Annotated in this window: 92 protein-coding genes, 2 pseudogenes and 1 riboswitch; of the genes and pseudogenes, 43 read left to right on the plus strand and 51 right to left on the minus strand. The window is 44.1% G+C overall.

Annotated features, from left to right (window positions below; translation table 11 throughout):
* The first annotated feature begins 25 nt into the window (after nt 1-25).
* A riboswitch (yybP-ykoY riboswitch) is annotated at nt 26-149 on the plus strand.
* 105 nt (nt 150-254) lie between these two features.
* Nucleotides 255-821, plus strand: a complete 567-nt coding sequence (locus tag SWOO_RS19930; RefSeq protein WP_012326468.1) for a TMEM165/GDT1 family protein — start codon at nt 255-257, stop codon at nt 819-821.
* Between the two features lie 166 nt (nt 822-987).
* On the opposite strand, the gene SWOO_RS19935 is transcribed toward SWOO_RS19930, so the two are convergent.
* The 8 genes from SWOO_RS19935 to SWOO_RS19970 all read right to left on the minus strand — a co-directional run bounded on the left by SWOO_RS19935 (nt 988) and on the right by SWOO_RS19970 (nt 11,657).
* Nucleotides 988-2,430 (minus strand): catalase, encoded by a 1,443-nt coding sequence (locus tag SWOO_RS19935; protein WP_012326469.1) that lies wholly within the window; start codon nt 2,428-2,430, stop codon nt 988-990.
* A 524-nt stretch (nt 2,431-2,954) separates the two neighbouring features.
* Entirely contained in the window at nt 2,955-3,233 is a 279-nt protein-coding gene (locus tag SWOO_RS19940; protein WP_012326470.1) for a YgjV family protein, read from the minus strand.
* 395 nt (nt 3,234-3,628) lie between these two features.
* Entirely contained in the window at nt 3,629-4,066 is a 438-nt protein-coding gene (locus tag SWOO_RS19945; protein ID WP_012326471.1) for a PaaI family thioesterase, read from the minus strand.
* Nucleotides 4,067-4,329: 263 nt separating this feature from the next.
* Nucleotides 4,330-5,040, minus strand: coding sequence for a purine-nucleoside phosphorylase (deoD, locus tag SWOO_RS19950; protein WP_012326472.1), 711 nt, complete (start codon nt 5,038-5,040; stop codon nt 4,330-4,332).
* 61 nt (nt 5,041-5,101) lie between these two features.
* Nucleotides 5,102-6,328, minus strand: a complete 1,227-nt coding sequence (locus SWOO_RS19955) for a NupC/NupG family nucleoside CNT transporter (protein WP_012326473.1) — start codon at nt 6,326-6,328, stop codon at nt 5,102-5,104.
* Between the two features lie 461 nt (nt 6,329-6,789).
* A complete protein-coding gene (gene exeM, locus SWOO_RS19960) occupies nt 6,790-9,459 on the minus strand; it encodes an extracellular exonuclease ExeM (protein ID WP_041417806.1) in 2,670 nt (889 codons plus the stop codon).
* A 654-nt stretch (nt 9,460-10,113) separates the two neighbouring features.
* A complete protein-coding gene (locus SWOO_RS19965; protein ID WP_012326475.1) occupies nt 10,114-10,779 on the minus strand; it encodes a helix-turn-helix transcriptional regulator in 666 nt (221 codons plus the stop codon).
* Between the two features lie 275 nt (nt 10,780-11,054).
* Nucleotides 11,055-11,657 carry a DUF2238 domain-containing protein gene (locus tag SWOO_RS19970; protein WP_012326476.1) on the minus strand — a complete coding sequence of 201 codons (603 nt, stop codon included), beginning with the start codon at nt 11,655-11,657 and terminating at the stop codon, nt 11,055-11,057.
* 166 nt (nt 11,658-11,823) lie between these two features.
* Here SWOO_RS19970 and serA point away from each other — a divergent pair, with 166 nt between their 5' ends.
* The 3 genes from serA (at nt 11,824) to SWOO_RS19985 (ending at nt 17,616) form a co-directional block, all read left to right on the plus strand.
* The gene (serA, locus tag SWOO_RS19975) at nt 11,824-13,053 is read left to right on the plus strand and encodes a phosphoglycerate dehydrogenase (RefSeq protein WP_012326477.1); all 1,230 of its coding nucleotides are present in this window, start codon (nt 11,824-11,826) and stop codon (nt 13,051-13,053) included.
* A 134-nt stretch (nt 13,054-13,187) separates the two neighbouring features.
* Complete coding sequence (gene ygfZ / locus SWOO_RS19980; protein ID WP_012326478.1) at nt 13,188-14,150, plus strand: tRNA-modifying protein YgfZ; 963 nt, start codon at nt 13,188-13,190, stop codon at nt 14,148-14,150.
* A 226-nt stretch (nt 14,151-14,376) separates the two neighbouring features.
* Nucleotides 14,377-17,616 (plus strand): S41 family peptidase, encoded by a 3,240-nt coding sequence (locus SWOO_RS19985; RefSeq protein WP_012326479.1) that lies wholly within the window; start codon nt 14,377-14,379, stop codon nt 17,614-17,616.
* A 69-nt stretch (nt 17,617-17,685) separates the two neighbouring features.
* On the opposite strand, the gene phnN is transcribed toward SWOO_RS19985, so the two are convergent.
* Nucleotides 17,686-18,252 carry a ribose 1,5-bisphosphokinase gene (gene phnN, locus SWOO_RS19990; protein WP_012326480.1) on the minus strand — a complete coding sequence of 189 codons (567 nt, stop codon included), beginning with the start codon at nt 18,250-18,252 and terminating at the stop codon, nt 17,686-17,688.
* Nucleotides 18,253-18,935: 683 nt separating this feature from the next.
* Here phnN and SWOO_RS19995 point away from each other — a divergent pair.
* Together SWOO_RS19995 and SWOO_RS20000 are read left to right on the plus strand one after the other, a co-directional pair.
* Nucleotides 18,936-19,295, plus strand: a complete 360-nt coding sequence (locus SWOO_RS19995; protein ID WP_041417807.1) for a TraR/DksA family transcriptional regulator — start codon at nt 18,936-18,938, stop codon at nt 19,293-19,295.
* A gap of 616 nt (nt 19,296-19,911) precedes the next feature.
* Nucleotides 19,912-20,655, plus strand: a complete 744-nt coding sequence (locus tag SWOO_RS20000) for a hypothetical protein (RefSeq protein ID WP_012326482.1) — start codon at nt 19,912-19,914, stop codon at nt 20,653-20,655.
* Between the two features lie 428 nt (nt 20,656-21,083).
* On the opposite strand, the gene SWOO_RS20005 is transcribed toward SWOO_RS20000, so the two are convergent.
* The 5 genes from SWOO_RS20005 to SWOO_RS20025 form a co-directional block, all read right to left on the minus strand.
* On the minus strand, nt 21,084-21,602 hold the full coding sequence (locus tag SWOO_RS20005) for a hypothetical protein (protein WP_012326483.1): 519 nt from the start codon (nt 21,600-21,602) through the stop codon (nt 21,084-21,086).
* Between the two features lie 234 nt (nt 21,603-21,836).
* Entirely contained in the window at nt 21,837-22,244 is a 408-nt protein-coding gene (locus tag SWOO_RS20010) for a hypothetical protein (RefSeq protein WP_012326484.1), read from the minus strand.
* Nucleotides 22,245-22,334: 90 nt separating this feature from the next.
* On the minus strand, nt 22,335-22,766 hold the full coding sequence (locus tag SWOO_RS20015; protein ID WP_012326485.1) for a hypothetical protein: 432 nt from the start codon (nt 22,764-22,766) through the stop codon (nt 22,335-22,337).
* Between the two features lie 95 nt (nt 22,767-22,861).
* Nucleotides 22,862-23,149: a hypothetical protein gene (locus tag SWOO_RS20020; protein WP_012326486.1), complete on the minus strand. Its 288-nt coding sequence runs from the start codon at nt 23,147-23,149 to the stop codon at nt 22,862-22,864.
* Between the two features lie 68 nt (nt 23,150-23,217).
* Nucleotides 23,218-23,892 (minus strand): penicillin-insensitive murein endopeptidase, encoded by a 675-nt coding sequence (locus SWOO_RS20025; RefSeq protein ID WP_012326487.1) that lies wholly within the window; start codon nt 23,890-23,892, stop codon nt 23,218-23,220.
* Nucleotides 23,893-24,187: 295 nt separating this feature from the next.
* Here SWOO_RS20025 and SWOO_RS20030 point away from each other — a divergent pair, with 295 nt between their 5' ends.
* A complete protein-coding gene (locus SWOO_RS20030; RefSeq protein ID WP_012326488.1) occupies nt 24,188-25,105 on the plus strand; it encodes a histone deacetylase family protein in 918 nt (305 codons plus the stop codon).
* A gap of 86 nt (nt 25,106-25,191) precedes the next feature.
* Here the strand turns inward: SWOO_RS20030 and SWOO_RS20035 are convergent, their stop codons facing one another.
* The 3 genes from SWOO_RS20035 to SWOO_RS20045 are packed head-to-tail and all read right to left on the minus strand — an operon-like array spanning nt 25,192 to nt 27,383.
* A complete protein-coding gene (locus tag SWOO_RS20035; protein ID WP_012326489.1) occupies nt 25,192-25,521 on the minus strand; it encodes a low molecular weight protein tyrosine phosphatase family protein in 330 nt (109 codons plus the stop codon).
* 30 nt (nt 25,522-25,551) lie between these two features.
* The gene (gene prfH / locus SWOO_RS20040; RefSeq protein WP_012326490.1) at nt 25,552-26,208 is read right to left on the minus strand and encodes a peptide chain release factor H; all 657 of its coding nucleotides are present in this window, start codon (nt 26,206-26,208) and stop codon (nt 25,552-25,554) included.
* Nucleotides 26,205-27,383, minus strand: coding sequence for an RNA ligase RtcB family protein (locus SWOO_RS20045; RefSeq protein WP_012326491.1), 1,179 nt, complete (start codon nt 27,381-27,383; stop codon nt 26,205-26,207). The genes prfH and SWOO_RS20045 overlap by 4 nt, the downstream gene beginning before the upstream one ends.
* Nucleotides 27,384-28,103: 720 nt before the next feature.
* On the opposite strand from SWOO_RS20045, the gene SWOO_RS20050 reads away from it, so the two are divergent.
* From SWOO_RS20050 to SWOO_RS20060, 3 genes are all read left to right on the plus strand, one after another.
* The gene (locus SWOO_RS20050) at nt 28,104-29,096 is read left to right on the plus strand and encodes a cytochrome-c peroxidase (protein WP_012326492.1); all 993 of its coding nucleotides are present in this window, start codon (nt 28,104-28,106) and stop codon (nt 29,094-29,096) included.
* 86 nt (nt 29,097-29,182) lie between these two features.
* On the plus strand, nt 29,183-31,393 hold the full coding sequence (katG, locus tag SWOO_RS20055; protein WP_012326493.1) for a catalase/peroxidase HPI: 2,211 nt from the start codon (nt 29,183-29,185) through the stop codon (nt 31,391-31,393).
* Nucleotides 31,394-31,485: 92 nt separating this feature from the next.
* Nucleotides 31,486-31,908 (plus strand): group II truncated hemoglobin, encoded by a 423-nt coding sequence (locus SWOO_RS20060; RefSeq protein WP_012326494.1) that lies wholly within the window; start codon nt 31,486-31,488, stop codon nt 31,906-31,908.
* Nucleotides 31,909-31,926: 18 nt separating this feature from the next.
* On the opposite strand, the gene SWOO_RS20065 is transcribed toward SWOO_RS20060, so the two are convergent.
* Together SWOO_RS20065 and SWOO_RS20070 are read right to left on the minus strand one after the other, a co-directional pair.
* Nucleotides 31,927-33,402 (minus strand): FAD-dependent oxidoreductase, encoded by a 1,476-nt coding sequence (locus tag SWOO_RS20065; RefSeq protein ID WP_012326495.1) that lies wholly within the window; start codon nt 33,400-33,402, stop codon nt 31,927-31,929.
* 406 nt (nt 33,403-33,808) lie between these two features.
* On the minus strand, nt 33,809-34,567 hold the full coding sequence (locus tag SWOO_RS20070) for a sulfite exporter TauE/SafE family protein (protein WP_012326496.1): 759 nt from the start codon (nt 34,565-34,567) through the stop codon (nt 33,809-33,811).
* Nucleotides 34,568-34,814: 247 nt separating this feature from the next.
* On the opposite strand from SWOO_RS20070, the gene SWOO_RS20075 reads away from it, so the two are divergent.
* Together SWOO_RS20075 and SWOO_RS20080 are read left to right on the plus strand one after the other, a co-directional pair.
* A complete protein-coding gene (locus tag SWOO_RS20075; RefSeq protein WP_012326497.1) occupies nt 34,815-36,887 on the plus strand; it encodes a M13 family metallopeptidase in 2,073 nt (690 codons plus the stop codon).
* Nucleotides 36,888-37,212: 325 nt separating this feature from the next.
* Nucleotides 37,213-37,524, plus strand: coding sequence for a hypothetical protein (locus SWOO_RS20080; RefSeq protein ID WP_012326498.1), 312 nt, complete (start codon nt 37,213-37,215; stop codon nt 37,522-37,524).
* Nucleotides 37,525-37,614: 90 nt separating this feature from the next.
* Here SWOO_RS20080 and SWOO_RS20085 read toward each other — a convergent pair whose 3' ends face one another.
* The 3 genes from SWOO_RS20085 to SWOO_RS20095 all read right to left on the minus strand — a co-directional run bounded on the left by SWOO_RS20085 (nt 37,615) and on the right by SWOO_RS20095 (nt 42,508).
* Nucleotides 37,615-38,805 (minus strand): hypothetical protein, encoded by a 1,191-nt coding sequence (locus SWOO_RS20085; protein WP_012326499.1) that lies wholly within the window; start codon nt 38,803-38,805, stop codon nt 37,615-37,617.
* A gap of 153 nt (nt 38,806-38,958) precedes the next feature.
* On the minus strand, nt 38,959-40,719 hold the full coding sequence (locus SWOO_RS20090; RefSeq protein WP_012326500.1) for a flavocytochrome c: 1,761 nt from the start codon (nt 40,717-40,719) through the stop codon (nt 38,959-38,961).
* A gap of 130 nt (nt 40,720-40,849) precedes the next feature.
* Entirely contained in the window at nt 40,850-42,508 is a 1,659-nt protein-coding gene (locus tag SWOO_RS20095) for an aromatic amino acid ammonia-lyase (protein ID WP_012326501.1), read from the minus strand.
* A gap of 253 nt (nt 42,509-42,761) precedes the next feature.
* Between SWOO_RS20095 and yghU the strand changes: the two genes are divergently transcribed.
* The gene (gene yghU / locus SWOO_RS20100; protein WP_012326502.1) at nt 42,762-43,619 is read left to right on the plus strand and encodes a glutathione-dependent disulfide-bond oxidoreductase; all 858 of its coding nucleotides are present in this window, start codon (nt 42,762-42,764) and stop codon (nt 43,617-43,619) included.
* 405 nt (nt 43,620-44,024) lie between these two features.
* On the plus strand, nt 44,025-46,166 hold the full coding sequence (locus SWOO_RS20105; RefSeq protein WP_012326503.1) for a PKD domain-containing protein: 2,142 nt from the start codon (nt 44,025-44,027) through the stop codon (nt 46,164-46,166).
* A gap of 103 nt (nt 46,167-46,269) precedes the next feature.
* Here the strand turns inward: SWOO_RS20105 and SWOO_RS20110 are convergent, their stop codons facing one another.
* From SWOO_RS20110 to SWOO_RS20130, 5 genes are all read right to left on the minus strand, one after another.
* Nucleotides 46,270-46,740, minus strand: a complete 471-nt coding sequence (locus SWOO_RS20110) for a cupin domain-containing protein (protein ID WP_041418302.1) — start codon at nt 46,738-46,740, stop codon at nt 46,270-46,272.
* A gap of 57 nt (nt 46,741-46,797) precedes the next feature.
* Nucleotides 46,798-47,046, minus strand: coding sequence for a hypothetical protein (locus tag SWOO_RS20115; protein ID WP_012326505.1), 249 nt, complete (start codon nt 47,044-47,046; stop codon nt 46,798-46,800).
* A gap of 135 nt (nt 47,047-47,181) precedes the next feature.
* Nucleotides 47,182-49,227, minus strand: a complete 2,046-nt coding sequence (locus SWOO_RS20120; RefSeq protein WP_012326506.1) for a TonB-dependent receptor — start codon at nt 49,225-49,227, stop codon at nt 47,182-47,184.
* Between the two features lie 139 nt (nt 49,228-49,366).
* Nucleotides 49,367-50,713: a sensor histidine kinase gene (locus tag SWOO_RS20125; RefSeq protein ID WP_012326507.1), complete on the minus strand. Its 1,347-nt coding sequence runs from the start codon at nt 50,711-50,713 to the stop codon at nt 49,367-49,369.
* On the minus strand, nt 50,710-51,396 hold the full coding sequence (locus SWOO_RS20130; protein WP_041417809.1) for a response regulator transcription factor: 687 nt from the start codon (nt 51,394-51,396) through the stop codon (nt 50,710-50,712). The genes SWOO_RS20125 and SWOO_RS20130 overlap by 4 nt, the downstream gene beginning before the upstream one ends.
* 350 nt (nt 51,397-51,746) lie before the next feature.
* Here SWOO_RS20130 and SWOO_RS20135 point away from each other — a divergent pair, with 350 nt between their 5' ends.
* From SWOO_RS20135 to fdhF, 6 genes are all read left to right on the plus strand, one after another.
* Nucleotides 51,747-52,286, plus strand: coding sequence for a hypothetical protein (locus SWOO_RS20135; RefSeq protein ID WP_012326509.1), 540 nt, complete (start codon nt 51,747-51,749; stop codon nt 52,284-52,286).
* On the plus strand, nt 52,276-52,629 hold the full coding sequence (locus tag SWOO_RS20140) for a hypothetical protein (RefSeq protein ID WP_041417810.1): 354 nt from the start codon (nt 52,276-52,278) through the stop codon (nt 52,627-52,629). Before SWOO_RS20135 ends, SWOO_RS20140 begins: the two co-directional genes overlap by 11 nt.
* Nucleotides 52,629-53,453: a hypothetical protein gene (locus SWOO_RS20145; RefSeq protein WP_012326511.1), complete on the plus strand. Its 825-nt coding sequence runs from the start codon at nt 52,629-52,631 to the stop codon at nt 53,451-53,453. Before SWOO_RS20140 ends, SWOO_RS20145 begins: the two co-directional genes overlap by 1 nt.
* A 10-nt stretch (nt 53,454-53,463) precedes the next feature.
* On the plus strand, nt 53,464-53,718 hold the full coding sequence (locus SWOO_RS20150; RefSeq protein WP_012326512.1) for a hypothetical protein: 255 nt from the start codon (nt 53,464-53,466) through the stop codon (nt 53,716-53,718).
* A gap of 226 nt (nt 53,719-53,944) precedes the next feature.
* Complete coding sequence (locus SWOO_RS20155; protein ID WP_012326513.1) at nt 53,945-55,633, plus strand: NAD(P)H-dependent oxidoreductase subunit E; 1,689 nt, start codon at nt 53,945-53,947, stop codon at nt 55,631-55,633.
* A 4-nt stretch (nt 55,634-55,637) separates the two neighbouring features.
* Entirely contained in the window at nt 55,638-58,412 is a 2,775-nt protein-coding gene (gene fdhF, locus SWOO_RS20160) for a formate dehydrogenase subunit alpha (protein ID WP_012326514.1), read from the plus strand.
* On the opposite strand, the gene SWOO_RS20165 is transcribed toward fdhF, so the two are convergent.
* Together SWOO_RS20165 and SWOO_RS20170 are read right to left on the minus strand one after the other, a co-directional pair.
* Nucleotides 58,405-58,635 (minus strand): hypothetical protein, encoded by a 231-nt coding sequence (locus tag SWOO_RS20165; RefSeq protein WP_041418303.1) that lies wholly within the window; start codon nt 58,633-58,635, stop codon nt 58,405-58,407. The genes fdhF and SWOO_RS20165 overlap by 8 nt on opposite strands.
* Before the next feature lie 138 nt (nt 58,636-58,773).
* Nucleotides 58,774-60,960 (minus strand): OsmC domain/YcaO domain-containing protein, encoded by a 2,187-nt coding sequence (locus tag SWOO_RS20170; protein ID WP_012326516.1) that lies wholly within the window; start codon nt 60,958-60,960, stop codon nt 58,774-58,776.
* Nucleotides 60,961-61,406: 446 nt separating this feature from the next.
* Between SWOO_RS20170 and SWOO_RS20175 the strand changes: the two genes are divergently transcribed.
* Nucleotides 61,407-63,002, plus strand: a complete 1,596-nt coding sequence (locus SWOO_RS20175) for a cryptochrome/photolyase family protein (RefSeq protein WP_012326517.1) — start codon at nt 61,407-61,409, stop codon at nt 63,000-63,002.
* A 35-nt stretch (nt 63,003-63,037) separates the two neighbouring features.
* Entirely contained in the window at nt 63,038-63,697 is a 660-nt protein-coding gene (locus SWOO_RS20180) for a flavin reductase family protein (RefSeq protein WP_012326518.1), read from the plus strand.
* Between the two features lie 35 nt (nt 63,698-63,732).
* On the opposite strand, the gene SWOO_RS20185 is transcribed toward SWOO_RS20180, so the two are convergent.
* Nucleotides 63,733-64,077 (minus strand): DoxX family protein, encoded by a 345-nt coding sequence (locus SWOO_RS20185; RefSeq protein ID WP_012326519.1) that lies wholly within the window; start codon nt 64,075-64,077, stop codon nt 63,733-63,735.
* 97 nt (nt 64,078-64,174) lie between these two features.
* Here SWOO_RS20185 and SWOO_RS20190 point away from each other — a divergent pair, with 97 nt between their 5' ends.
* Entirely contained in the window at nt 64,175-65,071 is an 897-nt protein-coding gene (locus tag SWOO_RS20190; RefSeq protein WP_012326520.1) for a LysR family transcriptional regulator, read from the plus strand.
* A 223-nt stretch (nt 65,072-65,294) separates the two neighbouring features.
* Here the strand turns inward: SWOO_RS20190 and SWOO_RS20195 are convergent, their stop codons facing one another.
* Complete coding sequence (locus tag SWOO_RS20195; protein ID WP_012326521.1) at nt 65,295-65,684, minus strand: ribosome recycling factor family protein; 390 nt, start codon at nt 65,682-65,684, stop codon at nt 65,295-65,297.
* A 289-nt stretch (nt 65,685-65,973) separates the two neighbouring features.
* Between SWOO_RS20195 and SWOO_RS20200 the strand changes: the two genes are divergently transcribed.
* Nucleotides 65,974-66,585, plus strand: a complete 612-nt coding sequence (locus SWOO_RS20200) for a LysE family translocator (RefSeq protein ID WP_012326522.1) — start codon at nt 65,974-65,976, stop codon at nt 66,583-66,585.
* Nucleotides 66,586-66,878: 293 nt separating this feature from the next.
* Complete coding sequence (locus tag SWOO_RS20205; protein ID WP_012326523.1) at nt 66,879-68,414, plus strand: tryptophan halogenase family protein; 1,536 nt, start codon at nt 66,879-66,881, stop codon at nt 68,412-68,414.
* 6 nt (nt 68,415-68,420) lie between these two features.
* Here SWOO_RS20205 and SWOO_RS20210 read toward each other — a convergent pair whose 3' ends face one another.
* The 4 genes from SWOO_RS20210 to SWOO_RS20225 form a co-directional block, all read right to left on the minus strand.
* Complete coding sequence (locus SWOO_RS20210) at nt 68,421-69,929, minus strand: tryptophan halogenase family protein (protein ID WP_012326524.1); 1,509 nt, start codon at nt 69,927-69,929, stop codon at nt 68,421-68,423.
* Between the two features lie 35 nt (nt 69,930-69,964).
* On the minus strand, nt 69,965-71,482 hold the full coding sequence (locus SWOO_RS20215) for a tryptophan halogenase family protein (protein ID WP_012326525.1): 1,518 nt from the start codon (nt 71,480-71,482) through the stop codon (nt 69,965-69,967).
* Between the two features lie 132 nt (nt 71,483-71,614).
* Entirely contained in the window at nt 71,615-74,668 is a 3,054-nt protein-coding gene (locus SWOO_RS20220; RefSeq protein WP_012326526.1) for a TonB-dependent receptor, read from the minus strand.
* A 428-nt stretch (nt 74,669-75,096) separates the two neighbouring features.
* Nucleotides 75,097-75,984 carry an SMP-30/gluconolactonase/LRE family protein gene (locus SWOO_RS20225; protein WP_012326527.1) on the minus strand — a complete coding sequence of 296 codons (888 nt, stop codon included), beginning with the start codon at nt 75,982-75,984 and terminating at the stop codon, nt 75,097-75,099.
* 163 nt (nt 75,985-76,147) lie between these two features.
* Between SWOO_RS20225 and SWOO_RS20230 the strand changes: the two genes are divergently transcribed.
* A complete protein-coding gene (locus SWOO_RS20230; protein WP_012326528.1) occupies nt 76,148-78,583 on the plus strand; it encodes a family 20 glycosylhydrolase in 2,436 nt (811 codons plus the stop codon).
* A gap of 45 nt (nt 78,584-78,628) precedes the next feature.
* On the opposite strand, the gene glnD is transcribed toward SWOO_RS20230, so the two are convergent.
* Nucleotides 78,629-81,235 carry a [protein-PII] uridylyltransferase gene (glnD, locus tag SWOO_RS20235; protein WP_012326529.1) on the minus strand — a complete coding sequence of 869 codons (2,607 nt, stop codon included), beginning with the start codon at nt 81,233-81,235 and terminating at the stop codon, nt 78,629-78,631.
* A gap of 341 nt (nt 81,236-81,576) precedes the next feature.
* Between glnD and SWOO_RS20240 the strand changes: the two genes are divergently transcribed.
* On the plus strand, nt 81,577-82,800 hold the full coding sequence (locus tag SWOO_RS20240; protein ID WP_012326530.1) for a hypothetical protein: 1,224 nt from the start codon (nt 81,577-81,579) through the stop codon (nt 82,798-82,800).
* A gap of 124 nt (nt 82,801-82,924) precedes the next feature.
* Here SWOO_RS20240 and SWOO_RS20245 read toward each other — a convergent pair whose 3' ends face one another.
* A complete protein-coding gene (locus SWOO_RS20245; RefSeq protein WP_012326531.1) occupies nt 82,925-83,173 on the minus strand; it encodes a DUF3297 family protein in 249 nt (82 codons plus the stop codon).
* Between the two features lie 263 nt (nt 83,174-83,436).
* On the opposite strand from SWOO_RS20245, the gene SWOO_RS20250 reads away from it, so the two are divergent.
* Nucleotides 83,437-83,874, plus strand: a complete 438-nt coding sequence (locus SWOO_RS20250; RefSeq protein ID WP_012326532.1) for a dCMP deaminase family protein — start codon at nt 83,437-83,439, stop codon at nt 83,872-83,874.
* 218 nt (nt 83,875-84,092) lie between these two features.
* On the opposite strand, the gene SWOO_RS20255 is transcribed toward SWOO_RS20250, so the two are convergent.
* A complete protein-coding gene (locus tag SWOO_RS20255; protein ID WP_012326533.1) occupies nt 84,093-84,503 on the minus strand; it encodes a hypothetical protein in 411 nt (136 codons plus the stop codon).
* Between the two features lie 685 nt (nt 84,504-85,188).
* On the opposite strand from SWOO_RS20255, the gene SWOO_RS20260 reads away from it, so the two are divergent.
* From SWOO_RS20260 to SWOO_RS26535, 13 genes and pseudogenes are all read left to right on the plus strand, one after another.
* Nucleotides 85,189-85,620, plus strand: coding sequence for a hypothetical protein (locus SWOO_RS20260; RefSeq protein ID WP_012326534.1), 432 nt, complete (start codon nt 85,189-85,191; stop codon nt 85,618-85,620).
* Nucleotides 85,621-85,705: 85 nt separating this feature from the next.
* Entirely contained in the window at nt 85,706-86,227 is a 522-nt protein-coding gene (locus SWOO_RS20265; protein WP_041417811.1) for a Na+/H+ antiporter subunit E, read from the plus strand.
* Nucleotides 86,227-86,523, plus strand: a complete 297-nt coding sequence (locus SWOO_RS20270) for a monovalent cation/H+ antiporter complex subunit F (RefSeq protein ID WP_012326536.1) — start codon at nt 86,227-86,229, stop codon at nt 86,521-86,523. Before SWOO_RS20265 ends, SWOO_RS20270 begins: the two co-directional genes overlap by 1 nt.
* A complete protein-coding gene (mnhG, locus tag SWOO_RS20275) occupies nt 86,520-86,861 on the plus strand; it encodes a monovalent cation/H(+) antiporter subunit G (protein WP_012326537.1) in 342 nt (113 codons plus the stop codon). The genes SWOO_RS20270 and mnhG overlap by 4 nt, the downstream gene beginning before the upstream one ends.
* Nucleotides 86,862-86,887: 26 nt before the next feature.
* On the plus strand, nt 86,888-87,883 hold the full coding sequence (locus SWOO_RS20280; protein WP_012326538.1) for a Na(+)/H(+) antiporter subunit B: 996 nt from the start codon (nt 86,888-86,890) through the stop codon (nt 87,881-87,883).
* Nucleotides 87,864-88,226, plus strand: a complete 363-nt coding sequence (locus SWOO_RS20285) for a cation:proton antiporter subunit C (protein ID WP_012326539.1) — start codon at nt 87,864-87,866, stop codon at nt 88,224-88,226. Before SWOO_RS20280 ends, SWOO_RS20285 begins: the two co-directional genes overlap by 20 nt.
* A complete protein-coding gene (locus tag SWOO_RS20290; protein ID WP_012326540.1) occupies nt 88,226-89,704 on the plus strand; it encodes a monovalent cation/H+ antiporter subunit D family protein in 1,479 nt (492 codons plus the stop codon). Before SWOO_RS20285 ends, SWOO_RS20290 begins: the two co-directional genes overlap by 1 nt.
* Complete coding sequence (locus SWOO_RS20295; RefSeq protein WP_012326541.1) at nt 89,701-91,194, plus strand: monovalent cation/H+ antiporter subunit D family protein; 1,494 nt, start codon at nt 89,701-89,703, stop codon at nt 91,192-91,194. Before SWOO_RS20290 ends, SWOO_RS20295 begins: the two co-directional genes overlap by 4 nt.
* Nucleotides 91,184-91,540 carry a hypothetical protein gene (locus tag SWOO_RS20300; protein WP_012326542.1) on the plus strand — a complete coding sequence of 119 codons (357 nt, stop codon included), beginning with the start codon at nt 91,184-91,186 and terminating at the stop codon, nt 91,538-91,540. Before SWOO_RS20295 ends, SWOO_RS20300 begins: the two co-directional genes overlap by 11 nt.
* The gene (locus SWOO_RS20305) at nt 91,527-93,227 is read left to right on the plus strand and encodes a Na(+)/H(+) antiporter subunit D (RefSeq protein WP_012326543.1); all 1,701 of its coding nucleotides are present in this window, start codon (nt 91,527-91,529) and stop codon (nt 93,225-93,227) included. Before SWOO_RS20300 ends, SWOO_RS20305 begins: the two co-directional genes overlap by 14 nt.
* Nucleotides 93,228-93,428: 201 nt before the next feature.
* Nucleotides 93,429-94,409 (plus strand): lipase family alpha/beta hydrolase, encoded by a 981-nt coding sequence (locus SWOO_RS20310; protein WP_012326544.1) that lies wholly within the window; start codon nt 93,429-93,431, stop codon nt 94,407-94,409.
* A gap of 209 nt (nt 94,410-94,618) precedes the next feature.
* Nucleotides 94,619-95,338 (plus strand): annotated as a pseudogene (locus tag SWOO_RS26530) (PAS domain-containing protein); the annotation flags it as partial.
* A 138-nt stretch (nt 95,339-95,476) separates the two neighbouring features.
* Nucleotides 95,477-95,872 (plus strand): annotated as a pseudogene (locus tag SWOO_RS26535) (methyl-accepting chemotaxis protein); the annotation flags it as partial.
* Nucleotides 95,873-96,086: 214 nt separating this feature from the next.
* Here the strand turns inward: SWOO_RS26535 and SWOO_RS20320 are convergent.
* Nucleotides 96,087-96,479: a MerC domain-containing protein gene (locus tag SWOO_RS20320; RefSeq protein WP_012326546.1), complete on the minus strand. Its 393-nt coding sequence runs from the start codon at nt 96,477-96,479 to the stop codon at nt 96,087-96,089.
* An 803-nt stretch (nt 96,480-97,282) separates the two neighbouring features.
* Between SWOO_RS20320 and SWOO_RS20325 the strand changes: the two genes are divergently transcribed.
* Together SWOO_RS20325 and SWOO_RS20330 are read left to right on the plus strand one after the other, a co-directional pair.
* On the plus strand, nt 97,283-98,113 hold the full coding sequence (locus tag SWOO_RS20325) for a hypothetical protein (RefSeq protein WP_195742820.1): 831 nt from the start codon (nt 97,283-97,285) through the stop codon (nt 98,111-98,113).
* A gap of 10 nt (nt 98,114-98,123) precedes the next feature.
* Nucleotides 98,124-98,747, plus strand: coding sequence for a hypothetical protein (locus SWOO_RS20330; protein ID WP_012326548.1), 624 nt, complete (start codon nt 98,124-98,126; stop codon nt 98,745-98,747).
* 878 nt (nt 98,748-99,625) lie between these two features.
* Here SWOO_RS20330 and SWOO_RS20335 read toward each other — a convergent pair.
* From SWOO_RS20335 to SWOO_RS20390, 12 genes are all read right to left on the minus strand, one after another.
* A complete protein-coding gene (locus tag SWOO_RS20335; RefSeq protein WP_012326549.1) occupies nt 99,626-100,291 on the minus strand; it encodes a response regulator in 666 nt (221 codons plus the stop codon).
* Nucleotides 100,292-100,311: 20 nt separating this feature from the next.
* Complete coding sequence (locus SWOO_RS20340) at nt 100,312-101,676, minus strand: ATP-binding protein (protein WP_012326550.1); 1,365 nt, start codon at nt 101,674-101,676, stop codon at nt 100,312-100,314.
* A 53-nt stretch (nt 101,677-101,729) separates the two neighbouring features.
* Nucleotides 101,730-102,155, minus strand: a complete 426-nt coding sequence (locus SWOO_RS20345; RefSeq protein WP_012326551.1) for a Spy/CpxP family protein refolding chaperone — start codon at nt 102,153-102,155, stop codon at nt 101,730-101,732.
* 239 nt (nt 102,156-102,394) lie between these two features.
* Complete coding sequence (locus tag SWOO_RS20350) at nt 102,395-102,793, minus strand: Spy/CpxP family protein refolding chaperone (protein WP_012326552.1); 399 nt, start codon at nt 102,791-102,793, stop codon at nt 102,395-102,397.
* A gap of 421 nt (nt 102,794-103,214) precedes the next feature.
* A complete protein-coding gene (locus SWOO_RS25625) occupies nt 103,215-105,602 on the minus strand; it encodes an immunoglobulin-like domain-containing protein (protein WP_012326553.1) in 2,388 nt (795 codons plus the stop codon).
* Between the two features lie 562 nt (nt 105,603-106,164).
* Nucleotides 106,165-109,074 carry an aminomethyl-transferring glycine dehydrogenase gene (gene gcvP, locus SWOO_RS20360; RefSeq protein WP_012326554.1) on the minus strand — a complete coding sequence of 970 codons (2,910 nt, stop codon included), beginning with the start codon at nt 109,072-109,074 and terminating at the stop codon, nt 106,165-106,167.
* A 186-nt stretch (nt 109,075-109,260) separates the two neighbouring features.
* On the minus strand, nt 109,261-109,650 hold the full coding sequence (gene gcvH, locus SWOO_RS20365; protein ID WP_012326555.1) for a glycine cleavage system protein GcvH: 390 nt from the start codon (nt 109,648-109,650) through the stop codon (nt 109,261-109,263).
* Nucleotides 109,651-110,002: 352 nt separating this feature from the next.
* Nucleotides 110,003-111,097: a glycine cleavage system aminomethyltransferase GcvT gene (gene gcvT, locus SWOO_RS20370; protein ID WP_012326556.1), complete on the minus strand. Its 1,095-nt coding sequence runs from the start codon at nt 111,095-111,097 to the stop codon at nt 110,003-110,005.
* 329 nt (nt 111,098-111,426) lie between these two features.
* Nucleotides 111,427-112,641, minus strand: coding sequence for an FAD-dependent 2-octaprenylphenol hydroxylase (locus SWOO_RS20375; RefSeq protein WP_012326557.1), 1,215 nt, complete (start codon nt 112,639-112,641; stop codon nt 111,427-111,429).
* Nucleotides 112,642-112,772: 131 nt separating this feature from the next.
* Nucleotides 112,773-113,165, minus strand: a complete 393-nt coding sequence (locus SWOO_RS20380; protein WP_012326558.1) for a hypothetical protein — start codon at nt 113,163-113,165, stop codon at nt 112,773-112,775.
* A 94-nt stretch (nt 113,166-113,259) separates the two neighbouring features.
* Nucleotides 113,260-114,510, minus strand: coding sequence for a 2-octaprenyl-6-methoxyphenyl hydroxylase (gene ubiH, locus SWOO_RS20385; RefSeq protein WP_012326559.1), 1,251 nt, complete (start codon nt 114,508-114,510; stop codon nt 113,260-113,262).
* Nucleotides 114,511-114,607: 97 nt separating this feature from the next.
* Nucleotides 114,608-115,174: a UPF0149 family protein gene (locus tag SWOO_RS20390; RefSeq protein WP_012326560.1), complete on the minus strand. Its 567-nt coding sequence runs from the start codon at nt 115,172-115,174 to the stop codon at nt 114,608-114,610.
* Nucleotides 115,175-115,343: the final 169 nt, after the last annotated feature.

Raw genomic sequence — 115,343 nt, forward strand, 5'->3', positions numbered from 1 at the left:
TCTGGTTTCCAGTCAGTATAATGAGTCCACTACTTCAGGGGAGTAGCCACCAAAGATTTTCTACCATTAGAGAATAGTTGGGTGAACATCAACATACTTGGCCACATCGCCATGGTGTTCACGACAATCACACTTAAGCTGAGATTGTTAGGCAAGACCTGAGTGCAGTTACCGCCGATATTGTTATCAATATTTTTAAGGGGGCCGGTTAGCTGTACTCGGATTTTTTGCCCCCTAAATAGGAATTCATTAAAGTGGAAGCTCTACTCGCATCAACCCTCACCGTTGCTATTGCCGAAATCGGCGATAAAACTCAACTTCTAGCACTTATTCTAGCGGCCAGATTCAGTCATTTAAGCGGTGCTAAAACGGCTATTATTCTCGGCATTTTTCTCTCAACCTTAGCCAACCATTTTGCCGCAGCTTGGGTAGGACAATGGGCGATTAGCTTTATCAGCCCAGAGCTTGGACGTTATTTAGTAGCAGGGTCATTCTTTGCCATCGCACTCTGGGTATTAGTTCCAGACAAGGTGGATGAGGAGCAGAGCCGTTTTTATAAGATGGGGCCCTTCCTTGCCACCTTTATTCTATTTTTTATCGCCGAGATGGGCGACAAAACTCAAGTGGCGACCGTGGTACTTTCAGCCAAATATGACGCACTTGCAATGGTCGTGATGGGGACAACATTAGGCATGATGATCGCCAATGTGCCTGTGGTGATAGCTGGTCATTTTAGCGCAGAAAGATTGCCGATGACCTTGATACACAGAGGCTGCGCCGTGCTGTTCGCCCTACTGGGTGTGGTAACTCTGCTGTTTTAATCAAAAACAGTGACAAGTCGCTAGCTAAGGGCTAAGGCCAAACAAAAAAGGTTACGAGTTAACGCTGAGATATAACCTCAATGCTTACCCGTAACCTTAATATAAGTAACTCTTTAGCTGCTATTAGCTCGTAACTCGACACTCGCAGCAGCTGTTAACTAATGAGTTATAGCTCGTCAGCGCTAATTCCTAATACCTTAGCTAGACCTTCACCGTATGCCACATCAGCTTTCATACAATTCTGTATGTGTCTTATCTGAATATGTCTATCAGCGCCGCCTACTGAGGCCGCCGTATTAGCAAACAATCTCTGCTGCTCATCGCTACCCATTAATCTGAATAGGTCACCAGCTTGGCTGTAGTGATCATCATCTTTATGGCTATAAGCATCCGCATCACCATCTATCTGTAGTGGTGGCTCGCTAAAGTCTGGTTGCTCCTGCCATTGGCTCTGAGTGTTTGGCTCATAGCCTATGGTGCGGCCAGCATTGCCATCGGTACGCATCTGTCCATCTCTGTGGTAGGAGTGGAACGGACATTTAGGTGCGTTAACCGGAATATGACTGTGGTTCACCCCTAAACGATAGCGCTGGCTATCACCGTAAGAGAACAGACGTCCCTGCAACATCTTATCCGGTGAGAAACCGATACCAGGTACGATAGTTGTTGGGGCAAATGCCGCCTGCTCAACTTCGGCAAAATAGTTATCTGGATTACGGTTAAGCTCAAGCTCACCCACCTGAATTAGCGGATAATCTTTATGTGGCCAAACCTTGGTCAGATCAAACGGGTTGAACGGACAATCACCAGCCGCAGTCTCCTCCATCAACTGGACATAGAGAGTCCATTTAGGAAAATCACCCTTATCGATTGAGTTCAATAGGTCCGCTTGATGACTCTCACGGTCATTAGCGATGATCTCTGCCGCTTCTTTATCTGACAGATTCTGAATACCTTGCTGAGTTTTAAAATGGAACTTCACCCAGTAGCGCTTATCATCTTTGCTGATAAAGCTGTATGTATGAGAACCGAAACCATCCATATGACGGTAAGTCTTAGGGATCCCACGATCGCCCATCGTCATTGTGATCTGATGTAGCGCCTCAGGCGATAGAGTCCAGAAGTCCCAGTTGTTGTTAGCACTGCGCATATTGGTATATGGATCGCGCTTCACCGCATGGTTAAGATCTGGGAACTTAAGTGGATCTTTAAGGAAGAAAACAGGGGTGTTATTCCCCACGAGATCCCAGTTACCTTGCTCGGTATAGAACTTGATTGCAAAACCGCGGATATCACGCTCAGCATCAGCAGCACCACGTTCACCAGCTACCGTCGAGAAGCGAACAAAAACTTCAGTCTCTTTACCTACAGACTCAAATAACTTGGCCTTAGTAAATTCGCTAATATCATGGGTTACCGTAAAACGGCCGAATGCACCTGAACCTTTAGCATGCATACGACGCTCAGGGATCACTTCGCGGTCAAAATGGGCTAACTTTTCAATAAACCAAGCGTTCTCAAGTAGCATAGGTCCGCGTTTACCCGCGGTTTTCACATTTTGGTTGTCGGGTACCGGTGCGCCAAACGCAGTGGTCAACTTCTTATCCATAATAAACTCCTAGAACTCACATCAATCATTATAATTAAGTCAGTTATCAGCCTAAAAATCTTTTAAATTCAGTCAGATTAATACATCAGCATGAAAACAAACGGTTTCACTCGGCACATCAAGAAAGCGAATCTTCACGCTTATCATTAATCCAAGTTTCGATCAGGTCATAAATAGTTGTCATGGTCACTACTCCTAAAGTTTCAATTAGCAAGTTATATAAGTAACTATGTCGATGGAGTAATAATAGTAAAAACAACCAAAACAACAAAACGATTAAAACAGATTAAACTAAAAGGATTTTACGATTAACAAAGATAAACAAAAGGAGAGCAATGTCTCCCAAGGATTTATCCTTAAACGGTAGGGGTTTTCACCTTTAACTATATTGATCTAAGTCAAAAAAATTATTTTACATCAAGTGATTAGCATTAATTTTTGTACATAAAAGATGGGGGTAAATAGGATAAGAGTTGAATTCAGGCAGTGCCTGAATTCAATAACAACAAGTGTTCAACACTGAATTAGCCAGATACAGCCTGCTCCTCTTTATAGAGCTTAACTAGGTAATAAGCATCAATTAACACGATAAAAAAGTTAACTAGCGCCACTGGGATTGCCCCAATCGCCAAACCATAAGCCACAAACAGAGCTGCGCCGATGAGGTTCCACCAGCGTAACTTTTTAATATTAGACATCATCAACGATATTGCGACAACAACCGACGCCAGATATCCAACCCATTCCCAAATGGTTGCGCTATCCATAAGCTCTCCAATACTCCCCAAGGTAATAATGGCCATTATGAACAAAATCCCGGCAATGGAACAGTCTATTTAACCTGAAAATAACAATATATTGATAACGAAAATCTAATCATGCATATCATGATTAGATATAAAATCTAGCGCTTAACGACTGCAGCAGTCATTCTAGCAACTGCAAAAGAGCAGCAGATGCTGCTAACTTGACTCGTTACTCGACAGTGAGTACTACTTATTGTTAACGCTTAACGACTGCCGCTGTCATTCTAGCAACTGCAAAAGAGCAGCAGATGCTGCTAACTTGACTCATTACTCGACAGTGGGTACTACTTATTGTTAACGCTTAACGACTGCCGCTGTCATTCTAGCAACTGCAAAAGAGCAGCAGATGCTGCTAACTTGACTCGTTACTCGACAGTGAGTACTACTTATTGTTAACGCTTAACGACTGCCGCTGTCATTCTAGAGATGCAGCACAGCTCACCAGCACTGTTATGGATAAGCACCTCCCAAACCGAACTGCGTTTACCTAAATGGACCGCTTTTGCTGTCGCTGTTAATGTCCCATTACGTGACGCCTTCAGGTGATTGGCATTAATCTCCTGACCCACACAGTAATACTGCTCAAAGTCGACAGCAAAGTTAGCGGCGTAGCTGGCAACGGTTTCGGCCAACGCCACATTCGCGCCACCGTGCACAATCCCAAGCGGGTTATGTATTGCAGGGGTCGCAGGCATGGTGGCTTTCATGTAGTCATCACCAATCTCAGAGATCTTAATTCCCATGGTCTGCATCAAGGTTCCCTTGCCGTGCATTCCTGAGTCCATCTTGGCGCAATCTTCTAAGCTTACCGGTCTAAACCAAATACTCATTACTCAACCCTATTGATCAATAATGCCAACAGTCTACTGCTTCAGGGTTAAAGTTTAAACAAGTGTTTAAGTTAAGAGACACTTTCAATAGAGAAATGACACGAAAGTGTCACTAGGGTGGCTCCCGAGCACTCTTATTTTTGATGCTGATTCATCTAAAAGTGATCGGCGTTAGGTGAATACTTGGGAGCCGTAGGGTAACCGCAATAACTGGGATAAGCTGCCTTTGTGCGGCAGCTTATCCAGACTAGATTAAGCGAAAATTAAAGATCTTGGCTTACTGCTTCAAGTGTTAACTTGATCATCTCATTAAGGGTTTGTTGACGCTCTTCAGCCGTTAAATGCAGCCCCTGCCTGATATGATCGGTCACTGTCATCATCGCCAGTGCATTAGCTCCATACTCAGCAGCCACACCATACAGACCAGCAGCTTCCATCTCGACACCTAAGATGCCGTACTTCTCCATCAGATCGTAACGCGCTTCATCTGAGCTGTAGAAAAGATCAGAGGAGTAGAGATTGCCTACATGGTAGTTAACCTTAAGTTTGTCCGCCGCATCGGCCGCTTTTCTTAGTAGGTTAAAGTCAGCAATCATGGCGAAATCTGTGTGTTCAAAGCGAGTGCGATTAATCGCTGAGTCAGTGCTGGCCCCCATGGCCATCACTACATCCATCAACTTAATCTTATCACTCACCGCACCACAGGAGCCGATACGTATGATGTTCTTCACCCCATATTCAGTGATCAACTCTTTCGCGTAGATAGAGATAGAGGGAATGCCCATACCAGAACCCATCACAGAGATCTTCTTACCCTGATATTCGCCTGTGTAGCCCAACATGTTGCGCACATCGGTCACCAAGACAGCATTTTCAAGGAAATTCTCAGCAATATATTTAGCTCTTAGCGGGTCGCCTGGCATTAAAACCGTCGTTGCAAATGCGCCAGCTTCGGCATTGATATGTGGAGTCATCTTTTTTCCTAAAAGTTAGGCGCCGCATCAAGTACGGCGCTTTCAATAAATACGTTATGAATTAACCCGCTAGGCTAAAGAGTAAGCCTGCGATAGTACCGCTCATTAAGTTCGCTAACGCCGCAGCGATAAGCGCCTTCATACCGATGGCACTCAAATCATGACGGCGCTCAGGGCAAAGCGCCGCTAAGCCACCAATCACCATGGCCAAAGAGCCTATATTGGCAAAGCCACACAGGGTAAAACTGATAATAATCTGCGTCTTTTCTGAGAGTTGATCGGCAACCTTAAGGAAGTCGATATAGGCAACAAACTCATTAATCACCATTTTCTGGCCAATAAAGGAAGCCGCTTGAATCGCTTCACTCCAAGGCACCCCCATGATCCAAGCCAACGGTGCAAGCAGGTAACCTAAGATCATCTGCATAGTTAGTTCGCCATAACCAAACCAGCCACCGATCCCACCAATAATGCCGTTAACCATAGCGATCAAGGCAACGAAAGCTAACAGTAGCGCCGACACCGAGATAACCTGTTGCATCCCCATCGCCGCCCCACCCGCTGCAGCGTCAAGGACATTAGCAGGTCTGTCATCCTGCTCATCCATCACCTTCTTGATATCGTTTTGTGGCTCCTCAGTCTCAGGCCAGATAAGCTTGGCAAACAGTAAACCCGCAGGTGCAGTCATAAAGGCAGCAGTTAGTACATATTTAACGTCGACGCCCATCTGGATATAGCCAATCATGGTGCCGCCAGCAACAGACGCTAAACCACCTGTCATCACAGCAAATAGTTCAGAGCGGGTCATGTGCTTAACGAATGGACGCACCATCGAGGGCGCTTCAATAGGACCAACAAAGATGTTGGCAGTCGCAGACAGTGACTCGGCGCGGCTGGTACCAAGCAGCTTTGATAGGCCACCACCAATCAAGCCTATAATTAACTGCATGATCCCTAAGTAATACAGCACGGCAATCAGGGCGCTGACAAACACCACCACAAATAGCACGTTAATCACAAAGATGAAGCCAACACCAAATTTAGCCAGATCGCCAAACAGGAATGATAAACCTTCGTTAGCGTAACCTATTACATGCATCACACCGCCAGAGGCGCTGTCCAACATGGATTGCCCCATAGGCACATACATCACAAATGCACCGAAAGCGATCTGGAACGCTAAAGCCCCCAGTACCGTGCGCAGATTAATGGCGGTTCGCTTCTCTGAAATCAGCACAGCCAAACCGATCAGGCTGAACATTCCCAACAAACTGATGAAAACTTCCATACATTTTTTACCGAGGTAACGTTTAGATGTCGGCAGTTTATACAGGCAGAAATTAGCTGCAAGGGATCTGAGTCACTTTGTGAGAGATAAATATTGTTTTTAGGCGATTAAACCGACGAATAGCCTTAAGCACCTAAAACCAACCATAAGACTCAAAGTGGGGACAACATTTAGGTAAAGATAAAGACACACAACCCACAATATTAGGCATAAAAACAAACATTATCGTCAGTTTAACGCGCATTTAATCTGTCATTAATTTTGCTGAACGGACCTACAAATAGATCTAAAAAATACAAAAATGTAATTAAATAACACCAAATAAGTCGCCGTTAACCATGAAATGAGGAGTAAACCTCTATTTCTCAACTTTAATTACCCCCAGCGAGTGAATGCTAGCCCTATAAAAAACCGTCTTAGGCTTAGCCTAAGACGGTTAGTGTGTAACTACCTTGCCTGAATTAACGTGTTTTACGACGTAATCCCAGTAGTGATAACAGAGCCAATCCTAAATAACCTAATGAACCACCATCATCTTTAGGTGTTGGCTCAGGTTTAGGTGGAATTGGCGCAGGGTATTCCAGTGCGATGATCACAGGATCGTGATCAGAGGAGCTAAAGGCATTCTCAGACTTAGCTAAGTCGCCGGAATACTTACTCGGATACTCAAACAGGTCCGACTCAACCGAGTTGATGTTCCAATCCTCTATCCCTACCAACTTGTCAGCAACTTGTGTGTTTGCTAACGCGTGATCTAAGTTACCTAGCTCACCGCTATAGCTGTAACCAAAGGTCGCAGGTCCGTGGGCTTGAGTGTTCAGATTAACCAGTCCATACCCCTTGTCAATCTTACTCCCTTCGCGCTCATAGACTTCACCATTGAGTGTGGTCCATGAAGCGGTCACGATCTCACGCTTAGCTGTCGAAGCATCATAATCGGTTAGCACGGCAACCGGATCTTCCATGCCGTAGGCATTCATATCACCGATGACCAACAGGCCGCCTTCGACATCTTTGAGTGACTCACCCAGAACCTTGGCTGCAGAAACTCGGAACTCGTTACACTTACCTTGGAGATCGGCAGGATCTTTGCTCTCAGAGAACTCTAACCAATCCTCTAAACAGCCAGAGCCTTTCGATTTAAGGTGGTTCACTACAACGGTTAGCTTCTCATCATGGATCTGGAAAGTTTGCGCTAAGCTGTGACGTTGATACTTATCATAGCTTGGGCTCTCCTCCACCGTGCCATTGTTATCTCGAGTGGCAACGCCAGCAACAGAGTGCTGCTCAGGCGTTGCAATGACAAATGCGTCCCCAGTAGGTTTTACGGTACTCGGGCGGTACAGCAGGCCGACCGTTATCGCATCGCTGCCGATAAACTCACCCTTGTACTTATCGGCGTCATTCACCTCAATAAAGGCGTAGGCATCGGCTGCTGGTAACTCGGCATTAATCGCATTGAGCAAGTACTGGATCGAACTATGCTCACTAAAGCCATTGTTCTCTATCTCCATCAAACCTATCACATCAGCGTTCATCTCTTTAATCGCATTAACGATTTTAGTCCGCTGAAGCAGGTAATCTTCTAGAGAGTGAGCACCACGACCACAGCCTCTGCTGGCATCCGCGTCAGCTTGATCTTTACACATAGGATTTAGCGGGCCACCGATATCGCTGTCACTGGTAAACAGGTTCAACACGTTAAAGCTGGCAACGCGAATATCACCTTGGGTGGCAACTTCAGGTGACTGAGTACGGTCATTAATGCGGATAAAATCACCTGCTGTGATCTCATTGGTGACCACAAGACGTGGTGCACCATAGCTATAGCTAACCATCCCCGTCATATTGGTGAGCTGATCGCCAATACGTATATAGCCAGTCTCAGCGTTAAATGTCGGGAAGTAAGGCACTTCACCATTTTTCGCTTTATAGTCAGACTCAACATACAGCTCATTACCACGGTTGGCCTCTTGTAGCGCAATCGCTTCATCAGAGAGCGGGGCAAATACCTGAGTTGGCTTCATTAGTGGTGATTTATGGGACAACACCATGTTGTTTCTTCTACCGGCGTAGTCATAGCTAAAGCTACGAGTGACCTTCATGTCACTGCCAGCATCCAAAACAATGTTCATCCCTTCATAGCGATTAAGGGCATCCCCCAAGGATTCGCCATCGGCAACATAGAAAGCTTCTGGTGCTGGGACTTCACCCATCTCACCCACAGCCATCTTCTTGTCTGCCTTGATATCAACCTGAGTCAGGCCGTAGAAGTCCTTCACTTTACCTTGAACACACACCTCAACGCCGGGCTGGATCTCCTCAGGCGCTGCTTCGCCTAAGTAAACAAATACACCGTCTGATGTGTAAGGCGAGTTATCCCCTTTGATCTCCTGCAGATAGAAGCCTTTAAACAGACTCTCACCACGGGCGGTAACCACACCACTGATCGTGACCTCTTCAGCAGACTCGAACTTGCCCTCTTCAATCAGCGGGCTTACACGACCTACGCCCTGCACTTCATAGATAGGTGTGATGGTTTCACCAACACAACTAAAGGCTGGTACTTCCGGATCTGTCCCTGTTCCGCCACCAAAGTCACCACTGCGGGCACCTAAGCCACTAAAAGTGTTCTTTGCCTTTGTGGTCCACTCACTCTCAACATAGGTTGAGCTTGCAGCCGTGACATTAGCATTTCGCTCAGCAGTGATATCTTTGGCCCAATCACCTGTTGTGCCAACTTCACCAAACAGGTCAACTAAGGTATCGCCTTTTAAGATCCCAACCTTGTCATCGCCATTAAAGTAGATAGCAGCGCTCTGTGAGTCTACAGCAGCATCTAATACGATAGCGTTATCTTTATGGTTATTGGTGATCACCTTAATGGCATTAGCCCCAAGAGAACCACTGAGATCTAAGATTTTTTTAGGAGCTGTTTCGCCCTTTGAGTAGTAAACGAGGGAGTAACCTGTCAGATCAACGGCCGTCGATCCTGAATTGTATATTTCAACCGCTTTGCTATAACCGGAACCTTCAACATATTCGCTAATAAGTACATCAGCATTGGCCACAGCAGGCAAAGCAGCGGCTATTGACAGTGCAAGCACTGACAATTTTTTAACATTATCCATTTTTTTCAACCCCATTATTATTTTTGATACCAATCAGAATAAAGAGGTGATCGCTCAGCGAATGTTTAGCGCTTTTGAGGCAAGGCAACGAGTGAAGAACATAGTTGCTCTACGTTTAAGCTCGTTAACGCAGCATCGGATGCGCTAAGGCTCGCCTGTTAGGAGTATTTTTGGCTGCCTACTTCTGCGTTGAATGAACTCACAAGGGAATAACCATTCCATCGTCCATTCGCCTTGAATTAGTTTGCCCAAAAGTACTCTGAGTAGATCACTTTCTTATCCTGGTTGGTATAAGTCCGCTAATTTTTATTAACGTGCGCGACAATTGTCACAGAGTTTTGTGACAAAAAAAAGATGAACCAGTCACATTTTGAGCAGTAAGCATTTGTTATAAAAAGAAAAAACAAGCAGCATTAATCAGCTGTAAGAACAGGTCAAACCAGAAATATTTTAAGCCTTAAAGAATCATCAACTTAAGCCAGAACACCAACTTACAGAGGCTGGAGAATAAACCATCAAATAAGGGATAGCTTAATTTATAAAAACTGAATTTGATTGTTTTATATTTATATAAGAGGAAGTATTGGAGATAAGGTATTAGAGCGAAACTAGATAATAAAAAACGGCGTTATCGCCGTTTATTATTTTAAAACTTTAAGAACACAGTGCCAGATGATCGCCGTAGGTCTGTGCCCACCTAAGCAGTTCAACACGATTACGAGAGTGTGTCTTTCTGAAAATCGAGGAGATATGTGCTTTAACCGTATGTTCGCTGATACATAAATTATCAGCAATCTCCCTATTTCTAGCGCCACTTGAAACCAATTGAATGATGGTTCGCTCCCGCTTAGTCAATACCTGCAGTATCTCTTCGGCATCTTGGGAGTAGTCATCACTGGTCTCTAAACGATCAACCAGTTGACGGAACATCTTGCTAATCAAGGTACGATCGTACCAAAGCTCATCCGCCACCATCTTTCTTAAGCCAGTCAACATCAGATCCATACGCTGATCTGAATAGAGCAACCCACGGATCCCCAGCAGCAATGCAGAGGCTGGGTCGAGTTTTTTTCTATCGACTTGGTAGAGGGCAACAGGCACGTGGGAAACAAGACGAATCGCCAACAGAGGGATCCCTCTATTGTCTAGGGCTGCGCCCTCCTGACCCACGAGGTAGAAACTATTACGATCGCTGAGTGGTTCAAGCTCAGAAACCTGCTTAACAATCCGTGTCTTCAATCCGATAGACTCAGCTAAAATTGCTAAGTTACATGGTGTCGATACCTGATGAAGAAAGACCAACTCATCTACTTTACTCATCCACTTTCCTCCCTGAAAAGCTAATCCCTAGATAACGCATAAACCGTCTCATTCACTGAACCTACAACTAACAGACTCCTACCCATGATGGCTCGTTTTAAGCGATTTGAATAGTATTACTTGTAACCTCAAGTGAAAAACTTATTAAATCAAGGTTAAATAGAGCGTAAAAAACTGCCAACTCACGCCATAAACACTTACAAAGCATATAAATCATAAAGTTAGCTATAAGAAGTCTATTTTATATACTATATAAACCTAAGCAAGCTAGGCGACTAATCATTCAGTGCCGCAAGCTGTTTATTATGGGTCTTAACAAGTACCAACAGCGCCACTATAGCGCCCAATAACGCCATGCCCATATCCGATTGAGTATCCCAAATATAACCTTGGGTGCCTAAAAACGCCTCGGCATCTTCGCCAGTTAACAGGGCAACCCACCACTCAATCAGTTCATAAAATGCCGACAGAGCCAGCGCAAAACAGACACAGATAAAGCTGCACCAAACACCAGGCTTCACCACCTGATTGCGAATAAATACCTCTCTGGCGATCAAAGCTGGAATAAAGCCTTGGGCAAAATGCCCCACCTTATCGTAATTATTTCTGTCACTGCCTAAGGCATCGGCTATCCAATCAAATAGCGGCACTTCTGCATAGGTATAGTGGCCTCCCACCATTAAAATAACACAGTGAATAAGGATCAACACATAGAGCATAGGTGTCAGAGGGAAGCGTTTTCGGGTAAAGAACATCACAGGCAAAGCGATCAAAGCTGGGGCCACTTCTAAAAACCAGGTAAATTGATCTTTAGGGTTAATACCTGACCAAATCAGGACTAATAGGAAAATAGTCAGCCAAATATGCTGTTTATTCAAAATTGGAACCTCTTATATGTATTATCTCTATTGTTCTAGGGAAAGAATAATAACTTTAGCCATCTAGCCCTCCACACTGAACAAAAAAAGTGCTAATTTGGTGCCGGACAACAGACAGTCTATAAAAATAACCATAATACCAATAATTGAAGAGGGTACCTAAATCATGGCGAAACATTCGCTGGACAAGGATAAGATCAAGATCCTGCTTTTGGAAGGCGTCCACCAATCAGCGGTAGATGTATTCAAGCGTGCTGGTTACAGCAACATCGAATACCACAAGGCATCTCTTGGAGAAGAGGCACTCAAGGCATCGATAAAGGATGCGCATTTTGTTGGCCTAAGATCACGGACTCAATTGACTGAAGCGGTATTAAGTCAGGCGGAGAAACTGGTCGGAATTGGTTGTTTCTGTATCGGTACTAATCAGGTCGATCTCAACTATGCTGAGAAACTCGGTGTGCCTGTATTCAACGCGCCCTTCTCTAACACACGCAGTGTGGCAGAGCTGGTACTTGGCGAGATCATCATGCTATTTCGTGGTATTCCTCAGCGTAATGCCATGGCTCATCGTGGTGGTTGGCTTAAGAGTGCAACCGGTAGCTATGAAGCCCGTGGCAAAACACTCGGTGTGATAGGTTATGGCCATATTGGTACTCAGTTAGGGATCCTAGCCGAGACCTTAGGTATGCGTGTCGTTTTCTTCGATATCGAAGATAAGCTACCACTGGGCAATGCCCAGCAGATCCACTCGATGCAGGAGCTGATGTCTCTTGCCGATGTGGTCAGTCTGCATGTTCCTGAGACCCCACAAACCAAAGAGATGATCGGTGAAGCAGAGCTGGCTTGTATGAAAAAAGGCAGCATCTTAATTAACGCCTCTCGCGGTACTGTGGTCGACATTGACGCTCTAGCATCAACGCTTAAAGCTGAAAAGATAGCTGGTGCAGCCATCGACGTTTTCCCTGTAGAGCCTAAGTCTAACGATGATGAGTTTATTAGCCCGCTACGTGGTCTAGACAACGTAATCTTAACCCCACATGTGGGCGGCAGCACTCAGGAAGCACAGGAGAACATAGGTATCGAGGTTGCTGGCAAGTTGGCCAAGTACTCTGATAATGGATCAACCATGACCGCAGTGAACTTCCCTGAGGTATCGTTGGCCCAGCATAAAGATGCTTCACGTCTGCTGCATATTCACCACAACCGCCCTGGCGTGTTGATCAAGATTAACCAAGCGTTTGCCGAGAAAGGGATCAATATCGCGGCCCAGTATCTGCAAACAACGGCTGAAATTGGTTACGTTGTGATGGAAGTGGATTCAGACCAAGCCGATGAAGCACTCGAGCAGATGAAGGCCATTGAAGGCACTATTCGTACTCGTCTACTTCACTAAGCTTATACAAAGAACACAGCGGTAAACTAAAAATATCGGGCGTACAATGTAAAAATTGTGCGCCCGATTTATATCCGTCGCCCCTATTTGGCGTTACAATCCTACTCACATAAGCCCCTTTTTTGGATAACAATATGACCCAGTCTGTTTCTCAGCTCGCTTGGAATCCGAGTGAATCCGCTCAACTTATCTTTGCTAACCTGTCTCATATGGGATTGATGAGTGTGACTGGCGAGCAAGGCCGTAGCTTCATTCACGGGCAGGTCACCACAGATATCAGCTCACTTGAGAGCAACCAATGGAGATGGGGTGCTCACTGCGATCCTAAAGGAAAGATGCTGGCCAGTTTCAGAACCTTCTCGGTTGCAGATGCCCTCTTTATGATGATGCCAAAAGATACCTTGGCGGCAGATCTACCACAACTGGCTAAATACGCCGTGTTCAGCAAGGCTGACCTTGTTGATGTATCTGCAGACTGGACCATCTTAGGCGTAGCTGGAGAGCAGGCACAGGAGTGGGTAAATAACTACTTTGGTGAGATCACCCAAGAGTTAACTGAGATCCCAGGCGGTGTACTGCTTAAAGATGGCGAACGCTTTATTATCATTATAGAGAATGCCCCTTCTGAGCCACTATTAAGCTCAATCAATACGCCAATCCAAGAAAGTAGTGCATGGCAAGCATTGGAGATCCAAGCTGGCCTGCCTAACCTAGGCGTCTCACATCAAGGTCAATTTGTGCCGCAGATGTGTAATGTACAAGCAATTAACGGTATCAGCTTCAAAAAAGGTTGCTACATGGGCCAAGAGACCATCGCACGCATGAAATACCGTGGCGGCAATAAGCGCGCCCTCTATATTCTCTCAGGCACCAGCTCACAAACCTTAGCGCTAGACAGCCGATTGGAGCTTGCCATCGAAGATGGCTTTAAAAAGGTCGGTACCATTATCGAGCTAGTGCAATCAGGCGATCAGGTACTGCTTAGTGCTGTCCTACCTAATGACACGGAAAACAGCGCCAAGTTAAGAGTTGCCGACGATGAGACCTCAAGCCTAACTATTCAGCCACTGCCCTACTCACTAGAAGATGAAGCTTAGGTTATAAACTGCGAGTTGCGAGTTGCGAGTTGCGAGTTAAGTATCGTTTCAAAAATAAAGGCGCCTAGAGCGCCTTTTTTATCGGCTTAAAACAACTCAGCAGAAACATCTACTAACTAGTTAAACACTTTAGTTTCATTGACATTCATTGAGTTTGATGGCATCAAAAGACCACTTAAAAAAGTTAGCAAAAAAGATAGAGCGACATCACCCAGGAATAAAAATAATGAAAACAAAACTCACCTTAGCTGCATTGTGTATTCTGGCTAGCAGCGTTCAAGCAGAAACCTTACTCCTACAAGAACCCAGTATCGCCCAAAATAAGATAGCCTTTGTTTATGCAGGCGACATCTATGTGTCAAACAAGCAGGGACAGCAGGTCACACGCATCACCTCCCATGCCGCCAACGAATACGCCCCTCATCTGTCACCTGATGGCCAATGGATCGCCTTTACTGCCGATTATGAAGGCAATAATGACGTCTACATAGTGCCAGCGACTGGCGGTCAGCCTAAGCGGCTCACCTGGCACCCAGGCACAGATGAAGTCAGAGGCTGGTCACCTGATGGCAAGAGCGTGCTGTTTACCTCACGCCGAGATATTGCACACAATCGTACCGGACAGCTATTTAGTGTGGCAATACAGGGCGGCTTCCCTACAAAAGTGATGGAAGCAGTGGTCTCTGATGGCAAAATGAATGCCGATGGCTCTAAGCTAGCCTACAACCCAGAGCGTTTAGCCCATGGTGGTAAGAATGGTTGGCGTAATCACCGAGGTGGTACAACACCACCGGTGTGGATCTATGACCTTAATAAGAACAGCTATGTAGAGGTTCCCCATGGCAACTTCTCTGATAGTTCACCTATGTGGGTAGGCGAAGATATTTACTTCATCTCAGATCGCAGCAAACATAAAAATATCTACAGCTTTAAACAGGGTCAGGTCGAGCAAGTAACCCACTTCAACCAATGGGATGTTGCCAATGCCAACGCATTTGGCAGCGACATTGTTTTTGAAAAAGGTGGCGCGATATTTCTACTCGATACATTAACAGGTAACAGCAAGCAACTTAATATCGATATAAAAGTGGACTTGCCTCAGCGCCGTACCCAGTTCAAAGATGCGATGCCCTCGCTCTCCAGTAGCCAGATCTCAGCAACGGGCAAACAGGTGCTGTTAAGTGCACGAGGCGAAGTCTTTAGCGTTCCGGTGAAAGATGGCAGTACCTACAACCTCACCAACACATCGGGTCAAAATGAGCGCGATGCTCTGTGGTCACCACTGGGTGAACAGATAGCCTATATCACTGATAAAGGTGGCGATTACCGCTTGGTGTTGGCGGATCAATTTGGAGAGGTACAGAAAACTTTAGATTTAGGCAAACATACCGCCGATTTCTATCTATTTAGCTGGATGCCAGACGGTAAACATATCGTCTTTGGTGACTCCAATATGGCTCTATGGTTAATCGAACTCAAGTCAGGCAAGAAAACCAAGGTCATGAAGAATATCGCCATGACCTCCTATGATGTCGTGAGCTCCCCAGACAGCAAATGGTTAGCCTATACCCGCAATAACACTAACTATCTGCGCGATCTGTATCTCTACAATATTAAAGATAAGTCTCACCATAAAATCACTGATGGCATGAGTGACAACGCAGAGCCAGTATTTAGCCCAGATGGTCAATACCTCTACTTTGCCTCCTCAACCAACAAGGGATTAACGGCATTTGGATTAGACCTATCAAGCCAAGAGCGCCCACAGCGCTATGGGTTATATGCCGCAGTATTGCAGCAAGATGGTCAATCTCCCCTTATGCCTAAGCTGGCCGATGAGGCCTATCGCAGCGTTAATGGCAGCCAAGATAAAGATGAGGAGGAAGCGGATGACTCACTACCAAGCATAGATATCAAAGGCCTCTCAAAACGAATTGTCGCTCTGCCAGTCCCGCAGCGTAATTACTGGGGATTAACGGCTACTGACGACAATAACCTCTACTTCATTGAGGGAGTACAGATTGGCTCAAGTATCGAACTTGATGGTAAGCCACTACGCAGCTCACAGCTAAAGCGTTTCAATTTTGAGGAGCGCAAAGTCGACAAGGTTGCCGAGAAGATTGAGTCAGTCACAGTCTCAGCAGATGGTAAACAGCTATTGCTGGTCGGTGAAGGGAATGCACTCTCTACCGCCACAGTTGCAGAGAAGGTGGAAGTCACCCCACTCAATACCGCAGATGTTAAAGCGCGTATTAATCCAACCCAAGAGTGGGCACAGATCTTCGATGAAGCATGGCGCAATGAGCGTGATTACTTCTACGACCCTAAGATGCACGGGCTTGATTGGCAGGGAGTGTACGACAAATACCAACCACTGTTTAAGCATGTTGGTCGCCGTGAAGATCTCAATAACTTAATGCGTGAGATGATCTCTGAGATGCAGGTTGGCCATAACTACATTATCGGCGGTGATGTTCACCGTGAAGAGACCATGAAAGTCGGACTATTGGGCGCTGATTTTGAGGTCAAAAACGGCCTGTACCGCATCAAAAACATCTACACAGGAGAAGCGTGGAACCCACATCTTAAAGCGCCATTAGCAGTGCCTGGTAATAAGGTCAGCGTTGGCGACTACATTCTTGAGGTGGATGGACAGCCCCTTGATGCTTCAATCAACCTCTACTCACTGTTTGTAGGCAAGGTAGATAAACAGGTACGCCTAACTGTGAGCCCAAATGGCAAAGCCAAAAAAGCCCATACTCTTGTGGTAGAGCCGATTAAATCAGAGTTTGATCTGCGCCATTGGCACTGGATTGAAGACAACCGCAACTATGTCACCAAAGCAACAGGTGGTAAGGTGGGCTATGTCTACCTGCCCAATACCACCACCGCAGGTTACACCTCATTTAACCGCATGTTCTTCGCACAAGTTGATCGCAAAGGAGTCATTTTAGATGAGCGTAGTAACGGTGGCGGTCAAGCGGCTAACTATATTATCGATGTATTAAATCGTCAGTACTTGTCAGGTTGGAAGTACCGCTCAGGTGACATGGTTTATGACACACCAGCAGGCGCAATTTATGGCCCTAAAGTAATGCTGATTGACCAAGATGCGGGCTCTGGAGGAGACTTCTTACCTTATGCGTTTAAACGATTAGAGCTAGGCACCTTAGTGGGTAAAACCACTTGGGGCGGCCTGATTGGGATCTCGGCTAACCGCGACTTTATCGATGGCGGCCGCGTAACAGTGCCCAACTTCCGCTTCTTCACCCCAGATCATGAGTGGCGTGTTGAAAACGAAGGTGTCGCACCTGATATCGAAGTGGAACTAGATCCTGTCGCCGTCAATAAGGGGCAAGATCCACAACTAGATCGCGCCATTAAAGAGGTTCAGCAACAGCTGAAAAGCTTTAAACCTGTGCGCCACGATACGCCACCGGCGTTCCCAACAGAGTTAGGACGCTAATGGCTAACTATCGATGATTGATGGATTAAAAAAGGCGCCTAGGGCGCCTTTTTTATGCTTGTAAAAGTGTTACTCAGCTGGAATAGAGTCTCTTATTAATCTTTGATAATAATTGGAAAATTGAGTTAACGAGGCCTCAAGGCTGCCGCTGTTATCTATGGTGATAGACCGCTCAGGTAACGACAAAGGGTGAGCTTGTGCTCTGGCCAGCCGCTTGATGATCTGCGCTTCACTCTCCCTGCCCCGCATACGTAAACGCTCGGCTAAGGTGATATCATCAACCTGCATCAGCACAGGGAAAAGCCTATCGGCAAACTTATCCTGCATCTTGCCTAAGTACTCTCTTGAGCCATTAAGCACCACATCTAGACCTAAATTGAGCCAGGTATCGATCTCGGCTCCCAAGGCATAGTGATGTTGATGTGCCTGCCAATCAATCGAAAAAAGCCCCTTCTGCTTACGGTAAAGAAACTCCCGCTGAGACAACTCAATATGGTTCTCTCCGCCCGCTGTCGCGCAGCGAGTAATATAGCGATGAGCATACAAAATAGAGTCAGGCCATGTCTCTCTAACAGCCTGAATAAAGGTGTCCTTTCCAGAACCCGATGGCCCAATCACATAGAATAACCTGCCCATATCTCTCCTAATATCCCCATCATCTTCGGGCTATTAAATTTGAAAACCATAGTAACCGCTCAAAAAATAGCATATCAGCAAAACTAAAACTGCGAACTACTCAGAACTTTACAGTATCAGATTATCAGGCTAGCTTGAGCATCTTGCTTCGCAACTTGAATCTTTATAGTTAGACTTCGTCTAACAACTAAGTCGTGGAATTCCATTCCCTTCTCGTAATAAAGAGCAGGGCAAGGAGGACTGCAGTCTATCCAAATGCATCCATGCACAAAGGCCAGTTCGACATCCTTAGTCTCTCGCTCATAAACTCAGTTACCAAAGGTAACTACTCGCCTTGCATCACCCCTTGCCGCCCCGACGAAGTTACATGCATTAGGTACAGGTCTCATACTCCAACAAAAATACCTAACGGCTTAGATGCTACATCCATGTAGCTCCAAGCCTTATCCATCATCCATGATGGATATACGGCATTTTCATTTACGTATTTCGACAACTTCCAACGGGGAGTAGTTTTAATCTGCAACGGTGTTTGGAATAACTGAGAGTTTTAGCTATTCCATCTTTCATAAGAGAGCCTTAACCATAGAACGATTGCGCTCATAGCTCTAAGGCCTCGCTTTACAGCCTCTGCTAATCAGGCTAGCTTGAGAGTTACCCACCCCAACCTACGGCAGAACGCTTTGAAACAAGCCCCACTTAGCAGCGACGAAAGAGCGCAACTGCTAACCAAGTTAAAGCAGGAGCTCAATGAATTAGAGCAGCAACTTGAGCTCGCTCATTCACGTGGTGCACCTGTGATATTAGATCAACAAGCTGTTGGTCGGGTTTCTCGTATTGATGCCATTCAGCAGCAGGAGATGGCTCAAGCCAGTGAAGTGTTAATGCAACAACATATAGTGCGGATTAAGCAGATCTTCCTCGATACTGATGAGTATGGTTTTTGCCTTGAATGTGGCGAACCAATTGGTTTGGGTAGATTGACGATACACCCTACAGCTGAGATGTGTATTGGGTGTCAAAGTGAGGCTGAGAACTGTTAGATAGTTCTCTGGTATCTCGTTTTTGGATTAATTTGTAATTTGAACATTACCGTTGTTTTCAGCTTCTTCGCTCTAAATTAGTTTTTCCAAACTTCGTTTGGATTAACGTCGTGGAATTCCATTCCCTTCTCGTAATAAAGAGCAGGGCAAGAAGGACTGCAGTCTATCCAAATGCATCCATGCACAAAGGCCAGTTCGACATCCTTAGTCTCTCGCTCATAAACTCAGTTACCAAAGGTAACTACTCGCCTTGCATCTCCCCTTGCCGCCCCGACGAAGTTGCCTTCCTCGTATTCCATTTCAAATTTACTAACGCTTCCAATGGTGCATCCTGCACCCCGGAATCTAATCCGACATCCATGTCGACTTCACGTAATTAATTCCAACGCCCTTCGGTAACTTCCAACGGGGAGTTGTTGTAGCTTTAGGCGCTGTTTGGAGTAGTTAGGGGATCTATCTTTTCTATCTGTAAGGGATAACTCACAAGACAAAAATATGGCAGTCCTGCCTTTTAGTCTTTTGGTCTTTTGTTTTTAGGTCATTAATCAACTCAGTATTGAAAAATATGTGACCATCGTTGTAGTCTCATAACTACTAAATATGAAAAGGATATAAAATGTTCTTAAGCGAATTGGGAGTTGCTGTTGCTATAGGCACTGTCATTGCCATTATTTTTGCGGCCATTGATAGTTTGTTATTGAATCGACAAGTAAAATGGTTAAATGATAAAGCAGCAACATGGTATATTTTCTTTGATAACTTGAACATACCTGATTTGGCAACCCCATTTTTTAAACACTCATCTAGATATGCAAATATTTTCCTTTATATTAGTGTTTTTTTGTTTTCATATTTTGCAACCACATTGATTGTTAATGGAGTTGTTCTTGAATTATTACAAATGAGAACATTTGAATCAATTGACTTTTTTGATACTTTACTAATACTACTAGTTGGGATTAGTAGCCTGATTTATTATTTAGCCATCAAAGCATTACAGTTTATATTTTTAAAAGGATTTTTCTACATAGGTATTACAATGCTATCAATTACTAGCTATTTATTTATAGGTTTCGCCCCTGAAATAGCACTTTACTTTGTAGAAACTGAAGGAGATTATGTTTCAATGGCACTTTTAATTGGTATCTTGTCACTGTTTCTGATTCCATTATTCTGTTACTTAGCTTTTATTATAGCGCTTTTCTCTCTCTTATTTAGCTTTAGAGTCTTTAAGAAAACCACAAGTCACCTATTTGAATTAAGTTCGGAAAGAAAAACAATTTTTGCACACCTAGGAGTATTTATTGGGTTGTTGGTCGCACTTGGGAAGTTCATAATCGAACTATCAAATTCAACATAAAAGCCCCCCCTCTCAATTTCGCTCAAGAAAAGAGACAAAAAACAACTCCGTCCATATCAACTAAAAAGCCACTCACCACAGCGAATATAGCAAAGCCATGTGCCAATGAGCGAGAGGCAGGAGCCGAACTAGCCGTTAAACAGGGACGTTGTTGAACACGAAGACCACGGAGAAGATCAAAAGCAAAAATCTACTCAGTCCTGCCTTGCTCTTTTAACTCGCAGCGTAGCGTCCTAGCAGTGAGCCTGCGAACGTACTCGCAGGCACCTAGTGCCGTCCTAGCAGGGCGAAACCCGCCCTTCTCAGCTAAAAATCAATTCACCACAGAGGAAATAAAAACGGGACAGCCATATCTTTTGCCACTGTTAAATAAACATTTAAACTAAAACCAGTTCAATTTAGTGATCAGACTTAAATGCTTTACATAGCTATAGTCCAAAATACGCTAAAGTTTCTGGTGTAAGCAAGAAACGCCAACTATCTTTGTACTCTTTTAACCTATGTTGGACAATACGGGTAACAGGCTCATCTCCAGTGTTATAGGTCATTTTGTATGTTACGACGACGATATCGTCATGCCTCTCCTCCCCAAGATAGATACTGGAAGCGATAGCTATCTCGAGAGCTTCATTTGGATATCTAGCCATAAGATTATTGCAAATCCTAATATAAACATCTTTGGGGGTTAACTTGAACGCTTGTTGGCGAGAGTCAACGCCCAGCAATCGGAGCAACCCTTTATCAGCCGAGCTTTTATTTGAGCTTTGAAGTGAACCGTCTACCTTCTCTTTTAACAAATCGAGTTCATTGGGGTGCAATAGCTCCGCAACCAGTTCAAAATCATTACTATTTACGGCTGCAGTATAGTTTTTGACAATCTTGTCAAAGTCACTAGCATGAGCTCCAAAAGTTACAATTAATGCAATACAAATGACTATAAATCTCAAATTATTTCCTTATACCTAACGCTGCCAACAGCAGCAGTTTTCAAGTAGAGAAACCACGAAAAAGCTGTCCAGAAATAAAACGGGACAGCCATATCTTTGTCTATCCTGTGAAGCAAAACTTACCTTACCTCCATCTTCTTCCGTTGACCAGTAGCCGCAGGCTATTCCGTAAGCAAGGCGTTCTGTACTCGAATGAGACGTCCGAGTAGGACGAAGTCCGCCCTTCTCTATTGATTAAAGAGTGGATTTACTAACTTTAACAACCTTACTGAATAAACTTTGCTTTGGGTAATCGATTGTAAGTTCAAAGCAATCAGATCCATTAAATACTAATTGATAATGATTTTGAGATTGCTCGTTAATACTACTTAGTAAATAACTATTATAAAAAGGGGTAAAACTATGACTAGCAACAATTTTTAAGCTTTTGTTTAAGACGACAATCTCACAACCCTCTTCGAACGGACAATCCCAATTTATCAGTAAAAGAAAGTAATCAGGAAGCTCAAATTGTTTTTCTATCACCAAGCCTGACACTTTTAAATTAAGATCTTTTCCATCAAAGTAGAGTAAAGACTTCAAAGGTCTCTCTTCGTACTTTTCTTCATGCTGTTGAATAGTGAACTTATCTATGGCTATCACGGAGCTTCCCTTGTCCTATAACATTTTTGTAAAAATAGCGCCCTCTGGAGCCTCCTTTTGGCAAAACTTATTAAACGCTGACTAACCAAACTAAGAAAGTTGAGACTTAACAACATCGTACTCATTGTCATCTGGCTGAATAATAGTTTCAGTGAATGACTCTGCTAGTATTTCATGGAAAATATCATGATTGCTAACGACAAAATGGCGACCTCTTGGCTCAATTGATGCGTCTGCGTAAACATACAACTGATGAGCTTCTACAGGCCATTTTGATTCTGTTAGCTCTACAAAATAACTTACTCCAAACTCCTTCGGATAAATGCCTACAACTGGACTGCAATCTGTCCTTACGCTTCGAACACACTGTACGCCCTTAAACTCTAATTTGACTAATGAATCAGCATATTGCTTTTCATCTGCCACTAAGTAGACAGAGCACTTTTCACAACTAAATATAAGCACCGAATCTTCGATATGGTCGTACAGATACTTCAATGTAATAGCTTTACCTGATTGCATGTATTGGCTCCAATGACGATGTGGCCTAAAGCCGTAATAATGGTAAAATTTTTGAAAACGAAAATAGCTGGTTTTTATCTTTATTGGTTAGCTTTTTATCTGCTTTTGATGCGATTGTAATGCTGATGAAACTCTTCAACTTTAATCGCGACTTCTGGAATTTCTTTAACTAAATAAGATCCCCACTTGCTTAGAAGAGTCGAATCTTTGAGAGTTTCTAACAAACCACAGTCTTCAATTAAATCTTTAGACTTAGCCCATAGAATGGAAGCCTCCCATTTCAATATCTCATGCTGATCGGATTTAATGTGATAATCACAAGCTAACCTATCAATCTCTTCAGCTAACTTGTTTCCAGACTCTGAAAGTTCGATGTTATTCATTATTTATTAAAACCTAGAGTTATATGTAGAGTGCTTTTGGGATTTTACCAATTATACCTTTAGCACTGTTATTCGCACGGTATCGCAAAATCAACATGATAATGTTCATCGTGCCTTACCCAAGAGCGTTTTTTGGAAAATTGAATATTATTTCTGAGATAGTCAGCATACTTTGTTTTATACAAGTTAGGCTGTAGCTCTGGAGCAAAGATAACACGCCATAAATCATGGCCATGTTTCTTGGCTTGTTTATGCAGTGAGACAACATGAGCTGCAATTGCCTCATAATCTATGCTCATCCCATCATATGTATCTTTTTCATCGAACTCTATATTGTAGCCAAACTTATTCAAAGGGCTGGTAGGTAAGTGAACTGATTTCCCTGACGGATCAATCACTGGCGTCATGAAATCAACAGAAAGACCATTTCTATGAGTTTTATGAGGTTTGAACTGGCCGCCTTCCTCGAATCCAGTTTCTGCGTATTTATAGACCTTAGTTGGCTGCTCTTTCTCAAGATCTTTATAAGCAGAAACTATAATGCTTTTAACTTCAGAATGAACATACGTTCTACCCGCCAATCTAGCTATAGCGCTGTAGCCGACGTAATTGACTCCTTGGCTCGGAAGCTCGACACCGTTTACCAGACGACCTTTAGAGGTCGTGCCGAAGCAAGTGCTAGTCTCTGCCATAACCATCAGCGGAAACCATAATAGTATTAATAGAAAATACTTCATATTCATAGAATACTAACGCCCTTTAAAAGGCTAATAATCGTTTGATGGAAACGAGACAGCCATATCTTTGTCTATATTAGTCACCCACCAACTTACCTTAACACCATATTCTTTCGCAACCAGTAGCCGCAAGGCTATTCCGTAAACAACGCGCTCGTAAACCTTTCCCATTGTCTTGCTCTTTTAACTCGCAGCGTAGCGTCCTAGCAGGGCGAAGCCCGACCTATGTTTAAAGCCACTTATTTAAACTGACCTGATAAAACTGTTATTATCTTGCCACTGTTCACCGCTAATCCCCATTATGCTGCCACTGATTTATCATCCGATGTACTCTCATCTCTCGCTACCTGAAGGGCATAGATACCCAATAATGAAGTATCAGTATCTTTATGACTTCATAATTAAAAAGAGTGAAACGGACAGTAACTGGCAGCAAAGGCTGGCATTTTTCAGCCCTAAAGCACTAACAGCTGATGAAGTTAAGCAGGTTCATGGTGATGAATATGTTGAGCAGTTAATGACTGGGACACTTGCGGCTAATAAGATGCGTCGTATCGGGTTCCCCTGGAGTGAGGAGCTGATGCAGCGCACGCTCACCTCAGCAGCTGGCACAGTATTAGCGGCGATAAAAGCGATTGAGCATGGAGTTGCGATTCACTTAAGTGGCGGGTATCACCATGCACATAAAGATTTTGGCAGCGGTTTTTGCCTGCTCAACGACCTGGTGTTAGCGGCTCACTTTGGACTGCAAAGAGAGAATATCGACAAGGTCTTGATCATCGACAGTGACGTGCATCAGGGCGATGGAACCGCAACCTTATGCCAAGAACGAGATGATATCATCACCCTCTCCTTTCACTGTGATAAAAACTTCCCGGCCCGTAAGCCTGACTCCGATCTCGATCTGCCTTTAACCCGCGGCACTGACGATGACAGCTTTCTTGCCACGTTTAAGCAGGTGGTTGAGATGGCGGTTAACCTGCACCAGCCGGATCTTATTATCTATGATGCAGGTGTCGATATACATCAAGACGATGAGCTGGGATACCTCAATATTTCGACTCAAGCCATCTACCAGAGAGACCACTTTCTGTTCGACACCATGAAGCAGCGAGGCATTCCTGTGGCCGCTGTTGTCGGTGGCGGTTACCGCACAGAGCAAAGTGCACTCGTCCCGATACATTTTCAATTAATTCAAGCCGCTTTTGATTTAGGCTAAAAAGTTCACCATAAAGAGACACACTCAAAGAGGGCAAAAGAGAGTAAAGAGTGGACTTACAAACTTACTCTCCAGCCCTTTTTTATTTAGCTCAACTCAAGATAACTGCCAACGCTTTGTTTAAATATTTCCACCAACTCAGTATCCATGTATTGATATTCATCTGGAATATCAAGCACTTGAATATCTTTATGGGCTAGTAATCTAGTAAACTGCGCCTTCATCCGGCTTTTATGTTTTTCCTCCATAACAAAAATCAGATCAGCCCATTGAACATCGCTCGCATTAACAGTTCTTCTAGCTTTAGGACTCGTGCCAGCAGACCTAACCGATAATGCTGCTTGGTTCTTCCAAACCTGTTCACCGGTCGGGCTTCTCCACTGATTTCGGCTACATATAAATAGTACATTTTTCATCTCATCATCCTTAATTAGTCCCTAATAACATCAATTAACAAGGGTGAATTTTTCTCCTTTAAATGTTTTAACTGGGTTACCACGCTCAACTTCCCAATGCTGCTGCCAACGGGCTTTTTCTTGCAATGACATCTGTTCAACCTTGGTCGACTCAAGCTTTTGGAATAGCAAAGCACGGGCAAGACGTTTATTTGCATGCTGGCTCCTTTCACTCTCAACTCTTACTGAAATACCAGTTGCAACATGAATCGCACGCACGGCAGAATCCGTGGTGTTAACATGCTGCCCACCTGCGCCTGACGCTCTGCATGTTTGAAAGCTAACCTCTTTGTCTAATTCAGTTTCATTAAACTCATACATCTGCCCACTGAAAAACCAGTTCTTTCGCTTATTTTTAACTCTATTCTTTTCAAGCTGAAAGGGGCTTTGACAGATCCACAACATTGCTCCTTGCCATGACTTAGCTAGCTGTTTAGCTAAGTCATCTTCCCCCAACACTGACTGCTTTGACTCAAGCTGAAGCAGCACGGACTTAAAGCAAAATCGCTCCTTTGTTTCAATCGCTTCAATAAGGTCAAAAGCAACACCTTTTTCTCTGCACTGCTTCTCAATCTCCTTCAACGCTAAACCAATCGCTTTACAGCACGCAGCAGGGCCTTGACCAGCAGACAGTTGCAATAAAATCATGATGAACAATCTCCATTTGTTTTAAAGGTTAAAACAGGTCGTAGTTTTGCCACCAACTCAATCAACCCCGCATCGACCATATCCTTAATAACAGTTTCACACTTTTTGTACGCCTGTGGCGCTTCGTCATACAAGAGCTCTTTATTGCCACAAACTACTCGACTTCCAAGTGCTGTTCGATAGAGATCTTCACGCTTATATTTATGACCCAGCCGCCCATGGCACTCGCCACGTTTCCATTTTCTTCCAGCGCCATGAGCTAATGAGAACAGACTGACTTTGAGAGCATCACCGTTACTGCATAATGGTTTTACAAGATAGCTGTAATCACCACGTGATCCGGGAATAACGACATAGCCTTTGTCACTTGGTGTTGCGCCTTTTCTATGAAGCCAACCTTCACGGCCATCTATATTTTGAGCCGAAACTAGGTTGTGATTAATATCTAGAACACAATCTCCCTTTGCTCTGATCGAATCTAAAAAACGCAAAGCTATCAGTTCACGATTTAACTCAGCCCACCGCACAGCTTCATCATGTTTTCTTATGTAGTCTTGAAAACTGTCACCAACGTCGGCCCCTTCAACAAGTAAGCCGTTATGATTATGTTTTGAGATGTGCTCAACCAAGATTGATTGACCTAAGCCTCTTGAGCCTGAATGAACAAGAAGTTGTAACTGCCTCTTATTTAATCCTAAGTATTCAAGTGCAGCCTGATCATAAACCTCGTCAATGGCTTGAAACTCCGCAAAGTGGTTACCTCCCCCTATGGTGCCTAACGCACGATCATAACTATCAGTCGTTATACCTTTTGCACATTTACGACTCGCAATCGTTTCGGACCAGCTGTCATCCAATGACTCCTCAACATGCTCAAACTTCTTAGCAAATTTGTCTAAGCTAACCTTGGATACTTTGGCTGACGTTTGCCAAAAAGACATACCGCAACCAATATCATTACCCACAAGTGCAGGGTAAACCCTATTAGTTGTAAAAAAGGCTGCACCTATTGGATAGCCTCTGCCTGGATGCAAGTCAGGCATCCCCGCAACACGGTGCATACCACTTAATTCAGATGTTTTGATTAGTTGTTGTATCGCTAGCCCTTCAATCCACGTATCAGCAGATGCAATAAGGCTAACGTTTTCAGTAATTTTTTGGACGGATTTGCCCATAATACCAATTCCTTTCTCTTTAACAGAAAATGAGGATTTAAAACGTAATACGTATTGGCAGGTCAGGCTTTCTAACGAAATGAACCACAGAACAAGGTCAGTAAGCTAAGGCTTTCTTAAAAAAAAAGAAATAACTAAGCGAGTAAACCTATTATCGGATAAGACCTGCAAAGGATGTTGATGTGATTGTCATAATTTTCTCCTTTACAGTTAGTTGATAAACTCACCGAGTCGAAATGAACTGGTGAATAATTGGACGAGCGCATAGTAATCAAACCATAAACACAAAGCAATAGATAATTGAAGTTCGAGATCTTTTTCATGGCTTCATCTCTACGCACAAGCATCGACTATTTTCACTTCTCACACATCTAGATAATGAACAACATTGATTATATTAAAGATTAATTACCCGTCACAATTAAAAATCATCATCAACTTGTTCACACTAATTATATCGTTTATAACCATTAGAATTAAACGACGCAATTAATATAACCACACTTAGTACTTTCACCAAACCGATAAAATTAGAATAATTAGAAAATAAGTCGACTGCAATATAACACCACCAAGTATGACAAAATAGACAAAAGTACTAGCTTATATTCCCCATCACTATTACCAATCTGTTTTAGCTATTAAAACAATCGATACAATTGATTTGTACCCTTTCATTTTTAATGTAATTTAAATACATCTAATTTAAAAGAAACAAATATGAAACATACAATATTTTGTTTACTTACACTCTTATTTATCTGTGACTCAGTACAGGCTGATGCCACAGAAAACTCTATTCATGCTATCGCGATTAAATTTTTTAAACCCTTACCCAATAAGATGCCTGGGGGAGAAAATGACAATGATGATAAAATAGCATTAGGGAAAAGACTCTATTTTGATAATCAACTATCCATCAATAACACCCAGTCATGTAACTCGTGTCATAACTTATTAGGCACAGATGAAAACCCCGGTTCTGGTACAGATAATTTAGCAGTGTCTTTTGGGGCTTTAGGTTCGGCAGGTACGCGAAATAGCCCAACCACTTGGAACGCTGGGTTGCAGTTTACTCAGTTTTGGGATGGAAGAGCCAACACCCTGATAGAGCAAGCAAAATTTCCAATATTAAATCCCATAGAGATGGCACTCCCCTCGAAAGAGGAAGCCATAACTCGCTTAACAAATACAGGCTATTTAGCGCTATTTATTAAAGCCTATCCAGATGAAGCCTCCCCGCTGAATTTTCATAATATATTGGATGCGTTAGCCGCCTTTCAAAGAACTTTAATATCGGAAGATAGGTTTGATCTTTTTTTAAATGGTGAGACCAATGCGTTATCTGAAAAAGAGAAACAGGGAGTGATGACTTTTATCACTGCCGGCTGTGTTGCATGCCACAACGGCCCTCTTCTTGGAGGACAGATGTTTACCAAAATGGGGGTTGTTAATCCCTATCCAAATAAAATTGATAGAGGAAGAGCTCATTTAACGATGAGTTCTGCCGATGATTTTCAATTTAAAGTCCCCTCATTAAGAAATGTATCAAAAACGGCACCCTATTTTCATGATGGAGCAGAGACATCATTAGAACAAGCGGTAAAAGATACTGGGTTTCATCAACTTGGAATAACACTCTCCGACAAAGAGGTCGAGGATATAACAAGCTTTTTAAAAACATTAGACAATATAAAGGTGGTTACCAGATGAAGTGAGCCTTGAGTTTAATCTAAGCACGCCTAAAGAATAATTCTAATTAACATTTCAAGATATTTAAATGGAACGGAGTCATTATTATGTTTAAGAAAACAATCTTATCTTTTGTCATATCTGCGGTGATGGTTACCGCCGCTTCTGCGGTGGAAAATGAACAACCTAAATCCAACCAGTTCTGGTGGCCAAATCAATTAGATTTAACCCCTCTTAGAAATCACAGCGATGAGTCAAACCCACAAAATAGCAATTTTGACTATGCAGAAGCCTTTGAAAAACTCGATCTTGAAGCTGTAAAAAAGGATATCGATAAAGTACTCACCAACTCACAAGATTGGTGGCCTGCTGATTATGGTCACTATGGCCCATTCTTTATTCGAATGGCTTGGCATGCTGCTGGCACCTATAGAACCCACGATGGCCGAGGTGGAGCGGGAGGCGGACAGCAACGTTTTGACCCACTCAACAGCTGGCCAGATAACGTCAACTTAGACAAGGCAAGAAGGCTACTTTGGCCGATAAAACAGAAATATGGACAGAGTATCTCTTGGGCCGATCTTATCGCATTAACCGGAAACGTGGCACTCGAGTCTATGGGATTTAAGACCTATGGCTATGCCGGCGGTCGAGAGGATGATTGGGAACCTGACCTCGTCTATTGGGGTCCAGAGAGTAAGTTTCTCACCGACGAGAGACGTGATAAAAAAGGCAAGCTCAAAGGCCCACTAGCCGCAGTTGAGATGGGACTTATTTATGTTAACCCCGTCGGCCCACACGGCAACCCTGATCCACTGCTCGCCGCTAATGATATCCGCATGTCTTTTGGTCGTATGGCGATGAATGATGAAGAGATTGTTGCCCTTATTGCAGGTGGACACACTTTCGGTAAAGCCCATGGCGCAAAAAAACCAACTGAGTGCGTAGGTCCAGAGCCCGCTGCTGCCGCAGTAGAGGAGCAAGGATTTGGTTGGAAAAATCGCTGTGGAACAGGCTCAGGTGCCGATACCACATCCAGTGGATTAGAGGGAGCATGGACAATCACTCCAACTCAGTGGACCACTAACTATCTCGATAATCTATTTACCTTTAATTGGGTGAAAACTAAGAGCCCAGCTGGGGCGATTCAATGGATCCCAGATACAGACACCGCTGCTAACTTAGTACCTGATGCCCATGACCCCACTAAGCGTCATGCCCCCATCATGTTCACCACAGATATCGCCATCAAGGAAGATCCTAAGTTTAGGGCGATAGCCGAGAGTTTTAGAAAGTCACCAGACAAATATGAACTCGCATTTGCTAAAGCTTGGTTCAAATTAAATCACCGCGATCTGGGCCCGCGTTCTCGCTACTTAGGGAATGAGGTACCTAAAGAGGTGCTGGTTTGGCAAGACCCTATCCCTGAGCTAAACCACCCTGTCGTCAATGATGCCGATATCGCTAAACTGAAATCAGAGATACTCAAATCAGGTCTCTCAGTTCAAGATCTTGTGCTCACAGCTTGGGCGTCAGCATCGAGCTACCGCGGCACCGATATGCGTGGTGGCGCCAATGGTGCTCGCATCAATCTATCACCGCAAAATGAGTGGCAGGTTAATAATCCGAAACAGCTAGCTAAGGTGCTAAATAAGCTAGAGAAGATTAAAGACAAATTTAATAAAAAGTCTAAAAAAGCCAAGATATCTCTTGCCGATCTCATTGTATTGGGCGGTGCTGCGGCCATCGAAAAGTCGGTAAAAGAGGCAGGTTTTAACAATAAGGTCCCCTTCACTCCAGGCAGAATGGATGCCAGCCAAGCGATGACAGATGTGGCCTCTTTTGGGGTGTTAGAGAGCACGGCCGATGGGTTTAGAAACTACTACTCTGATGAGAGTAACCTCTCTCCAGCACAGATGCTGATTGATAAAGCAGATCTACTGACGTTAACCGTGCCAGAGATGACCGCATTAGTTGGTGGTATGAGGGCGTTATCAGCCAATGCCGACGGCTCCAATCACGGAGTATTTACCGATCAGCCCGGCGTATTGTCCAATGACTTTTTCGTCAATCTACTCGACATGTCTGTTAAGTGGTCTAAAAAGCCTAAAAGCGAGGCACTTTATGAGGGCTATGACAGAAAAACAGGTAAGCTGAAGTGGACTGCTACCCCAGTGGATCTGGTGTTTGGATCTAACACTGAGCTTCGTGCCATCAGTGAGTTTTATGCTTCTAAAAATGCTGAAGAGCAGTTTATCACTGACTTTATCGCCGCTTGGCATAAGGTGATGGTCAATGATAGATTCGATATAAAGTAAGCTACTTTCATTAGCTAAACTGCTCCCCAAGGTTAAGTCCCACCACTTAACTTAGCCTTGGGTGAGCTATCGCTAATGATTTGAGAGAATAGATGACCCCAAGAAGTTGCGAATATGGCGTTGGAGATAACTCCTACAAGATGGCTGGTGAATTAGCAGGGCTAACTCAGTTAGTGGATGAGTTTTACAACAATATGGATGAGGTAACTGGTGCTAAAAAGATCCGCGATATGCACCCGGAAGATCTCACCGAATCACGCCAAAAACTAGTGTATTTCCTCTCTGGCTGGCTCGGCGGCCCTAGACTCTACCGTGAACATTATGGCCCCATTAGCATCCCTAAATCCCATCAGCATTTACATATCGGCCTTGAGGAGAGTGAAGCTTGGTTGTCTTGTATGGAGAAAGCGGTCGCTAAACAGCCCTATGAAGCTCCATTTAAGCTCTATCTTATGGAGCAGTTACAAGTTCCAGCCCAGAGGATAAGACAAGTATCATCGGCCCGTAAAATCTAATCTAGACTGGCTATTCTCTTAATCATTGTTAGCTAGCGCTTGAGGATAAGCTCGCTGGCTAGCAAGTAGCCTAGCTCTAGCCGTCACCTCATCATCACTACACATCCCTGTTACGGGAAAATAGTGCTGCTTTGCATATTGCTCGATGAGCCTTGATTTAACGAGACCATGCTCGAGCAGGTCTTGCAAAATAGCATCGCTCGCCGCCAAAGCCGACGAGGCTTTAACTATCTCTGTGCGGGCGTAGTATTTGCCATGAAATGACACATCGGCGGCACGTAAATCGGCATCAACACCTGGGATCTGTTGAGCACCAAACAGAGGTTTAGCCGCAACATTAGCCTGAGTAAAATGGGGAATATATTGCGCGATATGCTCAATGGATCCTACCGTTCTCTGTTCAACCAAGTGTTCAGGCCATTGGCGCTCAATCTTATCGATAAAACGCTCAGCAAGTTTTGGTTGAGCGCTCTGCTCACAACTCGCCACTAGCCCATCACGGAACAGGGTAATATCTTGAGTCATTCCATGGAGCTGAAAGTAGCCATCGGGATAAGGAGTCAGCTGCGCCATTCCTTGTGGCGTTCCCCGCTCACCATAAAATATCACCTCAGGCCACAACCCCTTACACTCAGGCCAATGGGCCACATAAGCCGCTTTAAACTCCACCATACGCTCGCGCTTAGCGCTGAGCATGTCATCGATTTCACCACTTTTAAAGCCGCAGGCATTAATCACGTAATCAAAATAGAGGTGAGATACCTTCCCTTCTCCCAACGCTTGCATCGACACTCGCCAGCGTAAACTCTGTGTATCTTGCTTAAGCGACACCACTTGAGTCTTGTTATAGAGGTGACAACTGGGCAGACGCTCCGCCGCTAAACTGGCAATCGCCGCAAAACGAAAAGCAGACAGGCCATACTCCTGCACTAATACGATGGGAAACTTTAACTTGTCGAGCTCAGTATGTTGAGCAAAGGCCACCAACCAATCAGTTTGAGACTCGGCCTTCTCAGGTAAAGGGCTATCAATCAAAGCCTCAACTTCCTCCCGCTCAAACAGACGATAATAATGCTCTGGAGCACCTAATACTCTATTACTGGCATCTAAACCCACTAACTCGGCGTATCTGTTTTGCAGCATCTGCAGACGCGGCAGCAGCTCTTGAGGCTCACCGGAATCGCTTTTTGGTATCGCTATCACAGTGGGGCGGCGATACACGCTCTGGGGATATACTTTTACGGTATCGATAGACTGCTGTAGTAGTGTTAGGCACTGCTCATCTGAGATCTCACGATACAGATTACCACCAGCGTGTAGGTGACAAATAGGCGGGCCATTCACTAAGCTTTCACCCTTTTCAATGATGCTGGTATCTATCCCAAGTTCGGCAAAGCGTAACGCTATGGTAGAACCTGCGACACCGCCGCCAATGATGGCAACTTTTGCGTTAGTGGATAACAGAGTCTCAGCTCCATTTATAGGTTTGTTCATGGTACTTAAAAGGTGACAGACAAAAATTCTGGGGTATCTTATATGCTAGAAAGTGATCTGCTCAAGCTCTTTTAAGCACAGAGAGCCAGTTCTCTTACTTCTCCAACTTGATTCGAGCTCATCTTAGATTTTCATTTAATAGAAGCTGGACAGCATATCCTTACTCAAAGTAAAAGTGGATCTTGGTATTCGCCAAGATGACTGCAATGGCAAATGCTCAGTTTTACTTTTTCAGTAAACGAAGCGTTCATGTAGCCGTAGGCTATTGAGTGAGCAACGCGTTCTGTAAACCTTTGCCCTAATCTTTTAACTCGAAGCGCAGCGCTCTAGCAGTGAGCTGGCGAACGTACTCGCAGGCACGCAGTACCGTCTTAGCTGGGCGAAGCCTGCCCTTCTCAGCCTTTTGCTAACTAAACATGGCAGCGATACAACCTACCAAGGTCATAATAAACAGGAACCACTTTAAGGTATCTGGTTTGGCCTTAATCGCAAGTTTCACCGCAAGGTGAGCGCCAAACATGGTGCTGAGCGCGAGTATCAATCCAGGTAACCACTGAATTAGCCCCTCGATGATAAATAGCACCAGTGCAACTGAGGTGAAAACTAAGGTACAGAGCATCTTAAGTGCGTTAGCTCGTACAAGGTCATATCGTAAAGAGCCTGCTAGAGCAGCCAGTAAAACAAAGCCGACGCCCGCTTGTACAAATCCACCGTAAAAACCAGCTACGCCCAACCACCACCATGAAGCAGGGGTTTGCGATACCTGTTTAACAGGAGTGCCTAACTCAGGTGCCACCATGGAGGGTTTAACTAGAATAATAAATGCCATCAATAACATAGTGCCCAGCAGCAGAGGTTTTATCCATTCACTGGGGGCATAGGCGGCCCCAGCAGCCCCTAAGAGACCACCAACAATAGTGGGGATCAGGATAGGCACGGTATCATCCGTGTCTAGCTTGCCATGCTTTTTAAACCCCAATACCGCAACAATAGACTGCATTAAAACGCCAACTCGATTGGTGGCATTAGCCACCTCAGCAGGCATCCCCATCACCATGAGAGCAGGCAAGGTCAGGTTTGAGCCACCACCCGCCAAGGTATTAATGATCCCAGCAAAAAAGCCGGTAACAAGTAGCAAAACCGCATGGGTTAAGGTGATATCCATTAACGCTTAAATCCTCTTCATACTCTATTTATCGGGCTATACATATTCTCTCTAGCTAAAGCAGCCCGCCCTTCTCAGCTTAATTGCCAATTAATCTGTAAGCGTTAACATAGATAACATAGTTAGTTTTCCATTCAAACTTTACTTAAATTTGCTAACAAATCAGATGTTGACATTTTTTGACAACATTGGAGTATGTACAGGTTTATTTAACAGCGACCCACTTTAGCAAGGAAGAATATAAAAAATGAAAAAATCCTTAATCGCTATCGCCTTAGCCAGCACATTTTTAGCGGCTTGCGGCACATCAGAAGTTAAAAACAGTGACGTTGAGAAGGCAGTGACAGCAGCCAGTTCAACCAAGGCAGAGCTAGGTAGTTTTGGTGTTGATCTATCGGCGCGTAACGAAGCCGTTAAGCCTGGCGATGACTTTTTTATGTATGCCAGCGGCACTTGGTATGACAACTATGTGATGCCTGCAGACAAGACTCGCTTTGGCGCCTTTACCGGTTTAGCTGAGCGCAGCGAAAAGCAGGTTAAAGAGATCATCGATGATATCGCCAGCCGCAGCGACCTTAACGCTGAAGAGCAGCTAATTGCCGATTTCTATCAAGCTTATATGGATACAGATACTGCTAACAAGCTGGGTATCACTCCAATCCAACCTACTTTAGATTCAATCAAGCAGATCAAATCGACCGATGATTTAACTAAGATCTTCGGCGGCGCTTGGCTAACAGGTGCAAGCTCACCTATCGCAGGCGGTATGTGGTTTAACCGCTTAGATCCAAATCAGTATGAGATGTCAATGGGTGCCACTGGATTAGGCCTTCCCGACCGCTCCTATTACCTTGAAGATAGCGAACGCTTTGTCAAAATCCGCACCGCCTATGTTGAGCATATCGCCGAGATGCTTGCCTTTGCAGGGATAAAAGATGGTAAAGCTCGTGCAACTGAAATTTTAGCCCTAGAGACCAAGATGGCCGAAGGTCAATGGCCTCGTGAGAAGCGTCGTAATCGCGATCTGACCCTAAACCAGATAAAGCGTACTGAGCTTGCTAAAGAGTACCCAGGGTTTAATTGGGATCTCTACTTCAAGGAGACTGGTTATCAGGTTCCTCAGCTGAATATGTCACAGCCTGAGCCGATTAAAGCGATGATCGCCTTGGTCAACCAAGAGCCACTCAATGTATGGCAGGATTACCTGACCTTCCACACCATCAGCAATAATGCAGGTTTACTCTCTGAAGATATCTACGCCGCTAACTTTGCCTTTAATGGCAAGACATTAAGCGGACAGGAGGAGCCTCGCCCACGTTGGAAGCGTGCAATTTCTGAAATGTCAGGCACTCAATCGCTTGGCTTTGCCATTGGTAAGGTTTATGTGGCGCGCTACTTCCCTGAGTCGTCTAAGCAGCAGATGGCTGAGCTAGTTGAAAACCTACGCACAGCTATGGGTGAGCGTATCGACGGCCTGGATTGGATGGGCGCAGACACTAAGGTTAACGCTCATGCAAAACTTGCCGCATTTAACCCTAAGATTGGCTACCCAGATGTGTGGCAAGAGTTTGATGGTCTTAAGTTAACCAATAAAGATCTAGTAGGAAATATCCAAAACCTACGTCAATACTTTAAAGCCGACAGCATAGCCAAAGAGCTAAAGAAAACTGACCGTAACCGTTGGGGCATGACACCTCAGCGTGTGAATGCCTATTACAACAGCTCGTTTAACGAGATTGTGTTCCCTGCGGCAATTTTGCAACCACCGTTTTTCGATCCTAATGCCGATCCAGCGGTTAACTACGGTGGTATTGGTGCCGTTATCGGTCACGAGATGGGCCATGGTTTCGATGATCAAGGTTCAAAATCAGATGCAAACGGTATTCAGCGTAACTGGTGGACAGATGCTGACCGCGCTGCATTTGAAGCCAAAGCCGATCAGCTTGCCGCGCAATACAGCAAATATGAGCCAATTCCAGACAACTTCGTCAACGGCCGTAACAGCCTAGGTGAGAATATTGGCGATGTGGGTGGCCTCTCTATGGCATACCACGCCTACAAGCTAAGCTTGAACGGTAAAGAAGCCCCTGTGATCGACGGCGTAACTGGCGATCAACGCTTCTTCCTTGCTTGGGCACAGGTATGGAAAGAGAAGCGCACCGAGCAGAGCATGCTAAACCAGCTACGTGCGGGTACTCACGCGCCTGGTCGTTACCGCGCACAAGCTCCACGTAACCATGATGCTTGGTACAAGGCTTTTGATGTAAAACCGGGTGATGAGTTGTACCTTCCTGAAGATCAGCGCGTTCGCATCTGGTAACACGAATAGATAGCACTAAGCTTTTATAAAGCAAGTAAAAAGCCAGTCAGATCACTGACTGGCTTTTTTATCACAACTACATCCCTTCAAATCATCATTTTCACGCTTATTTTTCCCGCCAATATTTCAGCAATAACGGCAAAAGATGAGCCGTATAGTAGCCCACCTTAATTTAGCCAACCATTTATAAGTCATTAATATAAAACAGGTAATAGTTAAAAATAATAAGCAGACGTTAATGAAATAGGTGGACAATTTAAAATTAAACCAGCAGAATAAGTGTGACTTAGATCACACAATGATTAAGGTTAATATGGGAGAGAACATGAATAAAATAATTATAACTGCTGGACTACTTTTCGGCTCATTACTTTCCGGCGCCTCTTATGCCCACTTCAGCACAATTGAGTGTAATGATTGCTCCGCCTCACAACGACTACAGCAGGCAGATACAAATTTAGTTGATCAAGCTCATGAGAGTATTTTTGTGGTTGATTTTGTTAATCATAGTGTCAGCAAATTTCAAGCTGATGGGGAAGTGGTTAAAGCGGTTACTATGACACTTTCAGAAAATATTGATATTAATCATGAGTATAATCATAGAAAAACATTCTTACGCTCTGTTAACGCAGACTAAATCCTCTCTACTGATAAGAAAGAGATTCAAAAGAGATCTAGTGTGTATTCTAGATCTCTTTTACGAGTCTTAAGATGATACCAATCGGTATTAGAAATAGTAAGCTACGCTGATATTGAATAGAGAGTAGAAATTATCATCTTGGTTTTCGATACCAAGACCTTGTTGACCACCTAACCATACAGCGTTCTTGCCGTAGATATGATCAACAAAAATAAAGAAGTCAGATACCCCAATACTCACACCAGTTGTATTGATCACAGAATCATTTAGATTAGCGTTAATATCGGTATCTGGTGTCAAGTGGCTATAGTCATTATACAGGGTAACTGTACCCCAATCATAACCGATAGATTTGGCGATATTAGCAGCAAAGATTTGACCTTTAGCAGCCACTTCATAAGCGCCACCACCCATCTTCATTGCATATAGACCATTGCTGTTTTCACTATCATACTGGTCATAATCATAATCAACCATCTGTAGCTGTAACTGGTAACCGCTGTACTGAGCATCTAAATGAACAGCATAAGCTGTCGATGTTCCATGGTCGTCATGGGCGGCATTATATAGCTGGCCGTACTCTAACGATGCACCAACTTGAACTGTTAGCTTGTCATAGTCAAAAACATAAGACTGGCGGATGTTGAATGTATTGGTTTCTTCATTGTCATAGGTGTTATCGCCAATAGAACCTGTGAAGGCATCTGCAGCATAACCGCGGGTATCAGATGATGAGTATTCACTGTTCTTGAAAAATGCTACTTCAGAGGTCCAGTTGCCACTGCTATAGATAGCTTTAGCACCTAGATCATAGTCATCCTCAAAGCCCATGTAGTAGTTGATACTCTCCCACCAGTTGTGTGAGATGAAGCTCTTATTACCAAATGGCTTGCTGATAACACCACCCTGGAACTGCCAATCTTCAACACCATTGTACGCAGCAAAAGCGTACTTAATGAAATGGTTGCTTGAAGAGTTTTTGAAAACGTACTTAGCGCTTGCGGTCCAGTTTTCACTAATATGGCTATCGATATCGAGTTCTAATGCGTCAAATGCGAATGTACCACCATTTGATTTAGACGCTTCATTGCCATCATCAACGAAGTACTTAACCTTAACAGCACCACCCAAATCAACAGAAGGTTCGAACTCATCAGCCATTACAGCTGTTGAAGCACCAAGTAACGCACTAATTAAAATAGATAACTTTAGCTTTTTCACTTTTTTATTCTCATGTTCATAACCCGACATTGGATTAGGAGCACGGATCATATCCATAATTTCACTTTAGATTGTGACTGAATACGCAATCAGAACACCGACAAGGTTTGATTGATTAATAATGTGATGTAGAAAGGATTTTTGAGGGGAGTTGATTAGGCGAATGGGTGCCGTCAGAGCTCAAGCTGACGACACTCATTAAACTGTTAATTATTGCTTAGCCGCTTCTTGGCCTGCAATACGACCAAACACAATAATATCGGTATAAGCGTTGCCACCTAAACGGTTAGAACCATGAGTTAGGCCTGTCACTTCACCAGCAGCATACAAGCCTTTAATGATGTCACCATCATTATTTAATACTTCCGCTTTCGTGGTGGTCGCGATACCGCCCATGGTGTGATGCACAGATGGCGTTGCTTTTAAGATCCAATACTTACCTTCTGACATATCAACAAGTCCCGCACGGTTATTAAATGCTAAATCCTTACCCGTTGCCGCATATTGGTTTACATCCTTGATGGTGTTTTGCAGAGTATCTAAAGGAATATTGAATTTCGCAGCAGCCTCTTCAATGCTTTCAACTTCAAACATTAATCCACGAGAGTGTAGATCGTTGAACTCACCTGGGTGCATGTCGATAGTCTTAGCGAGATCATCAATCTTTTGATTCCAAATAACATAAGTATACTTACCTGTTTGGTTCAAAATGGCGTTAGAGATGACGTCACGGCGATCAAGCTCCTCAACAAAACGCTTACCCTCTTGGTTGACCAAGATAGCACCGAAAAAACGGGCATCGGCGATTAACGCAATAGCACCTGTTTCAGGGTTACAGATTGGGTATGCTTGGATCTCACCTAGATTTGCTGTCTTAGCGTTAATCGCAGCAGACATCACGATACCATCACCAGTCGCACCTGCGTGATTAGTCGTGCCATAACGCTCATCGTATTCAGGGTTAAACCTTTTACGCATTTCGATGTTAGCACCAAAGCCACCAGCGGCCATGACAACGGCTTTCTTAGCGTGATAAGTGATCACCTTACCATTCTTCATCGCCTTAACGCCGACAACACGACCTGTCTCGTCTTGGATAAGGTTCTTTGCCGTTGTGTTCATGTGAACTGGTAGGCCAATCTCTTCTGCTTTAGCGGCAAACTTACTTAGTACTTCTGCACCTGTGTGTCCTTTAGGGATAACAGCACGTTTAACTGAGTGACCGCCAAACTGAAAGATCTGGTCTTTGTAGAAGTCGACCTTGATGTCATCACGTAACCATTCAGCCGCGGCAACAGCATTGTCGGCCATTACGCGTACCATCTCAGGGTCGCCTTTGTAATCGCCACCCTTTAGTGTGTCTTCGATAAAAAGCGCTTTGCTGTCAGTGATCCCCATGCTTTGTTGAACCCAACTACCAGCTACGTTCATTTCGCCGCCAGAGATCAACGAGTTACCACCAATAATTGGCTGTTTCTCAATAATAACAGCAGACACGCCAGCTTCAACTGCCTCAACACCAGCGGAGAAACCTGCTCCACCGGCACCGATAACAACCACGTCATAAGTGTACTCTGATGGCTCAGCATTGACTTTTTTGCCATTAATAGCCGCCGTCGCCACAAGAGTGATACCAGCAAGCTCAGCAGATTTAGCGACCGCTTTTTTTAGACCATCTGATGTTGCTGTTGCACCAGTAATACCATCAACATTTATACTATTATTATCGATAATTGCCTGTTTAACGTCTTTGTAAACAGCAGCCGATAACACTCTATTCTCTTTCTGCTTCACAATATCAATGGCTGTGATTTTGCCATTCTCAAACGTGGTTTCTACTGTGATATCACCATGCCTACCTTTAGCAGTACCTTGTGATTTAACCATTTCGTTTGTGACTGCACAACCAACTAGAACAACTGGGACAGCAACAGCCATACCTAGAACTGACTTTTTAAATTTGAAATTCATACGGGTCTCTTATAAGAGTAAAACGTGTTCTATCGAACAGGTAGTTATGATTTGTAGCGACTAAATTATTTATGCTAAAAAGACATCAAACTATCGATTTGATGTCTTCTTAAGGCTTAATTGTTTGCTCTTAGTATTTCATTAAGAATTTTTGTGATGCTTCGATATCGATGGTGAAAGTACGAGTGTCATCGGCATAGAAATCAACGGTTTTACGTAAGTCTTTCAATAGCGTCTTGTTAGCATCTGAAAGATCGCGATTATGAACTTTCTTTTGAAGATCTAACGCTTGGCCATAGGTCATTAGCTCAAATGCATAGATATAAGACACACCATTGACCACTGTGGTTAGGTTTTTAGACGCTTGATGGAAGTTACTGAAGTTATCTTCAATCCCGCCTTGGTTAGCCTGACCATAAAAAGAGACAGGGTTAGATGCGTGGGCGATATCTACAAACAGTGCAGTGAAACCATTTTGCAGCGTATAGAAGCTCTGACCGTTAGTATCATCAGGATTCACTAGGGCACGGGGTAATCCAGTGAAATAGGGGTCAATCATCTTAATCTGACGGTTCGATGAGTATTTACCTAACTGAGCCATTGCGATACTGAACGCTTCCGTTGTCGTCGCTAGCTGTATGGTGTCGAAGTTAGCAGACGAGTTAATTGCGCCAGATACCTTACCATCAGTGAAGTACTGCTCAACTTGTGGGTACTTGTTGAAACGTGAGTGCTTAGCATTCAAGTAAACAGTTGGATTATCATCAGAGCTGTTGATCTGAATATGTACTAGCTCTTCAAGGCTGTTGTACTGACTAATAGCATTAGCGACAGGCCAGTGTGCACCGCGAAATGATAAGGCATCTTGTAACGGACGTTTTTCATCACGCTGGAACAGGTAACCACCTTCAAGATTGGTAAGAATATCGTTACCCACCTCCTGGACATGCGGCATAGGACGCGCATCTAAGGTGTGAGGTAAAATTGGACTGATATTACCATTGATTGACTCAAGACCCGCTGCAATCAGCTTAGGAGAGAACTCGATTAATTGCTCAGCCTGACCCATGGCATGGACTAACTGCGCTGTTGATAGTGCGTTGTTAGAGAGAATCGATAGGCCATCTTTACCAAATGGCACTAAAGGCTTAACACCAGCGGCTTTTAATGCTTTGCCCGCAGGCATACGCTCGCCTTTGTAGAACACCTCGTGCTCACCCATCATAGCGGCACCAATATGTGATGCTAATAGGATGTCAGACAGACCCACTGAGCCATCTGAAGGAACAACAGGGATAATGTTCTTGTTGACGAACTCTTCATATAAACGAGCCACGTCAGGCTGAACACCAACATGACCGGTAGCGATTTGGTTTAGTCGAATAGTCATGGCCATGCGCACAACCGACTGCTCAATTGGCTCACCAGATGCCGCAGAGTGAGTGAATAACATGTCACGGTTAAAGTCTTCAGAGAGCTTTACCGCTTCATCTGACATTTTGCCATCTTTACCGAAAACTTCTGTATCTTTATTCTTACCAACACCAACTGTTAAACCGTAAACTGGAGTACCTTGGCGAGCTGAATCCATTAATAGGTCAAAACTGTTCTGAATATTCTGTTTGCCTTGCTGGCTAACTGTAATGCTCGCTACGCCATTTTGTACTTTAAGCAACTGTTCGATTGTTAGATCTTTACCGGTTAGGCTGATAGTATCAGCTAAGACCCCAAAAGCAGGGGCAACACAACAAGCAACTAACACTGATTGACTCAACACCGATAACTTCATATTACAACTCTTTATAGGACATGTTTTCGAGGGCTGGAGAATACCTATTAAGTGATAGTTCGAATCTGACGATGATCACAAATAAATAAGCAGCAAACTTAAACAGCTCATATTTACAATGCAGTTCACGAATAATTTCTTTCTCTAATTGAAGTCACAAAAACAGCTAGATAAACAGTAACTAACAGCCCCATTAGGCTTGATATTGCGGTAACGATCACCTTCCCATACGGCTCTACAGATAGGACTTAACATGACAAACCAATACATACCGGCAAAAGTTTGGACCATGGATAATGAAAATGGTGGCGAGTGGGCCAGCATCAATCGTCCCGACTCAGGCCCAAGACATGAGAAGGTATTAGCTAAAGGCACTCAGCCACTTCAGCTACATTCACTGGCCACGCCTAACGGCCAAAAGGTAACCATTATGCTGGAGGAGTTATTAGCCAAAGGCGTAACAGAGGCAGAATACGATGCCTACTTGATCAGCATTGGTGATGGCGATCAATTCTCTTCCGGCTTTGTGGATATCAATCCAAACTCAAAAATACCAGCGCTACTTGATACCTCAGTTGATTCACCTATTCGCGTATTTGAATCAGGTAACATCCTCCTTTATTTGGCAGAAAAATTTGGCCACTTTTTACCTACGGATTTAGTCGCTAAAACTGAAGTGATGAACTGGTTATTTTGGCTGCAAGGCTCTGCGCCATATCTCGGCGGTGGTTTTGGCCATTTCTATGCCTATGCCCCAGAAAAGTTCGAATACCCAATAAACCGCTTTACCATGGAAGCTAAACGTCAACTTGATGTGCTGGATAAACAGCTAGCTAACAATGAGTTTATTGGTGGCAGTGAATATAGTATTGCCGACATCGCCATCTGGCCTTGGTATGGCAGTCTAGTACTCGGTAACTTATATAACGCCGCTGAGTTTTTAGATGTATCAAGCTACCCTCACTTAGTGCGCTGGGCTAAACAAGTGAGCGAACGCGATGCAGTTAAACGTGGCCGCATTGTGAACCGTTCATGGGGTGAAGAGTGGGAGCAACTAGCAGAGCGACATAGCGCAGCTGATATTGATGCTGTGCTCGCAAAGCAGCCTTAAAGTTTTTACTCATTAAAAATGCCACTCAACCGAGTGGCATTAATGTACAGACCTTCTCCTCAACGGCATATAACGCAGTTCCCTCAACGCTCTAAGATGTTACCCTCCCAAGAAATGAAAACACAAAACACCACCAATTCGCACACCAACAGCTTAATACACTGCAAATATCACTCCATTCAATTCAATTAGTTACAGCCAGAGATAAAAAATAGATATAAAAACGAGCTTGGAAAGGTTTTAGAAATCTCCCACCCACTATTTGATGAGTTTATTCACACAAGTGAGATTCGGCAGTCAGGGCGTTAACGCTGCCGCAAAGGTGAATTGACCAAGAACAGATAAAAAACAATCAACAAGCAATTAAACACCAACAGATAACAACAAAGTGATGGAGATATTAACGTGAAATATTCATATCGCAGCTTATATGGAGTGATAGCCTTATTGTTATTTTCCTCTCAATCTCTAGCAGAGGACAATGAGGTTAAGGTACTAGATGTTCGCTTTCTAGTTGCCGCAGCAGATAAACAGGGAACAGACGCGCAGGCCGATGGGGAGACACTAAGAGAGGGGATCGAAAAGTTAAACTTGTACTACCAACCAATGGGCGTGCAGTTTAATCATAAAGATACGGTTTATATTACCAACGAAGATGTGCCGGGTTTCCATGATCCAGAAGATGGGTGGGACACAGATGATGAGGAGCTAGTCAGACCCTTCTTTGACCTCAATAGCTACAACATACTCGTGACCGAGCTCAAACGTCTTAATGGTCACGCCTGGTGGCCCTATGAAGCAACGGATGCTGTAGAGGTCGATCCAGAAGATCTTATCTACTCCACTACGGCCCATGAGATAGGCCATAACCTCAGCATCAGACACACATACTCAAGTAACAGTGATGGCCCAATCTCACTGCTAGCAGGCCCCATGGGCTGGAAATATGGCGACCATATTATCGATACACCACCGGATCCCGATGAAGATGATTACATAGAGAACTGTGTATACAACGGTGACCTTGTTGATGATGAGGGAGTGCTTTATGCTCCAGATGCTAAAAACATCATGAGCGGAGGGAGAAACCGCTGCCGTACACACTTCTCCCCGCAGCAGCAGACTCGTATGCTTAGTCTTATCTCTACCGACAAGTACCACCTTTATGACAAATATGGCGAAGGTCGAACCGTGCCAACCTGTGATAACTCAACCCAAGTGATTGAGTACCCTCACCATGAAGGCTTTAACGTTAACGAGGTGGTAGCTGCAACCCCTTGGGTTCAGGATGTCGCCAATAATAGATATAACTGGCGCTTTGACAGTGACACCTCTTCATCTCGCACTGGCGCCGATGAGCCCGTAGAGGGACACAGCTTTATCCATGTCGACACAAGTAGGATGGATGATTTTATTAGCGAGGGCGATCATGTTGCCATGCTCAGCCCCTGCTTTGATTTCACCACTAAGAACTCACCAACAATGGCGTTTTACTTCTCTATGTACGGTGAGGATATGGGCACCCTCTCCATTGAAGCCACATTAGATAATGGCCAGAGCTGGCTTCCTGTTTGGCAGATGATAGGTCAAAAGCACACAGATGGAGAGTGGGAGCAGGTTAATGTGGATCTCGATGAGTACGCTGGAAAGAAGGTTCAGTTTAGACTCGATTACCAAGTTCAGGGAGAAAAAGGTGATGCCTCTTTCGATAGCATACAGCTAGATGCCATATCTCAGGACAAGGTACATGCAGTATTAAGCAGCGATAGCGTTGCCGAAGATGGCATGAGTTTCACCTTTACCCTACAAAGAGAGGGCAGCGTTGCTGGTGAAACCTCGATTCAAGTCGCTACCCAAGATCTGACAGCCATGGCTGGCATCCATTATGAGGCCATCGACACTCATGTTGTTTTTGCTGCTGACGAAACCACTAAAACACTAACCATTAATATCTTAGATAACGATAATCTGGAAGGTGATACTCAGTTCAACATTATTCTCTCGGGCGCTAATGCCCCTGTCGATAATCCACCTCTACTGATCACTATCATCGAAGATGAAGAGGAGAATATCGCCCCTGTCGCTAGCTTTGACTTTAATGTCAAAAACAGTAAGGTCAGCTTTACTAGCACCGCTAGTGATGAGGATGGCGAGATAGTCAGTTATCTGTGGGACCTTGGTGATGGAAGCAGTGCAGATACCGAAACCTTGACCCATCGCTATGCTCAAAGCGGCGATTATCTGGTGAGCCTCACCGTGACCGACGATGACGGCCTGTCTCACACCAGCTCTCAAACAGTCTCAGTATCTAAAAAGAGTAAACCTACCGCTGTGATTAAGCATATAAACCTATGGTTTATCGATGTTTTTGTATCGCTTAGCTATGATGACGATGGCTATATCACCCAGCACAGATGGAAATTTAATGATGGCAGCAAAGCCTCTGGCCCAGTTGCAGTTAAATTTGGTAATCGCGCCTCTAAGGTAAAACTTATCGTCAAAGACAATGACAACCTTAAAGGCAGAGCAAAACTCAAATTTAGATAAGCTATACAACAAGTCTTAAAAAATCTCAGGGTAAAGTGTAAAGAGCCAGTATCAACGAATGTTGATACTGGCTCTCTTTTATCAGCTTAAAGCTTTTATCAAGCTAACGACTAAGGCGGGTGATAACCTCTTTATGCTGAGGATATTGAGTCAGTAGCCACTCTTGGCTAAACAGCTCAAAATCATCGAACGTAAAGCCTGGTGACACCATGCAACCTACTAGTGAGAAACCAGGGTTATTCATGGCCGAACCAAAAATACACCCTTTGGGCACCAAAAATTGTGGCCGTTCACCAGCAGCAAAATTTAATCCAAGTTGAGCGGTTGTTAGCTCCCCAGCCTCATCAATCATGTAAATCGTAAGCGATTGACCTGCATGGAAATACCACATCTCATCGGCTGTTAAGCGGTGAAAGTTAGATACCTCCCCAGTGCGCAACAGAAAGTAGATACTTGTCCAAAGAGGCCGAGTATCATCAAACTGCTCATCAGAGCGATATGAAGAACGGAAATAACCCCCTTCGACATGCTGCTCTAATTTCAAATGCTCAATAAATGAGTCCGCAGTTTCCAAAGATAACTTGTCAGTCATAACATCACTCTATTGGTGCTAATACTTTGCTGTTTTACTTTAGTGCTTAGGCCTTACACCGTCACGCACCATCTCTTTACCATTTTCATACACTTCATCGGTCACCCAACGCGCATGTAAAAGCTTATGGTTAGCATCAAACACTGCAACAAAGTGACGGCCATCGGCATTATTTGTTGCCATACCCACGCCTTCAACACCTTGAAGACCTAAACCACCGGTTTCAACTGATACCAAAAAGCGTCTTAAATCATCTAGGTTGTCGATAATATTCTGTTCATCATTCATCTGATTAGTACTCTTAATTCCTATTCGTTCAATGGAGCAAAGTCTCTCATAATCAGCCGCTTTTTACACTGACAAAAGCCTGCAACTATTACAGGCTTTCAGTGACAGCTTAAAAAACAATGATCAAATTACTCTTTAGAACTGGTAAGTCATTGAGACACGGATATCTCGACCAGCCTCATAGAGGCCTGCAACCCCTTCCCAACCCTTGATTTTGTTATAATCACCAACACTTGAATGATCACGATACTGCTCATTAAACAGGTTTTGTACCGCGAGGTTTACCGTCAAGCTTTCACTACTTAGCGGAACCCATTGAACATAGATATCATGGACCTGATAACCTGGCTTATCGATAGTTTGAGTCTGCTCTATCCAACCTATCTCTACGCCACGTTGAAGAACCTCGATATCATTGAGATCACTGACGTAACTAAAGTTCCATCCCATCTCAAGATTATCAGAAAGCGCATAGTTAACATTTAAACCTAAGGTATCACCACGAGCATTAGCCAAACCAATATGCTCATAGCCCTCGACAGTATTTCCGTTTAGCTCAGCATCATTATTACTGTAGCTGGCTTGTACACGCCAATCCTCATACCAGTAAACAGCTTTTAGCTCGAAACCTTTGGTTTCTAACTGACCAATATTCTCAAAATAGACGTCACGGCCTAGTTGATCATAGATAACATCATCGATATCAGATTGATACACTGAAGCGGTCACCTGCCAATGCTCGTCATGGTAGTTCAAACCAATTTCGGTGTTATCCACCTTTTCAGCATCGAGATCAGGATCGATTGATATCCAATCTGGCGCTTGCGCTAAGGTAAAGGCATCACCGACCTCTTTGCCCCGCATCGCTTGAGCATACCCTAAGGTCAACCTCCAGTTCGGATGGAAGTCATAATTCAGGCCTATATTCGGGCTAACACCATCGCTGTCGGTCTGATTATCATAAGTTACCTGCTCAACATCATATTGATCGTAGCGCACACCAAAGCTGAGTAAGAGTTCATTATTGATCTGCCAGTGATCCTGCAGATACATACCTTTAACTTCCCCCTCCTCTTGGAACTTACCGATATTAGGATCCCAAGCCCACTTCTGCCATACGCTGGCATCGGCAAGATACTCACTGCTGACCTTGTCTTTACGATACTCAATACCATAGGTCAGGGTGTGATCACCCAATAGGCTGATATTACAAATATCAAAGCCATAGGTTTTCATCTCTGCACCATAGAGCCCCCAACGATCGAAGCGATTCTGCTCCACCGAGGATTGAGTATGGAACAAGCTTGTTTCAAGATTAATTAAGTCATTAGCAGAAAAAAGATGATTTAACACAAAGGTCTCACGCTCACCCTCCATAGGAAATAACGTGTCTCCCTCTAAGGTTGGCCAGTTAGGTCTTGCTCCAAACTCCCCCTCCTCATTACGCTTCTCATAACTGAGACTCAAAGTCTGCTTATCGGTCAATTCACCATTAACCTTAACGTAGCCTAAACTCTGCTCAGCCGAGGTGCCGTAGAGTTCGTTGCCATCACCATCTTCCATATTGTCACGGTCAATATAAATGTAAGATCCTAATACTCCCCAGCTATCCGAAAGCCTTCCATAAAAGGTACCACTGGTTTTATAACCGTCATTACTGAAGTAACCCGCTTTAATCGTTCCACCAAACTGCTCATCAGAACTAAGCAGGTCATCGACTCCTTTGGTTTTAAAGCGGATCGCTCCACCAATAGCACCTGCGCCACTGGTTGCCTCCCCAGCACCCGCCTGCACTTCGACCTCTTTTAACAGCTCAGGATCGATAGCCACGCGACCAATATGGTGAAATAGTGTGCCAGTTTGCGGCGCGCCGTCGACGGTAACATTGAATAAGGTGTCTTCTAGACCACGAATATAGACCTTCTGTGCGACCCCTAAAGAGCCTCCCACAGAGACTGAAGGTACAAATCTAAAAATATCCGCAAGATCATTGGCTTGATACTTCTCAAGCTCATCGGGGGTGATCTCAGTGTTGGTCGTCTGGCCGACAACAGCAATCGACTCAATCACCTTGCTCTCGTTAACTGCTGACTCTTCTGCGTACACATTACTCGCCGCCAGTGCCAGCGAGATAGCTAATGTGAGAGGCTTTACTCCTCTCCCCGAGTGAAACGATGTCATAACGCGCCTATGTAAATGATAAAATGTAAACAAGAATTATTATCATTTAAAGCGGTAATGACAGTGATTTTACAATTGTTACATTTACCAAGTCATCAATGACCCATTAAAGCGAGTTGTAAGAGTGATATTCATGGTATTAAACTTTGGGGATTTTAATGGTCATACATAGGCCAGAGCCTTCTCCTTCTCCCCTGTTTTGAGCAGTAACACTTGAGCGAATTGCGGCTAACTGCCTCTGAGCTAAGGCTAAACCTAAACCGAAACTGCTTCCCTCTGCTCCACGAGAACTGTCTAAACGAAAGAAAGGTTTGAAAATGGCACTTAAAAATTGATCTGGCACACCTGGTCCTTGGTCGAGAATATCGATTTGAAAAACATCACCCAGATCAGTCAAGATAACGTGTACTACTTTACCACTGGGTGTGTAACGTAAAGCATTACGTAAAATGTTTTCCAGAGCCTGCCCAGCAGCTCTGTGGCTTGAGTTTTCAACCAAGGCACTGTCGGGAAGCTGAGTGACCATCTCCCTATCGGGAAATTCAAACTTGGCATCATCAATCAGGACGTCCAAAAGGTCGATCAGCTCTAGAGACTCCTGTTGTAACTCCGGCTGCTCATTCTCAAGCCAGGCAAGGGTTAAGGTATCTTCCACTAGCTTGCGAATATGACTAGACTCTCTGTCGATCCGTTCAATATTTTCATCCTCTCCCCTCTCTTTTACCGCTCCTAACGCGATATCTAATCGCGTTAATGGGGTACGAAGCTCATGGGAGAGATCGGCAATTAGCTGACGTTGGCTAATTATCTGCTCACCAATTCGGACAGCCATCTGATCGAAAGCTCCGGCTAAGTCGGAGAACTCATCATTTCGCTCCCCCATTAAGGCTTTCGCCCGCACATCAAACTTTCCCTTGCTGAAGCGACGAGTGGCCAACTGTAGTTGCAGCAAGGGTTTCATAATGTGTCGGTAAAGAATAAAAGAGAGCAGAGCTAATAGAATAGTAGGTAAGATAATTTGAAAGGTAAGCTCTGTATGACGCCAGTAAACGCCCGGTCTCATTCTCTCTGGCAGCCGAATTAAGAAGCTCACCTGTTGATCGGTAAAAGGCACTTCCATAGTAGGGTTAGCAGCAAAGTAGAGATGTACTTTCCACTCCACATTACGGCCTAAATTGTAGCCCTGACTGAATTTATCTCCTAGATCGCCACCAGCTAAGTGTTTTACATCATAGCTTGCAACCGCAGCCCAAGTATTCTCCTCTCGTTGCAAATTAGCTAACCACAAGGCCAGCTTTTTCTCGTCACCAGCTAAGTAGAGGGCTTGTGCCTCTTTTCCCCATGCGGTCAAGGTTTGTCTGTCCTCAACAGCCAACAAGCTCATCCCCTCCTCAGTGCGGGAGGTCAACAAACCAATCACATAGAAGAGTGCAACGACTCCAGTAGCAATAATCAAGCAAAGCTTCCAAAACAGTTTACGGCTCATACCAAGCAATACCCTTTACCGTGGCATGTTTGCAGTCGCTCTCCCTGCCAGTCGGCATCATTAAGCTTACGTCTCACTCGACTCAAGTGCATATCTAAGCTTCTGTCATAAGCTCCAATATTTCGATTCAACACCTTCTGGTAAAGGTAGGCTTTACTGAGCACTTCACCTCTGTGTAGCAGCAGCTCCCACAGTAACTTAAATTGGATCGGGGTAAATTCTAGCACCTGCTCACAGACCATGACTGTCTGCTCACGGTAGTTGATCTGTAAACTATCCAGTATCAGCTCATGGGATATCAATTCGTTCTTTAAAGTATGGCTACGACGCAATAATGCTTCGATACGTAATAGCAACTCAGTACTACTGAAAGGTTTTGCCACGTAGTCATCAGCACCTTGACTAAACCCTTGAATTCTTTCCTCTTCGGCGCCTTTAGCTGTCACCATGATCACTGGAGTTTGGCAAGACTTACGCAACATTTTAAGCAGTGAGAAACCATCACGGCCCGGTAACATCACATCGAGTAGGATAAGCTGGTACAGCTTAGATGATGCTTGCAGTAACCCATCCTCACCGTCAAAACTTTGATTAACAAGATAGCCTTTGGCTCGCAGTAGTTCAGCTAATTGGGCATTGAGAAGCTTGTCATCCTCAATCACCAAAATTTTAATCGGGTCCATGGTACTCATCATTGCAAGGTCAGAGAAGAATATGGCCACACAGTGTAATCATTTGAAACATAGACGCAACATTAGCCAAAGGCATTTACAAATCAAATATCGCAGAAATTATTGGATGGTAAATAGGTGAACACACAGGCGTATTGATAGAGATAGATACTTCACTGAAAATGGTTTCACAGTATCTAAAATCGACTCGAAAAAACGTCCTCTTAAAAATACACAACAACTAGGTTAAATAACTGCTTTACACCCATTTTGGACACAGAGATATAGATAGGTTATCTTATCTAAAATGTGAATTTAAGGTTACAAACCTTACAAGAACAACTGTCATCGAAGGGAACACGATGCATGTAACAGACTACAAGCATTGGCTAGCACACCTTATCTTAACTGGCTTTATGCTGTTAGTAAGTGGCTGCTCCTTCAATAATTTTGGCATAGCTAGTGAGTCTCACATAGCACTTTATCAGCATGCTAAAATTGTCACCAATCAAGCCTCTGGATTACATATCTATACAGAGCCGATGTTAGGTATTCAGCTTGGACATATAGAGCAGCGACTCGTCTACCCTTTGCTCAGCACAGAGCACTCTGTATGCATCGACCAAATCCTCGATAACACCTCAAAGATTGATGAGCCAGAGAAAGTACAGAAGTATGCTAATACACCAGTGATTGTCAGTAGCCAAAAGGCAGGACTAGGTTTTTCAGCCTCTCCTTACCATATTCGTGTAGACCTAGGATCCTCCTCGCGCAAAACACTCAGGGTTGACCAAAAAGACTCAATATCTATTTACTACTTAAATGCAGCACAGAAACGAGATGAAGATATCTGCGCTGTGCTCAAAATAAAACCAACTGATAGGGATATTAATGATGAATAAACAGATGTTATGCCCACTACTCGTTATGTTTTTAGGTGGTTGCCAAGCCAACCACCTAGTCTATGTGCAGGAAACCTCCTTTGGGTTAACCATAGCTGCCAGCACTGAAGGAAGTAACAAGATGTCATTGGGTTACGATAGGGATATCTACGCCATCGTACCTAAGAAAACAGATGAAACAGATGCCATGTCACTATTTTCAGTGAACAAGGTAAAAGTAAAAGGACTGGATGATATGGAAGTTTCAGAGTTTGTTGCAAGTGGAGATGCCGCAGAGGAATTAGCTAAAAGTGCAAACTCTATCGATAAACTACGCGAAAAAGTATATGGAGATGTAAAATAATGAGAACTATCACCTTAGCACTCATCCCATTCTTGGCATTAACGCACTTATCAGGCTGCAGCAATGCGGTTACCTACCACCACTCAGAGCGAAACAGCATCGCCCTTGAAACTCGCGCGACAGACCCTCAACAGCCAGTTCAAGGCACCATCGGGATTAAAACCCGCACTATAGTGGTCACTCCTAAAGTTGATAAAACAAATGGTAATGCAACCAATGTAGTGAGTGACTTTGAGCTGAAACGAAAATCAAGTGGACACTGGTATGGAACCACAGAGATAAACAGTGCATTTATGACAGGCAAAGCAGCTAAAGATGCCAGCACTCGAAGTATACTTGCCGTTAAAGGAGGTTTAGGCAGTGGCCATTTAGGGCCGTTAAATACCCATAAAAAAATGATATTGCAAAATATGTACGACACCCTAGTTGATCTAACAGAAGACAAAGGTGCTGTTAAACTTCAAACACAATTAGATAACCTGCATAAATTACTCCCCGATGTAAGCAAAATGACCTTCTATCATCTCACGAATAGCAAAAAAAATTTAACAGATGTCAAAGGTAACCAAGTCAACAGTATATCGGCAGATTTCAATGGTGTGATGAACTATCTAGAATTAGTCGACACCAGCTTATTAGCCCTCAATTATATGCTGAATAACAGAGCAGTAACTTACAAAAGCAAAGATATTGATGGGACGCAATTAAACAGCTTAAAGCAAGCCAAAGAGCTAAAAAACAAGGAGAGAGAAGCCTTCAATACAACCATAGGTAATAGCCCATCAATTGATAACACTATTACCTTTATTACAGACATTCTATAGGGGTTAAGCAATGAATGTTAATGAGATAACCCGCCAAGAGTGGGAAGAGAGTTCAACGCTCTCCCCCACACAGGAAAATATAAAGTTCTTTCGATTAGAAGATTGGGAAACCCTTGAAATAGAGACAGAAATAGAAAACATTAAAGACTATGCAAAAGCCTTGCAGCGCGTTGCACAAAAAATAAAAAGCCATGGCTACGGTATTATTGAAGCTAAACGAAATGATAAAGATGATGCTTGGCTATGTAAATGCATAACGCCATAGTGCTGAATAAGTAGGAGAGCAACTAGCTCCAAATACTTTAGCCCTCCATAAACCCCTTAAAGCGGATAAGCCCAAGATCTTGGGCTTATCTCAGCCAGTATATAAATATAATCTATCGATAAATATATTTAATCTGATGATAAAAATAACTCAGCTCACGTACACTTGATATCACAGCCAAAGTGGTTATGTTAAATAAAATAACTACAAGTTTTGAGATGATGAGATGACAGAGATACGGGACGCTGGAATTTGGAAGTCAGCAAAGGGCAAAGGGCGTGCAACACCTAAGGGACGCCAACTTTCAGAGGGGGCGTTCAATGAAGTTCAACAACTTATAAAAGATATGCCGCTCAGGCGTGATCTACTGATTGAATACCTTCACAGAGTTCAGGACACATTTGGTCACCTTAGCGCTCCACACATTAAAGCCCTTGCAGATCACCTTAATATTGGCGAGGCTGAGGTCTATGAAGTTGCCAGTTTCTACGCCCACTTCGATCTAATAAAAGAGGGACAAACACCTCCCCCCGCAACGACGCTTCGCGTGTGTAACAGCCTCTCCTGTACAATGGCCGGAGCTGATGAGTTAGCCGATGAGTTAAATAAGACCCTAGACAACCAAGAGGTTCGCGTATTGCGCGCTCCCTGTATGGGCCGCTGCAATACCGCGCCCACCGTAGCCCTTGGCCGTAACCATATCGATCACGCCACACCCGCTAAACTTCAACAAGCGATATCGTCAAACGCCTTTACTGCCCCAATCCCTTGCTATCAATCCCTGACTGATTACCTCGCAGGGGGCGGATATCAGTTCTACGAGCAGATGAAAGCCAGTACTTTAGACCCCATTGAGGTCGAGGATAAGGTGTTCTCAGCTGGCCTCAGGGGCATGGGCGGTGCAGGATTCCCCTCGGGGAAAAAGTGGAGTTTTGTGCGCGCCGAATCAGGCCCAAGATACATGGCCGTTAACGGTGATGAGGGGGAACCCGGTACTTTTAAAGATAGGTATTATCTGGAAACTCAGCCTCACCTTTTTATGGAGGGGATGCTGATCGCCGCACAAGCCGTTGAAGCTGAGCATATCTACCTCTATCTTCGTGATGAGTACCCAGCAGCGCTTACCATACTCAAACGTGAAATAGCCGAACTGGAATCAGCCAATATCGTCCCTATTGGCTATATCGAACTTCGCCGAGGTGCAGGTGCCTATATCTGCGGTGAAGAGAGTGCCATGATTGAGTCCATCGAAGGCAAACGCGGACTGCCGCGACATCGTCCACCGTTTGTGGCTCAAAAGGGAATTTTTAACCAGCCCACCTTAGTTCATAATATAGAGACTCTCTACTGGGTCGCACGGATCTGCCGCGAAGGTGGCGAGATACTGACCTCTGTCAGCAAAAATGGCCGCACAGGACTGCGCAGTTATTCGGTGTCAGGCAGAGTCATTAATCCCGGCGTCTATCTTCTACCTGCAGGCTCGACCATTACCGATCTCATTGAGGCAGCTGGCGGCATGATCCAAGGTCATCGGCTGAAAGCTTATCAACCTGGTGGCCCCTCCTCCGGCATTTTGCCCGCCAGTTTAGCCGATGTGCCACTGGACTTTGATACCCTACAACCCCATGGTTCACTCATAGGCTCTGCCGCAGTTTTGGTATTATCGGATAAAGACAGCATCCGCGACGCCGCCCTTAATATGATGGAGTTTTTCGATCATGAAAATTGTGGTCAATGTACGCCTTGTCGCGTTGGCTGTGAAAAAGCGGTCAAGTTAATGCGTGAAGATAAATGGGATACCAGCTTATTGTCAGAGCTTAGCAGTGTCATGGAGGACGCCTCTATTTGCGGCTTAGGCCAAGCAGCACCAAACCCCATTCGTCTTACCATCAAACATTTTCCCGATGAGGTGTAACACCATGGATATTAAACTGCACACCATCGCCTTTACCTTAGATGATGTTGAGGTCACAGCAAGCCCCGATGAAACACTATGGCAAGTCGCCAAACGCCAGGGAAATAAGCTACCTCACCTCTGCTTTACTGACAGTTCAGGTTATCGACCCGACGGTAACTGCCGAGCCTGCATGGTTGAGATAGAGGGAGAGCGGGTTCTTGCCGCCTCCTGTCTGCGCAAACCTACTCAAGGCATGGTGGTGCATAGTCAAAGTTCTCGAGCAACACGCTCTCGAAAAATGGTGATGGAGTTATTGTTAACCGATCAACCAAAGCAGATCAGTGACAGTGGCTCCCATCTTTCCCAAATGGCACAGTTACAAGATATTGATGCCAGTCGATTTCCAAAAATAGAGCCAAAGCGAGTCCCCCTAACCGACGACAGTCATGTCGCCATGAGTGTTAATCTTGATGCGTGCATCCAGTGTAATTTGTGCGTACGAGCATGTCGGGAGGTGCAGGTTAACGATGTTATCGGCATGGCCAATCGAGGCCGAGATAGCGCCATCATCTTCGATCAAAGTGATGAGATGGCAGAGTCTAGCTGCGTCGCCTGTGGTGAGTGTGTGCAGGTATGTCCAACCGATGCCCTAATGCCAGCATCTATTGCTAACAATACCAACATGACCTGTGAGCAATCAATCGATAAAGCGGTCTCATCTGTATGTCCATTTTGTGGTGTTGGGTGTCAGATATCTTTGAAGGTAAAAGATAATAAGGTTCAGTATGTCGACGGATTAGATGGTCCAGCGAATGAATCTCGTCTCTGTGTTAAAGGACGCTTTGGTTACGATTATATCCACCATGCTCACCGACTAACTAAGCCGCTTATCAGACTCAAAGATGCCCCCAAGGGGTTAAATGTTGACCCTGCTAATCCTCTTACTCACTTTAGAGAAGCCAGTTGGCAAGAGGCGATAGAGGTCGCCGCCAAGGGGCTGTCAACACTTAAAAAAAATCATGGCGGTGAGAGTGTGGCGGGATTTGGCTCAGCCAAGTGCACCAATGAAGAAGCTTACCTATTCCAGAAATTAATTCGCCAAGGTTTTGGCCATAACAATGTCGATCACTGCACTCGTTTGTGTCATGCCTCTTCTGTAGCGGCCCTGATTGAAAATATTGGCTCAGGGGCCGTGACCGCCTCATTCAACGAGATAGAGCACGCTGATGTTGCTATCGTAATAGGGTGTAACCCCACAGAAAATCACCCAGTCGCAGCCACTTATTTTAAACAGTTTGTGCGCCGAGGCGGCAAGTTAATCGTGATGGATCCTCGCGGCACAGCCATGAAGCGTTTCGCCACGCATATGCTGCAGTTTAGACCCGGCACCGATGTAGCTCTACTTAACGCCATCATGCATATCATTGTGGATGAGGGGCTGCAAAACCAAGCCTATATCGATGAGCACACGGAAAACTGGCAAGCTCAGAAAGATCACCTTGTTGGCTTCTCGCCCGAAAAGATGGCACCTTTGTGCGGCATAGATGCACAGACACTTCGTCAGGTAGCACGCACCTTCGCTAAAGGCAAAGCGGGCATGATCTTCTGGGGCATGGGGGTCAGTCAACATATTCACGGTACCGATAACTCTCGCTGCCTCATCTCACTCGCCCTCATGTGTGGCCATGTGGGTCGTAGCGGCAGTGGCTTGCATCCTCTCAGGGGGCAAAACAATGTCCAAGGCGCATCAGATGCTGGCCTTATTCCCATGTTTCTCCCTGACTATCAAACTGTGAAAGATAACAATATCCGCGCACACTTTGATGAGATCTGGCAAGAGGAGAGTGACGCGATAGCGGTATCAGCAACCCCAGGTCTCACAGTGGTGGAGATTATCGATGCCATCCATAAGGATATGATCCGCGGCATGTACATTCTCGGTGAAAACCCTGCGATGTCAGACCCCGATGTTAGCCATGCGCGTAATGCATTAGCTAAACTGGAGCACTTAATCGTTCAGGATATCTTCTTAACCGAAACCGCCAGTTTCGCAGATGTTATCTTCCCTGCCGCTGCCTTTGCCGAAAAAGATGGCACTGTGACCAATACCAATCGTCAGGTGCAGATGGGGAGAAAAGCGCTGGATGCGCCGGGAGAAGCCAAGCAAGATTGGGCGATACTGATTGAGCTTGCCAACGCCCTAGGGCTTAACTGGCAATATCCTTCACCCCGCGAGATCTTCAATGAGATGAAGCTGGGCATGAGTTCATTAGACAATATTAGTTGGGAAAGGCTATCGAGTGAAAACGCAGTCACTTACCCCTGTAATGGTGAAAACCAACCCGGTGAAGCCATTGTATTTGGTGATGGTTTTCCCCGCCAGAGTGGCCGAGCAAAGTTTACCCCGGCCAGTGTTATTGCCCCCGACGAACTGCCGGATAAGGAGTACCCTTTGATTATGACCACAGGTCGTCAATTGGAGCATTGGCATACGGGCAGTATGACACGTCGCTCCAAAGTCTTAGATGCAGTAGAGCCTGAGGCCAACTGCTCACTTCATCCCAAGACATTAAGGCGCTTAGGAATCTCGCCAGGTGGAATGATCCGCTTACTCTCTCGCCGCGGTGAGATAGAGCTGCTCGCCCGCGCAGATAGAGCTGTTGCCGAAGATATGGTATTTGTCCCCTTCGCTTATGTGGAAGCGGCGGCAAATTTACTGACCAACCCAGCACTGGATCCCGTAGGAAAAATTCCAGAGTTTAAGTTTGCAGCCGTACGTGGAGAAGCGGTTAATTAGTTTTCTCGGACTCTCGTTTAACGAGAATAAAGGTTAGGTACATTTTTGTAGGAAGAGAGAGCGCCATACCAAAAGCCACACAAACGGCGCTAATGATGATCCCTTTAACCCCCATAGCTTCGATGGCCTCATTGAAGTTATGGAAATAGATCCCAAGTAGGATTAAGCAGATACCAACTGCGATACAACACTTTAGGATCAAAATTAGCTTGTTATCAGTCATCATAAGCGCCTCAATCATCAGTATCGTATTTGACTAATATAATGAGACCTAATCGGAAATGCTACCTTGATTGAGATCAAGGCTATAGCCACAAAAAAGCGAACCATAAGGTTCGCTTTTTTGCTCTAGTACAGTCGATTATTCTGCGGCGCTCTTTGCTCGTGCGCTATGCAGTTTCTTGTAGCTTTCAATCAGTCTCAGATGTGGCTCAATTCCCTCTAAGGCCATACTGGTCTTGGTCAAGCCATAAAAACGAACATCACCATTAACCGAGCCAACCACATTTTGCATCACATCGATACCAAACATACGGTTAAAGTTATTGATGAAGTGCTCAAGCTCAAGAGTTTCATCTAAGGTCACTTCCAATACAGCATTCACCGCTTGATAGAACAGACCACGCTCAACCGTATTATCGTTAAACTGCAGGAAGTCACCAACTAACTCTATCGCTTCCTCGTGAGCACCAAGTGCTAGATAGATAAGAATTTTAAGCTCGATAATGGTGAGCTGCCCCCAAACGGTATTCTCATCGAACACGATACCTATCATGGTACGAATATCGGTGTAGTTATCCTGCTGACTCTCCTCTAAACGATTGACCAGATCCACCAGCTCATCATCAGACAGGGAATGTAGATTTAAGATATCTTCACGGTATTCAAGCGACTTATTGGTGTTATCCCAAATCAGATCATCGACTGGGTAGACCTCTGAAAAATCAGGCACTAGCATACGGCACGCCGACGCACCTAAGTCGTTAAACTCAGCGGTGTATACCTCTTTACCTAAGTCAGCAAGAATACCAAACAGGCTATCAGCTTCCTCTTGGTTAGTGCCTGAGAAATCCCACTCGCAGAACTCAAACTCAGCATTACTGCTAAAGAAGCGCCATGAGATCACGCCGGTTGAATCGATAAAGTGCTCAACAAAGTTTTCAGGCTCAGTCACGGCCATGCTGTTAAAAGTAGGCTTAGGTACATCATTTAGCCCTTCGAAGCTTCGGCCTTGCAGCAACTCAGTTAAGCTGCGCTCTAGTGCGACCTCAAGACTTGGATGAGCACCAAATGAGGCAAATACACCGCCAGTCTTTGGATTCATTAAGGTCACACACATCACAGGAAACTGACCACCTAGTGAGGCATCTTTAACGACAATAGGGAAGCCTTGCTCCTCTAGTCCCTTAATTCCAGCCAAGATACTTGGGTACTTCTCTAACACTGTTTGTGGCACGTCCGGCAAGACTATCTCTTGCTCGATGATCTGGCGCTTAACGGCGCGCTCAAAGATCTCAGACAGACACTGAACTTGTGCTTCCTGCAGGTTATTACCCGCGCTCATGCCATTACTTAAAAACAGGTTCTCTATTAGGTTTGATGGGAAGTACACTGTCTCACCATCTGAGTGACGCGTATAGGGAATGGTACAGATCCCACGGTCGATATTGCCCGAGTTGGTATCAATCAGGTTAGAGCCTGCAAGCTCGCCATCTGGGTTATAAATCTCTAAACAATATTCATCTAACATACCCGCAGGAAGTGAATCATCGTCAGTTAACTCAAACCACTTCTCATTTGGGTAATGAACAAATTCGCTATTGGCAATCTCTTCACCAAAGAACTGATCATTATAGAAAAAGTTGCAGTTAAGACGCTCGATAAACTCACCTAACGCAGAGCAAAGTGCGCTCTCTTTGGTCGCCCCTTTACCATTGGTAAAACACATAGGCGATGCAGCATCACGAATATGCAGTGACCATACGTTGGGTACGATATTACGCCATGAGGAGATCTCTATCTTCATTCCAAGATCCGCCAAGATGCCGGTCATATTGGAGATGGTCTGCTCAAGTGGCAAATCTTTACCTAAGATATAGGTGTTCGCGTCGCTATCACCTTGTCCCATGAGCATCGCATTGGCATCGGCATCTAAATTTTCAACAGTCTCAATCTTAAATTCAGGGCCTGTTTGCACCACTTTCTTAACGGTACAACGCTCAATGGAACGCAAAATCCCCTGGCGATCTTTCTCTGAGATATCCTCAGGTAACTCAACCTGAATTTGGAAAATCTGGTTATAGCGATCTTCAGGATCGACAATATTATTCTGTGACAATCTAATGTTTTCAGTCGGAATATCACGCGCCTTGCAGTACACCTTTATAAAATAGGCGGCACACAAGGCAGACGATGCTAAGAAATAATCGAAAGGACTCGGCGCCGAGCCGTCACCCTTGTAGCGAATAGGCTGATCTGCTGTGACAGTAAAGTCATCGAACTTAGCTTCCAATCTCAGATTGTCGAGAAAATTAACTTTGATTTCCATTGAATAGATTTCCACTTATATAGCGAGTGTCACTCAGCCCTGAGTCTTACGTGACCCTAGCGCAAATGAACTTAATTGTGGGGAATTATCGGTGTTTTTGACTCATTAGTCTTGGGTTAATTACATATGCTGACTACAAAGACCGATAAATTCAAAAAACAAGCCTGAATATCTCAGTTAAAAAGCTTACAGGCAGGTGAAAGTAGCGAATCTAGATGACCAAATTAAGTCGCCAGCAAAAAGCCATGCCGCACAAAAAAGTAAACCTTTATATGAATTGGCACGTATAGATAATAGCGATTACTCATCTGCGGGCTCACCTTGTCATTATATCGAATCATCTCATGCCTTAATGGCTTCATTACCAATAAGGTTATATCAGAAAAGCAATACAGGATTGCTTTCTCAGCGTTAGCTGTTCGAAAGAGAATTGAAGAGGAAGGTAGATGAGTCTATTAGGAAGTCAACCAACACAAAAACTTAGACTTATTCTCGGTGATCAACTTAACGCCGAGCACTCTTGGTATAAAGATAAGTCTCCCAACACCTTATATTTGATTGCGGAGCTATATCAAGAAACAAACTACACCCGGCATCATATCCAAAAAGTGTCAGCCTTTTTTGCAGCAATGGCAGCCTTTGCTAATGCACTTGAGCAAGCAGGGCATAGTGTATTGCACCTTACATTAGATGAAACAGCCCAATATCAAGACTTACCTACACTATTAAACGAGCTTATTGATCGTCACCAAATTGAAGAGTTTGAATACCAGCTCCCCGATGAATATCGCTTAAGACAGCAGCTATCTCTGTTTTCTCGCTCTATAGATATAAGTGTTAAAACCTATGAAAGTGAACATTTCTATTTGTCTGATGCTGAATTAGTTGATTACTTTAAAGTGGGTAAAAAGCACCGTTTAGAACCGTTTTATCGAAAATTGAGAGCCAGATTTAACTTGTTAATGGAGCAAGGAAGCCCTCTTGGTGGGAAATGGAATTTTGATGCCGATAATCGACAAAAAATCAAAGTGACAGACTTTTACGATGTGCCAACTCCCCTATTATTCGCTAATGATGTCAGCACTATTTTACAACGAGTTGAGCGCCATAACGTTGCGACAATAGGGGTTGTCCAAGCTAACTTACTCTGGCCAATTACGCGTCATCAAGCTAATAAACTCCTTGAACATTTTTGCCGATATTGCTTAGTCAGATTTGGGCAGTTTCAAGATGCGATGACAGCTAAACTAGATCTTAAGTTAGGTGCATTAAGCGAAGACAGGCAGTGGACCTTATATCACTCACGATTATCATTTGCGCTCAACGCCAAGCTGCTCAGTCCTAAACATGTTATTGATACAGCCATTACCGCTTATCAGGCAGCAAAAGGAGAGATAACTTTAGCGCAAATAGAGGGTTTTGTAAGACAAATACTAGGCTGGCGAGAGTTCGTTAGAGGCGTGTATTGGGCAAACATGCCCGAGTATGCAGAACTTAATAGATTGTCAGCGACGCGCGCGCTCCCCACTTGGTTTTGGAGTGGCGACACTAAAATGAACTGTTTACATCATGCCATTAAGCAATCGCTAGAGTATTCCTACGCTCACCACATCCAACGCTTAATGGTGACAGGCAATTTTTGTTTAATTTCAGGTGTAGCTCCTGACCAAGTTGATGATTGGTACTTAGGGGTTTATATCGATGCTATTGAGTGGGTCGAGATGCCAAATACCCGAGGAATGAGCCAATTTGCCGATGGTGGAATAGTAGGTTCTAAAGCCTATGCTGCCAGTGGAAACTATATCAATAAAATGAGTGATTACTGCACAAACTGTCACTATCAGGTAAAACAAAGTCACACTAACAAGGCCTGTCCTCTCAACGCTTTGTACTGGCGGTTTATGGCTCAACACTTCGATGATTTTAGTACCAATCCGCGAACTAAAATGGTTTATGCCAATTGGTTAAAAAAGCCCGTAGAGGATAGAGAGTTAATATTATCCCATGCAGAAAATCTACTCTGCCATATCGAAGAGCTATAAACATCTAGCTATATTTCTTAAGGAGATAATGATTAATGATGAAACATTTAACAACAATCGACATTGCTCAAATGCAGCAACGAAATCGAGCAAGATTAATCAATAGTCTATCAGGCTTCAAAAGCGCAAATCTGGTTGGCAGCCAAGATGCTCATGGCTGCAGTAACTTATCTATGGTCAGTTCAGTATTTCATCTTGGTGCTAACCCTGCACTAATGGGGATGATTATTCGACCTGATGGCGTTCCACGAGATACGCTAAGTAATATCAAGCAAACTAAAAGCTACACCATTAACCATGTCACATCTGAAATTTACCGCAAAGCTCATCAAACATCAGCTCGTTATGATGCCAATGTGTCTGAGTTTACTGAGGTTGGGTTAACAGAGGAATATGTTGAAGGGATCATTGCCCCTTTTGTAATGGAAAGTAAGCTTAAATTCTCACTTGAAGTCCGTGAAATGACTCAATTGATGATTAACAACACCACCCTAGTGATAGGTGAAATAAAGCACGTTATTGTTGATGCCTTGGGAATTAAATCAGATGGGTATATCGATATTGAAGCACTTGATACCATTACCGTATCTGGTCTCGATAGTTATCACCAGACAAAGCGTTTAACGCGTTTAAGTTACGCTAAACCAAACAAACACCTTGAAAAACTACCACTAAGTGGCGGCGAAGACGCCTAGTGTCTTCGCCAATTTAAATATTGTTTAAGGCTGATTTACAACACCAATAACAACGAAAGTAATAAAGTCATGCCAGCAGGAATCGCATCAGTCCATTTATCAAATTTAAAATGAAAGAAAAGCGCACCTAAAGAGGTCAATCCAAGAAGCCATGCCCCCAAAAATTGATATTCATGAAGAGAAGTCATCAAGAATAAGATTAATAGCAAGGCTCCTGTTAATTCAATCAAGCCAACAATAAACATCATGGCTCTATTTAGTCCATATTTTAAGAAAAAACTTAACTGAGTCTCAAAAATTAACTTTTGCCAACCAAGTAGCTTTATTGAGCTAGCAAATATAAAAAAAATAGCGAGTAACGTAGCAATAACTTGGCTCATGGTTCTTCTCCTGTATTTAATAAGCAGATTAAAACATTCTAAAAACAAACGATAAATGCTATTTTTTACCTAACATAAATTCCAAAATGGAATGCATATGGATAAGTATGAATCTATGCAGCTATTTATTCACACATCTCGGTCAGGAAGTTTTACGGCTGCAGCTGATGAGCTGAATCTGACACAAAGTGCTGTTAGCAAAAAAATAGCTTGGTTAGAAAAAAAATTAGGCTTTACGCTTTTTCACCGAAACAGTCGCAAAATCCAATTAACAACCCAAGGGAAAAACTACTTAAGTTATTGCAAGCAGGCACTCGATGAAATGACCTATATAGAGTCTCAGTTGAAAGGCGAGCTAAACGCAGTAATAGGTGAACTTAGGCTGTCAGTGCCAAGTGCGATGGCGACTCAAATTCTAGCGAAACCAATCAGTGACTTCATGGCTATCCACCCACAGCTAACAGTTAATATCTCTGTCAACGATCGTCAAGTTGATTTAATCGAAAGTAAGGTAGATATTGCGATCCGAGTTGCAACCCTCCCAGACTCAGGCTACAAAGCTCGGTTTCTTTTCAATAACCAAAGCATCATGTTTGCCTCTCCAAGTTACCTAAAAGATAAAGGAACCCCTAAAACTGCTGAGGAGTTAACCACACATCAATGCCTTGTCTACTCTCTAAAGGCACCATCGAATATATGGTCACTAACCGATAGTAATAACACTACAGTCAAAGTTAAGGTAAAGGAAAGGGTTAAAAGTGATAGCGCCGAAATGCTTTTAAAGATGTCCCTTATGGGACACGGCATATCAGCCCTACCCAACTGGATGGTAAAACAACACATAGATAATGGGAGACTCACGGCAATATTGGTTGATTACCAATCAATGAGCTTACCCATGTACGCCGTATTTAAAGCCGATGGCTACCAGCCATACAGAATTCAGGCATTTGTAAACTTTTTGGCCGAATACTTCCAAGATAATATCGATTAACAATCAAGGTTTGGTCGGTTTTAGGGATCCGTCAATGAGCAATAACAGCGCAACCCGAGGCTCCCCTAGCTTTAGTGACAAGCTATAGCGATGACTTTGTTCACACTTAGCCAAACCTAACAGAGATAACCGTAAACGGTGCTCACTTTATTCAAGAAGACTTCCCACAGGAAATAGGTCTAGCAACTTCAGAGTGGCTAAAAGATCTGAATATCCGTTAATACTACCAAGCATCACTGTTTAGTCGTGCGGTTCTGGCTTCTGCTAAGGTGCAATCTGTAATGTGTATTAACTCAGCCAAAGTAATATTGGAGTTAGCAGCTATCAAACGCGCAAGCTTTACCTCTAAAGGCTCCAACTTATCACTATGGCTGAGCAGTCCAGTATCAACCTTCTTAATAAGAAAGTTAAAACGACCATCTCCCTGATTTTTCAACTCAGTAGAGAAGGATTGGATCTTGATAGCTTCGCCAATCACTTCCCAGTTGCGTGAACGACGCACACGCTTGAGATCACAATCAAATTGATTCGCGATAGCTTGAGCCTGTTTAACCGCTTCACGGCCAATTCGATGAATAAGCGAGGGTAGTGAAATGGTGATATTTGGTTTCATAGTTATAGTTTTATTGAATTTAAATACTGGCTAGGAGTTAGCTTTTCAGTCTAACTGAGCAAAACCCAAGTGATAAACTACTACAACAGCCTGAATAATTAAGACTGAAGCAGAGCAGCAAAAGTGCTACAATACCACAGCAGTATAAACCAGCATCTTCTCCATTATTTAATGACAAGACTTAAAGCCTTTGCGGCTCACAATATTTTATTGAACGTACCTTGGTAACAACACCTATCAAAGACCTAGTTGTATCCAAAATATACTCATTCAATTAATGTGAGGCTTTATGTCTATATCTATTTTTATGACCCTTTTTATGGTGTCATTACTCGGTGCTATGTCACCAGGCCAGTCGGTCATTATGGTTGCAAGAAATACCCTTGCTGGTGGTAGAGCGCAAGGTATCATTACAGCTTGTGCCCACTCTATCGGAGTTGGACTCTATGCTGGACTCTCTTTAGCAGGACTTGCCCTAGTATTAAAAAACTCCCCTTTGTTTTATAACACCATCACTTACCTAGGTGCTGCATATCTGGCTTGGCTAGGTATTTGTTCTTTACGATCAAAAGGTGGAATAACCGATAAACTAAATAGCGGCAAACAAATGAGCCTTTATCAAGCTGCAAGGAGTGGCTTTGTTATCTCTATACTTAACCCTAAAATCATCATTTTCTATCTCGCATTGTTTAGTCAATTCGTGGAAAACGCAGATAGTATGGTTAATCGAATAATTATTGTCACAACACCGACGGTTCTTGATGCAGTCTGGTACATATTTATCGCCTGCATGTTATCAAAACCAACAACATTGATAAGACTAAGGCAGCACGCTCAAACAATCGATAAGGTATCAGGCATGCTACTGCTCCTCTTAGCTGGGCGCATCCTAATCAGCTAACAATCTAGAGGGTACCACTTAGCGAAGTCGAAATTGTGTCGGCTTCGCACTACTAATGTAACGCTCTATTCACTGAGCTAAATTCACTAATCAAATTTCACTCGCTTCAAACAGTAAACCCAACAAGCCCACACAACAAACCGATGACAACGCTGTCAATTATTGATAACATCCGCTGTATTACTAAGCGATAAACAGTGTATTAAAACCCCTGTTCACCTAGAGAGCACTGTCGTTTCAATCTATTGATAAGGCTCCAGCAATATCAAAATAAGCAGAGCAAGGATATTAAGATGACGAAACCAATCACACAGGTGATCATTGTCGGTGGTGGCACAGCCGGATGGATGTCGGCAGCAAGCTTAGGCAGATACGCACAGGGGAAGAATCTAACGATAACTGTGATTGAGTCATCTCAACTTCCCACTGTTGGTGTAGGTGAAGCAACAATACCTAATATCGTAGAGTTCAATCACAGTATTGGTTTGAATGAGATAGAGTTTATCAAGGCGACGCAAGCCTCCTTCAAACTGGGCATAAAGTTTGAAAACTGGAGCCAGACTTCCCCCAGCTTTTTTCACCCTTTCTCTGATTATGGTTTACCAATCAACAAGGTTGATTTCCATCAATACGTCAACCGCTTAGCTATAGAAAACTATAAACTAGAAGGGCATAAGCTAGAAGGTCATAATTTTAAGCTAGAAGATTATAGCTTCTCAAGCGTACTTGCTCAGCAGGGTAACTTTGCTCAACCTCACCCCAACCCCCCCTCTCCTCTTGCAGACTACTCCTATGCTTACCATTTTGACGCTGGGCTCTACGCCGAGCTGTTAAAATCACACTCCTTAAAGATGGGTGTCGAGCATGTAGATGCAACCATTGATCAAGTGAACCTGCATAAAAATGGGTTTATCGAGTCAGTGTCACTGCATGATGGTCGGGTGCTCGAAGCCGATCTCTTTATTGATTGCTCAGGTTTTAAAGCACTACTTATCGAGCAGGCGATGAAGACAGGTTTTGATGATTGGAGCGAATGGTTACTGTGTGATACCGCCTTAGCCGTGCAAACTAAATCAACAAGCTCCCCCAACCCCTACACTCGCTCGATAGCCCACAATAGTGGTTGGCAGTGGCATATTCCGCTGCAGCATCGTACGGGAAATGGCTACATTTTTAGCAGCCAATTTGAAAATAAAGCCTCAGCGGAGCAGAACTTACTCACCAGTCTCACTGGCGAACCCATCTCTCAAATTAGGCAGTTTTCATTCACTCCGGGGAGAAGAAAGCAGATCTGGAATAAAAACTGCTTTGCGGTAGGGCTTTCCAGCGGTTTTCTTGAGCCAATTGAATCGACCAGTATTTCGCTGATACAGAGTGCAATAGCTAAGCTATTGAGCTTTTTCCCTGATACTAGCTTCAATGAACATGATATCAATGAAGTAAACAGATTACATAACAGTGAATTGGAACATGTAAGAGACTTTATTATCCTGCACTACAAGCTAGCAAGTGGAATAGACTCCCCATTTTGGCAATACTGCCAAGAGATGAGAGTGCCTGAGACCCTGTCTCATAAGATTGACGTCTACCGTAGCCAAGGACATATCATCCTACGTGAAAATGAGTCCTTCGAAGCGGCCAGCTGGCTGACCATGTATCACGCATTTGGTGTATTACCTAACCGCTACGACCCAAGAGTAGATGCCATCCCTTTAGAGACTGTTAAGCAAAACCTAGCACAGATGAAGCACTCAATAATCAATGCTGCGAGCCAGTCTGTTAGCCATCAAACCTTTATTGATAGACACTGCAAAGCAGTGTCTCAATAGACAAGTTTAAATTTTAGGAGCTGGGCAATAGGTGCGTAAAAACTCATCATGGCTTGGCTGAGTAGCTGCGCTGGTTTGGATTGCCGTTTTGCCACTATGTAAACTTTGCTTCAATTTGTGGTAATCAATGGCATCCAATGTCGGATTATAGCCAACGGGCTCAACCCCCATACCATCAAAAACTGCATACCAACTCGTGGGCTGGAATAGCTCTTCAGTCCCAGGAATAAGCCCCCCATGAACCTTAAACAGATCAAGCTTGGCTTTTAATTTCACAGGGAGCTCCATCTGCTGACACCAGCGCCAAAAAGGAGTGTCATCCCTTTGTGTCGTGCAGTAGTGCAACACCAAAAAGTCTCTGATCTCCTCATAATCTTGACGTACTCTGCGGTTAAACTCATCACTTAATTGAGTATCACATTCAGCGGTTGGAAACAGACGCACAAATAGCGCCAAAGACTTAGAAACAAGATGAATCGCAGTGGACTCCAAAGGTTCAAGAAACCCTTGCGCTAGACCTAATGCTAAACAATTTTGATTCCACGCTTTATGGCGAACTCCTGTGGTAAAGGGGATAACTCTAGGCTCAGTAAGCGGCTGCCCCTCTATCGAACTAAGCAGAGTCTCTATCGCTTCCTCATCACTGCAATATTTATCACAAAATACATAACCATTTCCGGTTCTGTGTTGCAGTGGAATTCGCCACGTCCACCCCGCTGCTCTGGCTGTCGCTATGGTGTAAGGGGTGGTATCACCCATATTCTCAGTTTGAACCGTTACAGCTCTATTGCAGGGAAGAAATTCAGACCAATCTTCATAGCCAGTTTCTAACGCCTCCTCGATCAGCAAGCCCTTAAAACCACTACAGTCGATAAAGAAATCTCCAGCGATCTCAACGCCGCTTTGTAGCGTCACACTCTTGATTAAGCCTTTATCACTTCTGGACACAGATTCGACTAAGCCTTCTGTACGCTTTACTCCTGATTTTTCTGCAAATTTTCGTAAATACTTCCCAGCCAGAACCGCATCTAAATGCAGAGCAAATGTCGTAGAAGCCAGCGGAGTTCCTTGAGCTTCAAAGGGCAGGAAAAAACGCCCTTGCTGGGCAAGTACTGCCTCGGGAGAGTGAGCCATTAATGGGGTATCATCACCCTCTGCTTTTGATTTTAGCCAGCACTGGAAAAAGTCATGGCCATCGATTGAGCGGCCAAGCGTACCAAAAGGGTGAAAATACCCCTCACCGATAGTGTGCCAATCATCGAACTGTATTCCTAGCTTAAAACTCGCTTGAGTGTGTTTAATAAAGTCGACCAGATCGATCCCTAAGCTCTCTAAAATCGTCAGCAAAGGGGGAATGGTCGCCTCTCCTACTCCAATAACACCGATATCATCAGACTCGACTAACTCAATCTCAACCTCTGAGTGACGAAAAATATTTCCTAGTGTCGCTGCCGCAATCCAACCCGCTGTTCCGCCACCAACAATGACAAATTTTTTAATAGATTCTGGGGTCATCTGTTATTTATCCTCAATCTTGTATCTAAAACCAGTTACGCCTCATCTGCTGCAACTTGAGCGAGAAACTCAGCATGTGTCGGCGCCAACTCAACGGCGTTATCGATGCTGCTCTTCATAAAGTTCAGATGTTTTTTCAGATAACCCAGCTCCATATTCAGAGCTTTAGGACTAAAATTATCCGGCCTAAAATCAAAACCGTCATAGATCGCAAGCCAACTATCTTTACCAAAGATCTCCCAAGGGTAAGATTTGATACTACCGTCGCGGCTAAAGGCCTGCATTTTCGATGCAAGCTCCTCTGGAATAGCCATCTGCTGGCAGTAACGCCACATTGCAGAATCTGTTCGATGAGTGAGCTTGTAATGTAAAATGATAAAATCTCTTACCCGCTCATATTCAAGCGCTGTCACTTGATTAAAACGATCCCTTACCTGCTCGGTATAACTTGCATCTTTTACTGATAGCAGAATTTTCTCTATAGCAGTTTCTACCAAAGCGATACTCGTGCTCTCTAACGGCTCTAAGAAGCCTGAGGATAACCCCACAGCAATACAGTTTTTATTCCACGCTTTCTCGGCTCGGCCTGGGGTAAAACTAAACATTCTTGGCGTGTGCAGCATCTCGCCATCAAGCTGCTCCACCAGTGTAGAGGTTGCCTCATCATCTGAGATAAACTGACTCGAATAGACATGACCATTACCCGTTCTATGCTGCAGTGGGATCTTCCAAGTCCAGCCGGACTCTTGTGCTTGAGAGATTGTACGTACAATAGGATTTTCTCGCGCCTGAGTTTGCACTGCCACTGCGCGATCGCAAACAAGATAGTCACTCCAGTCTTGATAACCTGTTTTCAATGCCTCTTGTAACAGCAGCGACTTAAACCCAGAACAGTCGACAAATAGATCGCCTTCAACCAGCTCACCACTGTCAAGTGTCACACTGGCAATATTGCCTGTACTTTGCGCGACATTAACCTTCTCAACCACATTATCTTTAAGCATCACACCGTGGGCAAGTGAAAACTCTTTCATCAAGTTAGCAAACAGGGCTGCATCGAAATGAAGCGCCCAATCAAAGATATCTAACTGACTCGATGGAGTAATTGACGGCAGTACAAACTTATTATTAAGGGCAAGGGATGCCCCTAGGGAAAACTCGGAAAGTAATTCAGCCTCACCGGCTAGCCGAGCTCGGTTCCAATAGTGATGAAAATCAACCTCTTTTGTCCCCTGACCAAACAGCCCAAACGGATGAATAAAGCGGCTGCCTTTTTGCTTCCAATCCTTAAACTCAATGCCTAGTTTACAAGTGGCATTGGTCGCCTTTATCACATCAAAATCACTAAAGCCTAGCTTGCTGTAGAAACGCCTTAAGGTTGGGATTGTCGCTTCGCCTACACCAATAGTACCTATTGTAGAGGACTCAATTAAGGTTAACTTAACGGGTTTATCCTTAAAGAAATGACTCAATGCAGCCGCAGTCATCCACCCAGATGTGCCGCCTCCAACGATAACAATTGACCTTATCACCTGTTTTGAATTTTCCATCATTAGTACCACGCTGATGTGTTGTTATTATTTTATAAAGTATCTGTAAAAATCAGTATGTCATTCATTTTACACAAAAAGGCGCCGCATATGCGGCGCCTTTCATTATGTACATCAATCGATAACTTTCATCGATTAGAATGTCATGCGGGCACCTAATGTCCAACGCGCTTCATAGACATTCTGGAACGCCTTTTGAGATGAGTTTTCTAGGTAAGTTTGCTGATACTCTTCAAGAATATTAGAACCATAAACATAGAAGCTAAACATCTCATTCAGGTTGTACGTTGCACTGAAATCAAGTTGTGAGTAAGTATCTTGATACAGAGTTTGTCCACCAACACCAGCACCGCCAGTTGTGATTAAACGTGGGCTAACTGAGTTCCAAGCCAGACGTGTAGAGAAGTCCTCCTGTTCATACCAAAGTACAAAGTTGTAGGTATCTTCTGACATGCCAGGGAAAGGTAAGTCACTACCATAGACATCTTTTGCAAGATCACTGTCTTGGGTACTATCTGAGTAGGTATAGTTAGCATCTAGACCAAAGTTAGATAGTACTGGTACATCGATGAAATCATCAAAAGCCACACGAGCACCAAGCTCTAGCCCTTTAATGCTTCCGCCTTCAGCTTGTACTGGTGTAGAAAAAGGCCAAGGACCACGTTTAACACCATCATCATCAGGCTCATCGATCATCACAGTACCAGAACCAACAAAGCTCTCAATGTCGATGTTAAAGGCTGAGATAAACATCATAGAGGCATCGCCGTTATACCACTCAGCCGATACTGAGTAGTTGGTTGAGCGCCAAGGGTCTAGATCTGGGCTACCCGCTAAGCTGCCCTCTACAACACGTAAACAACCACACTCTTCATTAAATACCTTACCGACAGATTTACCGCCACCAAGTGCACCTAAATTAAGCGGCATCATGTTTTTCGCGTAGGCAGCACGCAAAATCACATCATCAGTAACCGCTGCAGCAACGTTAATCGATGGCAATACATCGGTATAATCACGCTCAGTAACCACATCTCCGATATCTGGGTTCAAACCTGAGTGGGGTAAGCTAGGCCCAACTAAGTTCTGCTTAACATACTGCTCAGTTTCCACCACTTTCACACCGAAGTTACCGCTGAAGATCCCCTCTTCAAAGTTAGCCTGTAGGAAGTAGCTAAACTCATTTAGGTTAACATCGTAGGTACGACCAGCATTTTCAACTCGCTGAACATTACCAAACACATCTTTTTGGAACTGACGTGGGTCGCGGAAGTTCTCAGGATCTATCACCCAAACACCTGGAATACCTGTGACATTACCAAAATCAGTCTGGTATGAAACACTTGTGTGCTCATCAAGACGGGTCGGTGCAAGTAGTGTATAAGGTGTCCATTCACCATCTACCATCTCACCAGCGCCATCTACACCGACACACTCATCACCATAGAATTGGTCAACGGCTTTCCACTGTGCAATATCACACCCACCACCAAATTCAGAGGTATAGGTAAATTGGTCATGGTCGACCTTACGCTCTTCATAACGAACACCGAAATCAACACTCGTGATAAATGGCATATCATCAAACGCGTAGTTCCAAGCAGTACTAAAGGTGTTGATCTCACCAACATCATCGGTATTACCTTCAGAGGAGAACGCACCAACATGGTAGGAGTCGAGGTCTGACATATAGTCACCTACAGAGCGCATCCCTTTACCGCCATTAACCATCTGGTTAAAACCGGAGAAGTGAGGATGCTCACCGCGAGCATCATAGTTCAGCATAAACTGATCTTGAATGCCTTGAGAGTATTGTGCGAAACATCCACCTTGGTCGCCCACAATCTCTTCGCCATTATTACAGTAACTGGCAGGTGCAAGACCACCAGGACCGGTAACAAGTGTTCCTTGGTCAATGCTTAAGATATCACCTTCACCATAAGCGTGACGCATTGAAGCTTCAGCTTTAGCGCGTGTCATACGCACGCCACCTGTAAGCGCTCCGCCATTGTCGTAATCAAGCTGCAGGTTGTAGTTCTGCGACTCCTCTTCATTGATATTAACCTGAGTAAACGACTGCATACGGTAAGACTTCATATCGAACGCATTAACGCCACGCCACTCATTGCCATCATCATCGGTAAAAGGAGCATCGTCGGTAAAACCATCGCTTGGGAAGGCATAGTCATTGAATGACTGCCAGCGGTTATTTTGCGAGAAACCACTACGATTATTAAAGCGTTCCTGCTTAGAGTAGAACGCATCAGCCGTTAAGGTGAAGCCTTCACCTAAGTCTGCTTGAACAGAGAGCTGGAACGCATCACGGTCGCGCTCCTCCTGCTTATTAAATGCAGCAAAGCCTTGTGGTACAACGTGGCGAATATCACCACTGTTAGGACCAGCGCCCCAAGTGTGACTGTTATTTGCTGCACCGATACCACCATCTTCAGAGGTATCAAAATATCCATTATAATCTGTGGCTAGCGTCGCTTGCTGCTTTGCTGCAGAAAATAGCACACCAAACTTGTCATTATTGAAGCTAACAAGCCCATTGAAATTAGGATCTGTCTCTTCACTGATTGAACCTTGACTCGCTTCAGCTGCGGCATTAAAAGTCCAGCCTGTATCCATATCGAAAGGACGACGTGTTTTTAGATCTACAGAGCCTGAGATACCTTTAGCACTGCGGCTAGCTTCAGCACTCTTAAATACTTCAAGACCAGAGAAAAGCTGTGCAGGAAGGTCGCCAAAGTTAGCGCCAGAGGTGTCGATGGTCGTCGCACTTAAGAAAACCTCACCATTCATTGTGGTGCCAACTTGAGGCAAACCACGAATGGCTATCGTACCGCCTTCACCAGCAGAGCGGGTGATCTGAACACCAGTAATACGTTGCAGTGAATCAGCAATGGTGACATCTGGTAGTTTACCGATATCTTCCGCTGTGATGCCATCAACTTGCGATGTGGCAAAACGTTTTTGGTTTATGCTGGCTTTAGAACTGGCTCGAATACCAGTAACTTCAATGATCTCAATATTATCATCAGCATTAGTCTCTTCGGCAGCAATCGCAAGCGAAGGTGAGCTACTGGTCAAAACAACGGCAATACTCGTTGCTAGAACGCTTTTCTTAAAATTAGTACGTCGCATTTCAAGTCCCTTAATATAATTTCTTATCGTTATGTTACTCATGCCCACTTCCTTGCTGGAAATGACAACGCTGTCATAAGTAGTTCAAATACTACACAATGCGCAACAAGATCTCTACATCTAATTAACCCAAAAGAGCTAGAATGAGCACAAGATGCTGATACTAAAAAGCTAAACACAAATGATAATACGAATATACACAACATCTAAAAAATTGATTTAAATCAATTTTTATAATATTCGATGTGACTAGGTATTGAAATTGACCGAAGGAAAAATGGTTAGAATAGTATTGGTTTATGTGAGAATAGTACTTGTTGCAAACTTTAACATTATTAACAAACATAGTGATTGATGAGTAAGTTTACATCCAAAACTTATCTATTTTGCCACTCTAATCCCTATGTAGAGAGGCTTTTGTCAGTCAAACAATCTAGCTTAGCGCTGCTTTGAAACGCAGCAATAGAGAGTCACATAAAAGTTCTACCGGCATATTTAACACGAACATGTTCTATAGCCCCACGTTTTTGCATCGTGATAAACAAGCTATGTCCATCCTCTCCACCAAATGCGACATTAGTCGGATGCTGTCCCTTAAGTCTGATCTCTTCAAGCAGTTCGCCACTCGCAGAGACAACAGCAACAACACCGGCTCCATAACGGGCAATGTATAAATTGCCGTGGATATCGGTGCGCATTCCATCCAAGCCATGATCTGCAAACTCAATCAACAAGCGTTTATTGCTGATCTCACCTTGCATATTTAGATCATACACCCAGACTTTTCGTTGAACACTTTCATTCACATAGAGCCTTTTATTATCTGGGCTCACTTCAACACCATTTGTTGTGCCCATGTCAGACTCTAACAGTTGAGTCACTCCATCGGTGTCAATACGCCATAACTGACCAGAACTATTCGACCAATTAGGATCACTGGCAAAGAGAATACCTGAATCCATCATTGCAATATCATTAGGTTGATTCATCTTTGGCTGATGGGAGAAAACGTAAGCGACCTCAGTGCCAGCGTCCACTCTTAGAATGTTATGGCCCGCATAATCGGCTATATACATATTATCTTGTTTATCAAAGCGGATCCCATTACCCACTGAGCCTTCGGGTAAAGTCATAAAGTGTGAAGCTTTGTGCTGAGCCGTCACCTTGCCTATTGTCCCCTCTTTGGCGAAATTAACCGCAAATAGCTCCCCCTTGCTATTTACTGCTGGCCCCTCAACACCAGAAGTAAAAACCTGATCTTTAACCCAGTCTTCACTATGACGTTGATCCGCTAAGAGTGTGCCCATTGGACTCAATAACAACAATGCTATGCAGCTTAGAAAACTGACGCCTTTCATAAAATCCCCTTTACTATTCGATAATTAAAATGTTGACCACAAATAGACAACGCTGTCATTATTTAGTCAAAGTTGCAACTCAAACTGAGTCAATTTGCAACCTAATCCCGCTGAAATGGCAAAGAGCATGGATAATTGAGTAGATCTAAAAGGAGTTAATTCGATGTGGCAACAACTGGTAATTTTTCTAAATAGTGTCCTCTTGGTGTCAGTTTGCATAAATGCAAATGCCAAACCTATTAATATTATGCCGCTTCCAGCCGAGCTAAAAATAGCTCCCGACTCAACTCATTTTCATATCTCTCCAGCGCTATCATTTGCCACCTCTGGTATCCCTGATAACAATGCGCTGCAATTTAAACAAACCATGCAAGAGCTCTTAGCAGCCAGAATCCAAACGAATTTAACACTCAACTCCATCAATGACGATGTCAAAAGTAGTGATAAGCCAGATGTTCTAGTTAAACTGACGCAGCAACCACTAAACCGTCCACCTCAACTCGGTGATGATGAAAGTTATGAGCTAGATATCAGCTCAACACAGCTCACCCTTATTGCTAGCAATGAGCTAGGTATCAAACATGGGCTTAACACTCTCAGCCAGCTACTACTAACGACACCGCAGGGGATAGGTAAAGCAGATATCCCTGCGATCGTGATAAAAGATAAACCTCGTTATCCTTGGCGCGGCTTGCTGATTGATAGTGTGCGTCACTTTATGCCAATTGAAACCATTAAGCGTCAACTCGACGGTATGGCTTCGGCAAAGCTCAATGTTTTTCATTGGCACCTAACTGACGATCAAGGCTGGAGGATCGAATCAAAAATCTACCCAGCACTGCATCAAAAGGCATCTGATGGAAAGTTCTATACTCAAGCTGAGATAACCTCGATTGTTGAGTACGCCTCTCACAAAGGGATCCGTGTAGTGCCAGAGTTAGATCTACCAGGGCATGCTTCAGCAATCGCGGTGGCCTATCCAGAGTTAATGAGCGCAGAAGGCCCCTATGAAATGGAGCGGCAATGGGGGGTATTTGAGCCTATTCTCGATCCTACAAACCCCGAGGTTTATCAGTTTATCGATAAACTAGTCGGTGAGTTGACCACTCTTTTTCCCGATCATTACTTGCATATAGGCGGCGATGAGGTCCCACCGACTCAGTGGCTCAATAATGAAAGTATCACAGAGTATATGCAAAAGAATGCGTTGCTTAATGCAGAAGATCTTCAGGCACACTTTAATCAAAAAGTGAATAAGATCTTGGCTCAACACAAACGATTTATGATGGGCTGGGATGAGATATTTCATCCTAAATTACCTTCAGATATATTGGTACAGTCATGGCGTGGGCTCGACTCACTTTCGCAAATTACCGCCGCTGGATATCAAGGCTTGCTCTCAACAGGCTTTTATATCGATCAGGCACAATATACTGACTATCACTATCGCAATGACCCACAAAGTGAGCCCGCCCCCTTAGTAGCCTTATTGCCCGCAGATGTTCAGGGCGAGGTATGGCAATTTACTATGCCAAGGTATAAAGGCTCTCCTATTCATGGTGAGTTATTGATTGTTCACGATAGCCAACCCTATGCTTACCTGAGCCTCAACGGGAAATTATCCAAAAAAGTCAATAAACTCATACTCTCAGAGAATAAGATTGAGTACCGTATAGATACCTGGATGGGGCCAACCACAGCGGAGTTCACCATATCGAACGACACTGTTTTAGCCGGGCACATATTTGTCGGCAACACGCTTTACCCAATCACAGGACAACGCTCAGCGCTAGCTCAGGCAAGTCAGTTAACTAAAGCAAAATTAAAACAAGCTCCTGTAGAGCTCATTGCTGATCATAATAAGGTTTTAGGTGGTGAGGCGACGATATGGTCTGAGCTTATCACCCATGAAAATATCGACATCAGAGTCTGGCCACGACTATATGCTATCGCTGAGCGTTTGTGGTCGCCAAAAGAGCTCACCGATAGTCAAAATATGTATCAACGTTTAGCTTCAATAAGCAGCTATAGCCAGCGCTATATCGGCCTTGAACATAAACAGCAGCAACAGCAAGGGCTACAAAACTTAGTCGCTCAAAATAGCGACATATCGCCTTTACAACTGCTGGCTGAAACGGTGGAACCTGCACACTACTACACTCGCCACCACCTCAAATTTCAAGCCAATGAGTATCATCAGCAAGCGCCACTGAATCGATTTGTGGACTACCTTGATGTTGAGAGCCTGCCATTGATTTTTTTACATCAAGGGTTAGCGAAGGCAAAAGATAAGGAGAGTCTAGAGTTCGCCAATGCTCTAAATCTGATTGAGACAGCACTGCTAAAGTGGCAAAAAAATCAACCAAGGTTAAAGCAACTCATTGACCAATCGCCCAAGTTACACAGTATCAAGCAGGTAGCAGAGCTAAATGATAAAACCCTCAACTTAGGCATCGAACTAGTTAAACTATGCCGCAACAACAGCTTAACTGAACTTAGTGCCCTAGATGATGAGTTAATCTCAATCTTGTCTTATAAAGGAGAGGTTGTCCTAGCATCGGCTCACTTGCTACGCGAACTGATAAGGAGATGTCGCTAAGCCTTCTTGAAAGTACAACAAAACAAGAGGCTTAGCGATAACAGATCAGGCTGTGGGCTGCTCCTTAATGAAATCAACAAAGAAGGACTTTAAGGTTTGCTTACTCTCATCGTCGAGAGACTGGCCATCTTTATCTGAAACAAGAAAGACATTATCGACCTGCTCACCCACTGTAGTGATTTTGGCCGAGTGGATATTGAGCTCAAACTGCCTGAATCCATTACAGAAGTGGCTCATAAATTGTGGATTATCCAGAGCCGTCACACTAATCAAGGTTCTGTCTTTTTTGCGCGAATGCAAAAACTCCACTTTAGGCTCACTGACAAATGAGTCCAAGTTACTGTTAAGGCGCTGTTTAGAGACCTTCTTATTCTGAAATAACACCTGCTCCAGCTTCAGCTTAATACTTTCACGTCGACCAGCAGTACGTATAGGGTGCTGGTCATAATCGAGTATTTTTAACGACTCCACCACGTAACCATCTTTTGTCTTAGAGATATTAGCTTGCTGCACAGAGATCTGCAGCGATGCTAAAGTGTTAAACAGGGTAACAAACAGACCCGGTTTATCCTTCATATAGACAAATAGATCACTACAGCCCTTAGTGCTGCCCTCATCCAATAAAATAAGTGCATGCTCTGCTGGGTACTGGATCATAGCTTGGGAGTAACGAGCAATATCGCTGGGTTGAGCATTACTAAAAAATGATAAAGGCAGGCGTTTCCAGAGCAGTTTAATCTCTTCGGAAATTTCACTCATCCCCATCAACTCTAGGGCTTCATTCTTATGTTCACGGACAATTGTTCGCTGCTCTAACACGTTTTCTAAGCCATTACGTAGGGCAAAGCTTATCGACATATATAGATCACGAAGTAACGTGGCCTTCCAATTTGTCCACAGATCATCATTGGTTGCTTTAATATCCGCAACGGTTAAACAGTAGAGAGCATCGAGTCTGGCTTTAGTTCCTATGGTTTTAGCAAGGTTCTTCACTTCCGAAGGATCATAAATATCGAGTCGTTGTGAGGAGAGAGATAGCAGCAGATGATTCTGCACTAACCAGGCAATAACTTTAGCTTGAGATGGTTTCAATTCATGAAACTTGGCAAACTGCATCGCATCAACCGCGCCCAACTCACTATGATCGCCACCACGACCTTTGGCGAGATCATGGAACAGTGCAGCTAACAGTAGCACCTCTTTATTCTCAATCGCTTTGTAAACCGCACTAGGTTGTACAAGCGAGGCCGACTCAGGCTTGTCTTTTAAGGAGTAGAGGTTTTTAAGTAATTTATGAGTATGCTCGTCAACGGGGTAAACATGATAAAGATCGAACTGCATCTGCCCTACGATCTCACGCCATTGGGGTAGATATGAGGCTAGAACACCATGTTTAAGCATTAATGATAGTGCCAGCCCCATCCCTTCTGGATGGCGAAATAGAGAGATAAACTCCTTCCGACAACGATGAAAATCTTGTAGATCCCCAAGCAAACGGCGTCTTACTTGACGGATCAAACGAATCGTTTGTGGTGAAATACCATCAATATCATCTGCATTTTCTGCAATATGAATAAAGAGTGCCATCAGCTGAGTACGGTCAACAAAAACATCATCATGGCGTGCATTAATGAGTCGGCTATTTATCTCAAAATGTTCATTTAACAGGGTCGTCTTTTTATCAGTTTGCGCTAAAAGCTCATCCTTAAAATAGAGCAGTAGCATCTGGTTAAGTTCGCTAATTCGCCTCATAGCACGGTATAGCTGACGCATCATCTTTTCGATAGCCAGGTGACTGTTGTCGCCAAACCCCATAAGGCGCGCGACATCACTTTGCAAAGAAATAAGCAGACGATTTTCAGAACGCTGCGCTGCAGCATGCAGTGCCCAACGAGTTCGCCAAATAAAGTTCTGTGATTCTAGCAACTCCGAGTACTCATCAGAGGTAAAGAAACCAAAGCGCCTTAAAGCCGCCATATCTTCAGCGGAAAAATACTTACGGGTAACCCAGATAAGGGTTTGAATATCGCGCATTCCCCCTGGGCTATTTTTTAAGTTTGGCTCTAGGCTAAAAGCACTGCCTTGGGCTTTTTGGTGGCGCTCATCTTGCTCAATCACCTTTGCATTAAAAAAGGCTTCACTGCTCCAGAGATTATCGCCATATAGTCGACTTAACACCTCTTCAGCATGGGATTTTGGACCCGTTAAGTGACGCATCTCGAACAGTGAGGTCGCGGTAGAGATATCCTCTTTACAGGCTTTATCTACCTCACTCAATCCCAATACACTATGACCAAGCTCTAAACCAAGATCCCACAACTGGGTAAAGAAAAGACCAATTTGAGACTCCTCTTGGGGCGTGAGCGTTTGGGAGAAAAGTACACAGATATCGATATCAGAATGAAGATGTAGGGTTTGACGGCCATAGCCACCAACGGCGTTGAGAGAGATATTGTCGGAGGTTAGCTCGGCGCACTCCCATAGGTGAAGCAGCAGAGTATCAAAGAAATCGGCACGTAACTTTACAATTTCATCAATAGCAATATAGGTAAAGTTATCATTAAAGTAGTTGTCAGCATCTTGAATTATTTTTTTATAATCACTAATGCTCATTTTGGAACTGAATTGAGGCGATATATCTGAGTCTGACATGCTTCTCCTGTGGTTGTTTACATAGGGAATAACTAAGGTTTCTTAATGAATCAAACCGTTATGTAATGGCCTTTGTATGACAAATAGGGTAGATGATCTCAATAGACATTACAAATAAACAACACCCCATGAATCTTATCAGAGCCAGTAAATGAGCCTGTTAACCTCATCATTAACCATTATAGAAATGCTCCACACAAACAAAAATTAAAACTTACTACGTATATTTTAGTTTAAAGAAGTGTAAAACCACTTTAATAATATTTATATCACTATAAAAATGGTGTTGCGCATATTTAAAACAGGTAAGGGTTTACACACTAACAATGAAGGAGGGCTTTATGTTTACTCCCACAAAACTACTTAGACAACTTGCTATATTTAGTATCACCTTAACGCTTGTAGGTTGCTCTACAACCTCGATAGCCAACGATAAACAATGGACTTTGGATGCTGCAGAGATCAACACCTCGACATTAAACAGCACTATTGAAGAGGCAATTGCCTACCTTAAAATAGCTGAAAACAAAAACAGTATCGCTACTATAAGCTTACCAGCAGGGGAGTTTAACCTCTCCTCCAATCAAAATGAGCCTGGGACATTGGTATTCAGTGGCCTTGAAACCGGAAACAATGGAAAGCTACTTTTCAAAGGTAAGGGACGCAGTAAAACAACATTAGTATTTAGTGACTTTGAACAGATTGCCGTATACGGAAAAATGACTCAAGGACTAACACTGCAAGGGCTGCACTTTACCCGTGAACATTACTCAGCGACTCAGGGAGAAGTGGTCAGTACATCACCTGGCGAGATCATTATCAAAATCCACAAAGGTTTCCCTAAACCTGATTTTCTCTGGCGTTACCACGATATGGGACATTACCTTAAACGTGCAACCAACAGCCAAAGCAATCCGAAAATTATTCAACAAGCAAATAAGCAGGTCAAATACGGTTACCGCAGTGGTTCAGCCTATCCTCCTGAACACGTTAAAGGCCTTCAGTGGAGATTTCACCTTGCCAACGCTAATCAAGATTTAGCAGATAATGGCTATACCAGAGGCAGCTATGTTGCGATTAAAGCAAAAAAATCCGCCTTTCCCTATAGCTTTAAAGGTGGAGAGCGACTCACTATGGACAATATTAAATGGACCCACAGTACCAGAGGCATTATCAGGGGGACAAAGGATAAAACGGGCAATCAAGTTGCCATTAAAGATATCACCATCAGCAACTGTAGAATGGTGAGAGCTGCACCAATTTTTGATCAAACGCCAATACTTTCAGCCAGCGGCGGCGGTATTCAACTAAATCAGCCCAATGATCTGCCCGCAACCAATATCTTAGTCAGAAATTGCATACTGGACTCAAGCGGAGACGACAATATCGCACTATTTAATGTCGATGGAGTGAAGCTTGAAAATATCACCAGTAAGAACGCCTTCGCACGAAGCATACTCATCACAGATAAAGCCAAAAATGTATGCGGGACTAATATCAAGGTAATCAATGGTGTGATTGAAAATGATAAGCATCAGGCAGTGACAATTCCCGCTTGCCCATAATGCTCACTCATATCTCACAAGCAGCAGGTAAAACAAACTGTGGCAGGTAGTGATTTGAGATAGAATATCTGGCCACCCAAGATATGAGTGGCGCCTTCAATATCTGCCTTAATAGCAGCTATCTTTAACGATAGAAGGCTTCAACCGTGCCTTTAATTGTCATCAAAAGTGGCTGGCCACGACGATCTAGCGCTTTAGATGATGGCACTTTAACCCAAGATTCACTGATGCAATACTCTTCAACATCAAAGCGCTCTTTACCGTTCACTTTAATGCCAATATCGTGTTCAAAAATTGCTGCCACATGGTGTGGGCTACGAGGATTAACCGAAAGACGATCCGGTAAAGTTGGTTGTGATGTTGTGTCGTTCATGGTGTGACCCCAAATATAGAGTTGGAAATTGGAATAAAAAAATGTGCGCTATTGTAGGCAATACGCGGCTTATGCTCAAGAACAAGAATCACAAATGTTGATTACTTCCCTAAGCCATAGCCCATCACAATTGACTCCAAACCATCATAAAAACATAGCGAGAGTTAAAATAAAACCTAGAGGTTGATTTATCACTATTCTAAATAGAAAATAACTTCTAGTTCGCAATTTATTCAGTGGCATAGAACAGGAGTCTGTAAAAGATGATGACAAAATGGGACGTACGTTTTCTACAGATGGCTGAGCTCGTAGCATCTTGGAGTAAAGACCCCTCAACTCAAGTGGGCGCGGTGATCACCGAAGATAACCGTATAGTCTCTTTAGGCTTCAACGGCTACCCCCACGGGATCTCCGATAGTGCAGAAACAGATAATCGAGAGATGAAGCTTCTCAAAACCCTGCACGCAGAGGAGAACGCCATTCTTTATGCTAAGCGAGATCTCAGCGGCTGCGAAATTTGGGTGACTCACTTTCCCTGCCCTAACTGTGCAGCTAAGATCATCCAAACAGGATTGACAACAGTACACAGTCCACAACCTAGCGAAGACTTCCTGTCACGCTGGGGTGACAAAATAAAGATTAGCCAAGATATGTTCGACCAATCAGGCGTTAAAGTCGACTGGATGCAGGTCGGCAAATAAATTCAGTCTTGAACATAAAGAAGGACGCCCAAGTGGCGTCCTTTTTCATTTCGTATACTTATTGCTTAACGAAACGTTATGGCCTAAATCAAGCCAAGGGAATGTTACGGCTTGTGGTTACCTGTTAACGCAGTGGCTAAACAAACTTACCCACTCAGTACATCGCATCAAAGCGATAAAGGCTAAGTAAGCTACAAATTAAGGCTGTACATAAATATCTAAGACAAAGCCAGTAAACCATGTTGGCTCGCTACCACATTGGCAACACTCGTCATTCTGTCTTTTATCGCCTGTTCAATGCCAACACCATCCTCAAGCAGATCATCAACCGCTATAAAGGCAATCGTCATTAAATGGCTGCTCTGATAGTGATACGCATAACCCTGCTTCACGACCCAACTCTCAGCACTTTCATTACTATCCGCTCCAGTAGCTGTGATCTGTTGTACTTTCTCATCCAATGACCTGACCAAAGTAAAATCAAAAGAGAGGATAAAATCTTCATTACCGTACCAATCCGCTTTTAGCGCTTGAAAATTGATCCACATCTCCAGCTTCATCAACAGGGGCTTAAGCGCACTTGAGAATTGGCCATCGGCCGCTATCGTAATGGGAAGATCTTCCTGCATATCACTCTTTTCCTTTGCTTTGTCGTAAAACGTAAACCTTGAACTGCTTCTCACACTCAAGATAACGTTAGAGTCTGCGACTTAACAACCACAGATGCAACCACAACAATGACATAGCACCAAGGAACTCGCTATTAAACAGCGGCATTGTTTACACATGGAGGACCACTGAAAGGGTCATTAGAACAGGTATGCTAACGCAACAGCGTAAACTAACTTAAAAACAGCCAAAAAAGACTGGATTAACATAAATGCAAACTTAATTAACCCTAACTTCGCACAAAAAAACACAAAAAAAAGAAACTTAAACTATAATAAACAACATCTTGAGGCTACACCTCGTTATTTCCGAGGTATAGAGTAAGAATATCCGAGTTTACACTAACTAGCCATTTACTCTTAACTGGTAAAAATCGAAGAGAAAGGATGCCGAACAATTAATATACGAGTTATTAGTATATTAGTAGGAAAAATAGCTAAGCTCATAGTATGTTAATTCTATGATCAGGTAACAATTAGCTATACAGGCAGCTGAAGATCCATCAGAGTCAATATCTAGAAGTTTAGGTGTGTATCAGCATAAAAAATAACAATAAAGAGATTATGCTTGCCAATAACATATAACTATTTTGCTTTAGATACAGTTATGACAATCGGATAAGTCAAATTATAACAAGGGGTTAAAATGAAAAGCAGCCAAATATTACTAGTACTAACATTAGTTTTACCCTTTTCCTTACTTGCTGCCCCAACAGATCTGACCAATGAAGAAAGAGTTGTACTTGAATCTTGTACATCGCTTAACAATACAACTAAAGAGCTCACAGCTGCCCCTTGTGTTTACTACGTCAGAGGATTTCTAGCTGGTTCCCTAAGCACAAAATCAACTTTTATCGTGCGTGAAACATCAGGTGAGTTTCTCGATAGAGCCTATCGAACTAGAGTGGGCAAGCAGACTTCGGAAGAGCAACCGATCCAATTATGCTTACCTAAAGATAAAAATATTGAACAGTTAACCCAGCGCCTCATTGAGCATTTTTCGCCCCCTATCGAGTCGATGGAAGCACTACACACACAGATTTCAGATGCACTCGGCGTGGAACTACCATGTTCGTAACCAACAGAATATAAGTATTCAATTTAATAGCGAAGCCATGTATCAGCCCTAGTCAACCCAATAACTCATGAGTAAAAGTGAGAAAATGACAATGAATGATGATAAATCAACGTTCGAAGAGAGAGCGAAGTATTTACCGAGCCATACACTAAGTCTCAGTGTAACCCTGTCTCTCTTTTGGTGGATAAACTCAAATTACGGCAACCTACTTCTGCTGTCACTCGGAGCCTCTTCTATCCTGCTCGTTATCTATATTGCATACAGGATGAACGTAATCGACCATGAGTCTCAGCCAATTCACCTTTCAATAAAAATTCCAGGCTACCTGCTATGGCTAACCAAAGAGATAGTCCTTGCAAATATCTCTGTGGTCAAGCACATCTGGCTTGGTAATAGCAGCATCTCCCCCACCCTTGAAACGATAGATGCCAGTCAACACACAGATCTGGGCAAGGTTATTTACGCCAACTCCATCACCTTAACGCCGGGGACAGTCACTGTGGATTTAGTAGATGACCGAATGACCATACACTCATTGATCAAAGAAAATATCGATACTTTAAAAGCCGGCGAGATGGATAGCCGAGTAACTGAATTGGAAAAATAATGTTAGCTGCCGCCACAATTGCAATTCTCGTCGTTATGTTGCTAGCTATTGCTCGCTGCATCATCGGCCCGACTCTGTACGATCGCATATTAGCCTTCAACATGTTTGGTACCAAAACGGTACTGCTGATCTCAGTATTAGGCTTTTTAATGGGACGACCAGAGTTCCTCGACATCGCGCTCGTCTATGCCCTGATTAATTTTATCAGTGTCGTAGGCGTATTGCGCTTTTCTGACTCCGCCGAGTTCAAGGTTACCCCCTATGAACGCCAATCAACCAAGGAGGGTGAGGAATGAACCTCTTTCTCGAAATCAGCAGTGGACTTTGCCTACTTATTGGCTGCTTCCTCTGCTTTTCAGGTGGTATAGGGATTTTACGTTTTCCTGACTTTTACACCCGCATGCACGCAGTGAGCATCACAGATACCTTAGGTGCAGGCTTAGTGTTATTAGGATTAATGCTGCAAAGTCCCGACGGTTTAGTACTCATTAAACTAATACTAATTTTACTGTTCACCCTATTTATCAATCCGTCAGCTAGCCATGCATTAGCTAAAGCCGCACTGCATAATGGCCTGTCACCGCAAGAAGATAAGGGGACAAATAAAGGAGGGGACAAGCCATCGAAACTTTAGTTGATATCGTACTGTTAACCTTTCTGGTGGTCATAGCCATCGCAATTGTCCGCACTAGAGATCTATTAGCGGTCGTCATGTTAACCGGGATCTATGGCTTACTCTCTGCCAACTTCTTTGTGGTACTTGATGCGGTAGATGTTGCCTTTACCGAAGCCTCTGTTGGGGCTGGAATATCTGGTTTGTTGATGCTGACGGCCATAACCATGACAGGGCGAAAAGAAGCTCCTAGACGTCATAAACCATTTCTTGCACTCTTTGTAGTACTCGTCACTGGCAGTATGCTGATCTACGGCACCATGGATATGCCCTATTTTGGTGCCGTTGACGCCCCAGTTCATCAACATGTTGCACCTCGCTATATTCATCAATCAATGGAGGAGGTTGGTGTCCCCAATATTGTTACTGCGGTTTTAGGCAGTTATCGTGCATTCGATACTTTAGGGGAAGTGGCGGTTATCTTTACCGCAGGTATAGGTGTGCTCTCTTTGCTGTCACTGCCTCGTCGCCGCAGGGCCGTCAAATCTGATGAGGCAACGGTAGAGCAGATGCATGAGCGCCATATGGTGCTTCGTATTGTAAGCAAGGTTCTTATTCCTTTCATCTTGCTGTTTGCTCTCTATGTGCAATTTCATGGCGACTTCGGTCCCGGTGGCGGCTTCCAGGCCGGTGTGATATTCGCAGCAGCGATTATTCTCTACACCATGTTATTTGGTTTAGAAACCGCTAAGAAGGTGTTTAACCCGTCGATAATCCAGCTGCTCGCAGCGGTTGGATTGCTGATCTACGCCTGCGTTGGGGTGGTATCCATGCTCAATGGCGCCAACTTCTTAGATTATAACGTGCTGGCTGATGACCCAGTTGCAGGTCAACATATAGGGATCTTGCTGATTGAATTAGGGGTAGGTATTACAGTCGCAGCAGTGATGTTGAGTATCTTTTTTAACTTTGATGGTCGCAGACAAGCACAGCAACACTGCACAGAACAAAAAGGGGAGCATGATGTTTCTCGGACTCTATAACTATTGGATCGTAGTACTCTTGATGATGATTGGTTTTTATATCGTTATCGCCCACGGAAATTTGATAAAGAAACTAGTCGGACTGACTATTTTTCAAACCTCAGTGTTTATTTTTTATATCAGTGTCGGCATGGTCGAGCGCGGCAGCGCACCGATTTTGGCAGAGGGGATTAGTGATTACTCTAACCCGCTACCCCATGTATTGATCCTAACTGCCATTGTGGTGGGGATAGCCACCACCGCACTTGGACTGGCACTGGCCGTCAGAATCAAAGAATCCTACGGCAGTGTAGAAGAGGATGAGATCCAAAGACAGGATCAGCTTAACGAGGATAAATCATAGTGTTAGCTCACCTACCTATTTTGCAAGTCGTGCTACCACTAATGGCTGCGCCGTTATGCTGGTTTTTAAATCGCTCGAAGCTAGTGTGGATGTTTGCCTTATTGGTCTGTGCTGCCACCAGTGTCAACAGCATACTGTTACTGATAGAGGTCATGAAATCTGGCCCTATTATCTATGAGTTAGGTGGCTGGGAGGCACCTTGGGGAATAGAGTATCGTATCGATCAACTTAACGCCTTCTTACTGCTCATCATCTCCACCATAGGCACTGTGGTGTTGTTTGCTGCTCAAACAAGCATCCAAAAAGAGTTAGATGAAGACCGTCATACCCTATTTTACAGTCTCTATCTGTTGTCCTTAACCGGCATGTTCGGCATTGTGGCGACTGGTGATGCATTTAACGTATTCGTATTTTTAGAGATATCTTCACTATCTGCCTATGCCTTAATCGCCTTAGGCAGAGACAGACGAGCATTATGGGCTGCCTACCAATACCTGATAATGGGCACCATTGGTGCCACCTTTATTCTGATTGGTATCGGCATGCTCTACCAGATGACTGGCACGCTCAACATGAGCGATTTGGCCACTCGACTAGTCGATGTTGGCCACACCCGCACGGTATTTGCAGCATTTGCCTTCTTAATCGTCGGGATCTGCTTAAAGCTGGCACTGTTCCCACTTCACCTGTGGTTGCCCAATGCTTATGCCTATGCGCCTTCAATCGTAACCGCATTTTTAGCGGCCACCGCAACTAAGGTGGCGGTGTATCTGCTGATCCGCTTTACCTTTACCGTATTCGGCATCTCTTTCTCATTCACCACCCTGCCCCTGCAGAGCATTTTGATGGTGCTAGGTCTTATGGGGGTATTTGCCGCCTCTATCACCGCGATATATCAGCAAAATGTTAAGCATATCTTGGCCTACTCGAGTATCGCTCAAGTGGGCTATATGATTATCGGTTACTCCATCAATACCAGCACTGGGGTAATGGCAAGCTTACTGCACCTGTTTAACCACGCCTTAATGAAGGGGGCGCTCTTCTTAGCGTTAGGCGCAGTAATGTACCGCATCGGCAGCGTGCAGCTCAGTCAATTCCAAGGGCTGGGACGACAGATGCCATTGACCATGTCAGCCATTGTTATCGGCGGGTTGAGTCTGATTGGTGTGCCATTAACCGTAGGCTTTGTCAGTAAATGGTATCTGCTTATCGCCAGCGTCGAAGCAGGCATGTGGCCTGTGGCTGTACTGATTCTATTAGGGTCACTACTGGCGATTGTGTATATCTGGCGTATTGTGGAAACTGCCTATTTTAGGCCACCACTTCCAGGGCGTGAAGCGGTCAAAGAAGCACCTTGGACCTTCCTTGGCCCTATTTGGCTCCTCGTTATCGCTAACATCTATTTTGGTATCGATACTCGTCTGAGTGTGCAGGTCGCACAGGCGGCTTCTCAAAGTTTGTTTGGAATTAACCCATGAATCTTTCTTTGGCGCTGATGTTACAGCTAACTATCCTATTGCCGCTGCTGGCAACCTTTGCAATAGCAGTAACGGGACAGAAACCTAATCTTCGTGAAGCGGTCACCATAAGTACCAGTCTGGCGGTGCTTTACTGCGTGGTCAATCTCTACCAAGCACTCAATGCCGGAGCCAGCATTAGCGTCTCATGGTGGGCACTTATGCCCGGTTTAGAGATAAGCTTTGTTGTTGAACCACTGGGTATGTTGTTCGCACTTATTGCCAGCTTTCTGTGGCTTATCACCACCATTTACGCCATCGGCTATATGCGTGGGCATGGAGAAGAGAACCAAACCCGTTTTTACATCTGTTTTGCGTTGGCGATTAGTGCAGTAATGGGGCTCGCCTTTTCGGCGAACTTATTTACCCTGTTCATCTTTTACGAAGTGATAACGCTATCAACCTACCCGCTGGTTACCCACGCGGGTACCGAAAAAGCTAAGCAAGGTGGCAGGGTCTATCTGGGTATCTTACTCAGCACTTCTATCGCTTTTTTCCTACTGGCCATCATCTTGACCTGGTTTGTCAGCGGTAGCCTTGAATTTAAAGCGGGCGGTGTGTTTGATGACAATGTCAATACCACAGTCGCAGGCGCTATCTTAGTACTGTTTGTATTTGGTATAGGAAAAGCGGCAATAATGCCATTTCATCGTTGGTTACCAGCTGCGATGGTGGCACCAACACCGGTCAGTGCCCTGCTCCATGCCGTGGCGGTAGTAAAGGCAGGGGTATTTACGGTACTTAAGGTCTGTATCTTCATTTTTGGACTCGACCTACTGCCTAAGTTACCCACCACTGAGTTTTTACTATATTTAGCAGCCATTTCGGTGCTATTAGCCTCTATTGTGGCCATGCGACAAGACAACTTAAAAGCCAGATTAGCCTACTCGACGGTGAGCCAACTTGGCTATATCACCATCGGTGCGCTGCTAGCGACCTCATCGGGCGTTATCGGCAGCTCTATGCATATCGCCTCCCACGCATTTGGCAAAATTACTCTGTTCTTTTGTGCTGGCGCGATTTTGGTGGCCAGTCATAAATCAAAGATCAGTGAGATGCGCGGCTTAGGCTTTGCGATGCCGATCACTATGGCTGCATTTTTCATTGCTAGCCTAAGCATTATTGGCGTTCCACCAGCTGGCGGCACATGGAGTAAATGGTTCCTGTTAATGGGCACTGTAGAAACCGGTTATTGGTTCATCATGGTCACACTGATGCTCAGTTCTTTACTTAATATCGCCTACCTACTGCCCATTCCTTACCACGCCTTTTTCCCAGGTAAGGATCACCCAGCAGCATCAAGCGGCGGTATTAAAGAGGCACCGTTACCGTCATTGATTGCATTAACCATCACCACCTTAGGCTGCTTAACTATGTTCATCTATCCACAGCCCTTTTATGAATTAGCAAAAGCTATCTTGACTGTATCTGGAGTCAGCCATGGACAATGAGAAGCAGTACCTTTTTGATAATCCCAAAAATATCCAGCGTGTTTTATATCTGTTGTACGCCTGCTGCACATTGCTTGTGATACTTGATTTCGTCATCCACCGCCATGTCTACCATAGCTGGGAAAATCTACCTATTTTTTATCCTATCTATGGCTTTGTCGGCTGTGTCATCTTGGTATTGATAGCCAGCTGGATGCGCACCTTTCTGATGCGCCCAGAAGGCTATTATGATGAGCCTGAAGCCGATGACAACAACCACTCAACCCCAACTTCAGATGATGACGCTGTAAGCGGCCATGCAACTGATGCTAAAAAGGATATAGGTGACCGCAATGTGGATGCTTGAGCTACCGCCCTTTGTACTGTTTTTAATTGGCGGACTAATTGCTGCAACAACACGCGGGAAGCTGCGTGGTGCATTGATGATTGCCATTCCAGTTATCAGTGGATTACATCTGTGGACCGTACCTGAAGGCGTCCACTTACAGTTGATGTTTTTAGACTATCAACTGGTCCCCTACCGCGCCGACAAATTAAGCCTGATGTTTGGCTATATTTTCCATATTGCCGCCTTTATTGCCATCATCTATTCACTGCACGTTAAAGACACAGTTCAGCAGGTAGCGGCCATGCTCTATGCGGGCAGCGCCATAGGTGCGGTGTTTGCGGGTGATCTGCTTACCCTGTTTGTATTCTGGGAACTATTGGCCTTTACCTCAGTATTTCTAATTTGGGCTCGCCGTACCCCTCAAGCCTACAGCGCAGGTATGAGATATTTGATCATGCAGGTGCTCTCAGGGGTAATTCTGCTAGTTGGAGCCCTGTTTTATATTGCAGACACTGGCAGTATCTCCTTCGACTTTATCGGCCTAGAGGGTATTGCTGGCTGGCTTATCTTTATCGCCTTTGGCATTAAGTGCGCCTTTCCTTTTGCCCACACTTGGCTTACCGATGCCTACCCTGAAGCGACACCGACCGGTACCGTATTACTCAGTGCATTTACCACTAAGGTGGCGGTTTATGCTCTGGCTCGCGGCTACCCCGGCACGGAACTGCTGGTTTATATTGGCGCGGCTATGACCTGCTTCCCCATCTTCTTTGCGGTGATAGAAAACGATCTTCGTCGAGTACTGGCTTATAGCTTGATTAACCAAGTTGGCTTTATGGTGGTTGGGATCGGTATTGGTACAGCCTTAGCACTTAATGGTGCGGTATCTCACGCCTTTAATGATGTGATCTTTAAAGGCTTACTGTTTATGAGCATGGGTGCAGTGCTGCATATGACAGGTCGAATAAATGGCTCAGATCTCGGCGGCCTCTATAAGACCATGCCCAAAACCACGATACTGTGTATTGTCGGCGCAGCCTCTATCTCGGCATTCCCACTATTTAGCGGCTTTGTCAGTAAATCTATGGTGATGACTGCCGCCATTGAAACTGGTCATGACTGGGTTTGGTTAATGCTGCTATTTGCCTCTGCAGGGGTATTCCACCATGCAGGTATCAAGATCCCCTACTTTGCATTTTTCGCCCATGATTCAGGGATTAGAGCCAACGATCCGCCAAACAACATGGTATTGGCCATGTTCATTGCAGCTTGTTTGTGTATCGGCATTGGTATCTACCCTGCGGCGCTCTACTCACTGCTGCCATACGATACTGGTTACAACCCCTATGATGCGACCCATGTGCTCGCACAGACCCAGTTACTGCTGTTCTCGGCACTGGCCTTCGTCTGGTTGAACCTAAAAGGTATGTACCCGCCAGAGCTGCGCTCGACTCATCTGGATGTGGATTGGGTCTACAGACGCCTAGTCCCTAATGCCCTGCAGCGGATGTTTGCGGTGGTCTGGAAAGTGGATGGAGAAGTGCGTCAAGCAGTCCTTGGTAAGCTTAACCAAGGTCAGCAACTGTTAACACGCAAGAGCAAAGGAGCGGGAAGCTTTATCTCCAGTACCTACCCCTCTGGCAATATGGTGCTTTGGGTTGCCATCATTCTAGCTGCCTACCTGTTTATGGTCTTTATTGGCTAAGTTCGAGTAGAGATATGCTGACGATGACGTTTAGCTTATTAACATGAATACAAGCGGCTTGCATAGTGATATGCAAGCCGCTTTGTTATGCTATTCTATCTATATCATTGATTTATAATTGGTAGATGAGCTAGAACTACAGCTTGAAAACACACGATGACTTCTGTTGGTGTTCGGTAACTTTTAAAAAGAAGCCTAAATATGAATCTGTTATTGAAAGTCCACATGTTAATTGCTATCTACCTCTTGGTAGGAGCCTGTGCGCCCAACAAAACAAAGTTCAGTGATTTACCATTAAGTAATATCAACAGATTGCCCAATCCAGATGTCACCACGCGTATTTCCTCACTAAGTAATTGCACCTCTAAGGACAGTGACCAACTAAACCTGAACTCTCAAGAACCTGTAACAGTGATAGTCCATGGCTGTTTTGCTTCAGCCGGCATGTTTCGCAAGCTGGCTGATGTGTATGCCTTTCATGGTCAGCAGACAGTTTGTTTCAACTATGATGATCGTGAACGACTAACAAGTGGCGCTGCTGCACTGGCGAAGGCACTTAAAGAGCTCTCCTCAGTGCTTCAGCAACCTAAAATCGTGGTGATTGGCCACAGTCAAGGCGGACTGATTGCTCGCCGAGCATTGATAGATGAGCCCTCAGATAGTACAGCTGTTGGGGATATTGAGATAGATCTAGTGACGATATCAACCCCCTTTGGTGGTATTGAAGCTGCCGACCATTGTGGCTCAACAACCTTGGCATGGTTATCTTTAGGGCTCACTAAGCCCATTTGTCAGTTGATCACTGGCAGAAAATATCGAGACATTACAGCCAATTCAGATTTTATATCAAGACCTGGAAACCTGCAGTCCTCGGTCAATAGACATTTTAAGATAATCACAGACGAAGCGAACACCTGTCGTGTCCACAATAATCAAGGCACATGTATTGAAGATGATTTTGTCTTTAGTCTCGATGAACAAAATCAGAGAGTTGTAGACTCACAAGCGGTTACTACATCGCAGGTGGTTAAAGCAGGTCATGTGGAGATTGTAGGTGACTTAGAAACAGTACCAATTAAGCTTATAGGGCTTTTGCAACAACAAGGGCTGTTAAGGAGTACCCCACCGCAATCCCAAGGTGAATTAACTAGGCTACTCGAGGATATATATATCTCCCCTTAGTCACATCCCATGAGTCATTATGAATATTTTTTGCTAATTAATTGGACTAATTAGTATTTTATCTACTAAAGAATATAGGTAGTACTTTTTATTGTACCGCTTCTATATTTCACCATATGAGTATCAGCGCCGAAAATTGAGCCTGATAAGGATTATTGTTCATGTTTAACGATAAACTAAAAAAAGAACTCAAGGCCTGCCAGAACGCTATGACTCGCAATCAGGCAGTTATTGATGCTATTAATAACAGTGTTGCTACCATTCTCTTCACTCCAGAAGGCATAGTAAAAGACGCAAACTTGCTCTTTTTAGATGTGGTTGGCTTTTCTTTGGATGCCCTAAAAGGAAAGCATCATCGAGAGCTTTGTGACTCAGATTATGCTCAAACTAGTGAATACCAAAAATTCTGGGAGCGTTTGAGAAGTGGTGAAGTCATATCTGGCACCTTTCCCAGAAATGACATTAATGGTGACAGGTTGTGGCTTGAAGCAACTTACTTCCCAATCAAGAAAAACGGAACAATCACTGAAGTGATGAAAATTGCGGCTGAAGTCACTGAGAAAAAAGCCAAACTTGACGAACAAGAAGCCGTTTTTATTGCCTTGGATAAATCAATGGCAGTTATAGAGTTTAATCCTGATGGCACAATTCTTAAAGCCAACAGTAATTTTCTTGGCGCAGTTGGCTATAACTTAGAGCAAATTAAAGGCAAGCATCATCGCATGTTTTGCCCAGACTCTTTCTACCATGAAAACCCCAATTTTTGGGCGGAACTCGCATCCGGCGACTTTAAGGCTGGCCAATTTGAACGAAAAGACAGCACCGGTCGCGTACTTTGGCTTCGTGCCACTTACAATCCAGTCTTTGACGAATCAGGCAAAGTGGTTCGGGTCGTAAAGTTTGCCACCAACATCACCGAAAAAGTTGAGCAAGAGCGAGCTATTCGTGAAGCAGCAGAAGTCGCATATTCGACATCAGTGAAAACCGCAGAGATAGCGACAAAAGGTGCCGACGTGCTGGAGTCTACCGTGTCGACTTCTGAGTCTATTTCGGATCAAGTAGTTGAAACCTCATCGTCTATTTCTCAACTGAATGAACAGTCAAAAAGCATTGAAGCTATCGTCTCGACCATCAGTGACATCGCAGATCAAACCAATCTGTTGGCACTTAATGCAGCCATCGAAGCGGCGCGAGCGGGCGATCAAGGTCGAGGGTTTGCCGTTGTGGCTGACGAAGTCAGGCAACTTGCGGCGCGAACTAGCCAATCGACCGCAGAAATTGCTGATGTAGTGAAGAAAAACCGAGAGCTAACTACTGAGGCTACGGGCAAAATGTCCAGTGTTTCTGAAAGTGCCGATAAAGGTAAACAGCAGATTTCACAAGCCTCAGCAGTAATGGAAGAGATACGAGTAGGCGCAGAAAATGTAGCTAAAACCGTTTCAGGGTTGAATGTAGCTAACTAATTTTAAAACGGTCAAAAACTCACAAACGCGCCTAGTGGCGCGTTTTTTCTTACAAACAGAGAGAGCTACTCAGCGACACCCAGAGGAGCAAAAGAGACTTAGTAGAAACAGCTAAAAAGCAGTCCACCACGGAGGTCACAGAGGAACACGGAGAGGAGAACAAACGCACCAATTAAGGGTGCGTTTTACCTAACTGAGTTAATGATGAATCTCGCTATTTGCATGAGTCATTACGGCAAAGTGAGTAATTACGCCAGTGGGCAAAAACCAAAAGGAAGCTGGCAGCGAGTGTCGCTAGTTTCTCTCCGGTTTCACCTAACAAATCATGTCCATAAATCGCAGTGATGCCAAGCCCGATGATGCCGAAGAAAGCTAACACTAATACCATAGGATCTTTATGTCGTGTGCAGCCAAGTAATACAGCAATAGAGCTTGTCGGGATAACAAACCACACCATGAGAATATGATAAAAATGGTCATCGACAGGAAGCGCAAGCAGTGACGGAAACAAGACTAATAACATTGGCCCCGCTATACAGTGCAATGCACATAATGCAGAGCCAGTAATGGCAAGACGGTCTAATAATATTTGTGCAGGCTTATTCATATCAATTCTCAACGTAATGATTGTACTTAACGCCTCAATGAGGCACCACTGATGACTACTTTCGAGCAACCTAACATTAACATTATGAGTAGACAATAAGCAGCCCCTTATATCCTTCAAGATTTACAATGCCATTAAGAGATATGGCCAACTCACACCGATGAGTTTACAAAAAGAGAAACGATCCACCACAGAGGACACGGAGAAGAGCTGGAGCATGCCAAAGAAGGCATGACTATGGAAATGATAAATTTAAACATGAGATTGAAGCACTAACTAGATACTCTATGAGGCCAAACGAGGAAGACCAAGCCAGAAATAGGGAGCAAAGCTTAACCTGACTCCAACACTCGCAGCCACCCAGTTATTAATACTCAAAATTCTTTTCAATATAGTTAACTAAACCATTATCAGAGATATAAACGAGATAAGGTATTGAGTGACTTGGCGTAACACTGGTATGTTATTGATTAACAATGGCTGGCTAATGTTTCTATGATGCAAGGGTCAGCCCGCCGGCTGGGCTATCAAACAGATACAAATGAGAACATTTTGAGTCGTTCTAAAGTCACAGGTACAGATGCTAGTGTAAATCAGGACCTAGTCCAAAAAACATGGGGTAACTGTGAAAAATTGGAGATAAAATTCTCCCCGTATCGAGTAAAGAATAACTAAGACATCCATAATAATTTGTCGCAACTAAGGATAGAGCGGAGAAAACATAACATATGATTTTCAAGAGTTTGCTCTTCACTGGCGTCCTAGCACTTTTCAACAACACAGTCGCCAATCAAGAGGTTAAAATGGAAGAGTTAAGATACCTAGCTGCATTCAACACAAACAAAAGCTACTGCTTTTCAACGGTTAATGGAGTTCCAACTTCAAGGAATACATTTACCAGCTCAGGGACAATTTCTACGGGCTTTAACATTACTAGTATCATAGAGAATGGAACAAACTCCATGTCAGTACAAATGGTCGCTCTAGAAGCTCCTGATAATCTTGATTTAGAGCTAGATTCAAGCTGCGAACTACTGATATCCGCGAATTCTAAGAAAAATCGCTACAATATAGCCAGCGTTATCGCGACAGCGGACGACAAATTACAACCTACGGGAAGGAGCACACCTGAATATTCTGGAAACAATCATGTAGGCCCGGTCAAAGAAGATTTCATGCATGATTCTTACCTTTATGAGGTGCAAAGAACATTTGAAGCTAAAGGCATTCCTCAGTGGAAGTGGACAACTGCAACTTCTTTTGTTGATACGAAAGAGAACGTACAAAAACTAAAAGATAAGTATCTCGATATTTGGCTTTTGTTTAAAAACGAGGATTTAGACATTATCAAACATGAGTCTCAAATCTCCAATCAAGAGATGGCACAAACTGAAGGTATGAGCCCTGACGAGTGGTGGGATACTCTTTCAGTGAAAGAAATGTTGTCTTCAGATAAGTCAATTATCCCCATCAGGTGGGATGAATATGAGTTAAAAACATACAACAAAGGACGATTAGTAAGATTTGAAGACATGGATGGTGACTCTCCTCTTCGCGTCGAATATAACGATAGAATTAAAACATATAATCCTTATTTCTCACTTATTAACGGCAAGTTAGTCATAACAAGGTAGTCTGGTTTAAATGAACAGAGATAAACAGCGCAATTCGAAGAAAGAGCTAGACAAAGAGAAAAATAGCTCAGATTCTAATGCTTTGAAAATCACGCCAGATGAAAAGAAAGGCCTGATTAAGTTTGGCTTAACCATAGGAACCATTCCTGTAGCCATTGCCGCCGCCATTTTCTCTGACAATGGCGGACAAATTCTCACAGCTTGGTTTGCGGGGATTGTGGGATTAGCTGGAATACTGATGGTGCATAAACACCTTAAACAAGCTCAGTGGCAATATAAAATAGTTCAGGGTGAGATAGCGGGCTTTACACATATTGAGCACTACGAGAAAGTGCACGAAGACTCAATTCGGGAAGAGCGCACGGTGAGTTTTAGCAGTGTCTTTTATTTTCGATTTCAAGGTCGCGGGTATCTTGTCGAGCATGTGATTTCAATGAATGGCCTGATGTTGAGGTTATTAGGATACAAAGCAGGAAAGCCTGTTGAAATGTGGGTACCCATACATAAACCGACCCTTGCGAGAAAAAACAGTGTCTTTGGTCGATACATCTACTTAAGTACAGGACTGTTTTTCACTGCTATTTCAGCAGTGCTTTGGTATTTTGTATTCACGAGTGATTTCTTGCCATATTGAGGCAGAGCTTCTTATTCCTACTAGCAACAAAAGATAGCCAATAAAGATAACTAAAACATCCATAATAATTTGTTGCACTGCAAGGTTGAACGCGACAGAAGGAAGTCTGCATCCACAATTGTGGGGGTTTTAGTTATTCCCCATTAAGAAATATGGCCAACTCACACCGATGAGTTAACAAAAAGAGAAGCGATTCACCACGGAGGAACACGGAGAGGAGCAGAGAGAAAAACTGACTAAATCCATTCAACTAGCAGTTCCCACCAACTACCTATAAAAGTCAGTCAAACTCCTTATATTTCAGCGAACTAGATCAATGCATATTGAATACCATAGAATATGTAAGGTATTATCCAGCCTATTAGGGAATGCAGGTAAGACTCTAAGTTATTACATTAACAGACATTAGTAATCGCTTAATAAAGAGTTAAACCAATCAGGGAAGAAAGCAGCTCCACGTACCCAAGGTGCAAAGAGTAAGCACTCCATTAATGATTTACACAAGCAATGGATTTAAATCAATCTTCCCCACCCATTCATCACAGACTTGTGACGAACACACATATCCCGAAAACAACAAATAAGTTAGATTTAACAATGGGTGTCTTGGTTATTTCTCTGACCCCAGTACTATCGCGTATCCTCCATACTAACTAGCGCCTTTCTTGGTGTCGGCATAACAAACTCCCCTCTTCAGCTTTAACGAAAGCCTAGTAGAGGAAGTCTATACCCACAATTGTGGATGTCTTAGTTATTGTTTTGTAGAGGGAATCTGTACCCACAATTGTGGGTGTCTTAGTTATTGGTGTTAGTTATTGGTGGGTGTCTTAGTTATTGAAATTATTTACTTAGTTTAAAGTTGTTGTAGCAGTGCAGTATTACGGCAGCACAAACCGATAACCTACTCCATAAACCGAGCCGATAAAGTCGTGTTTTAGTTGGCTAGCAAGAAGTTTTTTGCGTAAGTTAGCAACGTGGCTGTCGACGGTTCTGTCGCTTACTTCTCGGTAATCGTCGTACATTTTATTGAGTAGTTGCTCACGATTCCATACGTTGTCAGGTTTAGACGTAAACGCATGTAGAATACGGAATTCGACTGGCGTTAACGGTAATTCAATATTTTGCAATTTAGCTCGCTGGCTGACTACGTCCAGCTGAAATAACGAGTCGGGTGCTTTAGTCGGAACACGTCTTAATATGGTTTTGATCCGCGCCATGACTTCTTTTGGGCTGAATGGTTTACAGATGTAGTCGTCTGCACCAATTTCTAAACCTAACAGTCGGTCGATTTCTTCCACTTTTGCGGTGGCCATTAAAACCGGCACTTCGCTAAATTCTCTTATTTGTTTGCACAATTCAGTGCCAGAGACGTTTGGCAGCATGATGTCTAACAATATCGCATCAGGCTCGTTTGCTTTGACCCAACTTATCACCTCTGCGCCATCATTTATGATGTGGTGGTTGTAACCAGAACCTTGTGCGTATTTTGCCAATATTGTTGCAATTTTTTCGTCGTCTTCAACAATTAAAATTTTGTTCGTCATGTTCAAATGTACCCTCTGAATTAAATAATTGAACTTACGGGTAATGTCATAGAGACCGCCAAACCGTTGAGTGATGAATAGGTAGCGCGGATCTTGCCCCCATGAGCTTCAACTATCGCAGTGCAGATAGCTAAGCCAAGACCACTGCCACCAGAGAATTTATTGCGGGATTCATCGACACGATAGAGTCGGTCGAACAATTTAGGCAGAGATTCTTCCGATATTTCTGGAGCGGTATTTTCAATCACCAAGGTGACAAATTGATTGTCTTGGCTTGCGGAGATTCGAATGTCACCCGCTATGTCGGTATAACGGGCGCAATTTTCAAATAGGTTAACCAACACTTGTTGCAATCGAGTTTTATCGACGTGAGCTATTAACGAGCTTGGCAGTTGATTAGTCGTGGTTATGTCTCTTTCGGTAAAAATAGGTTGGTACTTTTGCAGACATTTTTGAACCATTTCGCTGATGTTGTTTGGTTGGCACTCCAAGCGTAATTCGCCCTGCTCCGCTATAGTTAATTGGTGTAAATCCGCCACCAGCTTATTAAGCCCTGAGACTTCCTCTTTCAACGAGGTCACGGCCTTGCTGTCAAAAGGCGTGAGTCCATCTTCCAAGCATTCCAGTTCACCCATCATAATGGTAATGGGTGTACGTAATTCGTGGGATATATCCGTTATCCAGCGTTGACGAGAATCTCGGTTTTGCTCAAGTGTATTGGCTAAATAGTTTACATCGGAGGATAACTGGCCAAGTTCATTGCTATGTTTGTATTCACTACGCGTTGAAAAGTCGCCTTTACGAAGATTGTTCAATACATTGGCGATATCGGAAATCGGTCTGGTGAGCTTACGGGAAAAGAAATAAGCTGATAACAACGCGGTAAGCAGGGTTAGAAGTGTAATGAAAATGAGACTTCTGATCTGCTGCTTAACAAAGTGGCTATCGAGCTCAGCTTTGACCTCACTGTTATCTTTTACCGCAAGAAAGCCAACCTCTTCGTTTTGATGGAAAATAGCGGTTAATTGCATGTTTGATTCAAACTCGCCAATTAGCTCGGCATTGTTTGCGTCTAATATTGCGACGCCACGAGGAAAATCGAACCATAGCAACCATTTGTTTAGTCGTTCTAAATTCTGTTCATCTGCTGTATTGTTATCAGAATTTGCCGTATCAAACTGATCCGTGAGAAATTGCCAGTTACCTGTTTCCGCAAAACCGTCTGTTAATCTCAGGTGCAGTTTTTCAATTCGCTCTGTTCGACTTTTGCTCATGTACTCGTTAAACGCATAACTAAACCTAATTTGTTGTAACAGAAGTAGAAAAATAGTGCTGATTAAAGCGGTAGCAAAGATAGCAATAAATACCGAGTTTCGTAATTTCATGTTTGTTTAAACCCAAATACGTAAGTTAACGGCGTTAATACCAGTTAGAGAATTTATCGTGCAGCTCTGATTCTACTGCGAATTTTGCTGGCAATTTCTTCTTGAATTTCTTCATATTCCACTAGCTGCTCATCTGTAAGCACAGTTTTAAGTTCTGTCAGTGTATGAGAGCGAACTTCATCCATTTCATTTTTCAATTTACGAGCCTCACGAAACCCTATTTTTTGACCTGATTTGGTCTTTTGATTTTCAAGGTCAATGCCATAGCTTTTTAGGGTTGATTGTCGTTTTTCCATGCTTTTTTTAAAGATAGGTGTAACTTGCTCTTTTTGTTCTTCTGTCAAATTCAAACGTGCTTTTATCTCTTCAATTTGTTGCTCTGCTTGAGTATGCTTTTCTGAACCATCACCAGCGCTAGCAGTCACTGCAAAGACAGTAAAAAAAGAAGCGAGTAAAATGTTTAAAACTCGTTTTTTCATGTGTTTTTCCTTTTATTTAAGTTCCATATCAACAATATGGTGATTGGTATTGAAGATATTTGTTAATTTGATATTCACTATACTACTTATTTACTAGTAAAAAGGGTGAATTGGAGTTGCTTACGCTTAGCTCTTAACTATTAGGTGTTAGTTCTTTTGATTATTATCTACACCGAGGTTAGTTAGCTTCAGTATCACAGCCGAAACTAACTTAGCTCATGGAATATTTATTCATTACTTTATTTGTTGCTGATGAATTTTTTCAACCGTTCTTTTTTCTCTGTCATATGATCACGAATTTCAGCTAACGTACCTATTTGCTCTTTAGTTAAAAAGCTCGTCAACTCTGTTTTTAGTGCATACATGGTACGAACTTTTTTCTCTGCTTGTTGGCCTGCTAAAATTGCAGCACCATCAATATCACCAGAACTGGCAAGGGCTTTGATTTGCTCTCTGATTTTTAATCCATCTTCCATCTGAGCTTTGCGCTTAGATTGAACTTCTTGGAACTGAACTGTTTGCTCAGGCGTTAAATCAAGTTTGCTGGCAATTCTGTCACCAAAACCTGTTGCATAAGCCTGAGTTGCAGCTGCTACTGTGAATGTTAAGGCAATGATTGCACCTGTTAATTTTTTCATTTTATTTCTCCTAATCGAAGTAATATTGGTTGCCCTTTGTGGGCGTATCCTCAGTGGACAATTGTAAGATTAAGGAGTAAATGTTCAGGAAGTATGGAGATTGTGCAGTATTTTCATTTTGTTGCAGAGAGCGTAATTCAGGGGGGCTCTCTAATAAGGAATTGAGAAGGGGAAAATGTGCATAGGCGGACAGTGATCCGAGTTTAATTATCTCTTATCCGATATTTACTGAATTTAAAGAGTGGATATCTAGAGCTTATTCAATAGTCACAGCATAAAGGTTATTGCTAAATTTTAGTTGGACAAAAACGTGTCAGCTATTAATTCTGTTTCAAATAATCTGCTTATACGGAGTCAAGTCTCAATTTAATAATAAATTTAGTTGATGGTTCAAATTTGAACCATCAACTTGAGTTTTTATTCAATCATTAATTTTTCCATTCAGATCATAGCTTTCAAAAAAAGACCATATTTCTTCTGCTATATTAGTATCGCTGTCTCCCGCAGACCCAGGCCATATATGCTGACCACCTTCAATTCTTAAATGCTCAACAGATACACCGTTGTCTCCATTGCCGTACACATAACGCTGTACCGTGGTGCCATTCTCAGGGAATCTGTCCTCTAAATCAGTGATGACAGGTTCCAAATCCGTTTGATTAAAGTTAATCCACCACTGCAAGACAGTTTGAGCTTGTGCATAAGGAAGTTGATCGTCTGCGGTGCCATGAGTTTGCAGTATTGGGATTGGACGCTCTGGTACGCAGTCGGCAGCCATAGCTGGTGTCATCACACCGGAAACCGGGGCGATTGCCGCAAATGTGTCGCTATACTGGCAAGCCAATTCAAAGGAAAAGAAGCCGCCTAATGAAAAGCCCGCCGCATAAATACGATTGGTATCGATGTTATACGCTGTTGATAGCTGCGCAATTAAGGCATCAATGAAGCCCAGATCATTGGCATTACCACCTAGCGGAAATCCAGTCACATTCCAGCCATTAATCGCTTGCGGAGTGACTAATATGAAGTTCTCAGTTTCGGAAATCTGATTGAACTGACTGTCACTATATTGCACTTCTGCTGCGCTGTTTAATCCATGAAAATCAAACAATAAAGGCACGGGTACATCGCCCGTATAATTGCTAGACACATTCAACAAATATTCGCGTTCAATACCTTCAAATTGGAAAGTCATTAGGTTATCAGGCGCTTCAACGTTCTCAGATCCTGGGACGTAAGTCACACGCATTGGATCATCTAAGGCAATGATCACCGGCTCAAGATCGCGTGGGCCAGGGGCTGAGTAACTCACGCCTTCGAAAGGGGTGCTACCTGGACCACCTGGGTTATAAAATGCTGAATAACCTTCTTCTAAACTTGGGATTTCAAGTATGGTAATGTTTCTCGCTGCTTCTTCATCGCCAACCAAAATGATGTCGATATAGTTATCCCTGTCTTCACTGTAACAAGCATCAAATGTAACTTCGCCAATTTCAGGCTGACCTAGATCTGACAAACCAACCACTCTAAGCGTGCCCCCCTGCACAGCATATTCCTCTCCGACTTTATCGATAATGACCGTGTTGCCGTCCAACCCATTTGCGTGAATTCGAAAGAAACGTTCAAATTCGTTAGGTTTTAGACCACTTACACCATCTGGTGAAAAACCACCAGATGTTAACATTCTCAGCATGAAATCACCTTCATCGTATAAGACTGTGGCGTCATTTGCTGGAATTAATGGTTGTAGTGTACTGATCCCTTCTCCATCCATCTGTCCCTCGATGCGATTTAACTTCGCACCGACTAATCTTGGACCGTTATTCTCATCATACGGACTGGAATCGGTTTCCCAGGTAAGCCCTACGGCACTGACGACTTGACCGCCTGGGCCAACCATCATCAATGGCGTGTCATCTTCAACAATTTCAAGCTTTATCGGGAAGCGAGCATCAGGATGGTCGCTTGGTAACCTGTTGCCAAATTCTCCAAAAGCTACCGGTGTATTTCGCTCATTGTCTTCAAAGTTAGGTAAGGGGCCTATAGCCAACGGCCTTACAATGTCACCAGTGTTTAATGTAAATTGAAAATCCGTGAGACTTAGAGTACGGGTATCAATCGGCCAACTAAGCACAATGGGCAAACCATCGAGACCGATAGCGTCGTCTTTTAGTTCCCCATAAGGAGTCTGAATAATATAAGCCCCAGAAACTTGATCGCGAGTTGAAGTTGCAGTGTAGTTTTGAGCGCCCGTACCACAATCAATGTCTGATGACCAAGCACCACCCGCCGCAAGGACAGAATCAATCGTTAACTCTGGAGCATCAATTGCGACAATGCCATCAAAGCCCATGCCCGCCGACAAGATTTGTGGCTCTTCGGACCAATAATCTGCACCTTTCAAAACACCATCATAAAAGAATGAAAACGGTGCGCCTGGCGTGGTAATGGTTGCGCTTTGCGAGGTATCCTCTAGCACCACCACTGTTCTGGTAGCTTGAGACGAGTTACCACTGGCATCTGTTGCAATATAAGTCAGCTCATAGGTACCAGGCATACTGGTATCGACGGTTCCTTGCGTTGTTACGGTGATTGAACCATCTGTATCATCATGAGCTTCTGCACCCAAGTCACCAAATACGGCGTTATACACAACTTCGATACTTTCGTTACCAACGAGAGTAATTACTGGTGGGGCACTGTCGGTTGGGGTACTGCTATCGTTATCACCATCGCTACCACAGCCAGTAAGTTGGCTTGCCAAGATAAGCGCAATACAGTTCAGGGGAAAAGTTACCTTGTTTATCATCTCTGTCACCTTAATTTGTTCATTTCAAATACGTCAAAATTCGGTTACCCTTTGGGGATACATCCTTAGTAGAGCAGTTTGGATATCAATTCGAATTGGTATTAGATTAAGGAGTAAATGTTCAGGAAGTGTGGAGATTATTTAGAGAGATAAATATTTTTAAATAGAAACGTAAAAGTAGTGGATGACTATGGAAACTAAAAAAGCGAACCGATTGGTTCGCTTTTCAAATCTAGCTCCAGCCAAATGAAGCTAACTATTCCATAATTGCGTCGCTGGCGATGCTAAGACAATGAAGTTTGACGTTTTCGCCGCGGAGTTGACTCCAGTCAAACTCTTTATTTCGAGATGTGCGAAAACTTGCCTTTTCTACCCCAATAAAAAAGCGAACCAATCGGTTCGCTTTCAAATCTAGCTCCAGCCAAATGAAGCTAACTATTCCATAATTGCGTCGCTGGCGATGCTACTGCTAGGCGAACCGAAGGCTCTAGCCCGGAGTTGACTCCAGTCAATGAGGACTGGAGCCGAGGTTTAACACCGCAGTAGCGAGCCCAAGCAGCAATTATTCGTAGTCAGAGATGGGTACACAGGCACAGAAAAGATTTCTATCCCCATACACATCATCAATACGATTAACCGTTGGCCAGAATTTATTCTGCTTAACCGCTGCCGTCGGGAACACGGCCACTTCACGGCTATATGGACGTGAGTCAAACTCTGGATCCATAATATCAGCGAGCGTGTGCGGTGCATTGTGCAGCGGGTTGTTGTCTACTGGCCACTCACCAGACTCGACTCGTGCCGCTTCGGCGCGAATTGAGACCATTGCTTCGATAAAGCGGTCCAGCTCAACTTTAGACTCAGACTCAGTTGGCTCAATCATTAAGGTACCCGCAACAGGGAAGCTCATGGTTGGCGCGTGGAAGCCGTAATCGTTAAGACGCTTAGCGATATCCATCTCAGTCACACCTGAAGCCTCTTTCAATGGGCGCAGGTCGATGATGCACTCGTGAGCGACACGGTCGTTTCGGCCTGTATAGAGCACAGGGTAGTGCTCAGAGAGCTTCTTCATCATGTAGTTGGCATTTAGCAGTGCAACCTGAGTTGACTCACGCAGACCTTGTTTGCCTAAAAGCTTGATGTACATCCAAGTGATTGGCAGGATACCTGCGCTACCGTATGGCGCTGCAGATACGGCGCCATTACCGTCTGACTCAAGTCCGTGCTTAACCACGCTGTGGCCAGATAGGAAAGGCGCTAGATGTTTTTTAACACCGATTGGGCCCATACCAGGTCCACCGCCACCGTGTGGAATAGCGAAGGTCTTGTGCAGGTTAAGGTGTGATACGTCAGCACCGATAAAGCCAGGTGATGTCAGACCCACCTGAGCATTCATGTTGGCACCATCGAGGTAAACCTGACCGCCATGCTGGTGAATAACTTCACAGATCTCACCAATTGTCTCTTCGTACACGCCGTGAGTCGACGGGTAGGTCACCATGATGCATGAGAGGTTATCAGCCACTTCAGCGGCTTTTGCCTTAAGATCTTCCATGTCGATGTTACCTGCTTTATCACAAGCGGTAACGACGATCTTCATGCCAGCAAGCTGAGCCGATGCTGGATTTGTACCGTGAGCAGAGGATGGGATCAGACAGATATTTCTGTGTGCATCGCCGCGAGACTCGTGGTACTGCTTAATCGCAAGCAGACCCGCATATTCGCCCTGTGCGCCAGAGTTAGGCTGCAGTGATACCGCATCGTAACCTGTGATATCCACTAGCCACTCAGAGAGCTCACCAAGTAGTTGCGCGTAACCTTGCGCCTGATCTTGTGGGCAGAACGGGTGCATGTTACCAAACTCAGGCCAAGTGATTGGCATCATCTCTGTGGCAGCGTTCAGCTTCATGGTGCATGAACCAAGTGAGATCATTGAGTGGTTAAGTGCCAGATCTTTATTCTCGAGACGCTTGATGTAACGCATCATCTCGGTTTCGCTGTGGTAGCGGTTAAATGTTGGGTGGGTCAAAATAGCATCTTGACGAACAAGCTCTGCTGGCACTGAGGTGCTGTCTGCCATCACTTGCGCATCTAGTGCAGCAACATCCAGACCATGGCCTTCACCTAAGATGACATCAAACAGTTGAGTCACATCAGTGCGAGTTGTGGTCTCGGCCAAGCTGACACCTAGCACTTGATCAGAGCTGCCATCACTCTCAGAACAAGAGTCGACACGCAGGTTGATACCCGCTGCATCTGCGCGCTTTTGCACAGCTTTAGCATCTAAGCCTTTAATCGAAAGTGTGTCGAACCAAGTATTGTTAACTAGCTCTACGCCTTTGGCCGTTAAACCAGCGGCCAGAATATCAGTGAGACGGTGAATACGCTCAGCGATCACTTTCAGCCCTTGTGGACCGTGGAATACGGCGTAGAAAGAGGCCATGTTCGCTAATAGTACCTGCGCAGTACAGATGTTTGAGTTGGCTTTTTCGCGGCGAATATGCTGCTCACGAGTCTGCATCGCCATACGTAGTGCGCGATTACCACGAGTATCTTGTGATACACCGATAATACGACCTGGTAATGAGCGCTTGTGTGCGTCACGTGATACGAAGAATGCAGCGTGAGGCCCACCGAATCCCATAGGTACACCAAAGCGCTGAGAGTTACCAAATACCACATCGGCGCCCATAGAGCCTGGAGATTTTAGCATCACCAGTGACATGATATCGGCAGCAACCGAGATAATTGCCTTCTTCTCATGCAGTGCGGTAAATAGCTCGGTGAAATCGGTGATCTGGCCATAACGGTTGGTGTACTGGAACAGGGCACCAAATAGCTCGTAGTTAACCGCTTCTTCTGCAGGGCCTACAACCACTTCCATACCAAAACACTCGGCGCGAGTTTTAATCACATCCAGTGTTTGCGGGAATACATCATCAGCAACGAAAAAGATATTGGCTTTCTTCGCTTTAGAAACACGCTTAGCCAGTGCCATCGCTTCCGCTGCTGCAGTCGCTTCATCAAGTAGAGATGAAGATGCTAAATCAAGACCGGTTAGATCCATCGACAACTGCTGGAAGTTAAGAATCGCTTCGAGACGACCTTGAGCTATTTCAGGCTGGTATGGCGTGTACGCTGTGTACCAACCTGGATTTTCAAGTACGTTACGCTGAATAACAGACGGAACCTCAGTACCGTAGTATCCCATGCCGATGTAGCTCTTAAACACCTTGTTCTTATCCGCAATTTGGCGGATATAGGCTAGGCCTTCAGCTTCGCTAACATTATCGCCAACGGCAAGATCGCGATTAAGGCGGATCGACTCAGGAACGATCTGTGTAGTGAGGTCTTCAAGAGACTCTGCACCAACATAGTTCAACATCTCTTGGCGTTGCTCACTGTCAGGACCTATATGGCGGCCCAAAAAGCGATCATGCTGCTCAAGTGTAGTAAGCGTTTCAGTGGTCATGATAAACCTAATTCCATATTTGCCAGTATCCGCCTGTAGGGGGCTAAGGTACCGGTCTCGTTGTATGATTGAAAAACTAGAGTGTAAGTGTAATAGCTAAATAACTTCTATCGATATCAAAGTCACTTAGCTATAACGAACAAAGCCTCATTTTGGAAAAAATGAGGCTTTGTTTTTAATCGGCGATTACTCTTCGTCGATAACTGCTTGATAACCTTCGGCATCAAGCAGGTTGTCAATTTCAGCGACATCAGATGGCATCACGCGGAAGAACCAACCATCACCAAATGCATCACTGTTTACAAGCTCAGGAGAATCTTCAAGCGCTTCGTTTACCGCCAATACTTCACCTGAAAGTGGTGCATAGATATCAGAAGCCGCTTTAACAGATTCAGCAACGGCACAATCTTCACCTGCACTTAAGGTATCGCCAACTTCAGGAAGTTCAACAAATACCATGTCACCCAATAGCTCTTGAGCGTGCTCACTGATACCTACGGTATAGCTACCGTCTTCCTCTTTACGGATCCACTCGTGTGAAGAAGCGTATTTCAATTCAGCTGGGATATTGCTCATTGTTCTTAGTCCTTATTCGGTTGTTCTAATTCTGTATTTAATAAGACATTACACTGACTTGCCTATATGGCTTATATCAGTTTTTGCGCTTAAGCGCAGGAATTTCGTTCTAATTTTAGGAGCCAGCGCGCAGTTGATATGTATCAATGAGCACTGGCGACAACAAAGGAGAATGAAATAACCACTGTTAGTTCACATCTTCAATTGGGTAAGCATACTGCCTACCTAATCTCCTGAGATTAATACGCAGGAATTTCGTTCTAATTTTAGGAGCCAGCGCGCAGTTGATATGTATCAATGAGCACTGGCGACAACAAAGGAGAATGAAATAACCAGTATTAACCAAGAAAAATTAGAATGCTTGTTTACCGTTGCGCACAAACGATGGTGCAATCACTTTAACAGGAACACGCTTCTTACGCATTTCGACTTCAGCCGTATCTGCGATACTTCTAGGTACGCGCGCCATGGCGATAGAGTAACCTAGAGTTGGCGAGAAGGTACCACTGGTAATTGTGCCCTGTTGCTCGACACCATCACTGTCGCTGAAGAAGACGCTCATACCTGGACGAATTACGCCTTTGGCCTCCATGATTAAACCAACCATCTTCTCGGTGCCTGCGGCCTTGATGGCTGCTAGTGCTTCACGACCGTTGAAGTTACGATCTGCTGGTTCCCATGCGATAGTCCAACCCATGTTAGCTGCAAGTGGGTTAACGCTTTCGTCCATGTCGAGGCCGTAAAGGTTCATGCCCGCTTCTAAACGCAGTGTATCACGTGCGCCGAGTCCACATGGCTTAACGCCAGCTTCTAGCAATGCCAGCCATAGTGCTTCGGCTTCTGAATCTGGCACGATGATCTCGTAACCGGTTTCACCTGTGTAACCTGTGGTAGCAATAAAGAGTGAGTCAGCTTGTACACCGAAAAATGGCTTCATCCCTTCAACGGCAGCATTTTGTGCAGTGTTAAATACGCTAGCGGCTTTAGCTTTAGCATTAGGTCCTTGAACGGCGATCATCGCAAGCTCTGGACGCTCTGTGATAACAACATCGAAGCCTTTGACCTCTTGTGCAATCCAGGCTAAATCTTTTTCGCGAGTCGCAGAGTTAACCACGATGCGGTAGTGAGTGTCGTTGAGGTAGTAGGTGATTAGGTCGTCGATAACGCCGGCATTATGATCTAACATGCCGCCATAAAGCGCCTTACCCGGCACCTTAAGTTTAGCCACATCGTTCGCTAATAATTTACGTAGGAAAGCACAGGCATCGGTGCCATTGACGTCAACGACCGTCATGTGTGACACATCGAACATACCAGCGTCTTGACGAACCGCGTGATGCTCTTCGATTTGTGAACCATAGTTCAGTGGCATATCCCAACCGTGGAAATCTACCATCTTAGCGTCTGATTCAAGGTGCTTGTTAAAGAGTACTGTTTTATTAGCCATTATAATCTCTTCTTTATTTGCCCTTTTCGGGTCTTACCTGGCGTAGGGTAACTCAGGCCAGTGTGTTTTTACGCACTCGATATGTTAATCAAATGCGACAGATAAAGATGTATCGGCACCTTAACTCCCCTAGGGGGTGTTAAAATGCGGCGAAATTATACCTTGCAACAGCATTTTGTATACAAGAGAATTTTCTAATCCGAACCTTTTTGTCATTACTTTTTCTCATGTCAAAAAGTAAGAAATTTTATGTTCAAAAAATATTTACTAGCAAATGTAAAACAACCTACTGAAAAATCAGGCTTATTATCCATAAGCCTAGATTCTGTTTATTGAGCTTTACACAGGTCCGGAAGGCCTGTTTTGTTGCCCATGGCCTGTTGCATAAACAGTGTTTTCGCAGGAGAAAAATTATCGACCAAATTTAAGCCAAAATCACGTAACGCTTTCTTAACTGGATGGCTACCTTCGAACAGACGCTTAAAGCCCTCCATTCCGGCGATCATCTCCAGCGCATCCGCCTTACGCCAACGCTCAAGCGCCCGCAGGTTGCTATAGTCTCCTAGATCTTTACCCTCAAGTTTAAGCTCGCTTAAGGTTTGTATTATTGCCGCCGCATCAAGGAAACCCAGATTCACTCCCTGCCCCGCCAAGGGGTGGATAGTGTGAGCAGCATCGCCCGCTAACAGCAAACGATGTCGAGCAAAGTGACGCGCATAACGCATACGTAATGGGAAAGCTTGTGGATCACATTCAAGCTGACACATGCCCATACGACCATCGAATTCAGCGGTTAGGGTACGCTCAAAGGCCTGTTTATCTCCCTCTAGCAACTGCTGAGCTTTAGCCGGCGGCACTGACCAGACAATAGAGCATAGGTTATTTTCATAAAGTGGCAGAAAAGCTAATGGGCCATCCTTAAGAAAAACCTGACGAGCTGTGTCTTGATGGGGGATCTCGGTGCGTACTGTAGCCACGATAGCATGGTGGCCGTAATCCCAGAATGTCATGGGGATCTTGCACTGCTCGCGCACCCAAGAGTTTGCACCATCGGCGCCGATAACCAATGCAGCGCTGACATTGTCACCATTGTCCAATGTGAGCCAGGCTTCACGCTCACCAAAGGCTATTTTTTCTAACTTATGGTTTTCGATATGGGTGATCTCATCGAACTCTGCAGCACGCTTAACCAGCGCATGGGCGATATTATCATTTTCGATAATGCTCCCAAGATACTGTTCACTGAGACTATGGGCATCGAATGATATCTTGCCCAAACTGTCCTTATCCCACACCGCCATCTTCTGATAGGGGCTCAAGCGCCCTTCATCGAGATAGGGCCAAGCACCGATATTTTGCAGTAGTCGCTGACTCGCCTTGTTGATTGCACTCACCCTAAGTTTAGGTGAGCCTGTGACGGTCTGAGTTTCTCCCGCATCGATAACCACGACACGCAGACTCTCCATGGCCAAGCCTATTGCAGTCGCTAGGCCAACCATGCCTCCACCAACAATAGCAACGTCATAGGTTTTAGTGCTCAACATTCGGTTTTCCTTTCAATTGTACTTACTCGCTAACGCTAAGCTTTCTGGCCGCAGGTTGGCTGTATTTTTGCGGTCTTTTCTGCAAAAATTGGAGCCAACAACTGCGGTCCGAAACAGCGACATGTTATGTTTTAATTTAACTTCCAAACATCCGAAGTTAATTCGGGATTTATTTTTGTAGCCTTCTCGTTAATTCCTAAAGACTCTAACTCTTTTGTGATTAGCTGGTAATCATATCCATTTATATTGTTGCTAACTAAATATTCAACAAAATGACCAGCATCTATACCAACACAACCACTCACGTATAGGGGAATTTCAACTCTAATAGTTGCATTTATCAAACAGCTCAAATGCTCCCCATGAGGAGTAATATTCCAGCCTGATTTCAAGTGCTGGTCAAATTCCCACAGTTCATCTTCATCAACACTTTCTAAGCTTTCTGCACCTAACTCAGACAGGATTTCTTTTAATATCCCTTTCTGTAGAGCTTCGTATTCTTTAAATTTCTGATACATAGTCATTTTGAAACATAACAGAGTTGTCGTTAACGCTAAATTAGGTCAAAGCCAGTGTGAACGATTTGGTGCTTAAGTGCTTTGATTTAGCCCCGATATTTTAACCAAACTGTTTCCAGCCCATCGCGGTTCTGGCGACAGGGGTTTTAAGCGGTGGAAACCAGGAGAGTAACCTCAAACCTAAACTACGGCCTGCCACTAATGGCCAATGCTCATTTGAGAACCCTCGCACCAAGAACTCAATATTGGTGATGGTGCTGTTTCTGTCCTGCTCACGACTCTGCAGATAAGCGTGGGCAATCTGAGCACTGCCCAGATCCACAGGTTTATCTTGAGTCTCATCTTGTAGCGCCTGCTTTATCACCTCAAGTAGGCTCACCAGATCCCGCAGCCCTAAGTTAAACCCTTGTCCCGCTATCGGGTGCAGGGTTTGTGCTGCATTGCCGATAAAAACAGTTCTGTGATAGATGGGTCTTGGCATATAGGAGAGCATCAAGGGGTATGAGTAACGCTCCCCCACAGAGGTAAACAATCCAGCTCTTGAGCCGAAAGCTGTTTGTAACGCTCTCAAAAAATCAGGTTTAGGGATAGAAAGCAGAAGTTTAGCTTGGTCAGGGTCTAGTGCCCACACCAGTGAAACTCGGCCACAGCCCTGATTTGATGACATGGGCAGCACAGCTAAAGGGCCTGTGTTGGTAAAGCGCTCATAAGCCCAATTGTCATGGGCTTTGTCGGTTTCGACATTGGCAATTAAGGCCGTCTGTCCAAAGTCCACCTGCTCTAGGGGCTGTTTAAAAGCCTCTCTCACTTTAGAGTTGACGCCATCGGCGGCCACTAACAGTGACGTGCTAATACGAGTGCCATCATCAAGAGTCAGCAGTTGCGCGTCTACTTTCGCCTCTACCGATGCCAGCTTATTTGGGCAATAGAGGGAGATATCCGCATCATCAAGTAGCTTAAACAGCACCTGGCCTACCTGCTCAAGTTCAACAACTTGGCCAAGATAGTTAAGATGAAACGAATCAGCGTTGAGCTCCGTCATCCCCATATGACCACGATCTGAGATATGAATATTCTCAATCGGCGTCCCTAAATGGGCCAACTTAGGCCATAAACCTAACTTAGTTAACTCGAAGATAGAGCCGTGGGCGATGGCAATAGAGCGGGCATCAAACCCAGGGTGTTCTGAATTGGGGCGATGAGCTTCGATAAGCGCGATTTTCAAAGGACGTTTAAGAGAATCAGCAAGTCCTTTTAGACCTAGAGCCAATGTGGCCCCAGCCATAGCACCACCAACGATGGCAACATCGACATTTATCAGATCGGTATCTTGTTCTGTATGAGCAGTCATTAACCTTCTCTATTTCGCCACAAGTCAACTTGCTTGTGGCAATGCTAGATGATTATCTGGGGCTTTCGGCATTCACCAGTTTAAGGAGAGCCAGTATTTAGTGGATAACACCTGCTTGTGACTCCGATGGCTCTGGGCCAAACTCAGAGTAGCAAAGCAGCGCAGCCATTTTGGCAAACTCGGTGAGCTCCATATAGGCCGCTTCAGACTCATCATCGTCGGCAACATCGAACTCGACCAGTGCAATTTCGGCTAAATCTTTAATCACTTCACGCACATCCGCCGATGCATTGTGCAGTTTAGGCTGAACTATGGCTAGGCCAGTCAAGAAGCTCTGCACCCAAAGCGATAGTGCTTCAACGCGAACCGAGACAGGCTCCTCCTCCTCTGGCAACATAGGTGAGAATCCAAAGTCTACATCAGAGATCCTAGCTAAGGTGTCTTGATAGAGTTCATCGATAAGATGCTGCAAAGACTCAGGCAAGGCTTGTCCATCATTCATCAACTCAAGCAGTGAGGCACTCCACTCTCTTCTGGACTGCTCTATGCCACCACAAATAAGGCCAACGAGGGCACCATGTACCTCAACGGGATGTTGGGCAATATCGGCCGCATTAAGTGCAGCTTTTAGGTTGTCGATACGTAAAGATGGGGGGGTCGCCATAACAATATTCCAATGACACAAATTACTATGCTCATGCTAGCAGAAGTGACAGATACAGCCAAGAAAACCCAGCATATGGCAGGGCTAACATCCACAAATCTCAAAGAAAGCTTAAAAAAGAGTCGGCAATTGGGAAAAGCGAGCCTGGAATGGCATAACACACGAGTAA

Origin of the sequence: Shewanella woodyi ATCC 51908 (assembly GCF_000019525.1) — a bacterium.
GTDB classification, from domain to species: Bacteria; Pseudomonadota; Gammaproteobacteria; order Enterobacterales; family Shewanellaceae; genus Shewanella; species Shewanella woodyi.

Excerpts from the sequence above, each read along its gene's own strand:
- SWOO_RS20350 (WP_012326552.1), bottom strand. The coding sequence starts at position 102,793 with ATGAAAAAATTAACAGGTGCAATCATTGCCTTAACATTCACAGTAGCA.
- SWOO_RS20000 (WP_012326482.1), top strand. The coding sequence starts at position 19,912 with ATGTTCTTAAGCGAATTGGGAGTTGCTGTTGCTATAGGCACTGTCATT.
- SWOO_RS20200 (WP_012326522.1), top strand. The coding sequence starts at position 65,974 with ATGTCTATATCTATTTTTATGACCCTTTTTATGGTGTCATTACTCGGT.
- SWOO_RS20250 (WP_012326532.1), top strand. The coding sequence starts at position 83,437 with ATGATGACAAAATGGGACGTACGTTTTCTACAGATGGCTGAGCTCGTA.
- SWOO_RS20375 (WP_012326557.1), bottom strand. The coding sequence starts at position 112,641 with ATGTTGAGCACTAAAACCTATGACGTTGCTATTGTTGGTGGAGGCATG.
- SWOO_RS20165 (WP_041418303.1), bottom strand. The coding sequence starts at position 58,635 with ATGACTGATAACAAGCTAATTTTGATCCTAAAGTGTTGTATCGCAGTT.
- SWOO_RS20115 (WP_012326505.1), bottom strand. The coding sequence starts at position 47,046 with ATGAATGATGAACAGAATATTATCGACAACCTAGATGATTTAAGACGC.
- SWOO_RS20260 (WP_012326534.1), top strand. The coding sequence starts at position 85,189 with ATGAAAAGCAGCCAAATATTACTAGTACTAACATTAGTTTTACCCTTT.
- SWOO_RS20030 (WP_012326488.1), top strand. The coding sequence starts at position 24,188 with ATGCTGCCACTGATTTATCATCCGATGTACTCTCATCTCTCGCTACCT.
- SWOO_RS20215 (WP_012326525.1), bottom strand. The coding sequence starts at position 71,482 with ATGATGGAAAATTCAAAACAGGTGATAAGGTCAATTGTTATCGTTGGA.
- SWOO_RS20245 (WP_012326531.1), bottom strand. The coding sequence starts at position 83,173 with ATGAACGACACAACATCACAACCAACTTTACCGGATCGTCTTTCGGTT.
- yghU (WP_012326502.1), top strand. The coding sequence starts at position 42,762 with ATGACAAACCAATACATACCGGCAAAAGTTTGGACCATGGATAATGAA.
- SWOO_RS20130 (WP_041417809.1), bottom strand. The coding sequence starts at position 51,396 with ATGGACCCGATTAAAATTTTGGTGATTGAGGATGACAAGCTTCTCAAT.
- SWOO_RS20205 (WP_012326523.1), top strand. The coding sequence starts at position 66,879 with ATGACGAAACCAATCACACAGGTGATCATTGTCGGTGGTGGCACAGCC.
- SWOO_RS20045 (WP_012326491.1), bottom strand. The coding sequence starts at position 27,383 with ATGGGCAAATCCGTCCAAAAAATTACTGAAAACGTTAGCCTTATTGCA.
- SWOO_RS20170 (WP_012326516.1), bottom strand. The coding sequence starts at position 60,960 with ATGGAAATCAAAGTTAATTTTCTCGACAATCTGAGATTGGAAGCTAAG.
- SWOO_RS20270 (WP_012326536.1), top strand. The coding sequence starts at position 86,227 with ATGTTAGCTGCCGCCACAATTGCAATTCTCGTCGTTATGTTGCTAGCT.
- SWOO_RS20095 (WP_012326501.1), bottom strand. The coding sequence starts at position 42,508 with ATGAAGTTATCGGTGTTGAGTCAATCAGTGTTAGTTGCTTGTTGTGTT.
- SWOO_RS20240 (WP_012326530.1), top strand. The coding sequence starts at position 81,577 with ATGTTTACTCCCACAAAACTACTTAGACAACTTGCTATATTTAGTATC.
- SWOO_RS19965 (WP_012326475.1), bottom strand. The coding sequence starts at position 10,779 with ATGAGTAAAGTAGATGAGTTGGTCTTTCTTCATCAGGTATCGACACCA.
- SWOO_RS20025 (WP_012326487.1), bottom strand. The coding sequence starts at position 23,892 with ATGAATATGAAGTATTTTCTATTAATACTATTATGGTTTCCGCTGATG.
- SWOO_RS19935 (WP_012326469.1), bottom strand. The coding sequence starts at position 2,430 with ATGGATAAGAAGTTGACCACTGCGTTTGGCGCACCGGTACCCGACAAC.
- SWOO_RS20220 (WP_012326526.1), bottom strand. The coding sequence starts at position 74,668 with ATGAGTAACATAACGATAAGAAATTATATTAAGGGACTTGAAATGCGA.
- SWOO_RS20265 (WP_041417811.1), top strand. The coding sequence starts at position 85,706 with ATGACAATGAATGATGATAAATCAACGTTCGAAGAGAGAGCGAAGTAT.
- katG (WP_012326493.1), top strand. The coding sequence starts at position 29,183 with ATGTTTAAGAAAACAATCTTATCTTTTGTCATATCTGCGGTGATGGTT.
- SWOO_RS19945 (WP_012326471.1), bottom strand. The coding sequence starts at position 4,066 with ATGAGTATTTGGTTTAGACCGGTAAGCTTAGAAGATTGCGCCAAGATG.
- prfH (WP_012326490.1), bottom strand. The coding sequence starts at position 26,208 with ATGATTTTATTGCAACTGTCTGCTGGTCAAGGCCCTGCTGCGTGCTGT.
- SWOO_RS20310 (WP_012326544.1), top strand. The coding sequence starts at position 93,429 with ATGAATCTGTTATTGAAAGTCCACATGTTAATTGCTATCTACCTCTTG.
- SWOO_RS20180 (WP_012326518.1), top strand. The coding sequence starts at position 63,038 with ATGATGAAACATTTAACAACAATCGACATTGCTCAAATGCAGCAACGA.
- SWOO_RS20295 (WP_012326541.1), top strand. The coding sequence starts at position 89,701 with ATGAATCTTTCTTTGGCGCTGATGTTACAGCTAACTATCCTATTGCCG.
- SWOO_RS20255 (WP_012326533.1), bottom strand. The coding sequence starts at position 84,503 with ATGCAGGAAGATCTTCCCATTACGATAGCGGCCGATGGCCAATTCTCA.
- SWOO_RS20085 (WP_012326499.1), bottom strand. The coding sequence starts at position 38,805 with ATGGATATGATCCGTGCTCCTAATCCAATGTCGGGTTATGAACATGAG.
- SWOO_RS20195 (WP_012326521.1), bottom strand. The coding sequence starts at position 65,684 with ATGAAACCAAATATCACCATTTCACTACCCTCGCTTATTCATCGAATT.
- SWOO_RS20175 (WP_012326517.1), top strand. The coding sequence starts at position 61,407 with ATGAGTCTATTAGGAAGTCAACCAACACAAAAACTTAGACTTATTCTC.
- SWOO_RS20050 (WP_012326492.1), top strand. The coding sequence starts at position 28,104 with ATGAAACATACAATATTTTGTTTACTTACACTCTTATTTATCTGTGAC.
- serA (WP_012326477.1), top strand. The coding sequence starts at position 11,824 with ATGGCGAAACATTCGCTGGACAAGGATAAGATCAAGATCCTGCTTTTG.
- SWOO_RS20075 (WP_012326497.1), top strand. The coding sequence starts at position 34,815 with ATGAAAAAATCCTTAATCGCTATCGCCTTAGCCAGCACATTTTTAGCG.
- gcvP (WP_012326554.1), bottom strand. The coding sequence starts at position 109,074 with ATGACCACTGAAACGCTTACTACACTTGAGCAGCATGATCGCTTTTTG.
- ubiH (WP_012326559.1), bottom strand. The coding sequence starts at position 114,510 with ATGACTGCTCATACAGAACAAGATACCGATCTGATAAATGTCGATGTT.
- SWOO_RS19955 (WP_012326473.1), bottom strand. The coding sequence starts at position 6,328 with ATGGAAGTTTTCATCAGTTTGTTGGGAATGTTCAGCCTGATCGGTTTG.
- SWOO_RS20185 (WP_012326519.1), bottom strand. The coding sequence starts at position 64,077 with ATGAGCCAAGTTATTGCTACGTTACTCGCTATTTTTTTTATATTTGCT.
- SWOO_RS20210 (WP_012326524.1), bottom strand. The coding sequence starts at position 69,929 with ATGACCCCAGAATCTATTAAAAAATTTGTCATTGTTGGTGGCGGAACA.
- SWOO_RS20380 (WP_012326558.1), bottom strand. The coding sequence starts at position 113,165 with ATGACTATGTATCAGAAATTTAAAGAATACGAAGCTCTACAGAAAGGG.
- exeM (WP_041417806.1), bottom strand. The coding sequence starts at position 9,459 with ATGGATAATGTTAAAAAATTGTCAGTGCTTGCACTGTCAATAGCCGCT.
- SWOO_RS20300 (WP_012326542.1), top strand. The coding sequence starts at position 91,184 with ATGGACAATGAGAAGCAGTACCTTTTTGATAATCCCAAAAATATCCAG.
- SWOO_RS20340 (WP_012326550.1), bottom strand. The coding sequence starts at position 101,676 with ATGAAATTACGAAACTCGGTATTTATTGCTATCTTTGCTACCGCTTTA.
- SWOO_RS20330 (WP_012326548.1), top strand. The coding sequence starts at position 98,124 with ATGAACAGAGATAAACAGCGCAATTCGAAGAAAGAGCTAGACAAAGAG.
- SWOO_RS20135 (WP_012326509.1), top strand. The coding sequence starts at position 51,747 with ATGCATGTAACAGACTACAAGCATTGGCTAGCACACCTTATCTTAACT.
- SWOO_RS20320 (WP_012326546.1), bottom strand. The coding sequence starts at position 96,479 with ATGAATAAGCCTGCACAAATATTATTAGACCGTCTTGCCATTACTGGC.
- SWOO_RS20305 (WP_012326543.1), top strand. The coding sequence starts at position 91,527 with ATGTGGATGCTTGAGCTACCGCCCTTTGTACTGTTTTTAATTGGCGGA.
- SWOO_RS20390 (WP_012326560.1), bottom strand. The coding sequence starts at position 115,174 with ATGGCGACCCCCCCATCTTTACGTATCGACAACCTAAAAGCTGCACTT.
- SWOO_RS25625 (WP_012326553.1), bottom strand. The coding sequence starts at position 105,602 with ATGATAAACAAGGTAACTTTTCCCCTGAACTGTATTGCGCTTATCTTG.
- SWOO_RS20070 (WP_012326496.1), bottom strand. The coding sequence starts at position 34,567 with ATGGATATCACCTTAACCCATGCGGTTTTGCTACTTGTTACCGGCTTT.
- mnhG (WP_012326537.1), top strand. The coding sequence starts at position 86,520 with ATGAACCTCTTTCTCGAAATCAGCAGTGGACTTTGCCTACTTATTGGC.
- SWOO_RS20120 (WP_012326506.1), bottom strand. The coding sequence starts at position 49,227 with ATGACATCGTTTCACTCGGGGAGAGGAGTAAAGCCTCTCACATTAGCT.
- SWOO_RS20140 (WP_041417810.1), top strand. The coding sequence starts at position 52,276 with ATGATGAATAAACAGATGTTATGCCCACTACTCGTTATGTTTTTAGGT.
- SWOO_RS19985 (WP_012326479.1), top strand. The coding sequence starts at position 14,377 with ATGAAAACAAAACTCACCTTAGCTGCATTGTGTATTCTGGCTAGCAGC.
- SWOO_RS20150 (WP_012326512.1), top strand. The coding sequence starts at position 53,464 with ATGAATGTTAATGAGATAACCCGCCAAGAGTGGGAAGAGAGTTCAACG.
- SWOO_RS20125 (WP_012326507.1), bottom strand. The coding sequence starts at position 50,713 with ATGAGCCGTAAACTGTTTTGGAAGCTTTGCTTGATTATTGCTACTGGA.
- deoD (WP_012326472.1), bottom strand. The coding sequence starts at position 5,040 with ATGACTCCACATATCAATGCCGAAGCTGGCGCATTTGCAACGACGGTT.
- SWOO_RS20020 (WP_012326486.1), bottom strand. The coding sequence starts at position 23,149 with ATGAATAACATCGAACTTTCAGAGTCTGGAAACAAGTTAGCTGAAGAG.
- SWOO_RS20145 (WP_012326511.1), top strand. The coding sequence starts at position 52,629 with ATGAGAACTATCACCTTAGCACTCATCCCATTCTTGGCATTAACGCAC.
- gcvT (WP_012326556.1), bottom strand. The coding sequence starts at position 111,097 with ATGGCTAATAAAACAGTACTCTTTAACAAGCACCTTGAATCAGACGCT.
- phnN (WP_012326480.1), bottom strand. The coding sequence starts at position 18,252 with ATGGGCAGGTTATTCTATGTGATTGGGCCATCGGGTTCTGGAAAGGAC.
- SWOO_RS19940 (WP_012326470.1), bottom strand. The coding sequence starts at position 3,233 with ATGGCCATTATTACCTTGGGGAGTATTGGAGAGCTTATGGATAGCGCA.
- SWOO_RS20155 (WP_012326513.1), top strand. The coding sequence starts at position 53,945 with ATGACAGAGATACGGGACGCTGGAATTTGGAAGTCAGCAAAGGGCAAA.
- SWOO_RS20325 (WP_195742820.1), top strand. The coding sequence starts at position 97,283 with ATGGAAGAGTTAAGATACCTAGCTGCATTCAACACAAACAAAAGCTAC.
- gcvH (WP_012326555.1), bottom strand. The coding sequence starts at position 109,650 with ATGAGCAATATCCCAGCTGAATTGAAATACGCTTCTTCACACGAGTGG.
- SWOO_RS20345 (WP_012326551.1), bottom strand. The coding sequence starts at position 102,155 with ATGAAAAAACGAGTTTTAAACATTTTACTCGCTTCTTTTTTTACTGTC.
- SWOO_RS20190 (WP_012326520.1), top strand. The coding sequence starts at position 64,175 with ATGGATAAGTATGAATCTATGCAGCTATTTATTCACACATCTCGGTCA.
- SWOO_RS20065 (WP_012326495.1), bottom strand. The coding sequence starts at position 33,402 with ATGAACAAACCTATAAATGGAGCTGAGACTCTGTTATCCACTAACGCA.
- SWOO_RS20035 (WP_012326489.1), bottom strand. The coding sequence starts at position 25,521 with ATGAAAAATGTACTATTTATATGTAGCCGAAATCAGTGGAGAAGCCCG.
- SWOO_RS20080 (WP_012326498.1), top strand. The coding sequence starts at position 37,213 with ATGAATAAAATAATTATAACTGCTGGACTACTTTTCGGCTCATTACTT.
- SWOO_RS20230 (WP_012326528.1), top strand. The coding sequence starts at position 76,148 with ATGTGGCAACAACTGGTAATTTTTCTAAATAGTGTCCTCTTGGTGTCA.
- SWOO_RS20090 (WP_012326500.1), bottom strand. The coding sequence starts at position 40,719 with ATGAATTTCAAATTTAAAAAGTCAGTTCTAGGTATGGCTGTTGCTGTC.
- SWOO_RS20225 (WP_012326527.1), bottom strand. The coding sequence starts at position 75,984 with ATGAAAGGCGTCAGTTTTCTAAGCTGCATAGCATTGTTGTTATTGAGT.
- SWOO_RS20285 (WP_012326539.1), top strand. The coding sequence starts at position 87,864 with ATGTTTCTCGGACTCTATAACTATTGGATCGTAGTACTCTTGATGATG.
- ygfZ (WP_012326478.1), top strand. The coding sequence starts at position 13,188 with ATGACCCAGTCTGTTTCTCAGCTCGCTTGGAATCCGAGTGAATCCGCT.
- SWOO_RS20015 (WP_012326485.1), bottom strand. The coding sequence starts at position 22,766 with ATGCAATCAGGTAAAGCTATTACATTGAAGTATCTGTACGACCATATC.
- SWOO_RS20060 (WP_012326494.1), top strand. The coding sequence starts at position 31,486 with ATGACCCCAAGAAGTTGCGAATATGGCGTTGGAGATAACTCCTACAAG.
- fdhF (WP_012326514.1), top strand. The coding sequence starts at position 55,638 with ATGGATATTAAACTGCACACCATCGCCTTTACCTTAGATGATGTTGAG.
- SWOO_RS20335 (WP_012326549.1), bottom strand. The coding sequence starts at position 100,291 with ATGACGAACAAAATTTTAATTGTTGAAGACGACGAAAAAATTGCAACA.
- glnD (WP_012326529.1), bottom strand. The coding sequence starts at position 81,235 with ATGTCAGACTCAGATATATCGCCTCAATTCAGTTCCAAAATGAGCATT.